The sequence below is a fragment of the Streptomyces sp. NPDC007205 genome (assembly GCF_040634095.1).
Taxonomy (GTDB): domain Bacteria; phylum Actinomycetota; class Actinomycetes; order Streptomycetales; family Streptomycetaceae; genus Streptomyces.
Window position 1 is genome coordinate 166,578 of record NZ_JBEYEW010000011.1, and the last position, 82,265, is coordinate 248,842.

78 protein-coding genes and 1 tRNA gene are annotated in these 82,265 nt (G+C 70.9%); 40 read left to right on the forward strand and 39 right to left on the reverse strand.

Annotation, left to right across the window (positions count from 1 at the left end):
* Positions 1 to 157 precede the first annotated feature (157 nt).
* Together ABZ624_RS20455 and ABZ624_RS20460 are read left to right on the forward strand one after the other, a co-directional pair.
* The gene (locus ABZ624_RS20455; RefSeq protein ID WP_360090508.1) at positions 158 to 571 is read left to right on the forward strand and encodes a transglycosylase SLT domain-containing protein; all 414 of its coding nucleotides are present in this window, start codon (positions 158 to 160) and stop codon (positions 569 to 571) included.
* 91 nt (positions 572 to 662) lie between these two features.
* On the forward strand, positions 663 to 1,361 hold the full coding sequence (locus tag ABZ624_RS20460; protein WP_360090511.1) for a YoaK family protein: 699 nt from the start codon (positions 663 to 665) through the stop codon (positions 1,359 to 1,361).
* 8 nt (positions 1,362 to 1,369) lie between these two features.
* Here the strand turns inward: ABZ624_RS20460 and ABZ624_RS20465 are convergent, their stop codons facing one another.
* Positions 1,370 to 2,605, reverse strand: a complete 1,236-nt coding sequence (locus ABZ624_RS20465; RefSeq protein WP_360090514.1) for a cytochrome P450 — start codon at positions 2,603 to 2,605, stop codon at positions 1,370 to 1,372.
* 205 nt (positions 2,606 to 2,810) lie between these two features.
* Here ABZ624_RS20465 and ABZ624_RS20470 point away from each other — a divergent pair, with 205 nt between their 5' ends.
* The 4 genes from ABZ624_RS20470 (at position 2,811) to ABZ624_RS20485 (ending at position 7,706) form a co-directional block, all read left to right on the forward strand.
* Complete coding sequence (locus ABZ624_RS20470) at positions 2,811 to 3,980, forward strand: steroid 3-ketoacyl-CoA thiolase (protein WP_360090517.1); 1,170 nt, start codon at positions 2,811 to 2,813, stop codon at positions 3,978 to 3,980.
* 379 nt (positions 3,981 to 4,359) lie between these two features.
* On the forward strand, positions 4,360 to 5,748 hold the full coding sequence (gene proP, locus ABZ624_RS20475) for a glycine betaine/L-proline transporter ProP (RefSeq protein ID WP_360090520.1): 1,389 nt from the start codon (positions 4,360 to 4,362) through the stop codon (positions 5,746 to 5,748).
* 118 nt (positions 5,749 to 5,866) lie between these two features.
* Positions 5,867 to 6,988 carry a DUF2330 domain-containing protein gene (locus ABZ624_RS20480; RefSeq protein WP_360090523.1) on the forward strand — a complete coding sequence of 374 codons (1,122 nt, stop codon included), beginning with the start codon at positions 5,867 to 5,869 and terminating at the stop codon, positions 6,986 to 6,988.
* Between the two features lie 46 nt (positions 6,989 to 7,034).
* Positions 7,035 to 7,706: an O-methyltransferase gene (locus ABZ624_RS20485; protein WP_360090526.1), complete on the forward strand. Its 672-nt coding sequence runs from the start codon at positions 7,035 to 7,037 to the stop codon at positions 7,704 to 7,706.
* 21 nt (positions 7,707 to 7,727) lie between these two features.
* Here ABZ624_RS20485 and ABZ624_RS20490 read toward each other — a convergent pair whose 3' ends face one another.
* Positions 7,728 to 8,120 (reverse strand): hypothetical protein, encoded by a 393-nt coding sequence (locus ABZ624_RS20490; RefSeq protein WP_360090529.1) that lies wholly within the window; start codon positions 8,118 to 8,120, stop codon positions 7,728 to 7,730.
* 99 nt (positions 8,121 to 8,219) lie between these two features.
* On the opposite strand from ABZ624_RS20490, the gene ABZ624_RS20495 reads away from it, so the two are divergent.
* The gene (locus ABZ624_RS20495) at positions 8,220 to 8,657 is read left to right on the forward strand and encodes a DUF1992 domain-containing protein (RefSeq protein ID WP_360090532.1); all 438 of its coding nucleotides are present in this window, start codon (positions 8,220 to 8,222) and stop codon (positions 8,655 to 8,657) included.
* Here ABZ624_RS20495 and ABZ624_RS20500 read toward each other — a convergent pair.
* The 5 genes from ABZ624_RS20500 to ABZ624_RS20520 form a co-directional block, all read right to left on the reverse strand.
* Positions 8,646 to 9,371, reverse strand: coding sequence for a hypothetical protein (locus tag ABZ624_RS20500; RefSeq protein ID WP_360090535.1), 726 nt, complete (start codon positions 9,369 to 9,371; stop codon positions 8,646 to 8,648). The genes ABZ624_RS20495 and ABZ624_RS20500 overlap by 12 nt on opposite strands.
* A 5-nt stretch (positions 9,372 to 9,376) precedes the next feature.
* Positions 9,377 to 10,027, reverse strand: a complete 651-nt coding sequence (locus ABZ624_RS20505) for a hypothetical protein (RefSeq protein ID WP_360090538.1) — start codon at positions 10,025 to 10,027, stop codon at positions 9,377 to 9,379.
* Between the two features lie 77 nt (positions 10,028 to 10,104).
* A complete protein-coding gene (locus ABZ624_RS20510; protein ID WP_360090541.1) occupies positions 10,105 to 10,518 on the reverse strand; it encodes a nuclear transport factor 2 family protein in 414 nt (137 codons plus the stop codon).
* Between the two features lie 50 nt (positions 10,519 to 10,568).
* Positions 10,569 to 11,291 carry a YafY family protein gene (locus ABZ624_RS20515; RefSeq protein WP_360090545.1) on the reverse strand — a complete coding sequence of 241 codons (723 nt, stop codon included), beginning with the start codon at positions 11,289 to 11,291 and terminating at the stop codon, positions 10,569 to 10,571.
* A gap of 196 nt (positions 11,292 to 11,487) precedes the next feature.
* Complete coding sequence (locus ABZ624_RS20520; protein WP_360090548.1) at positions 11,488 to 13,527, reverse strand: MDR family MFS transporter; 2,040 nt, start codon at positions 13,525 to 13,527, stop codon at positions 11,488 to 11,490.
* A 140-nt stretch (positions 13,528 to 13,667) separates the two neighbouring features.
* On the opposite strand from ABZ624_RS20520, the gene ABZ624_RS20525 reads away from it, so the two are divergent.
* Entirely contained in the window at positions 13,668 to 14,774 is a 1,107-nt protein-coding gene (locus ABZ624_RS20525; RefSeq protein WP_360090551.1) for a peptidoglycan-binding protein, read from the forward strand.
* A 124-nt stretch (positions 14,775 to 14,898) separates the two neighbouring features.
* Here ABZ624_RS20525 and ABZ624_RS20530 read toward each other — a convergent pair whose 3' ends face one another.
* Together ABZ624_RS20530 and ABZ624_RS20535 are read right to left on the reverse strand one after the other, a co-directional pair.
* Positions 14,899 to 15,567: an HAD-IA family hydrolase gene (locus tag ABZ624_RS20530; RefSeq protein WP_360090554.1), complete on the reverse strand. Its 669-nt coding sequence runs from the start codon at positions 15,565 to 15,567 to the stop codon at positions 14,899 to 14,901.
* A 233-nt stretch (positions 15,568 to 15,800) separates the two neighbouring features.
* Positions 15,801 to 16,382: a TMEM165/GDT1 family protein gene (locus tag ABZ624_RS20535; protein ID WP_360090557.1), complete on the reverse strand. Its 582-nt coding sequence runs from the start codon at positions 16,380 to 16,382 to the stop codon at positions 15,801 to 15,803.
* A gap of 396 nt (positions 16,383 to 16,778) precedes the next feature.
* On the opposite strand from ABZ624_RS20535, the gene ABZ624_RS20540 reads away from it, so the two are divergent.
* Entirely contained in the window at positions 16,779 to 17,423 is a 645-nt protein-coding gene (locus tag ABZ624_RS20540; protein WP_360090560.1) for an HNH endonuclease family protein, read from the forward strand.
* A 58-nt stretch (positions 17,424 to 17,481) separates the two neighbouring features.
* Here ABZ624_RS20540 and ABZ624_RS20545 read toward each other — a convergent pair whose 3' ends face one another.
* The 3 genes from ABZ624_RS20545 to ABZ624_RS20555 all read right to left on the reverse strand — a co-directional run bounded on the left by ABZ624_RS20545 (position 17,482) and on the right by ABZ624_RS20555 (position 19,305).
* Positions 17,482 to 18,096 (reverse strand): VTT domain-containing protein, encoded by a 615-nt coding sequence (locus ABZ624_RS20545; protein ID WP_360090563.1) that lies wholly within the window; start codon positions 18,094 to 18,096, stop codon positions 17,482 to 17,484.
* Between the two features lie 201 nt (positions 18,097 to 18,297).
* A complete protein-coding gene (locus ABZ624_RS20550) occupies positions 18,298 to 18,753 on the reverse strand; it encodes a DoxX family protein (RefSeq protein WP_360090566.1) in 456 nt (151 codons plus the stop codon).
* Between the two features lie 321 nt (positions 18,754 to 19,074).
* Positions 19,075 to 19,305, reverse strand: a complete 231-nt coding sequence (locus tag ABZ624_RS20555; protein WP_360090569.1) for a DUF2277 domain-containing protein — start codon at positions 19,303 to 19,305, stop codon at positions 19,075 to 19,077.
* A gap of 93 nt (positions 19,306 to 19,398) precedes the next feature.
* On the opposite strand from ABZ624_RS20555, the gene ABZ624_RS20560 reads away from it, so the two are divergent.
* Together ABZ624_RS20560 and ABZ624_RS20565 are read left to right on the forward strand one after the other, a co-directional pair.
* The gene (locus ABZ624_RS20560) at positions 19,399 to 20,307 is read left to right on the forward strand and encodes a 2-dehydropantoate 2-reductase (RefSeq protein WP_360090572.1); all 909 of its coding nucleotides are present in this window, start codon (positions 19,399 to 19,401) and stop codon (positions 20,305 to 20,307) included.
* A gap of 62 nt (positions 20,308 to 20,369) precedes the next feature.
* Positions 20,370 to 20,711 carry a hypothetical protein gene (locus tag ABZ624_RS20565; protein ID WP_360090575.1) on the forward strand — a complete coding sequence of 114 codons (342 nt, stop codon included), beginning with the start codon at positions 20,370 to 20,372 and terminating at the stop codon, positions 20,709 to 20,711.
* Positions 20,712 to 20,750: 39 nt separating this feature from the next.
* On the opposite strand, the gene ABZ624_RS20570 is transcribed toward ABZ624_RS20565, so the two are convergent.
* Positions 20,751 to 20,822: transfer RNA gene (locus ABZ624_RS20570), tRNA-Val, on the reverse strand.
* A gap of 195 nt (positions 20,823 to 21,017) precedes the next feature.
* On the opposite strand from ABZ624_RS20570, the gene ABZ624_RS20575 reads away from it, so the two are divergent.
* The 3 genes from ABZ624_RS20575 (at position 21,018) to ABZ624_RS20585 (ending at position 24,013) form a co-directional block, all read left to right on the forward strand.
* On the forward strand, positions 21,018 to 21,848 hold the full coding sequence (locus ABZ624_RS20575; protein ID WP_360090578.1) for a DUF4097 family beta strand repeat-containing protein: 831 nt from the start codon (positions 21,018 to 21,020) through the stop codon (positions 21,846 to 21,848).
* Between the two features lie 173 nt (positions 21,849 to 22,021).
* Entirely contained in the window at positions 22,022 to 23,311 is a 1,290-nt protein-coding gene (locus tag ABZ624_RS20580; RefSeq protein WP_360090581.1) for a hypothetical protein, read from the forward strand.
* Between the two features lie 108 nt (positions 23,312 to 23,419).
* On the forward strand, positions 23,420 to 24,013 hold the full coding sequence (locus ABZ624_RS20585; protein WP_360090584.1) for a DUF4383 domain-containing protein: 594 nt from the start codon (positions 23,420 to 23,422) through the stop codon (positions 24,011 to 24,013).
* 31 nt (positions 24,014 to 24,044) lie between these two features.
* On the opposite strand, the gene ABZ624_RS20590 is transcribed toward ABZ624_RS20585, so the two are convergent.
* The 3 genes from ABZ624_RS20590 to ABZ624_RS20600 all read right to left on the reverse strand — a co-directional run bounded on the left by ABZ624_RS20590 (position 24,045) and on the right by ABZ624_RS20600 (position 28,833).
* Positions 24,045 to 25,148 carry an amidase domain-containing protein gene (locus tag ABZ624_RS20590; RefSeq protein WP_360090587.1) on the reverse strand — a complete coding sequence of 368 codons (1,104 nt, stop codon included), beginning with the start codon at positions 25,146 to 25,148 and terminating at the stop codon, positions 24,045 to 24,047.
* 187 nt (positions 25,149 to 25,335) lie between these two features.
* Entirely contained in the window at positions 25,336 to 26,631 is a 1,296-nt protein-coding gene (locus ABZ624_RS20595) for a hypothetical protein (RefSeq protein WP_360090590.1), read from the reverse strand.
* Between the two features lie 51 nt (positions 26,632 to 26,682).
* On the reverse strand, positions 26,683 to 28,833 hold the full coding sequence (locus ABZ624_RS20600; RefSeq protein ID WP_360090737.1) for a transglycosylase domain-containing protein: 2,151 nt from the start codon (positions 28,831 to 28,833) through the stop codon (positions 26,683 to 26,685).
* A 254-nt stretch (positions 28,834 to 29,087) separates the two neighbouring features.
* Here ABZ624_RS20600 and ABZ624_RS20605 point away from each other — a divergent pair, with 254 nt between their 5' ends.
* Entirely contained in the window at positions 29,088 to 29,297 is a 210-nt protein-coding gene (locus ABZ624_RS20605) for a zinc ribbon domain-containing protein (RefSeq protein ID WP_360090593.1), read from the forward strand.
* Between the two features lie 13 nt (positions 29,298 to 29,310).
* Here the strand turns inward: ABZ624_RS20605 and ABZ624_RS20610 are convergent, their stop codons facing one another.
* Genes ABZ624_RS20610 through ABZ624_RS20620 form a run of 3 tightly spaced genes read right to left on the reverse strand, consistent with a single transcriptional unit; the run spans position 29,311 to position 33,776 of the window.
* Positions 29,311 to 30,123: an HAD family hydrolase gene (locus tag ABZ624_RS20610; protein WP_360090596.1), complete on the reverse strand. Its 813-nt coding sequence runs from the start codon at positions 30,121 to 30,123 to the stop codon at positions 29,311 to 29,313.
* Complete coding sequence (locus ABZ624_RS20615) at positions 30,123 to 32,573, reverse strand: phosphoribosyltransferase (RefSeq protein WP_360090599.1); 2,451 nt, start codon at positions 32,571 to 32,573, stop codon at positions 30,123 to 30,125. The genes ABZ624_RS20610 and ABZ624_RS20615 overlap by 1 nt, the downstream gene beginning before the upstream one ends.
* A gap of 36 nt (positions 32,574 to 32,609) precedes the next feature.
* On the reverse strand, positions 32,610 to 33,776 hold the full coding sequence (locus ABZ624_RS20620) for an HpcH/HpaI aldolase/citrate lyase family protein (protein ID WP_360090602.1): 1,167 nt from the start codon (positions 33,774 to 33,776) through the stop codon (positions 32,610 to 32,612).
* A 187-nt stretch (positions 33,777 to 33,963) separates the two neighbouring features.
* On the opposite strand from ABZ624_RS20620, the gene ABZ624_RS20625 reads away from it, so the two are divergent.
* The gene (locus ABZ624_RS20625) at positions 33,964 to 34,680 is read left to right on the forward strand and encodes a TerD family protein (RefSeq protein WP_360090605.1); all 717 of its coding nucleotides are present in this window, start codon (positions 33,964 to 33,966) and stop codon (positions 34,678 to 34,680) included.
* Between the two features lie 24 nt (positions 34,681 to 34,704).
* Here ABZ624_RS20625 and ABZ624_RS20630 read toward each other — a convergent pair whose 3' ends face one another.
* The 6 genes from ABZ624_RS20630 to ABZ624_RS20655 form a co-directional block, all read right to left on the reverse strand.
* Positions 34,705 to 35,442, reverse strand: coding sequence for a Tellurium resistance (locus ABZ624_RS20630; RefSeq protein ID WP_360090608.1), 738 nt, complete (start codon positions 35,440 to 35,442; stop codon positions 34,705 to 34,707).
* A 99-nt stretch (positions 35,443 to 35,541) separates the two neighbouring features.
* Entirely contained in the window at positions 35,542 to 36,681 is a 1,140-nt protein-coding gene (locus tag ABZ624_RS20635) for a DUF475 domain-containing protein (RefSeq protein WP_360090611.1), read from the reverse strand.
* A gap of 116 nt (positions 36,682 to 36,797) precedes the next feature.
* Positions 36,798 to 37,376, reverse strand: coding sequence for a TerD family protein (locus tag ABZ624_RS20640; RefSeq protein ID WP_360090614.1), 579 nt, complete (start codon positions 37,374 to 37,376; stop codon positions 36,798 to 36,800).
* Between the two features lie 92 nt (positions 37,377 to 37,468).
* Positions 37,469 to 38,044 (reverse strand): calcium homeostasis/redox stress adaptation protein, encoded by a 576-nt coding sequence (locus ABZ624_RS20645; protein ID WP_061920108.1) that lies wholly within the window; start codon positions 38,042 to 38,044, stop codon positions 37,469 to 37,471.
* Positions 38,045 to 38,182: 138 nt separating this feature from the next.
* Positions 38,183 to 38,641, reverse strand: coding sequence for a peroxiredoxin (locus ABZ624_RS20650; protein ID WP_360090617.1), 459 nt, complete (start codon positions 38,639 to 38,641; stop codon positions 38,183 to 38,185).
* Positions 38,642 to 38,774: 133 nt separating this feature from the next.
* Positions 38,775 to 39,212, reverse strand: coding sequence for a DUF3052 domain-containing protein (locus ABZ624_RS20655; RefSeq protein ID WP_351245079.1), 438 nt, complete (start codon positions 39,210 to 39,212; stop codon positions 38,775 to 38,777).
* Between the two features lie 404 nt (positions 39,213 to 39,616).
* On the opposite strand from ABZ624_RS20655, the gene aceE reads away from it, so the two are divergent.
* A complete protein-coding gene (aceE, locus tag ABZ624_RS20660) occupies positions 39,617 to 42,364 on the forward strand; it encodes a pyruvate dehydrogenase (acetyl-transferring), homodimeric type (RefSeq protein ID WP_360090620.1) in 2,748 nt (915 codons plus the stop codon).
* A gap of 71 nt (positions 42,365 to 42,435) precedes the next feature.
* Entirely contained in the window at positions 42,436 to 43,179 is a 744-nt protein-coding gene (locus ABZ624_RS20665) for a potassium channel family protein (RefSeq protein ID WP_360090623.1), read from the forward strand.
* 147 nt (positions 43,180 to 43,326) lie between these two features.
* On the opposite strand, the gene ABZ624_RS20670 is transcribed toward ABZ624_RS20665, so the two are convergent.
* Both ABZ624_RS20670 and ABZ624_RS20675 read right to left on the reverse strand, forming a co-directional pair.
* Positions 43,327 to 43,632, reverse strand: coding sequence for a small hydrophobic protein (locus tag ABZ624_RS20670; protein WP_360090740.1), 306 nt, complete (start codon positions 43,630 to 43,632; stop codon positions 43,327 to 43,329).
* Positions 43,633 to 43,853: 221 nt separating this feature from the next.
* A complete protein-coding gene (locus ABZ624_RS20675) occupies positions 43,854 to 45,473 on the reverse strand; it encodes an MFS transporter (protein ID WP_360090626.1) in 1,620 nt (539 codons plus the stop codon).
* 66 nt (positions 45,474 to 45,539) lie between these two features.
* Here ABZ624_RS20675 and ABZ624_RS20680 point away from each other — a divergent pair, with 66 nt between their 5' ends.
* The 3 genes from ABZ624_RS20680 (at position 45,540) to ABZ624_RS20690 (ending at position 48,394) form a co-directional block, all read left to right on the forward strand.
* Positions 45,540 to 46,175, forward strand: coding sequence for a TetR family transcriptional regulator (locus tag ABZ624_RS20680; protein ID WP_360090629.1), 636 nt, complete (start codon positions 45,540 to 45,542; stop codon positions 46,173 to 46,175).
* An 83-nt stretch (positions 46,176 to 46,258) separates the two neighbouring features.
* On the forward strand, positions 46,259 to 47,476 hold the full coding sequence (locus ABZ624_RS20685) for an alpha/beta hydrolase (protein ID WP_360090632.1): 1,218 nt from the start codon (positions 46,259 to 46,261) through the stop codon (positions 47,474 to 47,476).
* Positions 47,477 to 47,542: 66 nt separating this feature from the next.
* A complete protein-coding gene (locus tag ABZ624_RS20690; RefSeq protein ID WP_360090635.1) occupies positions 47,543 to 48,394 on the forward strand; it encodes a DUF4429 domain-containing protein in 852 nt (283 codons plus the stop codon).
* Position 48,395: 1 nt separating this feature from the next.
* Here the strand turns inward: ABZ624_RS20690 and ABZ624_RS20695 are convergent, their stop codons facing one another.
* Both ABZ624_RS20695 and ABZ624_RS20700 read right to left on the reverse strand, forming a co-directional pair.
* Positions 48,396 to 49,412: an aldo/keto reductase gene (locus tag ABZ624_RS20695; protein WP_360090638.1), complete on the reverse strand. Its 1,017-nt coding sequence runs from the start codon at positions 49,410 to 49,412 to the stop codon at positions 48,396 to 48,398.
* On the reverse strand, positions 49,409 to 49,873 hold the full coding sequence (locus tag ABZ624_RS20700; RefSeq protein WP_360090641.1) for a MerR family transcriptional regulator: 465 nt from the start codon (positions 49,871 to 49,873) through the stop codon (positions 49,409 to 49,411). Before ABZ624_RS20700 ends, ABZ624_RS20695 begins: the two co-directional genes overlap by 4 nt.
* A gap of 98 nt (positions 49,874 to 49,971) precedes the next feature.
* Between ABZ624_RS20700 and ABZ624_RS20705 the strand changes: the two genes are divergently transcribed.
* From ABZ624_RS20705 to ABZ624_RS20715, 3 genes are all read left to right on the forward strand, one after another.
* Complete coding sequence (locus ABZ624_RS20705) at positions 49,972 to 50,448, forward strand: GNAT family N-acetyltransferase (protein ID WP_360090644.1); 477 nt, start codon at positions 49,972 to 49,974, stop codon at positions 50,446 to 50,448.
* 19 nt (positions 50,449 to 50,467) lie between these two features.
* The gene (locus tag ABZ624_RS20710; RefSeq protein ID WP_360090647.1) at positions 50,468 to 51,295 is read left to right on the forward strand and encodes a serine hydrolase domain-containing protein; all 828 of its coding nucleotides are present in this window, start codon (positions 50,468 to 50,470) and stop codon (positions 51,293 to 51,295) included.
* Positions 51,296 to 51,357: 62 nt separating this feature from the next.
* Entirely contained in the window at positions 51,358 to 53,112 is a 1,755-nt protein-coding gene (locus tag ABZ624_RS20715) for a serine/threonine-protein kinase (protein WP_360090650.1), read from the forward strand.
* 4 nt (positions 53,113 to 53,116) lie between these two features.
* On the opposite strand, the gene ABZ624_RS20720 is transcribed toward ABZ624_RS20715, so the two are convergent.
* Positions 53,117 to 53,770: a pirin family protein gene (locus ABZ624_RS20720; RefSeq protein WP_360090743.1), complete on the reverse strand. Its 654-nt coding sequence runs from the start codon at positions 53,768 to 53,770 to the stop codon at positions 53,117 to 53,119.
* 96 nt (positions 53,771 to 53,866) lie between these two features.
* Between ABZ624_RS20720 and fasR the strand changes: the two genes are divergently transcribed.
* The 5 genes from fasR to fabF all read left to right on the forward strand — a co-directional run bounded on the left by fasR (position 53,867) and on the right by fabF (position 58,818).
* The gene (fasR, locus tag ABZ624_RS20725) at positions 53,867 to 55,072 is read left to right on the forward strand and encodes a fatty acid biosynthesis transcriptional regulator FasR (RefSeq protein WP_360090653.1); all 1,206 of its coding nucleotides are present in this window, start codon (positions 53,867 to 53,869) and stop codon (positions 55,070 to 55,072) included.
* Positions 55,073 to 55,161: 89 nt separating this feature from the next.
* Positions 55,162 to 56,088, forward strand: a complete 927-nt coding sequence (locus tag ABZ624_RS20730; protein WP_360090656.1) for an ACP S-malonyltransferase — start codon at positions 55,162 to 55,164, stop codon at positions 56,086 to 56,088.
* An 11-nt stretch (positions 56,089 to 56,099) separates the two neighbouring features.
* Positions 56,100 to 57,131, forward strand: coding sequence for a ketoacyl-ACP synthase III (locus ABZ624_RS20735; RefSeq protein WP_360090659.1), 1,032 nt, complete (start codon positions 56,100 to 56,102; stop codon positions 57,129 to 57,131).
* Between the two features lie 80 nt (positions 57,132 to 57,211).
* A complete protein-coding gene (locus ABZ624_RS20740) occupies positions 57,212 to 57,460 on the forward strand; it encodes an acyl carrier protein (protein WP_018545314.1) in 249 nt (82 codons plus the stop codon).
* A gap of 86 nt (positions 57,461 to 57,546) precedes the next feature.
* A complete protein-coding gene (fabF, locus tag ABZ624_RS20745) occupies positions 57,547 to 58,818 on the forward strand; it encodes a beta-ketoacyl-ACP synthase II (protein ID WP_360090662.1) in 1,272 nt (423 codons plus the stop codon).
* Positions 58,819 to 58,885: 67 nt separating this feature from the next.
* On the opposite strand, the gene ABZ624_RS20750 is transcribed toward fabF, so the two are convergent.
* A complete protein-coding gene (locus tag ABZ624_RS20750) occupies positions 58,886 to 59,380 on the reverse strand; it encodes a DUF3145 domain-containing protein (protein WP_360090665.1) in 495 nt (164 codons plus the stop codon).
* A gap of 265 nt (positions 59,381 to 59,645) precedes the next feature.
* Between ABZ624_RS20750 and ABZ624_RS20755 the strand changes: the two genes are divergently transcribed.
* Entirely contained in the window at positions 59,646 to 60,539 is an 894-nt protein-coding gene (locus tag ABZ624_RS20755; RefSeq protein WP_360090668.1) for an SGNH/GDSL hydrolase family protein, read from the forward strand.
* A gap of 49 nt (positions 60,540 to 60,588) precedes the next feature.
* Here ABZ624_RS20755 and ABZ624_RS20760 read toward each other — a convergent pair whose 3' ends face one another.
* The 5 genes from ABZ624_RS20760 to ABZ624_RS20780 form a co-directional block, all read right to left on the reverse strand.
* A complete protein-coding gene (locus tag ABZ624_RS20760; RefSeq protein ID WP_360090671.1) occupies positions 60,589 to 61,497 on the reverse strand; it encodes a hypothetical protein in 909 nt (302 codons plus the stop codon).
* A 142-nt stretch (positions 61,498 to 61,639) separates the two neighbouring features.
* The gene (locus tag ABZ624_RS20765) at positions 61,640 to 64,081 is read right to left on the reverse strand and encodes a glycoside hydrolase family 3 C-terminal domain-containing protein (protein ID WP_360090674.1); all 2,442 of its coding nucleotides are present in this window, start codon (positions 64,079 to 64,081) and stop codon (positions 61,640 to 61,642) included.
* A gap of 113 nt (positions 64,082 to 64,194) precedes the next feature.
* Positions 64,195 to 64,809: a LysE family transporter gene (locus ABZ624_RS20770; RefSeq protein WP_360090677.1), complete on the reverse strand. Its 615-nt coding sequence runs from the start codon at positions 64,807 to 64,809 to the stop codon at positions 64,195 to 64,197.
* A complete protein-coding gene (locus tag ABZ624_RS20775) occupies positions 64,806 to 65,609 on the reverse strand; it encodes an EI24 domain-containing protein (protein ID WP_360090680.1) in 804 nt (267 codons plus the stop codon). Before ABZ624_RS20775 ends, ABZ624_RS20770 begins: the two co-directional genes overlap by 4 nt.
* Before the next feature lie 20 nt (positions 65,610 to 65,629).
* Positions 65,630 to 66,067: a MarR family transcriptional regulator gene (locus tag ABZ624_RS20780; RefSeq protein ID WP_360090683.1), complete on the reverse strand. Its 438-nt coding sequence runs from the start codon at positions 66,065 to 66,067 to the stop codon at positions 65,630 to 65,632.
* Between the two features lie 89 nt (positions 66,068 to 66,156).
* Here ABZ624_RS20780 and ABZ624_RS20785 point away from each other — a divergent pair, with 89 nt between their 5' ends.
* Positions 66,157 to 67,155: an NADP-dependent oxidoreductase gene (locus tag ABZ624_RS20785; RefSeq protein WP_360090686.1), complete on the forward strand. Its 999-nt coding sequence runs from the start codon at positions 66,157 to 66,159 to the stop codon at positions 67,153 to 67,155.
* 95 nt (positions 67,156 to 67,250) lie between these two features.
* Positions 67,251 to 67,670 (forward strand): organic hydroperoxide resistance protein, encoded by a 420-nt coding sequence (locus tag ABZ624_RS20790; protein WP_360090689.1) that lies wholly within the window; start codon positions 67,251 to 67,253, stop codon positions 67,668 to 67,670.
* 111 nt (positions 67,671 to 67,781) lie between these two features.
* Here the strand turns inward: ABZ624_RS20790 and ABZ624_RS20795 are convergent, their stop codons facing one another.
* Entirely contained in the window at positions 67,782 to 68,936 is a 1,155-nt protein-coding gene (locus tag ABZ624_RS20795) for a serine hydrolase domain-containing protein (protein ID WP_360090692.1), read from the reverse strand.
* A 204-nt stretch (positions 68,937 to 69,140) separates the two neighbouring features.
* Complete coding sequence (locus tag ABZ624_RS20800) at positions 69,141 to 70,094, reverse strand: hypothetical protein (protein ID WP_360090695.1); 954 nt, start codon at positions 70,092 to 70,094, stop codon at positions 69,141 to 69,143.
* Between the two features lie 200 nt (positions 70,095 to 70,294).
* Between ABZ624_RS20800 and ABZ624_RS20805 the strand changes: the two genes are divergently transcribed.
* From ABZ624_RS20805 to ABZ624_RS20840, 8 genes are all read left to right on the forward strand, one after another.
* Positions 70,295 to 71,452 carry a mandelate racemase/muconate lactonizing enzyme family protein gene (locus tag ABZ624_RS20805; protein WP_360090698.1) on the forward strand — a complete coding sequence of 386 codons (1,158 nt, stop codon included), beginning with the start codon at positions 70,295 to 70,297 and terminating at the stop codon, positions 71,450 to 71,452.
* Positions 71,449 to 72,462 carry an alcohol dehydrogenase catalytic domain-containing protein gene (locus ABZ624_RS20810; RefSeq protein WP_360090701.1) on the forward strand — a complete coding sequence of 338 codons (1,014 nt, stop codon included), beginning with the start codon at positions 71,449 to 71,451 and terminating at the stop codon, positions 72,460 to 72,462. The genes ABZ624_RS20805 and ABZ624_RS20810 overlap by 4 nt, the downstream gene beginning before the upstream one ends.
* A 148-nt stretch (positions 72,463 to 72,610) precedes the next feature.
* A complete protein-coding gene (locus ABZ624_RS20815; RefSeq protein WP_360090704.1) occupies positions 72,611 to 73,579 on the forward strand; it encodes a hypothetical protein in 969 nt (322 codons plus the stop codon).
* 47 nt (positions 73,580 to 73,626) lie between these two features.
* Positions 73,627 to 74,736 carry a multiple monosaccharide ABC transporter substrate-binding protein gene (gene chvE / locus ABZ624_RS20820; RefSeq protein ID WP_360090707.1) on the forward strand — a complete coding sequence of 370 codons (1,110 nt, stop codon included), beginning with the start codon at positions 73,627 to 73,629 and terminating at the stop codon, positions 74,734 to 74,736.
* 44 nt (positions 74,737 to 74,780) lie between these two features.
* A complete protein-coding gene (gene mmsA / locus ABZ624_RS20825; protein WP_360090710.1) occupies positions 74,781 to 76,331 on the forward strand; it encodes a multiple monosaccharide ABC transporter ATP-binding protein in 1,551 nt (516 codons plus the stop codon).
* The gene (gene mmsB, locus ABZ624_RS20830; protein ID WP_360090713.1) at positions 76,328 to 77,572 is read left to right on the forward strand and encodes a multiple monosaccharide ABC transporter permease; all 1,245 of its coding nucleotides are present in this window, start codon (positions 76,328 to 76,330) and stop codon (positions 77,570 to 77,572) included. Before mmsA ends, mmsB begins: the two co-directional genes overlap by 4 nt.
* Before the next feature lie 26 nt (positions 77,573 to 77,598).
* Positions 77,599 to 78,762 (forward strand): aldose epimerase family protein, encoded by a 1,164-nt coding sequence (locus ABZ624_RS20835; RefSeq protein WP_360090716.1) that lies wholly within the window; start codon positions 77,599 to 77,601, stop codon positions 78,760 to 78,762.
* A gap of 102 nt (positions 78,763 to 78,864) precedes the next feature.
* Positions 78,865 to 80,415, forward strand: coding sequence for a histidinol-phosphate transaminase (locus ABZ624_RS20840; RefSeq protein WP_360090719.1), 1,551 nt, complete (start codon positions 78,865 to 78,867; stop codon positions 80,413 to 80,415).
* 30 nt (positions 80,416 to 80,445) lie between these two features.
* On the opposite strand, the gene ABZ624_RS20845 is transcribed toward ABZ624_RS20840, so the two are convergent.
* Positions 80,446 to 81,801: an FAD-dependent monooxygenase gene (locus ABZ624_RS20845; RefSeq protein WP_360090722.1), complete on the reverse strand. Its 1,356-nt coding sequence runs from the start codon at positions 81,799 to 81,801 to the stop codon at positions 80,446 to 80,448.
* Positions 81,802 to 82,265 lie beyond the last annotated feature (464 nt).

Below are 82,265 nucleotides of genomic sequence, written 5' to 3' on the forward strand. Positions count from 1 at the left end.
GTAAAAGGGGTCATTGCGGACCGACTTCGGGCCTGCTTGTCTGGACGACGTCGCCAGGCGCCACGAGCCCTCAGGGCCGCGGCGCCGACGCATGCGGCCACAGCGCGTGGTCCATCCCATGCGGGCGATCCACTGTCCCCGACGCAAGAGGTTCTCCGTGTCCGTCTCCTTCATCCGCCGCATCGCTTCCCCGAAGAAGGTCCTCACCGCCGCCGCCGTGGCCGCCGCCACCGCCGGTATGGCGCTGTCCGCGGCGCCCGCCCAGGCCGCGCCCGCCTCGGCCTCCTCCGCTCAGGCGATCGCGCACAAGATGATCCCGGACGCCGGGCAGTTCAACGCGTTCAGCAAGATCGTAGAGCGGGAGAGCGGTTGGAACCCGACCGCCACCAACAGCTCCTCCGGCGCGTACGGCCTGGTCCAGGCCCTGCCGGCGTCGAAGATGTCCTCGGCCGGTGCCGACTGGAAGACCAACCCGGCCACCCAGATCAAGTGGGGCCTGGACTACATGAACTCCCGCTACGGCAGCCCGGCCAAGGCCTGGAGCTTCTGGCAGGCCAACGGCTGGTACTGAGCCGACACCCAAAGCCCCTGAAGGCGGCGGCCCGATCCCGGGCCGCCGCCTTCGGCGTTCCCTCATCCGCCCGGCGTGGTCAACTGGAGCGGTGAGCGCAGCGGAGGAAGCACCGGCAGCGCAGACGTACGACCCCGAGGTGCGCGGGCTGCGGCTGGTCGTCGTACTGCTGGCCCTGACCGTGGTGAGCGGTCTGATCGACGCCGTCAGCTATCTGGGCCTGGGCCGGGTCTTCACCGCCAACATGACCGGAAACGTGGTCGTGCTGGGCTTCGCGGCAGCCGGCGCGCCCGGCTTCTCCGTCCCGCACACGGCGACCTCGCTGGCCTGTTTCCTGCTCGGCGCGGTGACGGGCGGCCGGGTGGCGGCCCGCGCCGCAGCCGGTTCCCGGCGCCGGTGGACCCGCCTGACGCTGGCCTCGGAAGCGGCCCTGGTCGGCGCCTCGGCGGCGGTGGCCTTCGCCTGGCCGGACACCACCGGCACCCGTTACGCCCTGATCGCCCTGACGGCGTTCGCGATGGGCCTGCGCAACGCGACCGTCCGCAAGCTGGGCGTCGCCGACCTGACCACCACGGTCCTGACCATGACCCTGACCGGCCTGGCGTCCGAGTCCCGGCTCGGTGACAAGACCGGGCACCGCTCACCGCGCCGCACGGCCTCGGTGATCGCCATGCTGGCCGGCGCCTGCCTGGGCGCATGGCTGGTCCTCCATCACGGCCTGGGCATTCCGCTGCTGATCGCGGCGGTGGCGTCGGGCGTGCTGGCGGTGGTGGCGTCCGGCCGGGAATGAGCCCTTGGTCAGCCGGTGGTGACCAGGAGTTCCTTGACGCCGTTGATCCAGGCCGAGCGCAGCCGGCGGGGCGCTTCGGCCAGCCGCAGACCGGGCATCGCGTCGGCTATCGCGTTGAAGATCAGATCGATTTCGAGGACGGCCAGGGACTTGCCCAGGCAGTAGTGCGGCCCGCCACCGCCGAAGCCCAGGTGGGGATTGGGATCACGGCTGATGTCGAAGGCGTCGGGGTCGGTGAAGACCTCGGGGTCGTGGTTGGCCGATGCGTAGAAGAGCCCGACGCGATCACCCTCCCTGATCCGGGCCCCGCCCAGTTCCGTGTCCTGGGTGGCCGTCCGCTGGAAGGCGTTGACCGGGGTCGCCCAGCGCACGATCTCCTCGGCCGTGGTGGCCGGACGGTCGCGCTTGAAGAGGTCCCACTGGTCGGGGTGGGTGAGGAAGCCGTGCATCCCGTGCGTGATGGCGTTCCGGGTCGTCTCGTTGCCGGCCACCGCCAGCATCAGCACGAAGAAGCCGAACTCGTCGGAGTTGAGGTTGCCCTCGTCCTCCGCCGCGACAAGGGTCGTGACGATGTCCCGGGCCGGGCACTGCTTCCGCTCGGCGGCCATGTTCATCGCGTAGGCGATGATCTCGGCGGCCGACTGCGCGCCCACCTCCTCGGTGATGGCGTACTCGGGATCGTCGTAGGCGATCATCTTGTTGGACCAGTCGAAGATCTTGGACCGGTCCTCCTGGGGTACGCCGATCAGCTCGGCGATGGCCTGCAGGGGCAGCTCACAGGCGACCTCGGTAACGAAGTCGAAAGGGCCGGAGCGGGCGCGGGCTCCCGCGACGATCGCCTCCGCCCGCGCGCGGAGCCGCTGCTCCAGGGCGCGGATGGAACGTGGCGTGAAGCCGCGCTGCACTATCTGCCGTACCCGCGTATGTTCCGGAGGATCCATGTTGAGCAGGATCAGCCGCTGGGCGTCGATCGCGTCCCGCTGGATGTGCTCGTTGAAGCGGATGATCGCGGTGTTGACGGTGGAGGAGAAGAGTTCGGGGTGCGTGGAGACGTACCTGACATCGGCGTGCCGGGTGACGGCCCAGTAGCCGGCGTCGGCGAACCCCGCGATGCCGTGCGGCTGCGGGATCCAGCGGACCGGCTCGGCGCGGCGCAGCTCGGCGAACTCGGGCAGGGGCACACGGTGGTGCAGCAGATCGGGATCGGTGAAGTCGAACCCGTCGGGCAGCGCGGGGCAGTGCATCGGCGGCTCCCGTCGATAAGTCCTGACGGTCCATCAGCGAACTGCCGTGAACGTAGTAACGGGTTCTACAAGTGGCAAGAGGCGCGACGCCCTCAATCCACTGCAAGACCCTTGCGGTGATGGACATCGCGTCAGCAGACTGCTGAACGGAACTAGAACGCGTACTAGTTCTGGAGGAGAGCCCTCTCGGAGAGGACCCGCACCCATGGCCGCCGAACCCGTGATCGTCGAAGCCGTACGCACCCCCATCGGCAAGCGCGGCGGCGCGCTAGCCAACCTGCACCCCGCCTACCTCCTGGGCGAGACCTACCGTGAGCTCCTCGGGCGCACCGGCATCCCCGCCGACGCGGTCGAGCAGATCGTCGGCGGCACGGTCACCCACGCCGGCGAACAGTCCATGAACCCCGCGCGCACGGCGTGGCTGACCATGGGGCTCCCGTACGAGACGGCGGCGACGACGGTCGACTGCCAGTGCGGCTCCTCGCAACAGGCCTCGCACATGGTGGCCAACATGGTCGCGGCCGGCGTGATCGACGTCGGGATCAGCTGCGGTGTCGAGGCGATGAGCCGGGTCCCGCTGGGCTCGGGCTCGAAGCACGGTCCGGGCAAGCCGTTTCCCGACGAGTGGAACGTCGACCTGCCGAACCAGTTCGAGGCGGCGGAGCGGATCGCGCGCCATCGGGGGCTTTCGCGGGGGGACGTCGACGCGCTGGGGTTGTCGTCCCAGGAGCGGGCGGCGCTGGCCTGGGCGGAGGAACGTTTCAAGCGGGAGACGTTCGCCGTGCAGGTGCCCACCACCGAGGAGGAGCAGTACGCCGGTCAGGGCATGTGGCGACTGGTCGACAAGGACGAGGGCCTGCGGGACACGTCGGTGGAGGCGCTGGCGAGGCTGAAGCCGGTGATGCCGACGGCGGTCCATACGGCGGGCAACTCGTCGCAGATCTCGGACGGGGCGGCGGCCATCATGTGGGCGTCGAAGCGGATGGCCCGGGCGCTGAAGCTGAAGCCGAGGGCACGGATCGTCGCCCAGGCGCTGGTCGGCGCCGACCCGCACTTCCATCTGGACGGACCGATCGACGCGACGCGCGCGGTGCTGGGCAAGGCGGGGATGTCGTTGAAGGACATCGACCTGGTCGAGATCAACGAGGCTTTCGCGTCCGTGGTGTTGAGCTGGGCCCAGGTCTTCGAACAGGACCTGGACAAGGTCAACGTGAATGGCGGTGCGATTGCCCTCGGCCACCCCGTGGGGGCGACGGGGGCCCGCCTGATCACCACCGCCCTGCACGAACTGGAGCGCACGGACAAGGAGTTCGCCCTGATCAGTATGTGTGCGGGCGGCGGGCTGGCGACCGGGACGATCATTCAGCGGTTGTAGACCCGCCGGGGTCTTGGAGTCGCGGAGGGCGATGGCGGCGCAGGGGGTTCGACTCCCCTGTCCGCCGAGCAAGACCGACCATGACTCGGAAAGACGGTGTGGTTCGAGTGCGGGACCGAGGGAGCCCGACGGGCACGCGCCGCGGCACGCCCGGTTGCCCGTTCAGGGCGCGAGAAGGATCACACCGGAAGCCCGGAATGCCTCGTCATGAGCGGGCAGACGTACCTGCGTATGCCCCATTTAGCTGCACTCTGCAGCTACTCGCGTACGTGACGTAAGGTGCCGAACGCCGCCTATGGTCACTTTTCGGCCCGTTTCCCGGCAGCGTCGCCGTACGGACCGCGCCCCTGTCCCCGTCGAAAGGTAGGCGAGCCCCGTTTTGGCGACCGTCACAGCCGTCTCCCCGTCCCCGTCCTTGAAGACCCGGCGGGCCGCCCAGGCCCGCGACGTCACCGTCACCGACCCCGCGCTCGTCAAGCGCGCCGTGAAGGCCGCCGCGCTGGGCAACGCGATGGAGTGGTTCGACTTCGGTGTCTACAGCTACATCGCCGTCACGCTGGGCAAGGTCTTCTTCCCGTCCGGCAACCCGACCGCGCAGCTGCTGTCGACGTTCGGCGCCTTCGCGGCGGCGTTCCTGGTCCGGCCGCTCGGAGGCATGGTCTTCGGCCCGCTGGGCGACCGTGTGGGCCGTCAGAAGGTCCTCGCCCTGACGATGATCATGATGGCGGTGGGTACGTTCGCGATCGGTCTGATCCCGTCGTACGCGTCGATCGGCGTGGGCGCCCCGCTGCTGCTCCTGGCCGCCCGGCTGGTGCAGGGCTTCTCCACGGGCGGTGAGTACGCGGGCGCGTCGACCTTCATCGCCGAGTACGCCCCGGACAAGAAGCGCGGTTTCTTCGGCAGCTGGCTGGAGTTCGGCACGCTGGCGGGCTACATCGGCGGTGCGGGTCTGGTCACCGTGATGACCGCTCTGCTGTCCTCCGAGGACCTGCTCTCCTGGGGCTGGCGGATCCCGTTCCTGATCGCCGGTCCGATGGGCATCATCGGCCTGTACCTGCGGATGCGGCTGGAGGAGACCCCGGCGTTCGCGGCCGAGGTCGAGAAGGCGGAGGCCGCCCGGCCGAAGGTGCCGCTGCGCGAGATGGTGGCGGGCCAGTGGAAGGCGCTGCTGCTGTGCATGGGCCTGGTGCTGGTCTTCAACGTCACCGACTACATGCTGCTGTCGTACATGCCGAGCTATCTGACCAGCGAGCTGAAGTACGACGAGACGCACGGCCTGCTGGTCGTGCTGGGCGTGATGGTGCTGATGATGATCGTCCAGCCGTTCGCGGGCGCGCTGACCGACCGGGTCGGCCGCCGGCCGGTGATCGCGGCGGGCTGTGCGGGCTTCCTGATCCTGTCGATGCCGGCCCTGCTGCTGATCCGCCAGGGCAGCCTGCTCGCCGTAGCGCTGGGCATGGGTGCGCTGGGTCTGCTGCTGGTCTGCTTCACGGCGGCCATGCCGGCCGCGCTGCCCGCTCTCTTCCCGACGCGGGTGCGGTACGGGTCCCTGTCCATCGGGTTCAACGTGTCCGTGTCCCTGTTCGGCGGGACGACTCCGCTGGTCGTGACCGCGCTGATCGGGGCGACGGGGAACATGATGATGCCCGCGTACTACATGATGGCCGCGGCCGTCGTGGGCGGTTTCGCGGTGTGGCGGATGTCCGAGTCGGCCGGCCGGCCGTTGCCCGGTTCGGCGCCGTCGGTCGAGGGCCGCCAAGCGCCGTAGGGGGGCCGGGGGTATGCCGGGTGCGGGTGCGCTGTGGCTGGTGGCGCAGTTCCCCGCGCCCCTTCGGGGCGGCACCAGCACAGGGAACCGTTCACGCACCGGCGCCGTCTGTTGCCCCGTGAAACGCGCCCGCATCCTCACCCTCGTCCTCACCCTTCTCGGCATCCAGCTGACCTGGCTCATCGCGCCGGCCTACGCCTGCGGCTGCGGCGCGATGGTGCCGGACCCGTCGGCGCGGATATCCGTCGCCGACGAGGAGTCCGTACTGCGCTGGGACGGCCGTCAGGAGCAGATCGTGATGCGGCTGACGGTGAACGGCGACGCGCGGCACGCCGCCTGGATCATGCCCGTCCCGCACCGCGCCGGCGTCCGCCTCGGCGACCCCGCCCTCTTCGACCAGCTGGCCAAGGCCATCCAGCCGGTCCACCGCACGCGGTACCACTTCTGGCCCGAGAACGGCGACTGGCCCTTCGACAGCCACGACACCTACGGCGACGACGCACCCCGGCCCGGCAGCGCCGTCGGTGTGGTCGACCGGCAGCGGCTCGGCCCCTTCGACGTGGCCCGGCTGACCGCCACCGACCCGGCCGCTCTCGGCGACTGGCTGCACGCCCACGGCTTCTCCCTGCCCGCCCGGCTGAAGAGCGCCCTGCAGCCGTACGTCGACCGGCACTGGGAGTACGTGGCCGTCCGGCTCGCCCCGGACACGGCCGGCGCCGCGCTGCACGGCGCGCTGGACCCGATCCACCTCACCTTCGCCGCGGACGCCCCGGTGTACCCGATGCGGCTGTCCCGCCTGGCGACCCGGCCGCAGTCCCTCGGCCTGTACGTCCTCGCCGCGCACCGCATGCAGACGCGCTCGACGATCGGGGGGCTCCCGCCCAGCGTGGTCTTCGCGGGCCGCCTCCGCACGCACGACGACAGCAGCCTGGGCGAACTGGCCGCCGGGACGCCGTATCTGACCGCGCTCACCCAGTGGTTCCCCGAGCCCGCCCGTATCTCCGGCGACCACGAGCTGCGCCGGGCCGCCGCCGACACCCCGGTCCAGCAGGTGATCTACGACGACCGGCTGCGCGAGATCGCCGGGATCCCGGCCTGGCTGCTCACGGTCGGCGGCGTTCTGCTCCTGGCCGGCTCCGCCGTCGCCCTGATCGTCGTACGGCGTTCGCGGCGGCCGGTGATTCCGCCGCCGCCCGTGCAGCCTCCGCCGCCGGTCTCCCCGTCGGCCCCCGTCGGCTGAGACGATGCGGGGGGAAGGGCAGACACTCGGGAAAGGCAGCAGGAGCATGAGCGACTCCCAGCTCTGGGACGATGTCGACGCGTACTTCACCGATCACCTGGCACCCGACGACGAGGCGCTCCGGGCGGCCCGGCGGGAGAACGACGCCGCGGGGCTCCCGGACATCGCCGTGACGGCGGCACAGGGCAAGTTCCTCCAGCTGCTCGCCCAGGTGCAGGGCGCGCGGCACATCCTGGAGATCGGCACCCTCGGCGGCTACAGCACCATCTGGATGGCCCGCGCGCTGCCCGAGGACGGCAGACTCATCTCGCTGGAGTACAACGCCAAGCACGCCGAGGTGGCCGCCCGGAACATCGCCCGGGCCGGCCTGGACCGGATCGCGGAGGTGCGGGTGGGCCCGGCCCTGGAGTCGCTGCCCAAGCTCGCCGACGAGAACCCGGCCCCGTTCGACCTCGTGTTCATCGACGCCGACAAGGCCAACAACCCGCACTACGTGGAGTGGGCGCTGCGGCTCACCCGCACCGGCAGCCTGATCGTCGTGGACAACGTGGTGCGCGGCGGCCGGGTCCTCGACGCGGGCAGCACCGAGCCGGACGTCGTGGGCACGCGTGCCGCGATCGAGCTGATCGCCTCGCATCCGCGGCTGAGCGGTACGGCGATCCAGACGGTCGGCAGCAAGGGCTACGACGGCTTCGCGCTGGCCCGGGTACTGGCCTGAGCGATCTTTGGCCCCCGGCTCTCACACCTCGTGGTAGAAGCCGACGTTGACGCTGCGCGGCGCGGTGCGGTCCTGGACGACGAGCTCGCCGGACCCGCCGCGCGGCAGCCGTACGGCCGAGCCGTAGCCGACGGCCTGCGCGTACTCGCCGACCACCAGCCGTACTTCGGCGGAGGGGTCGGCCTGGGAACCGCGCAGCCAGCTCACCTGCCAGCCGCCGTCCGGGCCGCACAGGAACTCCAGGTGCACCCGGGAGACGAACAGCCAGTCCTCGGGGGTGACCAGCCGGCACACGGACGCGTCCCGGCCGACCCGGAGCACGGCGCCCGGCTCGCTGGGCGCGTCGGCCATCGTCATGCCGGCCGTGACGCCCGCGTCGGCTCCGGAGACGGTGGCCATGGTGAGTTCGAGCACGCGCGTTCCCCCTGTGACGTCCTTGCGCGGCGGCCGGATCGGCGTACCGCCGCCGCATGATAGAACGCCCCGCCGGGTCGCGTCCGGCACAATGGGGTCATGACCGAGCGAAAGCCACCGGGTGTGCCGTTCGAGTCCTGGGTCGAGAAGGAGATCCGCGACGCGCAGGAGCGCGGTGAGTTCGAGCGGCTGCCGGGTGCGGGGGAGCCGCTGCCCGCCGAGTTCGACTCCGTCTACGACGAACTGTGGTGGGTCAAGCGGAAGATGGCGCGCGAGGGCCTGTCCGTGCTGCCGCCCGCACTCGCCCTGCGCAAGGAGGCCGAGGACACGCTCGCGGCGGCCTACGCGGCACCCTCGGAGCGGATCGCCCGGAAGCTGATCGAGGACGTCAACGTCAGGATCAAGGACATGATGTTCAAGCCGCCGCCCGGTCCTCCGCTGGGGAAGAAGCCGTACGACGTCGAGGAGGTCGTACGCGAGTGGCGGCGGCTCAGGGCCGCCGCCAAGGGTGAGGTGCCGGGGCCGTCACAGGTGTAGCAGACGCCCGGCCAGCTCCCGGTAGTCGCGCAGGGCCAGCCTGAGCTGCTCGGTGTCGGTATCGGTGCCGGGGCCACGGTCCTCGGAGGCCTCCCAGGAGCGGCGCAGCGTACGCCGTCGGCGGTTCACGGCCTCGCCGAAGCGCGCCACGATCTCCTCCAGCGCCCGGTCGGCCTCCTCGACCGCACCCCGTGGCTCGTCCACGAACCCGACGGCCAGCTGCCGCATCCGCTGCTCCCAGCGGTCGGTCTCCTCGTGCGGCAGAAGAGGCGCGCCGACCCCGCCGGAGCCCGCCGCGTCTGCGGGCGCGGCACCGGCGGGTTCGGGCGCACCCGGTGCCGTCGGCCAGGTGTCCGGCGCCGGCGACTCGGCCGAGCGCGCACCGCTCGCGTCCGGTTCGGACGCCAGGTCCTCCGTACCGGGCCGCAGGCCCTCGGACCCGGTCTCGGCCCCGGCCCCACCCGCGATGCCGGTGCCTGCCGGGACCGGGGGGTGTCGGGGGGTGTCCTCAGGGGTGCGGTCGTCGGCTGTCAGGCCCTCTCCGCCGGGGGCGGTCGAGGCGGGCGGCTCGCCGGGCAGTCGTTCCTCCGGCCGGGGCTCCCGCGATGTGCGACGCGGTGCCGTGTCGTCCTCCGGGGCCCAGTCCTCGTCCGGTGGGTGGGTGAAGCGGCCGGTGGGGCGCTCGTCGCCGGGGTCTCTCGTCCTGTCCGACATGACGGTCAACTCTCCTTCGGCCGGCCCCTGTCGAGGGCCCATGGGGTGTGGGAGCCGGTGCCGGTGTGGGTCGCGCGATGGCGGCCCGGTTCCCGGGCGGGGTGGGTCAGGTCGTCGAAGAGGGCGCGTGCGCCGACGAGTGCCGTGCGCATCTCCTCCGTCCCGGAGCCCGCCTCGGTCGCCCCGCTGCTCGCCCCGGACCGGGCCACCCGGTGCACCCGGCGGTAGCCGTCGACATGGTCGGCGTGGTGCACGGACAGCGCGGCGAGCTGCTCCTCGTAGTGCCCGCCGTCCGGGTAGCCGCGCGCGACGGCGAGTTCCGCGAGCAGCCGGTCGGCCTCGGCCACCGCTTGCCGCGGCGACTCGACGAAGTGTTCCTGTACGGCCGTCCAGCGGGCCGCGTACTGCTCGCGCCCGGCCGGGTCCAGTGGCCGTTCCCGCAGGTCGCCGTGGCGTTCGACGCGCTCGGCCAGTTCCCGTTCGGCGGCGCCTGCGTCGCCGTCGTGCAGGGCCACGGCCCGCTCGTACTCGGGCCCGAAGCGCCGCTTGAGGGCGGCACCGCCGCGTCGGCCCCGGCCACGCAGGATCGGGAGGGCGGCCGCGCCGACGATCACGGCCGCCACGATCACGATCAACACGATCATGCCAGTGGACATGGTTCCCTTCCGATCGGACCGGCCCCGCTGGCCGGCTCCCCCTCCGGGTCACCCGGAAGGGGAGCCACAAACGGCGGTCAGTCCCCGAAGCGGCGCAGTCCGGTCACCGACCAGACCGTCGCGATCCGCCCGTCCACCACCTCCAGCAGGTCGATCCCGCTCTTCTGCACGCCGTCCGCCAAGGTCACGTACCAGCAGCAGGCGACCCGGCCCAGACCGGTGTCCACCAGCGCGGTCCCGTCGACGGCGAACCGCAGTCCGGGCTTCTGCGCACGGAAGGTCCGGACGTATGCGAGCATCCCGGCCGGGCCCCGCACCTCGTCGGTGGCCGCGTTCGCGGGGTCGTTGCCGAAGCGGACGCGGAAGCCGGGGGCGAGGAAGGCCTCCGGGTCGCTGAAGTCGCCGTTCCACAGGGCGGTCCAGCGGTCGAAGAGGGCGATCCCGGTCGTGGGGGTCAGGATGCGGTGGCTGGTGTGAGAAGTCGTTGTCATGGGGACCAGCCTCCGTCCGGCCCGCGACACCCCCCTGTCGGTGATTGCCGTCACATCACGGTCGCCGCGTCGAGCGGTACGACGTCGGAGCCGAGCGTGTCGAGGGCGGCGAGGTCGACGGCGCGGTGCGGGACCCGCTCGTCCAGGGCCGTCGCCGCGCGCACCCGGTCCAGGCGGAAGCCGCGCGGCGCGTCCCGCAGCCGGCACCAGCCGGCCAGATACCAGTGCTCCGCTCCGCCGAGGAAGCCGAGCGGTTCCACGTCCCGAGCGGTGACCCGGCCCGCCGCGTCGGCGTAGTCCAGGCGCAGCACCCGGCCCGCGGTCAGCGCCTCCCGCAGCGCGGCGGGCACGACCGGTCCGGCGGGCGGCGCAGGTCGGGCGGCCGGGACGAGCAGCCGCACCCGCCCGGTCAGCTCGGCCGCCGCCCGCCGCTCCCGCTCCGGCAGCACGGCCAGCACTTTGTGCAGCGCGCTGCGCGCGTCCGCCGCGAACGGTGTGCCGGCGAGCGCGTGCAGCCCGACGGCGAGGGCGGTCGCCTCGGCCGGCGTGATGGTCAGCGGCGGCAGGGTGCGGTCGCGGTCCAGGACGTAACCGCCGCTGCGGCCCGGCTCGGCGTGGATGGGCACGCCGGACTGCTGCAGCGCGGCCAGGTCGCGCTCGATCGTGCGGACGCTGACCTCGAAGCGCCGGGCGAGCGCGCGGGCGCTGCGGGGGCGGGGAGCGGCGGCGCGCAGCTCCTCGACGAGGGCGTAGAGGCGGTCGGTGCGGTTCACGGCAGACAGTGTGCGGAACCCGTTCGGCCGGCGGTGCCGCAGCCCCCTGGGGGGTGCGGGGCCGTGTCCGATCTGCGGCTACCGCCGCGTGGGCGTGACCAGCCGCGGCGACCCGCACGCCCGCCTCGGCTGCACGGAGAGGGCCCGCACAACGACGACGTCTGCGCCGAGCACCGGTTCCGCAAGAGGCCGGCGGTCAACTGTCCCTGGACCGGGCCGCCTTGTGCGGGCGCTCGCGCTCGGTGCCGCACAGTTCGCCGGTGAGTTCCCGGACGAGCTGCGTCAGGTCGGTGGAGCGGCCCGGCTTCCACCAGTCGCCGAGGAGTTCGGCCAGGGACTCCTCACGTGCCTTGGCGAGCCGTTCGGCGACCTCGCGGCCGGACTCGGTCAGATACAGGTCCAGGCCCCGGCGTTCGGCGAGGTGCCGCTCCTCGACCTGGCGGGCGGCGGCGAGGACCGTGTCGAGCGGGACGGGGCTGCGCTCGGCGAGCACGCCCGGCTCGACGGAGCCGTACTTGCGGATGCGCAGCAGCATCCAGCCGGCGGCGGGCAGCAGGTCGTACCCGGCGCGTTCGGTGATCTTCTGGTAGACCTCGCGGCGGCCCTCGCGGGTGCCGAGCAGGGACAGGGCCCGGCAGCACTCGTCGTAGGAGGACCGCTCGACCGGGTTGGGCGGGATGGTCTCGGACACGTCCGGCGCGGTGACCGAGCCGCGCAGCCGGTCCTCCTTCAGGAACCAGGCCAGCAGGAAGCCGAGGACGGCGACGGGGGCGGCGTAGAGGAAGACGTCGGTGATGGAGGACGCGTACGCGTGCAGGACCGCCGGGCGCAGGGCGGGCGGCAGGGCGGCGATGCCGCGCGGGTCGGACTTGAGGGCGCTCGCGGAGGCGCCGGGCGGCAGGTTCACACCCCGGAAGGCGGCGGCGAGCTTGTCGCCGAGGCGGCCGGCGAAGACCGAGCCGAAGATGGCGACGCCGAAGGAGGCGCCGATGGAGCGGAAGAAGGTCGCGCCGGAGGTGGCGACGCCGAGGTCCTCGTACGACACCGCGTTCTGCACGATGAGGACGAGCACCTGCATGACCAGGCCGAGGCCCAGGCCGAAGACGAAGAAGTAGACGCTCATCCGGACGGTGGAGCTGTGTTCGTCGAGCCGGTGCAGCAGGAGCAGGCCGATGGTGGTCACGGCGGTGCCGGCGACCGGGAAGACCTTCCAGCGGCCGGTGCGGCTGACGATCTGCCCGGAGATCGTGGAGGACAGCAGCAGGCCGGCCACCATGGGCAGCATGTGCACGCCGGACAGGGTCGGCGAGATGCCGTGCACGACCTGCAGGAACGTCGGCAGATAGGTCATCGCGCCGAACATGGCGAAGCCGACGATGAAGCTGATGACGGCGGCGAGGGTGAAGGTGCGGATGCCGAACAGCTTCAGCGGCAGCACCGGTTCGGCGGCCCGGCGCTCGACGGCCACGAACGCCACGGCCAGCAGCACGCCCAGCACGGCCAGCCCGATGATCTGCGCCGACCCCCAGGCCCAGGTCGTACCGCCGAGGGAGGCGACGAGGACGAGGCAGGTGGCGACGGAGGCGATGAGGACCGTCCCCGGGTAGTCGATGACGTGGTGGGCGGTGCGGCGCGGGATCTGCAGGGCGGTGGCGATCACGGCGAGCGCGACCACGCCGACGGGCAGATTGACGTAGAACACCCAGCGCCAGCTCAGATGCTCGGTGAACAGCCCGCCGAGCAGCGGCCCGAGGACACTGGTCGCCCCGAACACGGCCCCGAACAGCCCCTGGTACCGGCCGCGTTCACGCGGCGGCACGATGTCGCCGACGATCGCCATGGACAGCACGATCAGTCCGCCGCCGCCCAGTCCCTGCAGCGCGCGGAAGCCGATCAGCTCGGGCATGTTCTGCGCCATGCCGCACAGCGCGGAGCCGACGAGGAAGATGACGATGGCGGTCTGGAACAGCCTCTTTCGCCCGTACTGGTCGCCGAGCTTGCCCCACAGCGGGGTCGCGGCGGTCGAGGCCAGCAGATAGGCGGTGACCACCCAGGACAGGTGCTCCAGGCCACCGAGGTCGCTGACGATGGTGGGCAGCGCGGTCGACACGATCGTCTGGTCGAGCGCGGCGAGCAGCAGCCCGAGGAGCAGGGCGCCGATCGAGACGAACACACTGCCGGAGACGTGCTCGGCGGCCTGCGTCTTCTTCTCCGCGCCGTGCGTGTCCAGGGCCATGGAGACCTCCCGGGGGCTCGGGTGCACCTTCCATCGTGGTGGGTGTCACCGTTTACGGCCTGTCGAGTCCCGCGTTTCCGGCGACGGATGTGGAGAAGGTGCGCATAGTCTCGGAAGTTCATGAGGGGAGGGACGAACACATGACTGATTCCGAAAGTCCCGAGGGCCGGATGTGCCCCTGCCCGGAGTGCGGGGCGCCGAGGCAGCCGGACCACAGCCCGACCTGCGACTGCACCGAGCGCGCCGCCGAGACCCTGCGCGAGACGCGCTCGGCCGAGGCGGCAGCGGCGGAGGACTTCGACCCGCTGCGGATACGACCGTATGTGGAGGTCGAAGGGGCGCGTACGGCACCCGGCACGCCCGGCGTACCACCCGGCCCGGAGACGCAACCGGTACCGGCCGTGGAGGCCACCCTGCCGTTACCGCCGGCCGCGGGGCCGAGCCCGGCCGACCTGCGGATGTCCGCGGACGCCGGGGCGGACGGGATGCCCGGCACCGGCGACCCGGGCACCACCGGGTGGACCGGTGCGACGGGCCGCCCCGGCAGCCCGGGGGGCTTCGGCGGGACCGGCGGCACCGGCGGCAGCGATGTACCCGGGGCGGCGGAGCCCCTGGGTGCCGGGGTGGGCCGTCGGCGGTCCCGTCGTGGCGCCCTGTTGTCCGTGGCGGGGGCGGGCGTGGCCGTCGTGGCGGTGGCCGGGTTCGCGAGTGGGCTGTTCTCGTACCACACACCGTCCCGGAACCAGGCCGCCCAGGAGGTCAGGGAGAGCGTCCCGGACGTGAGCACACCGGGTCCGGCGTCACCGACGGCACCCACCTCCCCCACCGTCCCCCGCCCGCCCGCACCGTCGCCTTCCGTCTCGGTGGGCCGTCCGAGCCCGTCGGCCACGCCGTTCCCCCCACCGACCCCGTCCGCCTCCGCCGAAACGCCCCGCCCGGCCTCACCCACCGCACCCATGACGGCCGCCGCCACCCCGCGGACCACGCCCGCCGTCCCCACGGTGCTGCAGCGCGGTGACAGCGGCCCCGAGGTGGCCGAACTCCAGCAGCGACTGCGGCAGGTGAACCTCTACGGCGACCGGATCAATGGGATCTTCACCCGCTCGGTGGAGGACGCCGTACGCACCTACCAACTGGCCCGCGGCATCCAGGGCGACACCCTCGGCGTGTACGGCGCGGCGACCCGGAAGAGCCTGGAGGCGGAGACGTCCGGCCCGTCCGGCTCGCTCGGCCCGTCCGGCACCTGAGGACAGGCCGGCCAGGAGGAGGACCGGCCGGCCAGGAGGATCCGAAAGGTCCCGGGCGGAGCCCCTTGGCGGGGGCGGACTTCCTACGGCAGCACCCGACTGCGGCGTGAGCCCGGATCGCCCGTCACCCGATGCGCAGCCGAATCGCCCCGTCCGCCACAGCCTCGACCCGCACCCGCGTAAGGTCGGGCACGGTCACGTCGGGCGCATGGAGACCGGCCCGCGGCCCGACGCCCACCACGGTCATGCCCGCGGCGCGCCCCGCGGCGATACCCGCACCGGAGTCCTCGAAGACCACGCAGCCGGCCGGATCCACGCCCAGCTCGGCCGCGCCCTTCAGAAAGCCCTCGGGGTCGGGCTTGCTCGCCCCGACCGACTCGGCGGTGACGCGGACCTGCGGCAGCGGCAGCCCGGCCGCGTCCATGCGCGCGGTGGACAGCGGGACGTCGGCGGAGGTCACCAGGGCGTGCGGAAGCCCCCGCAGGGAGGCGAGGAAAGCGCTCGCGCCGGGGATCTCGACCACGCCGTCGGTGTCGGCGGTCTCCTCGGCGAGCATGCGGGCGTTGTCGGCGAGGTTCTCCTCCATGGGCCGGTCGGGCAGCAGCACCGCCATGGAGGCGTGCCCCTGCCGGCCGTGGACGACCTTCATCACCTCGTCGCCGTCCAGCCCGTGCCGCCCGGCCCAGCGCCGCCAGACGCGTTCGACGACGGCGTCCGAGTTGACGAGGGTCCCGTCCATGTCGAGCAGCAGGGCGCGGGCGGTGAGGACGGTGGACGTGACGGTGGCCGTCATCGGCAGCTCCAGGAACGAAAGAGACCCCGAGGGGAGAGACAAGGCGGCCCCGCCCGCCGGTCAGGGAAAACGGGCGGGAGCCACTTTGTTCCCCCACGGTACAAAACCCGGGGCGAGTCCGCCACCACCCCCGCACGGGTTCACCGGCCTCCCGCACGGGTTCACTGACCTCCCGCACGGGTTCACTGACCTCCCGCACGGGTTCACCGGCCGTTCAGCTCGCCCGGCCCGGCTCAGCCCGCCACCGCCTCGTACAGGCTCCACGCGCCGAGCGCGAGCATCAGCAGCGCCGCGATCTGCGTGATCAGCCGCAGCGGCACCTTCTTCATCAGGGCCTTTCCGCCGACGATGCCGAGTCCGGCGACGGCCCACAGGCCGAGCACCGCGCCGAGTCCGACGGAGACCGGGTCGTCGTAGCGGGCGGCGAGGTTGGCGGTCATGATCTGGGTGAGATCGCCGAACTCGGCGACCAGGATGAGCATGAAGCCCGTACCCGCGACCTTCCAGAAGGACTGGTCGGCGGGCTTCTTGATCTCCTCCTCGCCCTCGTCCTTCTTCAGCAGCAGCATCGCGGCACCGCCGAGGAAGAGAACGCCCGTGAGGGCGTGCACAAGCCGCTGGGGCAGCAGGCTCAGTGCGCTGCCGGCCGCGACGGCCAGCACGACATGCAGCAGGAACGCGGCGGCGACGCCCGCGAAGACGTAGCTCGCGCGGTAGCGGGTGCCGAGGACGAGGCCGGCGAGCGCGGTCTTGTCCGGCAGTTCGGCGAGGAAGATGACGCCGAAGACGAGCGCTGTCACGGTGATGCTGATCAAGGTTCCTCAATCGGTCGGGGCTGCCCCGCCGAGAGTGCGGTACGTCACGCGATGACACCTCGGCACGGCAGCACACTAGGCGTCCGTGTCGCGGGGACGCGGACGTGCACTGCTTGCCGAAGGTCTCGCTGGCGGTCCTCGAAAGACTCGAAGTCCGCCTCCGGGCGCCGGCTCAGGCTGGCTGAGCAGTATGTCGACGGTCCGGCGAAGAGCTACTCCCCTTCTGCGCCTCCCATCGTAAGGGATGTGAAGGTTCGACCCTGAACCGCGCGCGAGCCTTGCTGTGTCATGTTCACGTCATTAACTTCTTGCCGAGCGCTCACCCCACGGCAACACGGGCTCGCGAGCATTCCCTCGTTCGCCCCCAACGCCCCTACCCCGCAAGGGAGTTCACGCATGTCCAGGTTCTACGCGCGTCGACGGCTGAGCATACTCGCCACGCTCACCGGTCTCATAGCCTCCGCCGCCCTGTTCAACTCCCCGAGCGCCTCCGCCGCCCTGCCCACGCCGGTCAGCGCCGCGACGGCCCGCGGCTACCTCTCCCAGCTCACGGTCGCCACCGAGAACCGCACCGGCTACAGCCGGGACAAGTTCCCGACCTGGATCACCATCTCCGGCACCTGCAACACCCGCGAATGGATCCTCAAGCGGGACGGCACGAACGTCGTCACCGACTCCGACTGCAAAGCCACCAGCGGCAGCTGGTACTCCCCGTACGACGGCGCGACGTGGAGCTCCGCGTCCGACGTCGACATCGACCACCTCGTCCCGCTCGCCGAGGCCTGGGACTCCGGGGCGAGCAAGTGGACCACCGCCCAGCGGCAGGCCTTCGCCAACGACGTCACCCGCCCGCAGCTCCTCGCCGTCACCGACAACGTGAACCAGGCCAAGGGCGACCAGGACCCCTCGACCTGGGTCCCGTCCCGGTCCGCCTACGTCTGCACCTACGTGCGCGCCTGGGTCCAGGTGAAGTACTACTACGGCCTCTCGGTCGACTCCGCCGAGAAGACCGCCCTGACGAAGGACCTGGCGAACTGCTGACCCCGCCGGGGGGCCAGGGGGCGGAGCCCCTGGTACGGCCGCTGCAGGCGGTGGCGCCTCAGGAAACGGGGCGGCGGCGCACGAGGAACCCCGCCGCCGCGCCCGCGGCGAAAAGGGCCGCGAACGGGACAGCCGTGGCGAGCCAGGTCGCGCCGAGCCACTGGGCGCCGTAGTAGCCGAGGGCGACGCTGTACGCGGCCCAGGAGAGGCCGGCCAGGGCGGACCAGGGAACGAAGTCGCGGGCGCGGCGGTGGGCTGCGCCGGCGCAGAAGGAGACGACCGACCGGCCGGCGGGGGCGAAGCGGGCGAGCACGACCAGCGCGCCGCCACCCCGGGCCAGGGCATCGCCGAGACGTTCCTGCGCGGTGGTCAGCCGCCGGGAGCGGGCGATCGCCCGGTCCAGCCGCTCACCGCCCCGCCAGGCCAGGCGGTAGGCCACCAGATCGCCGAGGACGGAGGCGGTCGCCGCGGAGAGCGTCAGGGCCAGCAGGTCCGGCACGTCGTGCGGGACCCGGCCGGCCGCCGCGCCCGAGCCCGCCGCCGCTGCCGTACCCGCCGTGATGACGAGGACGCCGCTCGGCAGCACCGGCACGAACACGTCGAGCAGCACGGACACGACCACCGCGGCATAGATCCATGGTCCGCTGGCCAGCGCCCCCACACTCTCGAACACGACTACTCCCGTTGGTCCCCCGTTGACAGCCATACAGCGTACGCGGGAGGTGTGACAGGAGCGGCTCGGGGGGTGAAAGGGGGGATCATGCGGGGACCGCCGGAGCCGGCCCCGGGCGGATCCGAGGCGGCACCCTTCCCCCCTCGTGACGGGGAAGGGCGCCGTGCGCCGGCCCTCGTGGCGGTCGAGGGTGCCGGGCGGTCAGGCCGCTATCGGGGCCTGACCGGTGGCGGGCCTGCCATTCCCGGCCGTGCGGCGGCCGACGAGCCGGTCGAGGCCGAAGGCGCCGGAGCCGGTGAAGACCAGCATCAGGAACGCCCAGCAGAACAGGGCCGACAGCTCGCCGCCGTTCTGGATGGGCCACAGCGCGACCCGCTGGTGGACGTCGAAGTAGGCGTACGCCATCGAGCCCGAGGCGATCAGCGCGGCGCCGCGGGTGCCGAGGCCGAGGAGCACCAGAGCGCCGGCGGCGAGCTGGATCACGGCCGCGTACCAGCCGGGCCAGGTGCCGGACGGGATGGTGCCGCCGTTGGTGCCCGCGGCGCCGCCGAGGACGCCGAAGAGCGAGGCGGCGCCGTGCACGGCGAAGAGCAGGCCTATGACGATGCGGAAGAGTCCGAGGACGTAGGGCTGAGCGGAGTTGAGACGTGCGGTCATGAGGGGTTCTCCTCTTCGGTGTCGGTCGGGCCGGCCGGGATGTGTGGGGGTGGCCGGTCATGGGGCGGCGGTACCGAATGGAGCCCCAGGTTAGGGGTACCTAATCAATGCTTGCAAGTTCAACATTTGGCCACGGCTCCGGCTCGGACCGGAGCCACGGCCGGCCGGACCCCGCGCCGGGTCACCGCCGTACTCCCTCCGCGGGCAACGTGAAGAGTGACTCCCTTGGCTGGAGGACGCCTTGACAGACGGTCAGGCGGCACGCGCGCCGGATGGACCGGTGGAGGCGCACCCCCATGGCAGACCTCACACGGCCCCGCGCTACCCGGCGTCCCTGACTGACCGCCTGCGCACCTCGAGCCCGCCGAGCAACTCGGCCGTGGCCTCGGCGACCGCGGCCACCGCGCGGTCGAAGACCTCGCGGTTGTGCGCGGCGGGAGCCCGGAAGCCCGAGACCTTCCGTACGTACTGCAGCGCGGCGGCGTGGATGTCCTCGTCCGTGGCCTCGCCGGGCAGGACGGGCGGGCGCAGTGTCTTGATGCTCCGGCACATGCCCCCAGTCTCACGCAGACCGCACACCCCTGCGATGATCACGCACAAGGCGGTCACCGACACCCGGGACCGACCCTCGAAAGGAACAGCCTCATGGCGACCAAGAACACCGTGGCCGTGCTTGGCCCCGGCGGCACCGGCGGCCTCCTCGCCGCCCTGCTCTCCCGCTCCGGCCACCGCGTCATCTGCCTGGCCCAGGACCGTACGGCCGACACCCTGCGCCGGACCGGAATCACCGTCCGCAGCTCCCAGTTCGGTGACTTCACCGCCCGCGTCGAGACGGACACCGAGCTGCGCGAACCGGTGGACGTCTGTCTGATCGCCGTCAAGCACACGGCGCTCGACGCCGCCCTCACCCGGGTGCCGCCGGCCGCCCTCGGCGACGCCCTCGTCGTACCGCTCCTGAACGGCGTCGAGCATCCCGCGCGGCTGCGTGCCCGCTACCGCCCCGACCGGGTCGCCCCGGCGGTGATCCGCGTGGAGTCCACCCGTGTCGCCCCGGGTGTGATCGAACACGGCAGCCCGTTCACGGAGATCGACCTCGGCGGGGACGGCGTGCCCCGCGCCCGTCTGCACGCCCTCGCCGCCGGCCTCACCGCGGCCGGTACGACCGCGCGCGTGGCCGAGGACGAGACGGCGGCCCTGTGGGCCAAGATGGCGTTCCTCGCCCCCTTCGCGCTGCTCACCACCCGGTACGGCCTCCCGCTCGGCGAGGCCCGCATCCGGCACCGCGAGGAACTGGAGTCCCTGGTCGCCGAGGCCACCGCGGTCAGCCGCGCCTGCGGCGCCCCCGCCGACCCGGCCCAGACCCTGGCGCGGTACGACGCCTTCCCGCCCGGCACCAAGTCGTCCATGCAGCGCGACGCCGAGGCGGGCCGCCCGCTCGAACTCGACGCCATCGGCGGGGCGTTGCTGCGCGCGGCCGGCCGGCACGGCGTACCGGCTCCGGTGACGGCCCGCCTGGTGAGCGAGCTGCGCGCGGCCGGCCACCCGTTCGGCTGAACCTGCCCTGAACCCCAGGAAGGAACTCGCCCCCCAAAATCGAACAGGCGTAGCATTGCCGTGTGGCTACGACCTATGAATTCCCCAGTGACCTCCTCGCCGGCCAGGAGGAGCTGCATCAGGTCCGGGCCGAGTTGTCGGCCCTGCTCAAGCGCCTGCCGTGGTCGGTCGAGCCGCTGGACGGCTTCAGTGACGACAACGGCTGGCGCAAGGTGGAGCGGCCCGCTTCTCCTGGCTGGACGGCGGACGAGCAGGCCGAGGTGGAGAAGCTGCGCCGCCGCGAACACGAACTCGCGGTGTTCGTCAGCACGCACCGTTTCTGGGCCGAGATCGCGGCGGCGGACCGCGTGGAGGCCCGCACCCAGCTGAAACACGCCCACGAGCAGCCGAGCGAGGAGGAATGACAAAGCCCCCGGCCAGATGGCCGGGGGCTTTGCTGACGGTGGGCGCGGACGGTTTCGAACCGCCGACATCCTGCTTGTAAGGCAGGCGCTCTACCCCTGAGCTACGCACCCGGACACCCGGGCTGTGCACCCAGGACGAGTCGACAGCCTACCTTGCCGGGACCGGTGCACGGCAAACCCGTATGCCCGGGTCAGGGCGGGGTTCTACGGGGGTTTTCCCCACCCCCCGTCGGGGAGCTGGCCGGATCACGGTCTCCACCTGGATCGTTTACGGTCGTCGCAGACCGTCTAGGGGGAGAACTCGTCATGGCCCGTTCCGTTTCCGTCCGTGCTGCCGTCCTGGCCCTGGGCACCGGTGTGCTCGTCACCGGGCTCAGTGCCTGTGGTGCCTCAGCGGGCGACGACAAGCACCCGGACCACCGGTCCTTCGCCCTGCACGGGCGCACGCTCACCGTCGACACCGACAACGCGGCGATCGAGCTGGTCGCCGCGCGGGGAAACAAGCAGGGAGACAAGCAGGCGAGCAAGCAGGCGAACGAGCAGGGGGACAAGCAGGGAGACAAGGCCGACGCGGTCCGGGTCACCCGGTGGTTCGACGGGTCGGTGGCCATCGGCAGCGGGCCGACGCTCAGCTGGTCGCTCGACGGCGACCGGCTGGTGCTGCGCGAGCACTGCTCCGGGCTGTTCGCCGACTGCTCGGCCCGCTACCGCGTCGAGGTGCCGTCCGGGATCGGCGTCAGGGTCGTCGACGGGAGCGGGGACGTGCGGGCGAGCGGATTCACGGCCGCGCTCGGCATCCGCACGAGCAACGGTGATGTGCACGTCACCGATTCGTCGGGGCCGCTGGACCTGCAGTCCGACAACGGCGCGGTCCGGGCGGAGGTCACCTCGCGCCGGGTGCGGGCCGAGGACAGCAACGGTGCGGTGGACCTCGAACTCGGTGCCGTACCCGACACGGTGGACGCCCACAGCGACAACGGAGCGGTGACGGTCACGCTGCCCCGCTCCGAGTACCACGTGACGGCCGAGTCGGACAACGGAGCGGTGTCGGTGGGGGTGTCGCAGCGCGACCGGAGCCCGCACCGCGTGACCGCCGACTCCGCGAACGGGAAGGTCACGGTGCGGAACCCGAACTGACCGGCCCGTGTCTTCGTCTGCAGCGGGTGCGAGAATGACAGCACCCACGGCGAACCACGGCACGGGAGAGGGATGTGACGGCGACACCGGGCACGCCAGCGACGCGGTCGTACCCGCCGTCGGCCGTTCGGGCCCGGTCCGGGTCCACGGCTCTGCGCGACACCCTCACCCTGATGAGCCTGCCGGTGCTGGCCGCGCTCGCCCTGCCCGCCGCCTTCGCCGGCGGCGGCACCCGGCGCTGGTTCGGCGGCCGGGCGGAGAACCAGCGGGCCGAGGCGCAGGCCGCGAAGGACGCCGCGGCTTCCGCCTTCTATGAACTGGACACCGCCCAGCGGGACCTGAGGATCTCCATCGAGACGATCACGGCCGTGGACGACTCCCCCGCCGCCCGGCGTGCCGCCACCGACTTCGCGGCGCTCGGGCAACGGATCGACGAGGTCAGCCAGCAGTACATCCAGGCCGTCGACGCCCACGATCTCGACCGGGACGACCTGGAGGCCTCGGCGGCCTCCCGGGCGCGTGCGGAGCTGGCCTCCGCCAAGGACGAGCTGGTCCGGGTCAAGCAGGAGCTGGACCGTTTCGGCGCATCGCTCGGGCCGCTGCTCGGCACGGCCGAGACCCAGCTGGCCCGGGTGGCGCCCGCCGTGGAGCGGGCCCGGCAGGCGCTGCTGGGCGCGAGCAACGCCCTGGACGCCGTACGCGAGCAGGGGCTGCGGGCCGATGACCTCGCCGGGCGGCTCGCCGCCCTCTCCCCCGAGCTGACCAGGCTGAACCAGGGCGCCGGTCAGCACGGGGTGCAGCAGACCCTGGAGCGGGCCGAGCGGGTGCAGCGGGAGGCCGGGGCGATCCGGGCCGAGGCCGAGCGGCTGCCGGAGAGGGCGGCCGAGATCGATCACCGGCTGGTCAGCCTGCGCACCCGGGCCCAGGCACTGACCACCCGGGCCGGGCAGGTGGACCCGGTGCTGAGCGAGCTGCGGCGCCGGTTCGCGGCCGCCTGCTGGCAGGACCTGCAGCAGGTGCCCGAGCAGGCCGCGCAGAACGTACGGCAGGCCGAGCTGAAGCTCCGCGAGGCGCAGGAGGCGCGGGACGCCCAGCACTGGCCGGACGCCACCTCGCTGCTGTCGACGGTACGGGCCCTGCTGAACACCACCGACGAGGCCGTGTCGGCCGCGGGTGAGCGGCTGCGGCGGCTGAACGAGGTGCAGAAGGATCCGCACGCGGAGATCGAGCGGACCCGGTTCGCGATCCGGGACGCCCAGCGGCTGGCCATGACGGGCCGTGCGACGCCGGATCCCCGGCATGCGGGGCCGCTGGACGAGGCGGTGGGGCGGCTGGAGCGGGCTGTCGGCTCGCTGCAGGGACGGCATCCCGACTACTGGCACTTCCTGACCGAGACGGAGGCCGTCCGGCAGACCGCCGCTCGGGTGGTGGCGCGGATCCGGGAAGAGCGCGGAGGGCATTGAGCGGGGGCTCGCCGTAAGGCGCGCGGACCCCGTCGGTTGCGGGGTGCTGTGGGGCGGGCGGATATTGAATGGACGGATGGCCTCCGCTAGCGCCCGAGGGAGGCGGACATGGCCACACACGCAGTGCACACGAGGCCGCGACGGCGGATCCGGTTCGACGAGCACCTGCCCGTCGACCACAAGCTGAACGCGGTCTACCGGATCGGCGCGGGTCTGATCGGCGCGTTCCTCGTCGCGTTCGGCATCCTGGGTCTGGTCAACCACATCGGCTTCTTCGACACCGGCGGCAACTCCGTCGCCGGGCTGAACACCAACGGCACGCTGAGCGTGCTGTCGATCGTCGTCGGGGCGATCCTGCTCGCGGGCATGGTGATCGGCGGGAACGTGGCGTCCACGCTGAACCTGGTGTTCGGGGTGCTGTTCCTGCTGGCGGGCTTCCTGACCCTCGGCCTGCTGGACAGCAACTACAACTTCCTGGCGTTCAGGATCCAGAACGTGTTCTTCAGCTTCATCGTGGGCCTGCTGCTGATGACCTTCGGCATGTACGGCCGGGTCGGCTCGACCCTGCCGCACGACAACCCGTACTGGCGGGCACGGCATCCCGATCCGGCCACCGAGCCCCCGGGGCGGGAGCACGAGACCGGAATCCCGCCGGTGACCATGCCGCTGCCCGGGGCGGAGGACGAGCGCGGGACGGACTGAGCCGTCCCGCGCCGGCGCCGACCGGACCGGATCAGGTGCGGTAGGCGTAGAAGTACGCGTTCGGGTACGACGCGACCAGGCTGGCCACCGACCTGTTGTAGGTGTTCGTGGAGTGGTACGTCACGTACGGCACGCCATAGCGGTCGCGGTAGGTGACGATCATCGAGTGGTCCTTGGATCCGTCCCGGTTGAAGTCCATCTGGATCACGTCACCGAGGTTCGCCTGGTAGACGTTGGCGAGCGGGGTGACACGCTTGGAGGACAGGGCGAACCAGGAGAACTCGTTGACGCCGACGAACGAGTCCGACTGGATGTCGGCGTTGCCGAACCACTTGTGGAAGTCGTTCGTGTAGCCGGGGACGTGCTTCCAGCCGCCCGCCTTCAGGGACTGGCTGACGAAGTTGGTGCAGTCACCGCCGTCGGTCTCCCCGTTGTAGTCCGGGTAGTCCGGGTTGTACTGGGACCAGTACTTCGTCGCGTACGCGACCATGGCCCTGTAGTCGTAGGCGCCGCCGGTGAGGTTCTTCGGGCTGGCCGGAGCGGGCCAGCTGGTGGCCGCGCGGGGCGCGTCGGGCGGGCCGTCGTCGGCGGCGGTGGTCTTCGCCTTGGCGACGGACGGCGCGGCGACCTGGTTCACGGCGAGATAGCCGTCGTCCGTGTCGCGGATGCCGGTCAGCTGCCAGTCCCCGTCGCGGTCGGCCTTGAAGGTCAGCTCGTGGTGGGCCTGGAACCCGGTGGTCTTCGGGCCCTTGGCCGCGGGCTTCTGGTAGGTCAGGGTCGTGGTCTCGGTGACGGCGACCTTGGCGCGCCGGCCGTGGACCTCGGTCGCGTCGAGCGTGACCTTCGTGCTGCCCGCGCCGTACTTCTCGCCCAGCTTCGCGAGGCGGGTCCTGCGGGCGCGCAGCTCGCCCAGGGCGGAGCTCTGCTCGCGGGACTGCCCGCCGGACAGGCGGACGGACCCGGAGAAGCCGGATGCGTGCCGTGTCCGGGCGCTGCCGGCCCCGTCCACCAGTGCCTGGGTGCGGTCGGTGAAGACCGCGTCGGCGAGTCGCTGGAAGGTCGCCTTGGTGGCCGCGTCCACCGTCGGGTCGTTGGTGACCGCCGCCCCCGCGCTCCAGTTCGGCACCAGGGCCACGCCCGCGACCACGGAGGCAGCCGCAGCCGTGACTATGGTCGCGCGGCGCCGCTTACGGCTCAGTCTTCTTGATTTCAATGGTGTTTCCCCTTTTCGCCGGTACGCCTACCGGGATGGAGCATCTTTGCATGCCTGGCGTGGTCGATGTGAAGGGAGTTGCACAAGTGGAATCCGCGCCGTGCGCGGGTCACTTGACGACCTGCGACCAGTCCGGTGACTGGGCGGGGTCGAGGCTGCGCAGCGCGGCCAGGGTCTGCGGCTTCTGTACGTCGAGCCAGTCGGCCAGTTCCTTGAAGGACACGCACTTGACGCCCTTTTTGGTGCAGATCTTCGGGATGATCTGGTCGATGGCTTTCATGTAGATGCCGCCGTTCCAGTCCTCGAAGTGGTTGCCGATGAACAGCGGGGCCCGGCTGCCGTAGTAGACGCGGTTGAAGCCGGCCAGGTAGGAGTCGACGGTCATCTGCTGCCACTGGGCGTACTTCGACGGATCGCCGTTCGTCTCGCCCTGGGACTGGTTGTAGAGGAAGTTGAAGTCCATCGAAAGGCCCTGGAACTTGCCGTTCTCGTACGGGAGCATCTGCAGCGGGAAGTCCCAGGTGCCGTTCTTCTTCGTGGGCCATATCTGGAAGTCGCCCGGGGAACTGGCGTCGTAGCGCCAGCCGTAGCTCTTGATGGCCTTCAGCAGGTTCGGCTGGCCCTCCAGACAGGGTGCGCGACCGCCGGTGACCTCCTTCTTGAAGTCGAAGGGCAGCGCGGGAACGTCCTTGTAGCCGGTGTTGGTCTTCCAGTTCTCCACGAATTGGTAGAACTGGTCGATCTCGCTCTTCCACTGGGCGACGGACCAGTCGCCGCCGCCCTTCTTGCCGCAGAAGTGGCCGTTGAAGTGGGTGCCGATCTCGTCGCCCTGCTGGTAGGCCAGGCGGAGCTGCTCCAGCGTGGTGCGGATGTGCTCGTCGGTGGCGTAGTCGATGGCGGCGTCGCCGGGTGAGTGCATCGGGCCGTGGTAGAGCGACTTCTTGCTCTTGGGCAGCAGGTAGATGCCGGTGAGGAAGAAGGTCATGTGGGCGTCGTACTGCTCGGCCATCTCCCGGTAGTGCGAGAAGAGACGGTCGTCGCCCTCCAGGGCGCCGTCCCAGGAGAAGACGACGAACTGGGGCGGCTTCTCACCGGGCTTGAGCGGTACCGGCTTCAACTGCCCCTGCTGCGGGCCGGTGTAGGAGGTCGAACCGTCACCGAGGATGTGGGTCCTGCCGTCCCAGGTGGGGGTCGGGCTGGGCTTCGGGGCGGCCGTCTTGGCCTTCTTGCCGGCCGAGGCGGTCGGCTCGGTGTGCTCCGGCCGGGTCAGCGCCAGGAAGCCGGCCACCAGGGAGGCCACGACGAGGAGGAGGGCGAGCGTCAGGACCTGCGGGCGGGTGGCCACGGGGGCCAGGCGGCGGCCGGGGGCGCGACGCCGGCCCGTCGGCGACTTCTTGCGAGACATGCGCGGCTCAATCTCCGAAAGGGGCGAGTGGGAGGTCTGTGGGGTCCGGAGTCAGCCGAGACCCGTGGCGGCCGACCAGAGGGCGTACGGGACGTCGTCCGCCGGTGTGCCCGCCAGCCCCTCGAGGGGCAGCGGCTGCAGGGACTTCGCCAGGTCCATGCGGTAGACGACGACCGCTGTCGACACGGAGTCGGCCGTGCCGGCGTACCAGGCGGCGGTGTCCTTGTCGTCGGTACCGGCCTTCCCGGCCGCCTCCGGTCTGGTGGCGGCCGTGGCCGGGTGTGCGGTGCGGAAGGAGTCGGCGAGCGCCTCGTCGACCTCCTGGGCCACCTGGGCGCCGACCGCACGCCGGGGACGCGGGGTGTTGAGGGCGACCGGGGCACCGTTCCGGGTGATCCGGCGCACGGAGTACGGCTCCGTGTGCGTGCCGCCGGCCGCGAACGTGGCGTATCCGCTCGCCATGCGGATGGCGCTGGGCGTGGAGTTGCCGAGCGACAGGGCGGGCACCTGGGGGCCCATGCTGTCGGACAGCAGTCCGGACGCCTCGGCGGTCTGGCGCACGTTGTCCAGGCCGGTGTCCATGCCGAGCTGCATGAAGGGCGTGTTGACCGACCGGGCGAGCGCCTGGCGCAGGGTGATCTGCCCGTAGGACTTCCCACCGTCGTTGCGCGCGGCGACCTTCTTGCCGCTGCGGTCCCAGTAGGGGCCCTCGGGGGTGGTGACGGGGATGTTGTCGTCGCCGTTGTAGACGGTCTCCGGGGTGACGGGGGTGGCGGGTCCGCCGCGTGTCCTGTGGACGCCGTGTTCGAGCCCGGCGGCGTAGACGAACGGCAGGAACGCGGTGCCGGCCGGGACGGTGGCCGCGTTGGACTCGTTGTAGCCCTGCGTACGGTGGTCGGGGCCGCCGTAGACCGCGAGGATCCGGCCGTCGGTGGCGACCGACGCGGCGCCGTAGTGCGCGGTCCTCACCGTGTCCGGGTGGCCCTTCTGCGCCTGCCTGCGGGCCTTGGTGACGGCGTCGGTGAGCGCCTGCTCCCGCTTGCGGTCGAAGGTCGTGTAGATCTGGTAGCCGCCCAGGTCGAACTGCTGGTCGGTCAGATGCCCGGCCTTCTTGGCGTACTGCGACGCCAGCTCCACCAGGTAGTCGCTCTGCGCACCGGTGTTGTACAGCGGGTTGCTCTTCAGGGGCTCGGGGAAGGTCTTGTACGTGGCGCGTTCCTGCGGCGACAGCCGGTGGATCTTGACCATGCGGTCCAGGATCCACTTCCAGCGTTCCACGGCCCGGTGGTGGTTGGCCTTGCCGAGCGTGGGGTCGTACAGGCCGGCGCCCTTGAGGAGTCCGGCGAGCATGGCCGCCTCGGAGGCGTTGAGCTTGCTGACGTCCTTGCCGTAGTAGGCCTGGGCGGCGCGCTGGATGCCGTAGCTGCCACGGCCGAACCAGCTGGTGTTGAGATAGCCCTCCAGGATCTGGTCCTTGCTCATCTTGTTGTCGAGCTTGAGGGCGATCATCGCCTCGGTGAACTTGCGGCTGAGGGTCTGGTTCTGGGAGAGGTAGACGTTCTTGACGTACTGCTGGGTGATGGTGGACCCGCCCTCGGTGTCCCCCTTGCCCACCGTGCGGTACAGCGCCCGAGAGATGCCTTTGACGGATATGCCCGGGTCCGTGTAGAAGCTCTCGTTCTCCGCCGCCAGCACCGCCCAGCGGACGTCCTGGGGTATGTCCTTCAGCGGCATCGCCTGCCGCTGCACCCAGCCCGTGCGGGCCATCGGGGTGCCGTCCGACCAGAAGTAGACGTTGTCCTGCTGCGTGGCGTAGGTGTTCAGGTCGGTCGGTATGTCTGTCATGGCGTACGCGGTGACGAGGAAGAGGCTCAGCAGGCCGAACGAGGACACCGTGGCGCCGAGCCACTGGCGCCAGGACGGTATCCAGCGGCGCCAGCCGGTGCGGCCGGGGCGGGGATAGACGGGCTTGAGACGGCGCGCGTAGGGCGCCAGCCGGCGGGCGTACGGGGCCAGCCTGCGGGCGTACGGGGTGAGCGGCCCGAGCAGACGCCGGGTCACGGCCACGGCGCGCTCCCGCGCGGAGGGACGCGCACTGCGCCGGCGTTCGGCCCGGCCGACGGCAGCGGGCGGCTCCGGCGGCGCGGGCACACGCAACTGCACGGTCTCGTCCGCTCTGAGAGCCTCCACCCTCAGATGCATGGTCACGTCCGCGTCGAGCGGCCTGTCCTCACGGGCTCCCGCCTCGGGAACGCCGTCCCCCTGCGACGCATCGGTCACCTGCGTCTCCCCTCCGCACTCGTTCTTGCTCGCGCGGTGAGCTGAGCACCCTCGCAACGGCGTTCACAAGTTATCAACGAAGTTTTCGAATCCCCCGTTCAACGGGCGGGGTTTCCTGCAACACTCATGCAACATTGAGAAACGATGCCCGGACTCCCGACGGCTACCCTGGGCCCATGCCTCGCTATGAGTACCGCTGCCGGACCTGCGGCGACACGTTCGAACTGAGCCGTCCGATGGCGGAGTCCTCCGCCCCTGCGCCGTGCCCTGCCGGGCATGACGACACGGTGAAACTGTTGTCCACCGTGGCGGTGGGCGGTACGACCACGCAGGCCCCCGCGGGGGGCGGGGGCGGCGGCTGCTGTGGTGGGGGCTGTTGCGGATAGTCCCCCCGGTCCCCTAGGCCGGCTGTCGTGCCGCTCTCAGGAACTCCCGTACGATCCGCTCCCCCGCCAGCACCCCCCGCTCCGGCAGTGCCGCGATCTGAGGTGCCGTCCAGCCCGTGTCGGCCAGTTCGCCGTGGCCGGGGCGCCAGCCCCGGTCGGCCGCCAGGAGCAGGTCGGCGTCGAGGAGGGAGTCCCCGGCGGCCAGGGTGAGGTCCGCGCCGGTGCGGCGGGCGACCTCGCGTACCGCCGCGCTCTTGGTGAGCGGCTGGGGGACGGCGTAGATCTTGCGGCCCTGGAGGGAGACGGTCCAGCCGCGGTTCTCGGCCCACACCGCCAGCTCCTTCACCCAGTCCTCGGGCAGCAGCTCGCGCTCGACGACGAGATAGGCGAAGAGGTCCTCGGCGACCCGGTGCTTGCGCACCCAGACGGGGTCGGCCGCCCTCAGCAGGTGCTCGCGCACCTCGTCCAGCGGTGCGCACTCGTCGGCGAGACGGGCCTGCACGCCCGCGTGCCAGTCGGCGTCCGTCACCCCGTCGACCAGCAGATGGCCGCCGTTGGCACAGATCGCGTACGTGGGGGACGGGCCGGGCAGGTTGATCCGCTGGTACTGCTTGCGGGTCCGGGTCGTGGTCGGCACGAAGACGGCCGTGTCGCCGAGGTCCGTCAGCAGCTGGGCCGCCGTCTCGGTCATGTACGACAGCGGCTTGCTCTCGTGGACCTCCACACACAGCAGCCGGGGCGCCCGCGCGTCCGGCATGGTCAGCGCGAGGGCCGCCGAGGAGTAGATCAGCGTACGGTCGAGGTCGCTCGCCACCAGCACCGGCATCAGGCGTTCACCGCCTTGCCGTCGGCGCCCGTGGCACCGCGCGTGTACTTGGGGTGGATCAGACCGACGCAGGTGTACGGCAGGTCGCCGACCTCCTCGACGGGCACGCCTCTCTGCTCGGCGAGGAGGCGGACATGGCCGAGGTCGGCTCCGGCCCCCGCACGGGCGAGGATCTTCCACGGCACCCGGCGCAGCAGCACCCGGGTGGTCTCGCCGACGCCGGGCTTGACGAGGTTCACGTCGTGGATGCCGTACTCCTCGCTGATCCGCTCGACGGCCCGCCAGCCGGCCCAGGTCGGGGTGCGGTCCTCGGCCATCAGCTCCTTGACCGCGGCGTCGACGGGGTCGGCGACCTCGGGGAAACGGGCGGAGACGGCGTCGAGGAAGGCGACGGAGACGTCGGCGCCGGCGAGTTCGCGGTAGAACTTCGCGCCGTGGAAGTCGTCGGGCCCCACCAGGTCGGCGCGCAGGACCGTACGCGAGATCAGGCCGGAGACGGTGGAGTTGAGGCAGGCGGAGGGGATGAGGAAGTCCTCGCGCGTGCCGTAGGTGCGCACACAGGACCCGGGGTCGGCGAGTACGGCGATCTCCGGGTCGAAGCCGGTGACGCCCTCCTTCTCCTCGAACTCCTCGACCGCCTGGGCGAGTTCGCGGGTGATGGCGCCCTTGCCGGTCCAGCCGTCGACGAACACGACGTCACGGGGGTCGTGACGGTCGGCCAGCCAGCGCAGCGCGTTGGCGTCGATGCCCCGGCCGCGCACGATCGACACGGCGTAGTGCGGGAGGTCGAGGCCGTGCCGGAAGGAGGCCCAGCGGCGCATGAGGATGCCGACCGGGGTGCCCGCGCGGGCCAGGGACACCAGCACCGGGCGGGGCGACCGCTCGGCGATGACGGCCTCGGTCACCACGCCGACCGCCTGGGCGAGCCGTGCGGCAGAGGCGTCGAGGGCCGTGTGGAACAGCTCCTGGTACTGCTCGCTGGGCTGGTACTCCACGGGCAGTGACTCGGCGTAGTGCGCGCCGCCGCTCTGGATGGCCTCCTCGCGCTCCTCGGTCGGCGCCTCCAGCGTGACGTCGGAGAGGTCCTGCAGCAGCCAGCCGACCTCCTCGGGCGCGTACGACGAGAATGCGGGGCCACGGAGGGGCTCGGGCAGCATGACCGGCCTTTCGGGAGCGTGCGGGGCATACGCGGGGACGACCGCGAGCAGGACGTGCGGGACGTGCGCCGCGAGCCGCGCGAGCAGGCCGTCGGGCGCGTGCAGGGCGGGGGTGTCGGCGACGGAGTCGACCACGGCGACGACGGCGTCGAAGCCGCCCCCGGCGACGTTGTAGGCGTAGCGCTCGCCGGGCCCGTCGGCCGGGTCGTCGTGGGCGGGGAAGACCAGCCGGGTACGGATCGCGTACCCGGGGTCGTCCAGGGCGAGGACGGGCGAGCGGGTGGTGGTGGAGAACCGCACCTCGGCCGCTGTGCCCCGCTCCAGCTCGCAGGCGAGACGCAGGGGGGCGTACATCAGCTCCTCGAAGCCGAGGACCAGGATCCGGCGGGCGTCGGGGGGCAGGGCACCGCGTATTCGGCCGGCCATGGCGGGCAGCGCGGCCTCCAGGCGGGTCCGGTGGGCGGGTGTGAACCCGTGCCGCCCGCCGTCGGGCAGGCCGGCAGGCCAGTGCAGGTCGAGGCGGTAAGGGGCGCGGGGCTGTGTCCGGCCGGCCATGACGGGCCCGCACCCGGCGGACTCATGGTGTGCCACCAGTTGCTGCCCCTTCTCCAGCACGTCCGACGGCAGCCGTACGACCCCGGACGCGGCGGCGATCAGGTCCACCCGCGCCCCGATCTCGTCGGCGAAGCGTTCCATCCGGGCCGTGTCCTCGGGCGAGCGCATATCGACCAGCGCCACCACCAGATACCGCTGCCGCGGATACCGTTCATGCAGGTCACGGATGGTGTTGAGCACAGTGTTGCCGGTGGAGAACTCATCGTCGACGAGCACCAGCGGACCGTCACCGGCCAGCAGACCGGCGTCTTCCGGCAGCAGAAGATGAGACGTGGCATGCGAGTGGGACTCCTCGAAACCGCCCGCCCGGGCGACCCCGGCCACCGGCCGACGCGTGGAGTGCAGATACGGCGCCGTACCCAGGCCGTCGGCGACGGCGTGGCCCAGCCCGGTCGCGGTCTCCGCGTAGCCCAGGACCACTGCCTTCCCCGCCTCGCCCTCGGAGAGCAGCGCAGCGACCCGTCGGCCCAGGCCGTAGCCGTACCCGTACACCACCGCCGGCGACTGCGGTACGTGCTTGCCGAGCACGTGGGAGACCAGGAGATGAGCCCGCTTGGGATTGCGGCGCAGCGCGAGCCCCAGCAGGGCCCGCAGGCCGTCGTCTCCCGTGAGTTCGACCCCGAGCCGCTCCGCGACCCAGCTGCCGGACCATATGCCGTCGTTCACTGCGTTGTTCATGCATTCCTTGGACGATATGGACAAGATCAACCCGGCTCAGCCGGGTATCCCCGCGGCGAGCAACTCCACGAAGCCGACGTCCTCGTGGGCCACGCCGAAGGCCTCGGCGCGCAGCAGGGTCCGCTCGGCCCACGCGCGGTGCGGCTTCACCTCGTTCATCTTGTTCGTGTAGGCCGAGCGAAGTACACCCCCGCCGCCGCGTTCCGGCCGCAGGATGTCCTGGGCGTCGCTGTACTCCTCGTGGCTGACCACGGACAGGGCGTGGACGGGCAGCACGTGGGAGGGGTGGATGCAGGTCTTGCCGAGCAGGCCGTTGGCGTGGTCGAGGGAGATCTCCCGCAGCAGTCCGTCCATGGCGTGCTCGATCAGCTTCTCGCGCAGCTCGACGGCCTGCACCTCCAGGAAGGGGCTCTGCCTGAGCTGCGGCTTGAACATGCGCTCGGAGACACGGAAGTACTCCCACACGGGCCCGGTCACGGTGAATCCGGTGCCGTCGGCGCGGCCCAGCATGTTCACGACGTCGGCGATCACCGAGGCGACGATCTGGACGTCGTAGGCGGTCATGTCCGGGGCGCGGCGCAGGCCGTAGGAGGAGCAGAAGTCGGTCACGCCGAGGCGCAGCGCCAGCACCCGGTCGCGGAACTTGTCGACCGCGCGGAAGATGCCCTCCAGGGTGTCCACGCGGGACTCGCGGTAGAGCAGCTCGGGGGACTCCAGGACGGGCATGGCGAACAGCCGGCGCCCGGTCTCGGCCTCGGCGGCCGCCAGGGCCTCCAGGAAGGGGATGCCGCGCTCCTCGGTGAACTTGGGCAGCACGAATCCGGACAGCAGCCGCACGGACGGGCCGAGGCGCCGGGCCAGACCGGGGATCTGCTCGGGGCTGCGCACCCGGATGAAGAGCAGCGGCGGCTCGGCCGCGGGCCGGGCGGCCAGGTCAGCGAACTGCCGGACGAGGTTCTCCTCGCCGGCCACGACGTCCGCGTCGTCGATCGAGTCCTCCAGGCACAGCACCATCGAGACCACGCCGTTCCCGGCCTGTTTGACGATGTCGTCGGCGAGCCGCGGCCGGGTGGCCGGGCTGTACAGGGTGGCGCCGAGGGCGGCGGCGAGCAGCCGGGCCGGCGAGTCGGCGCTGAACGCGCACGGCTCCCGGTGGAAGAGGCGCTGCCGCACCTCGGGGGCGATGTGCCCGAAATGACGCATAGGACTCCCCCAGGGCGCGAGCCCGAGTCTCAGTGTTCGGTAAAGGGTGGCCGGTAATAGTACGTAGGGATCCATGTCAGGAGTTCCCTGCGGGCATGAATTTCCGGTAACTCGCCCATGTCGGCAACGCTCTGTGAGATCACCCCCCGCATTGTCGTGGCCAGGACCGAGAAGGCAGGATGACCGCATGACGCACGCGATGCTGAAGGGGTCGAACGTCCCGCTGGAAGCCGGCACGGTCCGCGCCGTGCTGCGCTGGGCACCCGGGCAGGGGGTCCCGGACGTGGACGTCTCGGCGCTGCTGCTGGGCCCCGACGGCCGGGTGCGTTCCGACGAGGACTTCGTCTTCTACAACCAGCCCCGGCACCCCTCCGGGAAGGTGTGGCGGCTGGGGAAGAAGCGCATCACCGAGGGACTGACCGACACGGTCCAGGCGGATCTGCCCGGCGTCGAGCCGGACGTCGGCCGGATCCTGCTGGTCGCGTCGGCGGACGGGGTCACCTTCGACCGGGTGCCGGCGCTGTGCATCCTGCTGTACGACGCCGCGGTCGCCGACGCCGAGCCCCTGGCCCGGTTCGAGATCAAGCCGGAGACGGGTGCGGAGACGGCGTTGATCTGCGGGGAGCTGTATCGGCGCGGGGAGGGCTGGAAGTTCCGCGCGCTGGGAGAGGGCTACTCGAACGGGCTGAAGGGGCTGGCCACGGACTTCGGTATCTCGGTGGACGAGGGGGAGCCGGTGCCTCCGGCGGTTCCGCAGCAGCCGCCTGCGTACGGGTATCCGCAGCCGACGTCGGCTCCGCCTGCGTACGGGTACCCGCAGCCTCAGCCGGTTCCCGTGCCGGTGGGGCCGGTGGATCCGGACTTCCGGTTGCCTCCGCAGGGGCCGCAGTTCATCGGGCGGTGAGTGCGCCTGCCGGCTCGGGGTGCCTCAGCGGTCGACCTTGGTCTTGTAGCCCCTGCCCCACTGCAACCCCCACCCGTAGAGCCGGTCCAGTTCCCCCTGGAAGCCGTACACGAACTTCACCTCGCGGCGGACGACCAGTTCGCCCTTCACGTTCTCGATCATGACGACCGCGCAGGAGCGGGCCTGGGGATGGCGTTCGTCGAGGCCTATCTCGATGCGAGGGCCGTTGCTGGGGTACAGCGTGACGATGGCGTGGGTACGGTCGAAGGCCGGGGTCTGGTCGTAGATGTAGACGAAGACCAGCAGGCGTTTGATGGCGTCACGGTGGTCGAGGTTGACGTACATCGTCTCGCCGGACGCCGAGCCGAACCGGTCGTCTCCGCTGAGCTTGATGTACGGCGGTGCGTTGACGTCGCCGAGGTAGCCGCCCAGCGGCTGGACGACGCCCTTCGTGCCGTCGGTCAGTTCGTAGAGGCAGCCCAGGTCGAGGTCGACGTTGACCATGCTCTGGCCGTGGCCGAGGACCTCCGGGGGCCTGAGCGCCTTGAAAGGGTGCCGGAAGAGGCTGGCGCGCTGGACTCCGTCGAAGTCGGAGGTGCGCATCCGCCAGGTGAGATTGACGCGCAGATGGCCGGTGGCCGCGCCCTGCTTGGTGAGGGACACCGCCTGGTGCCGCCTGGTGAGTTCGATGGCGTTGGACGAGGCACTGCCCGAGTCGAAGTCGGCAGCGCTGGCGCCCCGCAGCCCGTCGAAGAAACCCATTCCCGCCCCCAGGTCATTCTTGTGAACGCCGTTGAACGCCGTCGGGGCGGCCGACCGTGTCGGCCGCCCCGCTCAGAGCGTTCCTCACCGGCCAGGGTGTCACACCCCGGAGGAGACCTCGGCCTTCTCGCCGGTGCCCTCCCCGGCGGCTGCCAGCGCGCGGTTGCGGCGGACGGAGGACCAGAAGGACCAGGCGATCAGGACGACGCCGACGAGGCCGGTGATGACCTCGTTGATCTCGTACTGGATGGTGACCATGAGGATCACGGCCAGGGCGCCGATGGCGTAGTGGGCGCCGTGCTCCAGGTAGACGTAGTCGTCGAGGGTGCCCTGGCGGACCAGATAGACCGTGAGGGAGCGGACGTACATCGCGCCGATGCCGAGGCCGAGGGCCATCGTGACGATGTCGTTGGTGATGGCGAAGGCGCCGATGACACCGTCGAAGGAGAAGGACGCGTCCAGGACCTCCAGGTAGAGGAACATGAAGAACGCGGCCTGGCCGGCCAGCAGCACCGCCGACTTCTGCTTGCCGGTGCGGGCGGCCTCTTCCTCCTCCTCGTGCTCGCGCTCCTCCTCTTCCTCCAGCCGGTCCTCGAAGTAGCCGGACAGGCCTCCGACGATCATGTAGGTGATCAGGCCGGCGATACCGGCGATCAGGACCGTCTGGGCCTTGTCGGCGTGGGCGCCGCCGTGCTGGTGGGCGTGGGTGGCGAAGGTGAAGGAGGTGACCAGCAGGACGATCAGGGCGATGCAGACCGCCAGCATGTCGACCTTGCCGAGCTTGGCCAGGGGCCGCTCGATCCAGCGCAGCCACTGGATGTCCCGGTCCTCGAAGATGAAGTCGAGGAAGATCATCAGCAGGAACATGCCGCCGAAGGCGGCGATCGCCGGGTGGGCGTCGGTGACCAGCTGCTGGTAGCGGTCCTTGTCGGTGAGGGCCAGGTGGACCGCGTCGTACGGGTTGAGCTTGGCGGTGATGGCGACGATGACGACCGGGAAGACCAGCCGCATGCCGAAGACCGCGATGAGCACGCCGACCGTGAGGAAGATCTTCTGCCAGAAGGCGCTCATCTTCTTCAGGATGCCGGCGTTGACCACCGCGTTGTCGAACGACAGTGAGATCTCGAGGACGGCGAGGATCGCGACGACGCCGAAGGCCTCCCACCCCCCGTAGAAGACCGCGGCGACCAGGCCGAGCGCGGTGACCGCGAACGACCAGCCGAAGGTTTTCAGAAGCACTGGCTACCCAATCGTGTCAGTACGGGGCTCCCCCGCGCCGTACTCGGCTTTGCTAAACGTTGACTCCCGAGTGTAGAGGTGCACACTACCGGCGGTACCGTGCGGGGCAAGCGGCGCTACGAAACGTTCACCCCGAAGTCAAGGGCGATGCCGCGCAGGCCCGAGGCATAGCCCTGTCCCACGGCACGGAACTTCCACTCCCCGTGGTAGCGGTACAGCTCGCCGAAGATCATGGCGGTCTCGGTGGAGGCGTCCTCGCTCAGGTCGTAGCGCGCCAGTTCCTGGCCGTCGGCCTGGTTCACGACCCGGATGAAGGCGTTGGAGACCTGGCCGAAGGTCTGGCCGCGCTCGTCCGCCATATGGATGGAGACCGGGAAGACGATCTTCTCGCAGTGCGCGGGAACCTTGGTGAGGTCCACCAGGACCGACTCGTCGTCACCCTCGCCCTCACCGGTGAGGTTGTCACCGGTGTGCTCGACCGAGCCGTCCGGGCTCTTGAGCTGGTTGTAGAACACGAACCACTCGTCGCCCAGCACGCGGTTGCCCGCACCGCACAGCAGCGCGCTGGCGTCCAGGTCGAAGGGGGCACCGGTGGTGGAACGCGCGTCCCAGCCGAGCCCGATCATGACGTTGGTGAGGTTCGGTGCGGCCTTGGAGAGGGAGACATTGCCTCCCTTGGCGAGCGTGACGCCCATGATGCTGGTCCTCCCCTAGCGGTGCTTCCCTGTTTCCTGCGCGTCCGGCGCCGCACGTAAACGGTGCGGCGCCGGTGTCAGGCCGTTGTGCGTCAGACGTTGACGCCGAAGTCCTGGGCGATGCCGCGCAGACCGGAGGCGTAGCCCTGGCCGATGGCGCGGAACTTCCACTCCGCACCGTGCCGGTACAGCTCGCCGAAGACCATGGCGGTCTCGGTGGAGGCGTCCTCGCTCAGGTCGTAGCGGGCGATCTCCTGCTCGCCCGCCTGGTTCACGACGCGGATGAAGGCGTTGCGGACCTGGCCGAAGGACTGCTGGCGGTTCTCTGCGTCGTAGATCGACACCGGGAAGACGATCTTCTCGATGTCGGCCGGGACGCCGGCCAGATTGATCTTGATCTGTTCGTCGTCGCCCTCGCCCTCACCGGTGATGTTGTCACCGGTGTGCTCGACCGAGCCGTCGGGGCTCTTGAGGTTGTTGAAGAAGACGAAGTGCTGGTCGCTCGCGACCTTGCCGGAGTTGTTCAGCAGCAGCGCGCTCGCGTCGAGGTCGAAGTCGGTGCCGGTCGTGGTGCGCACGTCCCAGCCCAGCCCGACGATGACGGCGGTCAGGCCCGGGGCCTCCTTCGTCAGCGATACGTTGCCGCCCTTGCTGAGGCTGACTCCCACGGGTCCTCCATGTGGTGTCCAGGGGCGGGGAGCCCCGTCGTGCTTCGGATATGGGATCAACGTGCCGATCCTAGTGACGGGTTCCCGCACCCCGCAGACCCTGGACCCGGAGAATCACCGGTGTCGGCCACGGTCGGCCTACAGGGTGTCGAGCGCCTTCACATAGGCGTTCAGGTCACGCGCGTCCGGCAGGCCGTTGACCACGGTCCACCGCACGACGCCCTCCTTGTCGATGATGAAGGTGCCCCGGACGGCGCATCCCTTGTCCTCGTCGAAGACGCCGTACGCGCGCGAGACGTTGCCGTGCGGCCAGAAGTCGCTGAGCAGCGGGTACTCCAGGCCCTCCTGCTCGGCGAAGACGCGCAGGGTGTGGATGGAGTCGTTGGAGACGGCGAGCACCTGCGTCTCGCGGTCCGAGAACTTCGGCAGGTTGTCGCGCAGCTCGCACAGCTCACCGGTGCACACACCGGTGAAGGCGAAGGGGTAGAAGAGCAGGACCACGTTCTTCTCGCCGCGGAAGTCCGAGAGCTTCACGGTGCGGCCGTGGTTGTCCTTGAGCTCGAAGTCGGGCGCCTTGTCGCCGACCTGGATCGCCATCGTCGTGCATCCCTTCGGTGGGCTGTTCGGGTGAGCGCACAGCAAGCGCTCGGTTCCACCCTACGCAGCGATCACCGGGGCCTTCCGGACGGGCTGGGGCGAAAACCAGCCCGTCCGGTCGACGGCCTTCAGGTCACTTCTTGGACTTGGCCGCCTTCGGCGTCGCCAGCCGGCTGCCGCTCCAGTCCTTGCCGACACTGACGCTCTTCGACGCCGTGAGGCCGGCCGTCGTGGCGGCGTCCTGGATGTCGCTCGGTTCCACGTACCCCGAACGGCCGGTCTTCGGCGTGAGGAGCAGGATCGCGCCGCCCTCTTCGATGTACGTGGTGGCATCCACCAGCGCATCCGTCAGGTCACCGTCGTCGTCACGGAACCACAGCACAACGGCGTCGGCCACGTCGTCGTATTCCTCGTCCATCAGGTCGCCTTCGACGGCTTCCTCAATGGCCTCGCGGAGCTCCTGGTCGACGTCGTCGTCGTAGCCGATCTCCTGGACCACCTGCCCGGGCTGGAACCCCAGCCTGGCGGCAGGGTTCGTCCGCTCCTCCGCGTGGTCCGCGGTCGCGCTCACGGGTTGCCTCCTGATCATGTCTTGGTGAATATCTCAGCCACGCGCGTGCGCGAAGCATTGGCCGTAGTCCACACGGGCGGGACGGATCGCGCAAGTACCCGGCCGTCCGGACCGCCGAAACGGTGACGATCCCGGCCGTGTCGCCGCAACCCCTGGCACCGTATCCCGAACTCCGGTGACCCACATCACACCGATGTGCCCGGTTTGCGCCATTCAGAATCATTCTGCATTACGACCCTCGAACAGCTTTGCCAAGGGTGTCATACCCCGGGCGTATCGTTGCGTTTTGACCGAGGAAGAGACCGACGGCCGCCGAGGAGATGACGTACGCCGTCCCGAGGTACACGATGGGGAACGGTGTAGGCAGGTGCAAAAAACTGGCCCTCTGACAGGTAAGGAACAGCGTGGCTTCCGGATCCGATCGCAATCCGATCATCATTGGCGGCCTTCCGAGTCAGGTTCCTGACTTCGATCCCGAAGAAACCCAGGAGTGGCTCGACTCGCTCGACGCCGCGGTGGACGAGCGCGGCCGGGAGAGGGCCCGCTATCTCATGCTCCGGCTGATCGAGCGGGCCCGCGAGCGGCGCGTGGCCGTGCCCGAGATGCGCAGCACGGATTACGTCAACACGATCCCCACCAAGGCGGAGCCCTTCTTCCCGGGCAACGAGGAGATCGAGCGCAGGATCCTCAACGCGACCCGCTGGAACGCGGCCGTGATGGTCTCGCGCGCCCAGCGCCCCGGCATCGGCGTCGGCGGCCACATCGCCACCTTCGCCTCCTCGGCCTCGCTGTACGACGTCGGCTTCAACCACTTCTTCCGCGGCAAGGACGAGGGCGACGGCGGGGACCAGGTCTTCTTCCAGGGCCACGCCTCCCCCGGCATCTACGCGCGCGCGTACCTGCTCGACCGGCTCACCGAGGGCCAGCTCGACGGCTTCCGCCAGGAGAAGTCGAAGTACCCGAACGGCCTGTCCAGCTACCCGCACCCGCGCTCGATGCCGGACTTCTGGGAGTTCCCGACGGTCTCCATGGGCCTCGGCCCGCTCGGCGCGATCTACCAGGCGCGGATGAACCGCTATATGGAGGCGCGCGGCATCGCCGACACCTCCAGGTCGCACGTGTGGGCGTTCCTCGGCGACGGCGAGATGGACGAGCCGGAGTCGCTCGGGCAGCTCTCCATCGCCGCCCGGGAGGGCCTGGACAACCTGACCTTCGTCGTCAACTGCAACCTGCAGCGGCTGGACGGCCCGGTGCGCGGCAACGGCAAGATCATCCAGGAGCTGGAGTCGATCTTCCGGGGCGCCGGCTGGAACGTGATCAAGCTGATCTGGGACCGCTCCTGGGACCCGCTGCTCGCGCAGGACCGGGACGGCGTCCTGGTCAACAAGATGAACACGACCCCGGACGGCCAGTTCCAGACCTACGCCACCGAGTCCGGCGCGTATATCCGCGAGCACTTCTTCGGTGACGACGTCCGGCTGCGCGCGATGGTCGAGAACATGACCGACCACCAGATCCTGATGCTGGGCCGCGGCGGTCACGACCACCGGAAGATCTACGCGGCGTACAAGGCGGCCCTGGAGCACAAGGGCCAGCCGACGGTGATCCTGGCCAAGACGGTCAAGGGCTGGACGCTGGGCCCGAACTTCGAGGGCCGCAACGCCACGCACCAGATGAAGAAGCTGACGGTCGACGACCTCAAGCGCTTCCGGGACCGGCTGCACCTGCCGATCTCCGACAAGGAGCTGGAGTCCGGCCTGCCGCCGTACTACCACCCGGGCCGGAACACCGAAGAGATCGAGTACATGCACGACATGCGCAAGGCGTGCGGCGGGTACGTCCCGACGCGCGTCGTGCGCTCGGAGCCCCTCGCGCTGCCTGACGACAAGGCGTACGCGACGGTGAAGAAGGGCACGGGCCAGCAGTCCATCGCCACGACCATGGCGTTCGTCCGGCTCCTGAAGGACCTCATGCGGGACAAGGAGATCGGCAAGCGGTTCGTGCTGATCGCGCCGGACGAGTACCGCACGTTCGGCATGGACTCGTTCTTCCCGAGTGCGAAGATCTACAACCCGCTCGGCCAGCAGTACGAGGCGGTCGACCGGGACCTGCTGCTCGCCTACAAGGAGTCGCCGACCGGGCAGATGCTGCACGACGGCATCTCCGAGGCGGGCTGTACGGCTTCCCTGATCGCGGCGGGCTCGGCGTACGCCACGCACGGCGAGCCGCTGATCCCGGTGTACGTCTTCTACTCGATGTTCGGTTTCCAGCGCACGGGTGACCAGTTCTGGCAGATGGCCGACCAGCTGGCGCGCGGATTCGTCCTGGGTGCGACCGCCGGCCGTACGACGCTGACCGGTGAGGGCCTCCAGCATGCGGACGGCCACTCACAGCTGCTCGCCTCCACCAACCCGGCGTGCGTGGCCTACGACCCGGCGTACGCCTACGAGATCGCGCACATCGTCCAGGACGGCCTGCGCCGGATGTACGGCGCCGACGCGGAGCACCCCCACGGCGAGGACGTCTTCTACTACCTGACCGTCTACAACGAGCCCATCCAGCACCCGGCCGAGCCGGCGAACGTGGACGTCGAGGGCATCCTCAAGGGCGTCCACAAGATCGGCGAGGGTACTTCGGGCTCGATCCCGGCACAGGTCATGGCGTCCGGCGTGGCGGTCCCGTGGGCGCTGGAGGCGCAGAAGATCCTCGCCGAGGACTGGAACGTACGCGCCGACGTCTGGTCGGCCACCTCCTGGAACGAGCTGCGCCGCGAGGCGGTGGAGTGCGAGGAGCACAACCTGCTGCATCCGGAGGAGGAGCAGCGGGTGCCGTACGTGACGCGGAAGCTCAGCGGCGCCGAGGGGCCGTTCGTGGCCGTGTCCGACTGGATGCGCTCGGTTCCGGACCAGATCGCGCGGTGGGTGCCGGGCACGTACCAGTCGCTCGGCGCGGACGGCTTCGGCTTCGCCGACACCCGGGGCGCGGCCCGCCGGTTCTTCCGCATCGACGCGCAGTCGATCGTCGTCGCGGTGCTGACCGAGCTGGCCCGCGAGGGCAAGATCGACCGCTCCGCGCTGAAGCAGGCCATCGACCGGTACCGGCTGCTGGATGTGTCGGCGGCGGATCCGGGAGTTGCGGGCGGCGACGCGTAACGTTCCGCGTTTCTGACAGAGGGCGGTGCCGGTGGCGCCGCCCTCGTTGCTTTTTCTTTACCATGACGGTCATGAACGATCAGTCGGCGCAGACGCGTTGGGAGCGGCTCACCCAGCGTCCGCTGCTCGGGCTGGCGGTGGCGTTCGCCGTCGCCTATGCCGTACCGATCGTCGCCAACCCCGCGAGCCGGTCCCTGACGGTGGTCTGCACCGCCACGGAGTGGGTGGTGTGGGCCGCGTTCGCGGTGGACTACCTGATACGGCTGGTGATCACCCCGCGGCGCCGGGAGTTCGTCCGCACGCACTGGATAGACCTGTGCGCCGTGGTGCTGCCGCTGCTGCAGCCACTGCGGTTGCTGCGAATGGTGTCGACGCTGCTGCTGGTGGGGCGGCGGGCACGGATGGCCTCACAGATCCGGCTCACGACGTACGTCGCCGGGGCGGTGGTCGGGCTGCTGATGTTCGGGTCGCTGGCGGTGCTGTCCGTCGAGCGGGACTCGCCGAACGGGAACATCCGGACGCTGGGTGACGCGGTGTGGTGGTCGTTCACGACGATGACGACCGTGGGGTACGGGGATCACGCGCCGACGACCGGGCTGGGGCGGATGATCGCCGTCGGACTGATGCTGTCCGGGATCGCGCTGCTGGGTGTCGTGACCGCGAACATCGCGGCGTGGTTCATCGCGCGGTTCGAGAAGGACGACGTGGAGGAGCGGCGCCAGACGGAGGCCATCGCCGGTTTGGCCGAGGAGGTACGGCTGCTGCGAGCGGAGGTGGCTCGGTTGGCTGACGAGCGCGAGCAGCAACGGAGCTGACTGGCCGCCCGGTGCTGCGGCTGGGGGGGGTAAGGGGTGGGGGGTGGGGTCGCCTGCCCGCGCTCGCGGGGCGCGGGGAACTGCGCGACCGGCCATGACGCACCCGCACACGGCAACGGCGGCGCAGCCCCCGCGAGGAACCCTCGGCTAAAGGAGCCCGTGGCTCCACGTGGCCACGCCCGCCAGGGCGATGATGGCCAGCAGTGTGTCGATCGCGCCCAGGATCAGGGCCACCAGGGCCGGGATGTCACGGTCGTCGGACCACTTGCGGCCCATCGCCTGCCAGCCACAGAACATCGCCACCGGTCCCAGGACGATGCCCAGCGCGAAGAAGCCGGCCACGGCACAGATCGTGCCGATGATCCCGAGCGTCGCACGGTCCGGCCCGGTCCGTTGCCACGTCCGGCCACGTGACCGGGGGTACCCGCGCGTTCCGTGCCCGAAGCCCGCCATCATCAACTCCCTGAGGTTCATGGACAGTTCGGCCTCGGTGTGCGGGTACCCCGGTTCCGCGCAGGCAGACCTGCGCGCGCTGCCCCCCTCCGGCAGCGCGCCCCGGCCCGGTGGTCCTCCCATGCGCTGCGGAGGACTTGACCCACTGTGACCTGCGGCGCGCGCCCGGTGCGAGGAATCTTTAGCGGAGTCACCCTGATAGGCGAAACTCCGCCCAGACCTCAGATGTGGCCCACGCCCGCGCCCGCCTCGGCGTTCGCGCCCCGCTTGGTGAGCAGCGCGACGAGGACGGCGACCGCCGCCACGCCCGCCGCGACCAGGGAGGCGAGGCTCATGCCGGAGATGAAGGTGTGGTGCGCGACCTCGGTGATCTTCGCGGCGACCGGCGCCGGAACGCCCTTCGGCACCGGGGCGACGCCGACCTGCACCGCCTCCGAGGCCTTGCCCAGCTGGTCCGGGGTCAGCGGCGGCAGCCCGGCCCCCGTCCAGTTGCCCGGCAGATCGCTGTCCACCCGGGAGGCCATCACGGCGCCCAGCACGGCCGTACCGAGGCTGCCGCCGATCTGCATGGCCGACTGCTGGAGGCCGCCCGCGACGCCGGACAGCTCCATGGGCGCGTTGCCGACGATGACCTCGGTGGCGCCGACCATGACCGGCGCGAGGCCGAGGCCGAGCAGCGCGAACCAGACGGACATCACACCGCTGCCGGTGTCGGCCTTGAGGGTCGACATGCCGTACATGGCGATGGCGGTCGCGGCCATGCCGCCGGCCAGCGGTATGCGCGGGCCGAGCTTGGTGATCGCGGCGCCGGCCAGCGGGGAGCCGACGATCATCATGCCGGTGAGCGGCAGCAGATGCAGACCGGCGTCGATCGGGCTCATCCCGTGCACGTTCTGCAGATAGAAGGTGACGAAGAAAAGCCCGCCCATGAACGCGATGGCCATGAGGACCATCAGGACGACACCGGCCGACAGCGGTATCGAGCGGAACAGGCCCAGCGGGATGAGGGGCTCCCCGACCCTCGTCTCCCAGAAGGAGAACGCGGCGAAGAGCACCACGGACGCGGCGATGAAGATCCACGTCTTGCCGTCGCCCCAGCCCCACGCCGGAGCCTTGATGAGCGCCCAGACCAGGCAGAACATCGCGCCGGAGAGCAGGGCGATGCCGAGGAGGTCGAAGGAGCGCGGTACGTTCCGGGCGCGGTGGTCGAGCAGGATCAGCAGGCCGAGGAGCAGGGCGAGCGCGCCGACCGGGACGTTGATGAAGAACACCGACTGCCAGTTGACGTGCTCGACGAGGACACCGCCGAGAATCGGGCCGCCCGCGGTGGACGCGCCGATCACCATCCCCCAGATGCCGATGGCCATGTTGAGCTGCTCGGCCGGGAAGGCGGCCCGCAGCAGGCCGAGCGCGGCCGGCATCAGCAGCGCGCCGAACAGGCCCTGGAAGACGCGGAAGGTGACGACCGCGGCGATGCTGTGCGACAGGCCGATCGCGCCGGAGGCGGCGGCGAAGCCGGTCACACCGATGAGGAAGGTCTGCCGGTGGCCGAAGCGGTCACCGAGCTTGCCCGCGGTGATCAGGGAGACCGCGAGGGCGAGGAAGTAGCCGTTGGTGATCCACTGCACCTGGGCGAAGGTGGCCCCCAGGTCCTTCTGGATCGCCGGGTTGGCGATGGCCACGATGGTCCCGTCGAGGGCCACCATCATGACGCCCACGGCGACGGTGATGAGGGTGAGCCAGGGATGGCCGCGCAGCCCCGCGGCCGGAGCCGACCCGAGCGGGGCTGGCGAGCGCGCGTCGCCCGGCCCCGTCGCGTCGATGGTGGTCTGACTAGTCATACGTTCGAGGCTAGTGACAGCCTCTGACAATTGACAAACCATTTCAGGCGTCAGTAACTGACACCCATGGAAACACTCCGCGAACGCAAGAAACAGCGCACCCGGGAGGCGCTGCTGCGAGCCGCTCTGGAACTGTTCACCACCCAGGGGTACGAGCACACGACCGTCGACGAGATCGCCGAGGCCGTCGACGTCTCCCAGCGCACCTTCTTCCGTTACTTCGCGGGCAAGGAGGACGTGGCCTTCGCGGTGCAGGCGATCACCGAGGAGCACTTCGTGGCCGCCGTACGGGCGCGGCCCGCGCACGAGGCGCCGATGGAGGCCCTGCGGCAGGCGGTCCTGGAGGGCTGGGACGCGATCCGCGAGACCGTCGAGTCGGCCGTGCCGGTCGAGCTGTATCTGCGGATGTACCGGACGATCGAGTCGACGCCCGCGCTGCTCGCCGCCCATCTGCGCCGCTCGGCGGCGACCGAGGAGACGATCGCGCGTCTGCTCGCCGAGCGCGAGGGCGTGGACGTGGACGCCGACCCGCGACCGCGGCTGGCCGTGGCCGTGTTCGGCGGGGTGATAAGGGTCACGGAACGGCAGTGGTGCACGGGCGACGACTTCAGCCTGGAGGCGATACGTCAACTCACCGCGTCCCACCTCGATCAGGTGGGTTCCGCGTTGACCGGAAACTGGCGCGCCACAAAAGATCGTTGACACGGCGTTCGACGTTCCGCGAAACGTGATCCCTGCCACTTGGTTACCCCGAGACCCTCTCGTTCTCCTAGTGTGTCCTCCCAGTGACTTCCTTCGACACCTCCCCGCCCCTGAACGTCTGGCGCGCCCTGCTGGCGCTGGCCGTGGTGTTCGTGATGCTGGCGACCACCGGCTGGACCGCCCTGCGCAGTCACCGGGAGTCGACCGCACTGCAGGCCTCGCTCGCCAAGTGGGAGCACGGCAGCATCCACGGCCTCCATCTGCCGGACCCCCAGGCCGCACCGGCCCGGCTCAGCCGTTTCTTCGCCTCCGTCTCCCCCGAGGACCAGGACCGTCTCGCCCACCGCTACCCGCTCGCGGTCGGCAACATGAACGGCGCCCCCGTCGCCCTGCGCTACCGCGCCAACCGCGTCGCGCTGGAGCAGCAGCGTGAGGTCGAGAGGAAACGCCTGCACGACAGCCGGCTCAGCGCGGCCGGACAGCAGGACGCGGCCAGTCGTATGCACCGCTACGAGTCCCTGCTGAGCCCCGGCCGGCAGATCCTGGCCTTCGACCCCGAGGGCTCGGGCCGTGTCGCCGAGGTGTTCGGGAACCTGGACGAGGCGCAGCGGGTCTCGGTCGTCGTCCCCGGTGTCGACACCGATCTGCTCACCTTCCAGAAGACCTCCAGCCCGTTCACCGCCCCGGTCGGCATGGCCAAGGCCCTGTACGCGGAGGAGCGCGCACAGCGCCCCACGACGCGTACGGCCGTGATCGCCTGGGCCGACTACACCGCCCCCGACGGACTCGGCATGGACGCGGCCACCGGGCTGCGCGCCGCCGAGGGCGCCGTACGGTTGAACGCCCTGGTGCGCGGCCTGCCCGGCCGTGCCCCGGTGGCGATGATCTGCCACAGCTACGGCTCGGTGGTCTGCGGGGTCGCCGCGCACGCCCTGCCCCGCCGGGTGACCGACATAGCGGTGGCCGCGAGCCCCGGCATGCGGGTCCCCAGCGCCTCGCAGCTGGACACCGGGGCCCGGGTGTGGGCCATGCGGGACGCCACCGACTGGATCCAGGACGTGCCGTACCTGGAGCTCGGCGGGCTCGGGCACGGCGCCGATCCGGTGTCCTCGGCGTTCGGCGCGCGTGTGCTGTCCGCGCGGGACGCGCAGGGGCACGCCGGTTATTTCCAGCCGGGCACGGACAGCCTGCGCAACCTCGCCGGCGTCGGGGTCGGCGCGTACGGCGCGGTGACGTGCGCACGCGAGAACGACGGCTGCCGGGCCGGTGTGCCCAGCACTACCACGGCCGGACGCGCGTAGAAACAGCAGGAAGTGCGGTCTGCGCGGGTGGCGACGGAGGAGCACGTGCCGCATACGATGAGCCGCATGGGTGACGTACTGGCGGGTTTTCATGCCGTCTGGGAGTTTGAGTCCGACTCCGTGCTCATCCGTTACGAACGGGGGATTCGAACACCGAAGCTGTTGCAGGCGCTCGGGGAACGGCGTGTCCCGCTGTCCGCGGTCGAGGGCGTGACCCTCACCCCGGGCAAGCGCGGCACGGTCGTCCTGCGGCTGGTGCCCCGTCCCGGCGCCGATCCACTGATGGAGGCGGCGGACGGGCAGCTGAAGGAGAGCTCCGATCCGTACCGGCTGGTGCTGTCGGCCGAGCGGGAGACGCTCGCCGAGTACTACGCGGACGAGCTGAAGCCGCTGCTGACCGAGTCCGGGTCCGGGCCGGCCGACCGGTTCCTGGTGCCGGTGCCCGAGGCGCCGCTGCAGTTCAAGGCGTACGACGGGAAGGCGTCCTTCGACGGGGCGTCCGTGCAGTTCCGCTGGTCGTGGACGGGGGCGTCGTCGGCGAAGTGGAAGGCCGGCGACCAGAGCTTCGCGGTCGCCGACCTGAGCGGGGTGGAGTGGCGGTCGCCGGAGGTGTTCGAGGGACATCTGCGGCTGGTACGGCGTGACGGCCCGGGCCCGTCCGTGCAGCCCGACCAGGATCCGGCTGCGGTGGTGTTCGGCCTCGGGTACGGGCCGGTGCACGAGTCGTTGCCGTTCGCCGCGGCGGTGCTCGCCGCCGTACGCACCCGGGGGCCGGTACCGGTGGTACCGGCCCCGTCCCGGCGTGACCCCGCGGACATCGCCGAACGGATCCGGCATCTCGGGGAGTTGCACCAGGCGGGGCTGGTCACCGACGAGGAGTTCTCCTCCAAGAAGGCCGAGCTGCTGGCCGAGCTCTGAGCTATTCCCGGCCCGCGGAAGTGAACGCCATGTCCGCGTACCGGTCGCCCGACACCTTCGCCGCGATCGGGTCCAGCTGAGCCAACTCCTCGTCGGACAACGTGATGCGCGTCGCCGCCACGTTCTCCTCCACCCTGCCCGGCTTGCGGGTGCCCGGGATCGGGACGACCGGGAGGGCGTCTAGTGCGGCGCGCTGCTGGACCCAGGCCAGGGCGATCTGGCCGGGGGTGGCGTCATGGGCCTCGGCGATCGTGCGCAGGGGCTCCAGGAGGGCGGCGTTGGCAGCCGCGTTGGCACCGGTGAAGCGGGGCTGCCGGCGGCGGAAGTCGTCGGCCGTGAGGTCCTGCTCGGCGTTGGTGAAGGAGCCGGTGAGGAAGCCGCGGCCGAGCGGCGAGTACGGCACCAGGGCGATGCCCAGGTCCCGCGCGGCCGGTATGACCTTCGCCTCGATGTCCCGGCTGAACAGGGACCACTCCGACTGCACGGCCGCGATCGGGTGCACGGCGTGCGCGGCGCGCAGTTCCTCGGCGGTGACCTCGCTCAGCCCGAGGTGCTTGACCTTGCCCTCGCGGACCAGCTCCGCCATCGTGCCGACGGTCTCCTCGACGGGGACGTTCACATCGCGGCGGTGCATGTAGTAGAGGTCGATCACGTCGACGTCGAGGCGCTTCAGGCTGGCCTCGACGGCCTCGCGGATGTACGGCGCGTCGTTGCGGATGATCCGCTTGGCCGGGTCGTCCTTCGGGATCGACAGGGCGAACTTGGTGGCGATGACCACCTCGTCCCGGTGCGCCTTGAAGAAGGGGGACAGGAACCGCTCGTTCTCGCCCGCGCCGTAGGCGTCCGCCGTGTCGTACAGCGTCACGCCCAGCTCCAGCGCCCGGTCCAGCGCGGCGCGCGCCTGGCCGGCGTCCGAGGGGCCGTAGCCGAAGCTCATGCCCATGCAGCCGAGGCCCTGTACGCCGACCTCCGGTCCGCCCTCGCCGAGCCGTACCGTCGGAATCCTGGCGTCGGTCATCTCGTGGTCCCCTCCGTAGCGTAAAAACTGATCTTGCGGTCGAGCACGGCGAGCGTGTCCCGCAGTTCGGCGATCCTGTCCAGGACGTCGCGGCGGGTCGACTCCAGCAGTTCCCGCCGTTCCCCGTAGGTGCTCTCGCCCTCCCGGACCAGCTCCGCGTACCGGACCATGTCCGCCACCGGCATGCCGGTCAGCCGCAGCTTGGTCACGAAGTCCAGCCAGTCCAGGTCGCGGTTGCGGTAGCGCCGCTGGCCGGTGTGCGAGCGGTCGACGTGCGGCATCAGGCCGATCCGCTCGTACCAGCGCAGGGTGTGGGCGGTCAGGCCGGTGAACGCGACGACCTCGCTGATCGTGTAGCGGTCCTGGCCGTCGGGGCGCGGATGGCGTCTGGCCGGTGCGGAGCAGATGTCGGCGGGGGCCGTGGGCGCGGTGTCCGCTGGCGTGGTCTGCATCACCGTCATGACCCCCACGCTATGACCTTGGAGTGCACTCCAAGCAAGCGGATCCGGTAAGAAATCCGCAGGACGCGGGCCGGGACGCCTGGCTAGCGTGCGGCGGCATGAATCTTGCACGCCGGGCCCTGCCCGAGGATGCCGCCGAAGTACTGCGGCTGCGCCAGGTCATGATCGACTCGCTGTGGAGCGGGGGAGCCTCCGGGCCCACGCAGTGGCATGCCGAGTCGCTGCCGACGCTGCGGGCGCGGCTCACCGAGGCCGACGGGGACTTCGCGGCCTTCGTCGTGGACCGTCCGGACCGGCCGGGGGCGCTGGCCGCGCTGGCGGCCGGAACGCTGGAGTACCGGATCGGGAAGGCCGGCAACCCGCACGGGCGGGTCGGGCACGTGTTCAGCGTGGCGACCGCCCCGGAGGCCCGGCGGCGCGGGTACGCCCGCGCCTGTATGGAGGAGCTGCTGGACTGGTTCCGGGAGCGGGGTGCGGGCCATGTGCTGCTGAACGCCTCGCCTCAGGCGGAGGCGCTCTACGCCTCGCTCGGGTTCACGCGCGATCCGGACCCGTCGATGCGGCTGCTGCTGTGAGCCGCATAGGCTCGGCACCATGTCGTTGAACAGCTTGGCGTCGATCGAGAACTGGCCCGTCCCCACCGCCGCGGCGGGTGTCGTACGAGCCGACGGGACCGTCCTCGGGACGCACGGCCCCGCCGGACACCGCTTTCCGCTCGCCTCGGTCACCAAGCCGCTGGCGGCCTACGCGGCGCTCGTCGCGTACGAGGAGGGCGCGATCGAGCTGGACGAGCCCGCCGGGCCGCCCGGGGCGACCGTCCGGCATCTGCTCGCGCACACGTCCGGGCTGGCCTTCGACGAGCACAAGGTGATGGCGCCTCCCGGTGAGCGCCGTCTCTACTCCAACGCCGGGTTCGAGCAGCTCGGCGACCACATCGCCAAGGCGACGGACATCCCGTTCGCGGAGTATCTGCGGCAGGCGGTGCTGGAGCCGCTGGGGATGACGTCGACCTCGCTGGAGGGCTCCCCGGCGAAGGACGGGGTGTCGACGGTCGAGGACCTGCTGCGCTTCGCGGCCGAGGTGCAGGCGCCGAGCCTGCTGGATGTGCGCACGGTCGCGGAGGCGATGAGCGTGCAGTACCCGGGGACGAAGGGGGTCCTGCCGGGGTACGGGCACCAGAACCCGAACGACTGGGGGCTGGGCTTCGAGATCCGCGACTCCAAGTCGCCGCACTGGACGGGGAGTTCCTCGTCGCCGCGCACCTTCGGGCACTTCGGGCAGGCCGGTACGTTCCTGTGGATCGACCCGGACGCGGGGCTGGCGTGTGCCGCGCTGACGGACCGGGCGTTCGGGCCCTGGGCGATTGGCGTGTGGCCGGTACTCACGGACGCGGTGCTGGGGGAGGCCCGCAGCGGCCGTTGATCACTGTCGGATAGCCTCGCCGTGCAGCGCAAGAGCACAGTCACGGACATCGGGGGAGAATGATGGGCGGGCTCCAAAGCGGCGGCCGGTTCCGGGCGTTGGAGAGCGGTGACCCGCGGACGGTGGCCGGCTACCGGCTGGCGGCGCGGCTCGGTTCCGGCGGCATGGGCACGGTGTACCTGTCGTACACGCCCGGTGGGCATCCGATCGCGCTCAAGACCATCCGGCCGGAGCTGAGCGAGGACCCCGAGTTCCGCCGCCGGTTCCGGCAGGAGGTCCAGGCCGCACAGCGCGTGCAGGGCCTGTACACCGCGCCGGTCATCGACTACGACACCGAAGGCGACCGGCCCTGGCTGGCCACCGCCTACGTGCCCGGCCCCTCGCTGGCGGCGGCCGTCGCCGAGCACGGCCCGCTCCCGGTGTCCACGCTCCTGCTGCTGATCGCGGGCGTGGCGGAGGCGCTGACGGTCGTCCACGGCGCGGGCATCGTGCACCGCGACCTCAAGCCGTCCAACGTGCTGCTGGCCGGTGACGGGCCGCGGGTCATCGACTTCGGCATCGCGCGCGCCACCGACGCCACGGCCCTCACCGGCACCGGTGTCTCCGTCGGCACCCCGGCGTTCATGTCGCCGGAGCAGGCCACCGGGAAGGAGATCACGCCCGCCTCGGACGTCTTCGCGCTCGGCCAGGTCGCCGCGTTCGCGGCCCGCGGCTCGGGAGCGTACGGCGACGGGCCTTCGCACGCCGTGCTGTACCGCATCGTCCACGAGGCGCCCGACCTCACCGGCCTGCCGGACGCCCTGGGGTTCGTCACCCGCTGCCTGGCCAAGGACCCGGCCGACCGCCCCACGCCCGCGGAGGTCATCGCGCTGTGCCAGGAGGCCTCCCCGGGCGGGCTGCGCCAGTCCGGCGAGTGGCTGCCCGCCGCGATCGGCACCCAGATCACCCAGCGTGTCTCGGCGTCCGCCGCGCTGGCGGCGGCCCCGGCGGCTCAGGCCGTGCCGCCCGCCGTGCCACCGCAGGCACCCCCGGCGACCGCGCCTGGAACCCAGGTCACCGCTTCCGTACCGGCGCCGCCGACCGCTCCCGTGACCCGGCTCGACCAGCCGGCGCCGCACGCCATGCACACCATGACCGCGCCCCACACCCCACCGCCCGCACCGCCGGTGGCTGCCTGGCCCGGAGTCCAGCCGCGGCCGGTCCGCCGGAACCGGGTCGGCGTGATCGCCTCGGTCGTCGCGGCGGCGCTGGTCGTCGGGGTGGCCGGCGCGGTGTACCTGGCCAGGACGAACGGGGACGGCACGAGCACCTCGGCGAAGGGCTCCGGCGCGCACGCCGCCCCGGGCTCGCAGTCCGGCTCCAGCGCCCCCTCGACCGTGCCCGATCCCAAGCCGGTCACCTACAAGGGCATCAACATCCCTGAGGACTACTACCTGCTGTTCGCCGACTCGCCGCCGAAGCCGCGCACCAAGGACGGGGTCTCCGCCGCCAACGTGGAGGGCACCGACTTCTACTACGGAGAGGACCAGTACTACTCCGAGGACAAGACACCCGTCGTCGGCAGCAGCAGTCAGAAGGTGGTCCTCCTCAACAACGCCGAGCACGGATCGCTGGCGACCTGCCGACGCGTGACCCGCTACGCCGAGGACATCCACCTCTCCCGGCTCAGCAGCGGCTCGCAGATCTGCGTGCACACCGTGCCCGGGCACATCGCGCTGGTCACCTACCGGGGAACCTCCGCCGCGCAGGATCCCAGCAACTACATCACGGTCGACATCACGATCTGGCGCAACGCGGAGCAGCCCGGCACCGGCTGAGCCCTCACCCGGACAACTCCCACACCAGCAGTTCGGCCGCCGTGATGCCCTCGGCCCGCAGGCCCGCCGCCCCGGCGATCCGCGCGGAGTCACCGGGGCCCAGTTCCGCATCAGCCAGCCGGGCCTCGCCCCGGACCACATGCACGTACACGTACGGCGCGTCCGGCACCGCGGTCCGTTCGCCTGCCGCCAGGTGGCGGACGTGCAGCAGCGCGCCCGCTGCCGGAACGGCGTACGGCGTCGCGTCGGCCATGCCGCGGACGATCTCGTACGAGGGCTCGCCACCCGGCTCCCGGGGGGCCAGCCACATCTGGATGAAGGTCAACGGCTCGTCGGCGTCGTTGCGTTCCGCATGGCGGACGCCCGCCGCCGCACCGAGGTGCTGGACGTCTCCGGGCCGTACCCGGCTCTCGTGGCCCGTGGAGTCGCGGTGCGTCAGTTCGCCCTCGACGACCCAGGTGACGATCTCGGTGTGGCTGTGCGGGTGTTCGCCGAAGCCGGCGCCGGGTGCGAGGCGCTCCTCGTTGCAGGCGATCAGGGCGCCGAAGCGGAGGTTGTCGGGGTCGTAGTGCGGCCCGAAGGAGAAGGCGTGCCACGACTCGATGCCGGCCTCCGCCTCGCCCCCGGGGTAGCGCTCACCGGCGCGCCGTACGTCCATCACGCGCACCACGGTAGACCCGCGTGGGACCGCGCACGCCCCTCACCCCTGACCCGGCGGAACACGTCCGCGTCCGGATAAGGCAGTCTTGTCCCCGTGCCCGAACCCGAATCCCACCGCAGCGATCCCCACGCACACGCCGTCCACCCGCACGCCGCGACCCTGAAGCGGCTGGAGAAGTCCTCCGGGTCTCTCGCCGCACAGGCCATCGCGCGGATGGACGAGACCCTGCCGTGGTACCGGGCCATGCCCCCGGAGAACCGTTCCTGGATCGGGCTGGTCGCCCAGGCGGGCATCGCGGCCTTCACCGAGTGGTTCCGGCACCCGGACGCCCCGCAGGCGATCTCCACCGATGTCTTCGGCACCGCCCCGCGCGAGCTGACCCGGGCCATCACACTGCGCCAGACCGTGGAGATGGTGCGGACCACGATCGAGGTCATGGAGAGCGCCATCGACGAGGTGGCCGCTCCGGGGGACGAGAGTGTGCTGCGCGAGGCTCTGCTCGTGTACGCGCGGGAGATCGCCTTCGCCACCGCGCAGGTGTACGCCCAGGCCGCCGAGGCACGCGGTGCCTGGGACGCGCGGCTGGAGTCGCTGGTCGTCAACGCGGTGCTGAGCGGGGAGGCGGACGAGGGCGCCGTCAGCCGGGCCGCCGCCCTCGGGTGGAACTCGCCCGAGCATGTGTGTGTGGTGCTGGGAACGGCGCCGGACGGCGACAGTGAGCTGACCGTCGAGGCCATTCGCCGGGCCTCCCGGCACGCCAAGCTCCAGGTGCTCACCGGGGTGCTCGGGGACCGGCTCGTCGTCATCGCCGGGGGAAGCAACAACCCGCTCGCCGTGGCCAAGTCGCTGATCGGGCCCTTCGCCGCCGGACCGGTGGTCGCGGGGCCGGTCGTAGCCGATCTGCTGGCCGCGACGCGGTCCGCGCAGGCCGCCGCCGCGGGCCTGAAGGCGTGTTCCGCCTGGCAGGACGCACCGCGGCCGGTGCTGGCGGACGATCTGCTGCCGGAGCGCGCGATCGCGGGCGATCCGAGCGCCCGCGAGCAGCTGGTGGAGGAGATCTACAGACCGCTGGAGGAAGCGGGCTCGGCTCTGCTGGAAACGCTGAGTGTCTATCTGGAGCAGGCGAGCAGCCTGGAAGGCGCGGCCCGGATGCTTTTCGTTCACCCGAACACCGTGCGCTACCGGCTCCGACGTGTGACAGACGTCACCGGCTGGTCGCCTTCGGATGTACGATCCGCCTTCACACTGCGGATCGCGCTGATCCTAGGGCGTCTGGCCGACGGCGAGACCCAGGCATAGGGTTTTGTCGGGGCCCCACAAAAGCCCTTCGTGTTCTTCGTCCCTGTCCCCACGGGCGGCCGTGGCCGTCCCCAAGAGAGAGTGTGAGAGTGCTCGTACTCGTCGCTCCCGGCCAGGGCGCCCAGACGCCCGGCTTCCTGACCCCCTGGCTCGAACTGCCCGGTGCCGCCAACCGTGTGGCCGCCTGGTCGGACGCCCTCGGACTGGACCTGGTCCACTACGGCACCCAGGCCGACGCCGACGCCATCCGTGACACCGCGGTGGCCCAGCCGCTGCTGGTCGCCGCCGGCATCCTGTCCGCCGCGGCACTCGGTGACATCACGGAGATCGCGCCGGGCGCGGTCGCGGGTCACAGTGTCGGTGAGATCACCGCCGCCGCCTTCGCCGGTGTCCTGGACGACACCGCCGCGCTGGGCCTCGTACGCAAGCGGGGTCTGGCCATGGCCGACGCCGCCGCGATCACCGAGACCGGCATGTCGGCGCTGCTCGGCGGCGACCCCGAGACCTCGGTCGCGCACCTGGAGAGGCTGGGCCTGACCCCGGCGAACATCAACGGCGCGGGCCAGATCGTCGCGGCGGGCACGCTGGAGCAGCTGGCCGCGCTGAACGAGGACAAGCCCGAGGGGGTCCGCAAGGTCGTCGCGCTGAAGGTCGCCGGCGCCTTCCACACCCGCCACATGGCTCCCGCCGTCGAGACGCTGGCCAAGGCCGCCGCGGAGCTGACGCCCGCCGACCCCAAGGTCCCTTACGTCTCCAACAAGGACGGACGGACCGTGGCCACCGGCGCCGAGGTGCTGGACCGGCTGGTCGGACAGGTCGCCAACCCGGTGCGCTGGGACCTGTGCATGGAGACCTTCAAGGAGCTGGGCGTCACCGCGCTCATCGAGGTGTGCCCGGGCGGCACCCTGACCGGCCTGGCCAAGCGGGCGCTGCCCGGCGTCACGACGCTGGCCCTGAAGACCCCCGACGATCTCGACGCGGCCCGCGCGCTCATCTCCGAGCACGCCGGCGCCTAAGGAGCCCGTACATGGCGAAGATCAAGCCCAGCAAGGGCGCCCCGTATGCGCGCATCCTCGGTGTCGGCGGCTACCGGCCGACCCGGGTGGTGCCCAACGAGGTGATCCTGGAGAAGATCGACTCGTCCGACGAGTGGATCCGCTCGCGCTCCGGCATCGAGACCCGGCACTGGGCCGGTCCCGAGGAGACCGTGGCCGCGATGTCGGTCGAGGCGGCCGGCAAGGCGATCGCGGACGCCGGCATCGACGCCGAGCGGATCGGTGCCGTGGTCGTCTCGACCGTCTCGCACTTCAGCCAGACGCCGGCGGTCGCCACCGAGATCGCCGACAAGCTGGGCACGAACAAGGCCGCCGCCTTCGACATCTCGGCCGGCTGCGCGGGCTTCGGCTACGGCCTGACCCTCGCCAAGGGCATGGTGGTGGAAGGTTCCGCCGACTACGTGCTCGTCATCGGCGTGGAGCGGCTCAGCGACCTGACCGACCTGGAGGACCGGGCCACGGCCTTCCTGTTCGGCGACGGCGCCGGCGCGGTCGTCGTCGGCCCCTCGCAGGAGCCGGCCATCGGCCCCACCGTGTGGGGCTCCGAGGGCGACAAGTCCGAGACCATCAAGCAGACCGTCCCCTGGGACCGGTTCGCCATCGGTGACGTCTCCGCGCTGCCCCTCGACAGCAAGGGCAACGTCAAGTTCCCCGCCATCACGCAGGAGGGCCAGGCGGTGTTCCGCTGGGCCGTGTACGAGATGGCGAAGGTCGCCCAGCAGGCGCTGGACGCGGCCGGGATCAGCCCGGAAGAGCTGGACGTCTTCATCCCGCACCAGGCCAACGTGCGGATCATCGACTCGATGGTGAAGACCCTCAAACTGCCGGAGCATGTCACGGTCGCCCGGGACATCCGCACCACCGGCAACACCTCGGCCGCCTCGATTCCGCTCGCGATGGAGCGGCTTCTGGCGACCGGGGAGGCGAAGAGCGGCGACACCGCACTCGTCATCGGCTTCGGGGCGGGTCTCGTCTACGCCGCCACGGTCGTTACCCTCCCCTAGGCACTCCGTGCCGGATCTTGCGTCCGGCACGGGGACAACTGCCACAAACCGTCTGGAACATCGAAGAAGGAGCGCCTGACATGGCCGCCACTCAGGAAGAGATCGTCGCCGGTCTCGCCGAGATCGTGAACGAGATCGCCGGGATCCCCACCGAGGACGTCCAGCTGGACAAGTCCTTCACCGACGACCTGGACGTCGACTCGCTGTCCATGGTCGAGGTCGTCGTCGCCGCCGAGGAGCGCTTCGACGTGAAGATCCCGGACGAGGACGTCAAGAACCTCAAGACCGTCGGTGACGCGACCGACTACATCCTCAAGCACCAGGCCTGAGCCACCCCTCGGTCCTGAAGGCTGCAAGGCCCCGCCACCCGGCGGTGGCGCCGTAGAATCCCGCATCTGTTGGAGAAAGAATTCCCGTGAGCCCGACCAATCGCACCGTGGTCGTCACCGGTATCGGCGCAACCACACCGCTGGGTGGCGACGCAGCCTCGACCTGGGAGGGTCTGGTCGCCGGCAAGTCCGGCATCAAGCCCCTGGAGCAGGACTGGGCGGCCGATCAGGCCGTCAAGATCGCGGCCCCGGTCGCCGTGGAGCCCACCGAGGTCATCCCGCGGCCGCAGGCCCGCAAGCTGGACCGCTCGGCGCAGTTCGCGCTGATCGCGGCTCAGGAAGCCTGGAAGGACGCCGGCTTCACCGGCAAGGCCGGCGAGGACGGGTCCATCGACCCCGACCGGCTGGGCGCGGTCATCGCCTCCGGCATCGGCGGCGTGACGACCCTGCTGGACCAGTACGACGTGCTGAAGGAGAAGGGCGTCCGCCGCGTCTCCCCGCACACCGTCCCCATGCTGATGCCGAACGGCCCCTCGGCCAACGTGGGCCTGCTGGTGGGCGCCCGTGCGGGTGTGCACACGCCGGTCTCCGCGTGCGCCTCGGGCGCCGAGGCCATCGGCTACGCCATCGAGATGATCCGCACCGGCCGCGCCGACGTCGTCGTCGCCGGCGGTACGGAGGCGGCCATCCACCCGCTGCCGATCGCCGCGTTCGGCAACATGATGGCGATGTCCAAGAACAACGAGGACCCGCAGGGTGCGTCGCGTCCCTACGACGTCGACCGTGACGGCTTCGTCCTCGGCGAGGGCGCCGGCGTGATCGTCCTGGAGTCCGCCGAGCACGCCGCGAAGCGCGGGGCGCGCGTCTACGCGGAGGCCGTCGGACAGGGCGTCTCCGCCGACAGCCACGACATCGTGCAGCCGGAGCCCGAGGGCCGCGGCATCTCGCACGCGCTGCAGAACCTGCTGGACAACACCGACCTGAACCCCGCCGAGATCGTGCACGTCAACGCGCACGCCACGTCGACGCCGGCCGGTGACATCGCCGAGCTGAAGGCGCTGCGGAAGGTGTTCGGCGACGACGCGGACCACATGGCGGTCTCCGCGACCAAGTCGATGACCGGGCATCTGCTCGGTGGCGCGGGCGGCGTGGAGTCGGTCGCGACCGTGCTCGCGCTGTACCACCGGGTGGCGCCGCCGACGATCAACGTCGAGAACATCGACCCCGAGGCGGAGGCCAACGCGGATGTCGTCCGCGGGGAGGCCCGCAAGCTTCCGGTCGAGGGCCGTATCGCCGCGCTGAACGACTCGTTCGGCTTCGGCGGCCACAACGTGGTCCTGGCGTTCAGGACCGTCTGAGAAACGTGAGTGAGGGCCCCTGCCGCTCGGCAGGGGCCCTTTCGCGTGCGGCACCGGCCGCGGGGACTCACACCACCTGGTGCAGCCAGCGGACCGGGGCGCCTTCGCCGGCGTATCTGAAGGGTTCCAGTTCGTCGTCCCAGGGCTTGCCGAGGAGCTTGGCGATCTCCGCCTCCAGGTCGGTTTCGCCGCGGTGGGACCGCGTCAGCGCCGCGCGCAGGCGGTCCTCGGGGATGAGGATGTCGCCGTGGATGCCGGTGACGGCGTGGAAGATGCCGAGGTCGGGAGTGCAGCTGTAGCGCTCACCCTCGGCGGTCGGGCAGGGCTCCGCGGTGACCTCGAAGCGCAGCAGGTGCCAGCCGCGCAGTGCGGAGGCCAGCTTGGAGGCCGTACCGGCCTCGCCCTGCCAGGAGAACTCCGAGCGCCAGGTGCCGGGGGCCGCGGGCTGCCGGATCCAGTCGAGGTTGACGCGCGTGCCGAGCACCCCGGCGATGGCCCACTCGACGTGCGGGCACAGCGCGCGCGGCGCGGAGTGCACGTACAGAACTCCACGTGTCGTCACCGGAACCTCCGGGCAGAGCGGGACATCTTGCGGACTGGCTGGCGGCAGTGGCACGACGGCCGCGCTGATGGCGAGGCTACCCTGCGGCGGTGCAAGGAGTGTGACGTACCGTCGGTCCCGCTGCCGGGAAACCTCCGCCATTCACCCAGGGGGACGCTTGTACGGGGGTACTCCGTTCCAAGGTGGCGGGTCGGGAACCCTCGCACGTTGTTATGGAAGGAAGCACCGGAAGCACTGGATTCGACGACGAGGGGATCACCAGGGGATGCGGAAGCGAAGCAGCCATGGGCGGGCCGCTGCCGCCGTCGTGGCGGCCGCCGTGCTGTGCGTCGCCGGATGCGACGCCGGGGGCGGCAGTTCGCCCGCGCCCGAGGGCACCAAGGCACGCGCCGCCAGGCCCGCACCGGTGTGGAACCGCAGCCCGGACTCGATCGCCGCGGTCGGCGACTCCATCACGCGCGGCTTCGACGCGTGCACGGTGCTGTCGGACTGCCCCGAGGTGTCGTGGGCGACCGGCAGCGACGCGAAGGTCGACAGCCTGGCGGTGCGCCTGCTCGGGGTCAGGGGCGCTGCGGAGCGCAGCTGGAACTACGCGCAGACCGGCGCCCGCATGGCGGACCTGCCGGGGCAGATGGCCCAGGCGGCGGCCCGCGGCCCGGAGCTGGTGACGGTGATGGTGGGCGCGAACGACGCCTGCCGTGCGTCGGCGTCGGCGATGACCCCGGTGGCCGACTTCCGTGCGCAGTTCGAGGAGGCGCTGCACACCCTGCGTGCGGCGCGGCCGAAGACGCAGGTGTACGTGGCGAGCGTGCCGAACCTGAAGCGGCTGTGGTCCGAGGGCCGGGCCGATCCGCTGGGCAAGCAGGTGTGGAAGCTCGGCATCTGCCCGTCGATGCTGTCCGACGCGGACGACCTGACCAGCGCGGCCACGCTGCGCCGGGACCAGGTGCAGCGGCGGGTGGTGGAGTACAACAAGGTGCTGAAGGAGGTCTGCGGCAAGGACCGCCGCTGCCGTTTCGACAACAACGCGGTGTACGACTACCGCTTCGACGCCGACCAGCTCAGTCACTGGGACTGGTTCCACCCCAGCAGGGACGGCCAGGCGCGGCTCGCGGCGATCGCGTACCGGACGATCATCGCGCCCCGTCCGGTTGCCTAGGCACCGGTCAGGTGTTCCGGTCCGGGACGGGGTACGCCTTCTCGGTCCGTCAGCCGGTCTCGCCGCGCATCCGCTTGGCCGCCTTGCCCAACAGCGACATCGCGCCACCGCAGATCAGCAACGTCGAGCCACCGGCCACGACCGGCCCGACGGAACCACCCTTGATCCCCTCCCCCGTCACGGTCGTGGCCAGCACGAAGATGATCGAGTACAGGCTCCGCCCCACCTTCGCCCCGGCCGGAATCACCTGGAGCAGCTGCGGAATGGTGGTCGCGGCGGCCAGCGCCATGCCGAACGGCAGGGCCGCGCCCAGTGACAGCGCACCGAAGCCGAGCGAGTTGCCGTACGCGCCCCAGCCGACGCCCTTGTAGAGCAGATAGCCGGTCGCGGCGAGGGAGAGCAGGACCAGCAGGCCGTTGAGATAGGCGGCCTGGGTCGCGGCCTTGCGGGCGCCGGGCAGATGCGCGGCGGGGGAACGCCAGGCGTCGGCCGTGACGAGCCGCAGCTGCCGCTTGAGGGCCTGCATCTGCAGCAGCGAGAAGACACCGAAGGCCAGCAGGCCCAGTCCGGCGAGCGCCGCCAGGAAGCCGAGGGGCTGCCGCGTGATGCCGTAGTGGACCCCGCCGAAGGTGAGCGGGATGCCGAGGACCATGCCGTAGGCCATCGGTTTGGACTTGGCCTGGATTTTCAGTGCCAGATCACGCTGGGCCGGGCTGAGGTTCGGGTCCAGCCGCATCCGTCCCTCGCCGACGTGCTGGGCGGGCGGTTGGGGGGACGGCTGGGGCGGGTAGGGCTGCTGCGGGTACCCCTGGGGCGGATACGGCTGCTGGGGGTAGCCCTGTGGCGGATACGGCTGTTGGTACTGCGGCGGGTACGGCTGCTGGTACTGCGGCTGCTGCCCGTACGGGCCCGTCGGCTGCTGCTGGCCGTACGGCCCCGGCTGCTGGCCTGGATACACGATGTCTCTCCCCCGTGCCCGGTGTCACCCGGTGTCTTGCGGTGTTCGCGGGCCGGGAGTCTATCCGTACGCGGAGGTGACGAGCCCCGGTCCAGGGGTCAGGTCCCGGACCGGGGCTGCTCGTGGGGGGACTTGTCCCGGATCAGACGTTAATCGGTGCGGCGAGCCTGCGGTCCGCGATCGAGCGTCCGACGGCGATCTCGTACGAACCCTTCACAACCGCCCACGTCTTCGCCTCCTCGTCCCAGACCTCGAAGGCGCGGCGCGGCACGGCGACCGTCACCTCGACGCTCTCGCCGGGACCGGCCTCGGCGGAGGCGAAGCCGGCCAGCTGCCGGGCCGGGCGCTCGGGGCCGGGCCCGGCCGGGGCGACGTAGACCTGGACGACCTCGCGGCCGGGGCGCTCGCCCGTGTTGCGCAGGCGGATGCGCGCGGTGGTGCCGTCGATGTCCAGGGACTCGTAGGTCCAGTCGGTGTAGCCGAGGCCGTGGCCGAACGGGTAGGCCGGGGTGCGGGCGGCCCTCTCCCAGGCGCGGTAGCCGATGAAGACGCCCTCGGCGTAGTGCAGTTCACCGTCCGTGGGGACGACCTGGGTGACCGGGGCGTCGGCGAGGGAGCCCCAGGTGGTGGGGAGCCGGCCGCCGGGCTCGTGGGTGCCGGTGAGGACGTCGGCGAGGGCGGCGCCGCCCTCCTGGCCGGGGAACCAGCTGAGCAGGACGGCGGCGACCTCGTCGCGCCAGGGCAGTTCGACCGGGGAGCCGGAGTTGACGACCACGACCGTGTGCGGGTTGGCGGCGGCGACCGCGCGCACCAGGTCGTCCTGGCGGCCGGGGAGCCTCAGGTCCGTGCGGTCGAAGCCCTCGGACTCGACACGGTCGGTGGTGGCGACCACGACGACGGCCGTGTCGGCGTTCCGCGCCGCTTCGACGGCCTCGGCGATCAGTTCGTCGGGGTCGCGCTGCGGCTCGGCGTGGGCGAGCGTGAAGGCGACGACCTTCATGGGGATGTCCTCGTTGAGCCGGACGACATGGGTGAGGGAGACGTCGACCGGCTCGCCGGCGGTGAGTTCGGCCTGGGCGCGGGGTACGGGGGCGCCGAAGAAGGCCTCGAAGGGGTCGTCCCTGCCGAGGCGCTGGACGTCGTCGTGGTACGTCGTCCCGTCGATGGTGAGGGTGAAGCGGCCCGTGCCCTTGATGCCGAAGGTGTGCGGGCCGGTCGTGCGCGGGGTGAAGGTGCCGGTGAGCTCGACCGTGTGCAGGGTGCCGTGGGTGACACCCCCGGGGAGGTCGGAGCCCATCCACTGGATGTGGCCGTTCGGCGCGGAGCGGGTGCCGATGACCTGGCCGTCGGTGTCGCGGCAGACGGCGCTGAGCCGGAATCCCCGGTCGGCGACGGCGAGTTCGGTGGCCGGGTCGGCGCCGACGGCGTAGGTGAGGGCGCCTTCGGGGAGTGCGGTGGTGAGGCCGTCGAGCGGGGAGACGGTCCGGGCCGGGAAGACGGTGGCCGAGCCGCCGCCGAGGACGCGGGCGTCGCGGGCGGCGGCGCCGATGAGGGCCACCGTGCCGTTCGGCTTCAGGGGCAGGGCGGCGTTCTCGTTGCGGACCAGGACGAAGGAGCGGCGGGCGATCTCGCGGGCGAGGGCCTCGCCGTCGACGGGCGCGGGCGGTTCGGCCACGACGGGTTCGGCACCGTCGAGGATCCCGACGCGGGCGGCCAGCCGCAGGACGCGTCGTACGGCGGCATCGACGGTGGCCTCGGCGACGTGGCCGTCCCGTACGGCCTGGGCGAGGGCCTCCCCGTAGACGGTCCGCGGCCCGGGCATGGCCACGTCCAAGCCGCCTCCGATGGCGCCGACGGTGTCCCGGGCGGCCATCCAGTCGGAGACGTTGAAGCCGTCGAAGCCCCATTCGCCGCGCAGGACTTCGCCGACCAGGTGGCGGTGCTCGGTCATCGTCGTGCCGTTGACCGTGTTGTAGGCGGTCATGACGCCCCAGGGGCGGGCGTTCTCGACGATGGCTTCGAACGGGGCCAGATACAGCTCGCGCAGGGCGCGTTCGGGGACGACGTTGTTCACGGTGAAGCGGTCGGTCTCGGCGTCGTTGGCGACGAAGTGCTTGACGGTGGTGCCGACTCCGCCGGACTGGACGCCGGTGACATAGCCGCTGCCGATCACGCCGGTGAGATACGGGTCCTCGCTGTAGCACTCGAAGTGCCGGCCGCCGAGCGGTGAGCGGTGCAGGTTGACCGTGGGCGCGAGGAGGACATGGACGCCCTTGCGACGGGCCTCCTGGGCGAGCAGCACACCCGCCCGGCGGGCGAGTGCGGGGTCCCAGGTGGCGGCGAGCGCGGTGGGCGAGGGCAGGGCGACGGAGGGGTCGTCGGCGGTCCAGCGCACGCCGCGTACGCCGATGGGGCCGTCGGACATCACCAGTGACTGCAGGCCGATCTCCGGCAGTGCGGGCAGGGTCCACACGTCCTGGCCGGCCAGCAGCCGTGCCTTGGCGTCGAGGCCGAGCTTGCCGAGAGCGGCCTCGACGACCGCCTCACGGGCCGTGTCGGCCGGGGTGGGCTGGAATCCCGCCATCGCGGTGCCTCCTGGTCGAGGTGTGTGGATGCCTCAATCCTGCCTCCGTCGCCTGCCAGGCAATCAAGACCGCAACCGTCGATCCGCCGCGCGACCGTCGGTCACAGCGCCGTTCAGTGCGACGGCGCGAGCGCGAGGCTGATGCCGAGGCCGGCCAGGACCGAGCCGATCACCTTGTTGAGGATCTTCTGGCCGCGCAGCATCACGGCCCGCATCCGGGCCTGTGAGAAGAACGCGGCGACCACGCCGAACCACAGCAGGTGGGCGAGCGACATGAACAGGCCGTAGCCCGCCTGCTGGTACAGCGGGGTGTCCGGGCTGACGACCTGGGCGAAGGTGGAGACGACGAAGAGGGTCGTCTTCGGGTTGAGCACGTTGGTGAGGAAGCCGGTGCGCAGCGCGGCGAACGGGGTCAGCTCGCGCCGGTCGTCCAGGTCGATCTTCAGCTCGCCGCGGGTGCGGTAGGTGCGGATGCCGACGTGGACGAGGTAGGCCGCGCCGATCAGCTTGATCACCGTGAACAGGGCGGTGGAGGAGGCGATCAGCAGGCCGACGCCGAGCAGGGTGTAGGTGACGTGGACCAGGACTCCGGCGGCGACGCCCGTGGCGGCGAGCAGGCCGGTGCGGCGGCCGTACAGATAGCTGTTGCGGACGATCATCGCGAAGTCGGCGCCGGGGGCGATCACGGCGAGGACCGTGATGACGGCGACGGCGAGTATCTGGGTCATGGGGTGACGTCCTCCGGTTGGGGCTCCCCGTCGGGAGCGGAGTCGTCGTCGGCGCTGTCCTCGCCCAGCAGGTCGCGCGCGAGCAGCGTGGCGCCCGCGACCGCGCCCGGCATCAGGAACACCGCGACGAACGGGACCAGGAAGGCCAGGCCGAGGGGCGTGCCGAAGCCCCAGACCAGGGTCTTGCGGGAGCGGAGCAGGGTGAGCCGGGCGGGCAGGTCGACGCCCCGGCGCTGGAGGGCCACGGCGGCCAGTTCCTCGGTGAGGAAGAAGCCGGTGACGAGGAAGCCGAGCACGGGGACGACGGTCTGGCCGACGAACGGCAGGAAGCCGAGGGCGAAGAGCAGCACGCCCCACAGCGCGGCCCGTACCAGGATGCGCAGACTGTCGCGGGCGGAGATCCACAGCTCGCGCCAGAGCGGCAGGTCCGACCGCGGGGCGGTGCCGTCGGGCGAGACACCGGCGTCGACCTGCTCCGACAGGTTCTCGTAGAAGGGCTGGCCGACCAGCAGGGTGACGGCCGTGAACGTCAGCACGGCCAGCAGCAGTCCGAGGGCGAACAGGACGACGGTCAGAAAGCCGCGGAACAGGCCCTGCCAGGGGCTGGACCAGTCGTCCGCGAACGGGGTCGCCCAGGTGACCGCGTCCTCGCCCCACACGGCGAGCGCGACCAGCGCGGCCGTGTAGAGGACCAGGGTGATCAGCCCGGGCAACAGCCCGAAGCCGTACTGGCGGCCGTGCCGGGCCATCCAGCGCTGCCCCTTCAGCAGATAACCGAATCCCGCCCCAAGATCGCGCATGGCGGGAACTCTACCGAGTCTCAGCCGGCCAGCATGCGGCGCAGCAGATCGCGCAGGGAACGGCGTTCGTCCTCGGAGAGGCCGGCGAGGGGTTCGCGGGCGAAGTGGAGGCCCTCGCGGAGGTCGCGGGCGACGCGCCGGCCGTCGTCGGTGGCGGCGGCCACCTTCACCCGGCGGTCGGCCGGGTCGGGGCGGCGTTCCACCAGGCCGCGGGACTCCAGGCGGTCCACTATGCCCGTGACGTTCGACGGCTCGCACTTCAGCTTCTGCGCCAGCTTCCGCATGGGCAGCGGCTCCACCGACAGCAGACTGAGGAGCCGGGCCTGCGGTCCGGTCAGCGCGTGCGCGCCCGCCGCTTCCTCGTAGTCCGCGTAGAAGCGGGCCACTACGTCCCCGATGAGTTCGACGACCTCCATCGTCAAGGCGTCGGGGCGGTGGGTCTTCGGTGGTGTGGCCATACCCACCAGAATAGCGGCTTACTTGACATCCTGAAATATTGAAGCGCATGGTTGTTTTAGGTTCTGAAGTATTCAGGAAAGGCGCTGTCATGATCAACCGCGAGTGGCACCTGCTCAGCCGTCCCGTCGGCTGGCCGAAGCCCGAGGACTTCGCGCTCGTCGAGACCCCCGCCCCGACCCCGGGCGAGGGTCAGGTGCTGGTACGGAACAAGTTCCTCTCCGTGGACCCGTACATGCGCGGCCGGATGTCGGCGGCCAAGTCGTACGTCGCCCCCTTCGAGCTGGGCAAGGTCATGCAGGGCGGTGCGGTCGGTGAGGTGATCACCTCCAACGCCGAGGGCATCGAGGCCGGCGACCACGTCCTGCACTTCTTCGGCTGGCGCGAGTACGCCGTCGTGGACGCGAAGAACACGGTGAAGGTCGACCCCGACGCCGCCCCCCTCTCGACGTACCTCGGCGTCCTCGGCATGACCGGTCTCACCGCCTACGCCGGCCTGCTGCGCACCGCCTCCTTCAAGGAGGGCGACGTCGTCTTCGTCTCCGGCGCGGCCGGTGCCGTCGGCAGCCAGGTCGGGCAGCTCGCCAAGCTCATGGGCGCCTCGCGGGTCATCGGCTCGGCCGGCTCCGACGAGAAGGTCAAGCTGCTGGTCGAGGAGTACGGCTTCGACGCGGCGTTCAACTACAAGAACGGCCCGGTCGCCGAGCAGCTGCGCGAGGCCGCGCCCGACGGCATCGACGTGTACTTCGACAACGTCGGCGGGGACCACCTGGAGGCCGCGATCGGTTCGCTGAACCAGGGCGGCCGGATCGCCGTCTGCGGCATGATCTCCGTCTACAACAACACCGAGCCCGCGCCGGGGCCGAAGAACCTCGCCCGCCTCATCCAGACCCGGGGCCGCATCGAGGGCTTCCTGGTCGGCGACCACTACGACCTGCAGCCGGAGTTCGTGCGGAAGGTCGGGCCGTGGGTCGCCTCCGGGCAGCTCAAGTACCGCGAGACGGTCGCCGAGGGCATCGAGAACACCCTGGAGGCGTTCCTCGGCGTCCTGCGCGGCGACAACATCGGGAAGATGATCGTCAAGCTCTAGCCTTCACTGAACTTCCGGCATGCGGTAACTTCATTCCGAAATCCGTCGTCGATCGTGGGCGCGAGTCGCGGCGGACCGAGGAGGAGGACCACCGCATGCCCATCACGCAGTCCGACGTCCTGTACACCGCCGTCGCCACCGCCGAGAACGGCCGTGACGGCCGGGTCGCCACGGATGACGGCCGACTCGACGTCGTCGTGAACCCGCCGAAGGTAATGGGCGGCAGCGGGTCCGGGACCAACCCGGAGCAGCTGTTCGCCGCGGGATACTCCGCTTGCTTCCAGGGCGCGCTGGGCGTTGTCGCCCGCGCCGAGGGGGCCGATGTCTCCGGGTCGACCGTCACCGCGAAGGTCGGGATCGGCAAGAACGACGACGGGTTCGGGATCATCGTGGAGATCTCGGCGAGCATTCCCGGCGTCTCCGCCGAGGTGGCGCGGGAGCTCGTCGAGAAGGCTCACCAGGTGTGCCCGTACTCGAAGGCGACGCGGGGGAACATCACCGTGACGCTTGCCTGACGGCGGTCGTTGCGATTACCGGCAGCCGCACCCCTGGACGTGGGGTGCGGCTGTTGTGTCGTGCGTCTGCCGGGTGCGCCGCGTCTTCGGGTGCGGGTCCGGAAGCGACCCTCAGTTCGCCGCCGGCGCCGCCCGGTGCAGCACGCGCACGAATCCGTCGTTCTCCGGTGCCACACCGCCCGGAAACGCCATCCGGCGGCGCGTGTAGCCGTACGCCAGGCCACTGCGCGGGTCGGCGAAGGCCTGGCTGCCGCCTGCGCCGCTGTGGCCGAAGGTGCCGGCGCCCAGGACGGGGTGCCAGGCGTCGGCGGTCGCCTGGAAGCCGAGGCCGTACGACCTGTGGGCGCGGGCCACCAGGTCGTAGCCGACGGAGTGGATCTGGCCCACCTCGGCGACCGTGTCGGGCTTGAGCAGCGGCGGCCGGTCGTCCAGTTCGCTGATCGCCGCCGCGTACATCTTGGCGAGACCGCGCGCGGAGGCCACACCGCCCGCCGACGCCGGACCCTTGGCCCGTACGAGACGGGAGTTGGCGTAGTCGGCCAGCGTGCCCGCCTCCGGGGCGTGCGCGTTGAAGGCGATCGAGGTCAGGGTGTGCGGGCCGGTCGGCCGGGCGTCCAGCAGGGCCTGCTGCGCGGGGGTCGGCAGCATCGGCTGGACCGAGCGGAAGCGGGGCTCCTCGGACTCGGGCAGGCCCAGGAAGAAGTCCATGCCGTACGGGGCGCGCACCCGCTCCTCGTACACCTCCTGGAGGGTGCGGCCCGTGGCCCGGCGGACCACCTCTCCGGTGAGCGCGCCGATCACCAGAGCGTGGTAGCCGAAGGCCGTCCCCGGGCGCCAGAAAGGCTTCTGGTCGGCGAGCCGTTCCGCCAGCGCCCGGTCGTCGGCCAGCTCCTCGGCGGAGAACCCGGCGTCGATGCCGACCAGGCCCGCCCGGTGCGCCAGCAGGTCCCGGAGGGTCACCGCACCCTTGCCCTCGACGCCGAACTCGGGCCAGTAGTAGGTCACTTTGCGGTCCAGCTCCAGTGTGCCGTCCTGCACCAGCAGGGCGAGCACGAGGTGCGCCGCGCCCTTGGTGGACGAGAACACGCCGTACAGCGAGTCCGCCTCCGCGCCCGCCCACAGGTCGACGACCCGCCGTCCGTGCACATACGCGCACAACTGGCCTTCGTAGTCGTCCCGTTCGGCCGCGACGAAGGCGGCGAACTCCTCACGCACCGCCTCGAAACCCTCGGCGACCGTGCCCCGGACCGTGATCTGCTGCGTCATCGCTCTCCTCGACTGAGCCGCTGCTCGCTGCTCCCTCTCAGCACAACGCCCGTTCCCGCTCGGGGCGTTCCCGAGACCGGTACGGCGCGATGTACCTGTTCGACTCAACCGTCGTGAGCGGCCGGGGGTGTCATCGATGCCCCGGATGGCGGATGGCGCGGGGTGGTGCGCGCTCGCGCACTCGGGCTCAGGTGCGTCCCGGGCTCAGGTGCACCACCACAGGAAGCGGGTGCAAGTCCTGGTGGGCGCGGGCGTCGGGGAGGGGGCGGACGACGTCGGGGCGCTGGACGGAGTGGGGGCCGGCCCGGACGCGGCGCGGGTCGCCGGGGCCTTGGGGGTCGTGCCGGAGCCCGTCGCGGCGGTCGGCCCCGCCGTGCCGGTCTTCCTGGCGTCGGGCGACGTGGAGTCCTTGTCCTTCGGGGACTTGGCGGCGGACGCGGAGGCCGAGGCGTCCGGGGAGGCGGAGCCGGCCGCGCCGGGCCGCGCGCCGGAGGTGCCGGCGACCGGGTCGGCGGTGGCGCCGGGCGACGCGGAGGAGGTGCCGCCGTCGGCCGCGGTGTCCGACGCCGGGTCCGGCCGGCCGCTGGTGAAGGGCGAGAAGGGCGCGTCCGTGCCGAGTTCGGCGAGGCTGAGGCCGCCCGCGGCCAGCACGAAGCCCGCGGTGACCAGCAGGGTGCGCCGGCGCCGGCGCCGGTGCGCCGCGGCTTTGCGGTCGCGGCGGCTGGCGTCGGCGTCGGCGGGGCTCACGGTGGCGGTGCCGCGCCCCCTGCGCCGGGCGGCCCGGCCACCGGGCTCCGGGTCAGGGTAGGGGTCGGGGTCGGGTCCGGCGTTTGGCTCGGGGCCGGGTCCGGACTCGGGGGCCGGGTCGCTGTCGGCCGCGGACTCGGTCTCCGCTTCGGGCACCCAGGCCTCTTGCGGCTCGGCCCCCTGCGGCCACACCACCTGTTCCGGCCCGGCCGGCTCGTACTGCTGGGGGATGCGGTACTCGTGGGACTCAGGCTGCGCGTACTGCTGAGGGACGCCGTAGCCCGGCATCTCACCCGTGCCCGCCTGCGCGTACGCGACCGTCGCTTCCGCGACGGGGCGTGCCGGTGCGCCGCACCCGGGACAGGCCAGGGCGCCGTTGAGGTGCCGTTGGCACGGGTGGCAGTAGTCCATGACGCCGGAAGACTAGATTCCCCATGGGTCCCGTTCCTAGGCACCGTTGTGAAGGTTTCGTAGAAAGCGAAATAGTTCTCGAAAGCCTTGCCGAAACCGTTACCTGTTCGACCCATTGACACCCCGACCGCCCCGTCCTTACTGTCACGCCAGCATTTCGAACGTGTGACGAAATCTCGAACAGCTGAGGGGCAACTGCCGTGCGCATCACCGGAATCAGCACGCATGTGGTCGGCACGCCGTGGCGCAACCTGACCTACGTCCAGGTGCACACCGACGAGGGGGTCACGGGAGTCGGGGAGACCCGGATGCTCGGCCACACCGACGCGCTGATCGGCTACTTGCGGGAGGCCGAGGCCAACCACATTCTCGGCTCGGATCCGTTCGCCGTCGAAGACCTCGTACGCCGGATGAAGTACGGCGACTACGGCCGCGCGGGTGAGATCGTCATGTCCGGTATCGCGGTCGTCGAGATGGCCTGCTGGGACATCAAGGGCAAGGCGCTGGGCGTGCCGGTGTGGCAGCTGCTCGGCGGCAGGGTGACGGACAAGGTCAAGGCGTACGCCAACGGGTGGTACACGACCGAGCGGACGCCGGAGGCGTATCACAAGGCCGCCCAGGGGGTGATGGAGCGCGGATACAAGGCGCTCAAGATCGACCCGTTCGGCACCGGGCACTTCGAGCTGGACCACGAGCAGACCCTGTACGCGGTCTCGCTCATCGAGGCCGTGCGCGACGCCATCGGCCCGGATTCCGAGCTGATGCTGGAGATGCACGGCCGCTTCTCCCCCGCGACCGCCGTCCGGCTGGCCAAGGCGATGGCCCCCTTCGCGCCGGCCTGGCTGGAGGAGCCGGTCCCGCCGGAGAACCTGAAGGCGCTGGAGAAGGTCGCGGCCAAGGTGGACATCCCGGTCGCCACCGGTGAGCGGATCCACGACCGGATCGAGTTCCGTGAGCTGTTCGACAGCCAGGCCGTGGACATCATCCAGCCGGACGTCGGCCACATCGGGGGCATCTGGGAGACCCGCAAGCTCGCGGCGACCGCCGAGACGCACTACATGCTGGTCGCGCCGCACAACGTGGGCGGGTCCGTCCTCACCGCCGCGAGTCTCCAGGTCGGCTTCACCTCGCCGAACTTCAAGATCCTTGAGCACTTCAACGACTTCGCGGACGCGGAGATCAAGAAGGTGGTCAAGGGCGCGCCGCAGGTCGTGGACGGGTACTTCCACCTGTCCGACGCACCCGGTCTCGGCGTCGAGCTGGACGTCGACGCCGCCGCCGAGTTCCCGCAGCAACAGGCCCGGTTCGACCTGTGGGCCGAGGGCTGGGAGCAGCGCAAGCCGAAGGGCACCAAGTGAGTTCCCGGGGTTGCCAGGTCGTCGTCGAGGCGCCGGGCGCCCACCGGGTCGAGGAGCACACTCCTCGCGATCCTGGTCCCGGCGAGGCGCTGGTGGCCGTGCACGCGGTGGGCATCTGCGGCAGTGACCGCGAGGTGTACCAGGGCAACCGGCCCGAGGGATATGTGCGGTATCCGCTCACCCCCGGGCACGAGTGGTCGGGGACGGTGTCGAAGGTGGGGCCGGGAGTCCCCGCGTCCCTCGTCGGCCGCAAGGTCGTCGGGGAGGGCTTCCGCAACTGCCAGGTGTGCGACCGCTGCCACGCGGGCGAGACCACGCTGTGCACGGCCGGGTACGAGGAGACCGGGTTCACCCGGCCGGGCGCCATGGCCGGCACGGTCACCCTGCCGGCCCGGCTGCTGCACGCCCTGCCGGACCACGCCGACCTCACCGCCGCCGCCCTGCTGGAGCCGGCCGCCTGTATCGCGGCCGCCGCGCTCAAGGCGGGCGCCCGGCCGGGCGAGCGGGTCGCGGTGGTCGGCACGGGCACCCTCGGGATGTTCGCCGTGCAGTTCCTGAAGGCGGTCTCACCGGCCGAGCTGCTGGTGGTGGGCACCGGCGACGACCGGGAGGCACTGTCCCGCCGGTTCGGCGCCACCGGCTTCCGGCTGAAGGACCAGGAGCTGCCCGGCGACTTCGACGTCGTCATCGAGACCGCCGGGTCCGCGTCCGCCGCACGGACCGCCGCCGCACTGCTCCGGCGCGGCGGGCGGCTGGTGCTGACCGGGATCCCGGCGCCGGGCGCGGACGGGCTCGACCCGACCGATCTCGTCGTACGGCAGCTGGAGGTGCACACGGTCTTCGGGGCGCCGCCGGACGCCTGGGCGCACGCCGTGCGGGTGTTCGGCGCCGGGCTGCTCGACCCGCTGCCGCTGGTCACGCACGAGCTGCCGCTGACCGAGTTCCCACAGGCCATCGAGTTGGTGGGGGCCGGCGATCCGAAGGTGGGCAAGGTGCTGCTCCGCCCCTAGGCCCTGGCGTCACATTCCCGTTGTCCGCCCGCAGGGCGACGTAGGCCGGTCAGGGGAGACCTGATGGCGCCCCGACCGGCGTACCACCGGCTTTTTTCTGCTCCGAGCCGCGAACCTCGTCCGAAATACCGAACACAAAGGACAGCTTGTGACCGACGCTTCCGCTCCGGCAGCCCGCAGGCCCGGCGAGCAGGTGCTCGCCGCCCTCGGACTGGCCGCGCCCGCCCTCGACCCCGCCGACGCCTCCGCCCACAGCTTCCCGGGCGGCGGCCGCTGGCGCACCGAGATCCCCTCGTGCGAGGGTCCCGAAGCGCTGGCGGTCGTCCTGAAGGAGGCCTCCCGTCTCGATGTGCCGATCCACCGGATCAGCCAGGGCAGCGGCGTGTGGATGCTCACCGACGCCGAGATCACCGAGATGGTCGACGCCACCCACGAGCGTGACATCGAACTGTGCCTGTTCACCGGCCCGCGCGGCACCTGGGACATCGGCGGCTCCGTACGGTCCGACTCGCGGGGGGCCGGACTGCGCGCCCGGGGCCACGACGCCGTCGCCGGATGCGTCGAGGACGCCGTACGGGCCACGGAGCTGGGCGTCAAGTGCCTGCTGGTCGCCGACGAGGGTGTGCTGTGGATCCTGCACCGGGCGCGTGAGAGCGGCGTCATCCCGGCCGACACCACGCTGAAGGTCTCGGCGCTGATCGGCCCCGTCAACCCGGCCTCCTACGCCGTCTACGAGCGGCTCGGCGCCGACTCCGTCAACGTGCCCAGCGATCTGACGCTGGATCACCTCACCGAGATCCGGCGGGTGTCCGGCGCCCCGATGGACATGTACATCGAGGCCCCCGACGACCTGGGCGGCTATGTGCGCATGTACGAGGTCGCCGAGCTGATCCGGCGCGGCGCCCCGCTCTACCTGAAGTTCGGTCTGTCCAAGGCACCCGGCATCTACCCGTGGGGCACCCATCTGCGGGACGTGACCCTGGACACCGCCCGGGAGCGGGTGCGGCGCGGCCGGCTCGCCCTGGACCTGCTCGCCCGGCACGGCGCGGACGGCGCCATGGCGCCGCTCGGCTCCCGGCTGCCCGGAGAGCTCAACCGCTTCCCCGGTAACGCCTGACCCCTGCACAGACTTCTCAACGCCGAGACGACCAAGGAATGATCACCATGCGCAACCGCAGAGCCGCACTCGCCGCGATAGCCGTAACCGCCTCGCTCGCCCTCACCCTGACCGCCTGCGGCCAGAGCGGCTCGGGCGGCAGCAAGGAGAAGACGGGCGACGTCAAGGGCGCCACGATCGGCATCGCGATGCCGACGAAATCCTCCGAGCGGTGGATCAACGACGGCACCGACATGGTCAAGAACCTCCAGGCCAAGGGGTACAAGACCAAGCTGGTCTACGGCGAGGACGACCCGAGCACCCAGGTCTCCCAGATCGAGAACCTGATCACGCAGGGCGTCAAGGGCCTGATCATCGCGGCCATCAACAACAAGTCCCTGAACAACGTGCTCCAGGAGGCCGCCCAGGCCCACATCCCGGTCATCGCCTACGACCGGCTCATCCTCGGCACCAAGAACGTCGACTACTACGCCTCGTTCGACAACGAGAAGGTCGGCACCCTCCAGGGCACCTACATCGTGCACAGGCTCGGACTGGACAGCGGCAAGAAGGGCCCGTTCAACATCGAGCTGTTCGCCGGGTCGAACGACGACAACAACACCCAGTACTTCTTCGACGGCGCCATGAAGGTGCTCCAGCCGTACATCGACAAGAAGCAGCTGGTGGTCAAGTCCGGGCAGACCAAGCTCAACCAGGTCACCACCCTGCGCTGGGACGGCACCACCGCACAGAAGCGCATGGAGGACATCCTCACCTCCTCCTACAAGAGCGGCCGGGTCGACGCGGTGCTCTCGCCCTACGACGGCATCTCCATCGGCATCATCTCCGCGCTGAAGTCGGACGGCTACGGCTCGGGCAGCAACCCGCTGCCCGTCATCACCGGCCAGGACGCCGAGCTGGCCTCGGTGAAGTCGATCATCGCGGGCCAGCAGTCCCAGACCGTCTTCAAGGACAGCCGCAAGGAGACCGCGGTCGCGGTGTCCATGGTCGACGACGTGCTGCACGGCAGGAAGCCGCAGGTCAACGATGTCAAGACCTACACCAACGGCGCCAAGGTCGTCCCCGCTTACCTGCTCCAGCCGGTGAGCGTGGAAAAGACCAACTACAAGGACGTCCTGGTCAAGGGCGGCTACTACACCGAGTCCCAGCTCAAGTGATCCCGCCCATCTGCCCGACCCCACACTGATTGGAAGGCACGACCATGGCGGGACCCGTCCTGGAAATGCGCTCGATCGTCAAGACCTTTCCCGGTGTCAAAGCGCTGTCGGACGTCACGCTGACCGTCCGCCAGGGCGAGGTCCACGCCGTCTGCGGGGAGAACGGCGCCGGCAAGTCGACCTTGATGAAGGTGCTCTCCGGCGTCCATCCGCACGGCACCTACGAGGGCGAGATCCTCTTCGAGTCAGAGGTCTGCCACTTCAGGGACATCCGGGCGAGCGAGCAGCGCGGCATCGTCATCATCCACCAGGAGCTGGCGCTGGTGCCGTACCTCTCCCTCGCGGAGAACATCTTCCTCGGCAACGAACACGCCACGCGCGGGCTCATCAACTGGCGCGAAACCCTGCGCCACGCCACCGAGTTGCTGCGGCGTGTCGGTCTCGACGAGCATCCGGAGACCCGCGTCGCCGACATCGGCGTGGGCAAGCAGCAGCTCGTGGAGATCGCCAAGGCGCTGTCGAAGGAGGTGAAGCTGCTCATCCTCGACGAGCCGACGGCGGCCCTGAACGACGAGGACAGCGGCAAACTCCTCGACCTGATCCTGGAACTGAAGAAGCAGGGCATCACCTCGATCATCATCTCCCACAAGCTCAACGAGATCCGCAAGGTCGCCGACTCGGTGACGATCATCCGCGACGGACGGTCCATCGAGACGCTCGACGTGAAGGCGGAGGGGACGACCGAGGACCGGATCATCAGCGGCATGGTGGGCCGTGACCTCGACCACCGCTTCCCCGAGCGCACCCCGCACGAGGCGGAGGAGGGCGCGGTGCCCGCGCTGGAGATCCGCGACTGGACCGTGCTGCACCCGATCGACCAGCAGCGCAAGGTCGTGGACGATGTGTCGCTCAGCGTCCGCCGGGGCGAGATCGTCGGCATCGCGGGCCTGATGGGCGCCGGCCGCACCGAGCTCGCGATGAGCGTCTTCGGGCGCACCTACGGGCGGTACGCGGGCGGCACGGTCCTCAAGGACGGCGTCGAGATCCGTACCAGGTCCGTCGCGGAGGCGGTGGGGCACGGCATCGCGTACGTCACCGAGGACCGCAAGCACTACGGCCTCAACCTGATCGACACCATCAACCGGAACATCTCGCTGACCGCGCTGAGGAAGGTCGCCAGGCGGGGTGTGGTGGACGAGCAGGCGGAGCGGCAGGTCTCCGAGGGCTTCCGCACGTCCATGAACATCAAGGCGCCGACGGTGTTCGAGCCGGTCGGCAAGCTGTCCGGCGGCAACCAGCAGAAGGTCGTCCTCAGCAAGTGGATCTTCGCCGGTCCGGACGTGCTGATCCTGGACGAGCCGACCCGCGGCATCGACGTGGGCGCCAAGTACGAGATCTACACGGTCATCGACCAGCTGGCCGCCCAGGGCAAGGCGGTCGTCTTCATCTCCTCCGAGCTGCCCGAACTGCTCGGCATGTGCGACCGCATCTACACGATGGCCGCCGGACGGCTGACCGGTGAGGTGCCGCGGGCCGAGGCCACGCAGGAAGTGCTGATGCGCCAGATGACGAAGGACAAAGAGGTAACGCGATGAGCACGGACGTCACCGACAAGAGCCCGGCCGCCGCGCCGCCGGGCAAGGGCGGACCGACCGCCGGCGAGGATCTGCTGCAGCTGGTGCTCGACGGCCTGCGCCGCAACATGCGCCAGTACGGCATGCTGATCGCGCTCGGTCTGATCGTCGTCCTCTTCCAGTTCTGGACCGACGGCGACCTGCTGCTGCCGCGCAACGTCTCCAACCTGGTGCTGCAGAACAGCTACATCCTGATCCTCGCGATCGGCATGATGCTGGTGATCATCGCCGGGCACATCGACCTGTCGGTCGGCTCGATCACGGCATTCGTGGGCGCGTTCGCGGCGGTGCTGACGGTGCAGCACCATGTGGCGTGGCCCGTCGCCCTGGTGCTGTGCCTGCTGGTGGGCGCGGTCGCGGGCTCCGTACAGGGCATCCTCATCGCGTATCTCGGCATACCGTCGTTCATCGTCACCCTCGCCGGGATGCTGCTCTTCCGCGGTCTGACGGAGATCCTCCTCAAGGGCCAGACCCTCGGCCCGTTCCCGGACGGCCTGCAGAAGATCGGCAACGGCTTCCTGCCCGAGGTCGGCCCGAACACCAACTACCACAACCTCACCCTGCTCCTCGGCATCGTCCTGATCACCTCCGTGGTGTGGCAGGAGGTGCGCGACCGGCGCCGCCAGCAGGAGTTCTCCCTCGACGTGGTGCCGAGGAACCTCTTCCTGCTCAAGCTCGTCGCCCTGGTCGCCGCGATCGTCGCCCTCACGATGCTGCTCGCCAGCTACGACGGCGCGCCGATCATCCTGATCGTCCTCGGCGTCCTGGTGGGCGGCTACGGCTATGTCATGCGCAACTCGGTCTTCGGCCGCCACATCTATGCCATCGGCGGCAACCTGCCGGCGGCCAAGCTGTCCGGTGTGAAGGACAAGCGCATCACCTTCCAGGTGTTCCTGAACATGGGCGTGCTCGCGGCCCTGGCCGGTCTGGTGGTCGCCGCCCGGCTGAACGCGGCCTCACCGAAGGCGGGCGACGGCTTCGAACTGGAGGCCATCGCCTCCTCGTTCATCGGCGGCGCCTCCATGAGCGGCGGTGTCGGCACCGTCCTCGGCGCCATCATCGGCGGTCTCGTCCTCGGCGTGCTGAACAACGGCATGAACCTCCTCAGTGTCGGCACCGACTGGCAGCAGGTCATCAAGGGCCTGGCCCTGCTGGCCGCGGTCGGCTTCGACGTGTGGAACAAGCGCAAGTCCGGTTCGTAAGCGCCCAGAAAAGGGAGCCGCACCACATGGAACTGAACAGACGCACGGTCATCGCTGGAGCCGCGGCGGCCGGTATGGCCGCCACCACCCTCGGCTCGGGCACCGCTCAAGCCGCGTCCGCTTCGTCGGGAGGCCGGAAGCCGGTGAAGGAGTTCTTCGGCACGCTCGCCGACGGCACCGAGGTCCACCGCTGGTCGCTGGAGAACGGCGGCACCCGCCTGAAGGTCCTCTCCTACGGCGGCATCGTCCAGTCCCTGGAGATCCCCGACCGGCACGGCCGGTACGCCAACGTCTCCCTCGGCTACGACGACCTCGACGCGTACGTCAAGGGGACGACCTACTTCGGCGCCACCATCGGCCGCTACGGCAACCGCATCGCCAAGGGCCGGTTCACCCTGGACGGCAGGACGTACCAGCTGTCCGTCAACGACGGCGTGAACAGCCTGCACGGCGGCAAGCGGGGCTTCAACACCAAGGTGTGGGACATCGAGCCCTTCACCGCCGGCTCCGACGCCGGTCTGCACCTGTACTACACGAGTGTCGACGGCGAGATGGGCTTCCCCGGCACGCTGCGGACGAAGGTCACCTTCACGCTGAACCGGCACGGCGACTGGCGGATCGACTACGAGGCGACCACCGACAGGCCGACGATCGTCAACCTCACCAACCACACGTACTACAACCTCGCCGGCGAGGGCAGCGGCAGCATCTACGACCACGAGCTCTGGCTCGCCGCAAGCCGGTACACCCCGGCCGACCCGGGCCTGATCCCCACCGGGGAGCGGGCGAAGGTCAAGGGCACCCCCTTCGACTTCACCCACCCCAAGCCGATCGGCCGGGACATCCGCACCGGTCACCCGCAGCTGGTCACCGCCAAGGGCTACGACCACAACTTCGTGCTCGACAAGGGGGTGACCGCGTACACCGAGCACGTCGTCACCCTGCGCGACCCGGGATCCGGCCGCACCCTGAAGATCTTCACGGACCAGCCCGGCGTGCAGTTCTACTCGGGCAACTTCCTCGACGGCACGCTCGTCGGCCAGTCCGGCCACACCTACCGGCAGGGCGACGGACTGGCCCTGGAGACCCAGCACTTCCCGGACTCGCCGAACGAGCCGGAGTTCCCGTCGACCGTCCTGCGCCCCGGCCAGACGTACCGGACGACGACGATCCACCGGTTCGGCGCGTGAACCACGCCACACAGCAGGTGAGTTGAACGCCACTGGCGTCCCTTCCGTATCCATGGGTGGCCCGTGCTCCCCCGCACGGGCCACCCTGAACGGAGGGCTCCTTTGGCCGGCAACGTCACCTCGTTGTTCAGCGGCGGTGCCGCCCACAGCCCCTCGATGGCGGCGCTGACGCGCGAGGGTGACGGGACCGGCCCGGTGGACTTCTGCGTCCCGTGCAACCCGTACTTCCCGACGCCGGCCATGTACGACGAACTGGCGGCCCGGCTGCGCGAGATCATCACGTACTATCCGAGCGGCGCCGACACCGTCACCGGCGAGCTGTGCTCGCTGCTCCGGCTGCCACCGCAGTGCGTGGCGATGGGCAACGGCTCCACGGAACTGATCACCTGGATCGACCACCTGCTGGTGCGCGAGTCCCTCGCCGTCCCGGTGCCCACCTTCGGCCGCTGGACCGACCAGCCGATGGAGACCGGCAAGCGGGTCGACATGTTCCCGCTCCAGGAGGCGAGCGGGTTCGCGCTGGACCTGGCGCAGTACGCCGAGTTCATCCGGGCCCGCAAGACGCGGGTGGCGGTGATCTGCAATCCCAACAACCCCGACGGCGGCTATGTGCGCAAGCAGTCGGTGGTGCAGTTCATGGACGCGATGGCGGACCTGGACCTGATCGTGATCGACGAGTCCTTCCTGGAGTTCGCCGACGCGGAGGCCGAGCCCAGCGTCGTCCAGGAGGCCATGCTCCGCCCCAACGTGATCGTGCTGCGCAGCCTCGGCAAGAACTTCGGCCTGCACGGCGTGCGCTTCGGCTACCTGGTCGCCAACCCGGCACTCGCCGGGAAGGTGCGGGGGGCGCTCCCGAAGTGGAACCTCAACTCCTTCGCCGAGCAGGTGGTGTTCATGCTGAAGGAGCATGGCGCCGAGTACGCGCAGAGCCTGCAGCAGGTCCGCCGGGACCGGCTGGAGATGGCCAGCCATCTGTCGGCGTTGCCGGGACTGACGGTGTACCCGTCCCAGGGGAACTTCCTCTTCGTGCGCCTTCCCGTCGGCGCCGAGGGCACGCAGGTCCGGGACCGGATGCTCACCGAGCACCGGATCCTGGTCCGGGAGTGCGGCAACAAGATCGGTTCGTCCAGCCGCTTCCTGAGACTCGTGGTGCGCCCCCAGGTCGACGTGCGTCGCCTGGTGTCCGGCCTGGAGCAGGTGCTCTACGGGTCCAGGAGGGGAGCCGCCGTACCCGAGCTGGGCACCGGGACCAGCTACAGCTCGGGTACGGCGGCGGTGGACCGGCTGATGAGCGAGACCAACGGACGCGGGATGCCTGCGGCGCCTCAGCCGTTGCCCGCGGCGCCTCAGCCGATGGCAGCTTCGGCCCAGCAACCTGTGGCGCCGGTGCCGCAGCCGGTACCCATGCCCATGCCTGTGCCTGCGGCGCCACAGCCGATGCCCGTGCCTGCGGCGCCTCAGCCGACGCCGGTGCCTGCACCGGTTCCGGCGCCTGCGGCCGCTGTCGCGCCGACGCCGCCCGGGGTGCCGGCTCGGGGCGGGCTCACGGCGGCTCAGGTGCGAGGGATGACGGCGCCGCCGACCGGTCTGACTCCGGCCCCGGCCACGGGGTGGCCCAATGCGCAGAGCTGGCCCAGTGCGGCGGGGGCCTGACGCCTGGCCCCACGGCCTGGTCGGCGTTCCTCACACACGCCGGCGCGTGACCGTAAGGACCTTCAGGGCCACCAAGGGATGGAACAGCAGGGCCGGTGAGGCCACCATGTTCACCACGCGGACGAACCTGGTCCAGACGGCCACGTCCTTCACCGCCACGTGGAACAGGCGCGTGTTGTACCAGTGGGCGAAGCGCGCGGCGAGGGGCCGGCCGGCCGGGTTCCACATCAGGTCCGAGTTGGTGGACAGCGTCCACGGGCCCAGCAGCAGACGGCCCAGCTTCTTCTGGAAACCGCCGGCGAGGCCGTCCAGCTGCCCGGAGGCGCGGCGGCGCTTCAGCATGTCGTGCAGCAGCTCCGCCTCCATCGCGGCCACCGTCAGACCCTGGCCGTAGACGGGGTTGAAGACGCAGACGGCGTCGCCGACGGCGATGAGGCGCTCCGGCCAGTCCTTGACGGCGTGGAAGGGCCGCCACTGGTTGTCGGTGTTGGTGTGGCGGTGGGTGGGCTCCTGGGCCGTACGCCGGCCGATCTGTTCGGCCAGGTGCGGGTTCTTCAGGGTCTCGGCGAAGGCCAGGTAGCCTTCGTCGTCGGTCGGCGGCTGGTCCTGGAAGCCGAACAGGGAACAGGTCCAACGGTCGCGCTCCACGGCCAGCAGGACTCCGGCCCGGGGCACGCTGGGAGCGAACAGCATCTGGTAGGCGCCGTAGAAGTCCGGGTGGCCGGGGTGGCTCCGGTGCGGCCGGTCGAAGTTCATCGACGTGTAGGTGACCTTCGCCTTCACGGTCCGTTTGGGCGGCACGGTGACGCCCAGGGTGCCCAGCCAGTCGGTCAGCGAGCTGGATCGTCCGGAGGCGTCGACGACCAGGTCGGCGGGCAGCTCGTAGGACTCGGCGGGTTCCGGGCTCTGCGGGCGGCACGTCACGCCGGCGATCCGGCCCGAGGAGTCCCGGGTCAGCCCGGTGCACCGGGTGGACGGCAGCAGCCTGACACGGGGCAGTGCGAGCACCTTGCGGCGCAGGCGGCGTTCCAGTTCGTCGCGGGTGAAGGTCTGGATCCGGACTCCCGTACGGTGCCGGGGCGCGCGTCCGACGGGCAGCAGGAAGTCGATGCCCTCTCCGTAGTCGAAGACCGGCGCTCCCGCTTCTCTCAGCTCCTCTCGCAGTCCCGGGAACAGCCGCTCCAGGATCTCCCCGCCCTTGGCCAGCATCGCGTGCGCGTGGTAGCCCTGCGGAGCACCCGGGTGGACGCCGGTGTCCTCGTCGACGGCGTCCCGTTCCACGAGGACGACCTCGCTGAAGAAGTCGGACAGCACGCGGGCGGTCACCAGTCCCGCGTAGCTGCCGCCGATGACAACCGCCTTGCGCCAGGGGCGTTCTGCTCTCATGTCGTTTCCCATCCACCCGAGTCAACGGCACCGCCGAGAGCCCCGGTACGGGGCTCGGGAAGCACCTGGGGAGCGCGTGCAGCCGAGGTGCCCGGTGCGGTGGGCCCGGTGGGCAGCCCCGCCGGGGACGGCACGGCACCTGCCGCCGACCGCCCTGCCGCCGGACGACACACCTCCGCCGACCGCCCTGCCGCCGTCAGGTGACCAGCCGCCACATTCCCGTCCGCTCCCGGACGAGCCACCACAAGCGAAGACACCGCCCCCGGACGAGCCGCCGCAGGCGATGGCACGGGCCCTGGCGGAGGCGCCGCCCCCGTCGGCTCACCGGCCCCCGGCAGACGCGCCCCCGCCGGTCGGTGCGCCACCGCCGGAGTCGGCAGCGGCTGCGGCAGGGGCAGTGCGCCCCCGTGGGCCGCTGCCCGGCCGGTGGGCCTCGACGTTCTACCAGTACAGTCGCCCCGCCA

Bases quoted from the DNA above. Each gene is read 5' to 3' on its own strand.
- ABZ624_RS20465 (WP_360090514.1), bottom strand. From the start codon at position 2,605: ATGCACTGCCCCGCGCTGCCCGACGGGTTCGACTTCACCGATCCCGAT.
- ABZ624_RS20470 (WP_360090517.1), top strand. From the start codon at position 2,811: ATGGCCGCCGAACCCGTGATCGTCGAAGCCGTACGCACCCCCATCGGC.
- ABZ624_RS20485 (WP_360090526.1), top strand. From the start codon at position 7,035: ATGAGCGACTCCCAGCTCTGGGACGATGTCGACGCGTACTTCACCGAT.
- ABZ624_RS20495 (WP_360090532.1), top strand. From the start codon at position 8,220: ATGACCGAGCGAAAGCCACCGGGTGTGCCGTTCGAGTCCTGGGTCGAG.
- ABZ624_RS20500 (WP_360090535.1), bottom strand. From the start codon at position 9,371: ATGTCGGACAGGACGAGAGACCCCGGCGACGAGCGCCCCACCGGCCGC.
- ABZ624_RS20505 (WP_360090538.1), bottom strand. From the start codon at position 10,027: ATGTCCACTGGCATGATCGTGTTGATCGTGATCGTGGCGGCCGTGATC.
- ABZ624_RS20510 (WP_360090541.1), bottom strand. From the start codon at position 10,518: ATGACAACGACTTCTCACACCAGCCACCGCATCCTGACCCCCACGACC.
- ABZ624_RS20520 (WP_360090548.1), bottom strand. From the start codon at position 13,527: ATGGCCCTGGACACGCACGGCGCGGAGAAGAAGACGCAGGCCGCCGAG.
- ABZ624_RS20525 (WP_360090551.1), top strand. From the start codon at position 13,668: ATGACTGATTCCGAAAGTCCCGAGGGCCGGATGTGCCCCTGCCCGGAG.
- ABZ624_RS20530 (WP_360090554.1), bottom strand. From the start codon at position 15,567: ATGACGGCCACCGTCACGTCCACCGTCCTCACCGCCCGCGCCCTGCTG.
- ABZ624_RS20540 (WP_360090560.1), top strand. From the start codon at position 16,779: ATGTCCAGGTTCTACGCGCGTCGACGGCTGAGCATACTCGCCACGCTC.
- ABZ624_RS20550 (WP_360090566.1), bottom strand. From the start codon at position 18,753: ATGACCGCACGTCTCAACTCCGCTCAGCCCTACGTCCTCGGACTCTTC.
- ABZ624_RS20555 (WP_360090569.1), bottom strand. From the start codon at position 19,305: ATGTGCCGGAGCATCAAGACACTGCGCCCGCCCGTCCTGCCCGGCGAG.
- ABZ624_RS20560 (WP_360090572.1), top strand. From the start codon at position 19,399: ATGGCGACCAAGAACACCGTGGCCGTGCTTGGCCCCGGCGGCACCGGC.
- ABZ624_RS20575 (WP_360090578.1), top strand. From the start codon at position 21,018: ATGGCCCGTTCCGTTTCCGTCCGTGCTGCCGTCCTGGCCCTGGGCACC.
- ABZ624_RS20580 (WP_360090581.1), top strand. From the start codon at position 22,022: ATGAGCCTGCCGGTGCTGGCCGCGCTCGCCCTGCCCGCCGCCTTCGCC.
- ABZ624_RS20585 (WP_360090584.1), top strand. From the start codon at position 23,420: ATGGCCACACACGCAGTGCACACGAGGCCGCGACGGCGGATCCGGTTC.
- ABZ624_RS20595 (WP_360090590.1), bottom strand. From the start codon at position 26,631: ATGTCTCGCAAGAAGTCGCCGACGGGCCGGCGTCGCGCCCCCGGCCGC.
- ABZ624_RS20600 (WP_360090737.1), bottom strand. From the start codon at position 28,833: ATGCATCTGAGGGTGGAGGCTCTCAGAGCGGACGAGACCGTGCAGTTG.
- ABZ624_RS20605 (WP_360090593.1), top strand. From the start codon at position 29,088: ATGCCTCGCTATGAGTACCGCTGCCGGACCTGCGGCGACACGTTCGAA.
- ABZ624_RS20610 (WP_360090596.1), bottom strand. From the start codon at position 30,123: ATGCCGGTGCTGGTGGCGAGCGACCTCGACCGTACGCTGATCTACTCC.
- ABZ624_RS20615 (WP_360090599.1), bottom strand. From the start codon at position 32,573: ATGAACAACGCAGTGAACGACGGCATATGGTCCGGCAGCTGGGTCGCG.
- ABZ624_RS20620 (WP_360090602.1), bottom strand. From the start codon at position 33,776: ATGCGTCATTTCGGGCACATCGCCCCCGAGGTGCGGCAGCGCCTCTTC.
- ABZ624_RS20625 (WP_360090605.1), top strand. From the start codon at position 33,964: ATGACGCACGCGATGCTGAAGGGGTCGAACGTCCCGCTGGAAGCCGGC.
- ABZ624_RS20630 (WP_360090608.1), bottom strand. From the start codon at position 35,442: ATGGGTTTCTTCGACGGGCTGCGGGGCGCCAGCGCTGCCGACTTCGAC.
- ABZ624_RS20640 (WP_360090614.1), bottom strand. From the start codon at position 37,376: ATGGGCGTCACGCTCGCCAAGGGAGGCAATGTCTCCCTCTCCAAGGCC.
- ABZ624_RS20650 (WP_360090617.1), bottom strand. From the start codon at position 38,641: ATGGCGATCCAGGTCGGCGACAAGGCGCCCGACTTCGAGCTCAAGGAC.
- ABZ624_RS20665 (WP_360090623.1), top strand. From the start codon at position 42,436: ATGAACGATCAGTCGGCGCAGACGCGTTGGGAGCGGCTCACCCAGCGT.
- ABZ624_RS20670 (WP_360090740.1), bottom strand. From the start codon at position 43,632: ATGGCGGGCTTCGGGCACGGAACGCGCGGGTACCCCCGGTCACGTGGC.
- ABZ624_RS20675 (WP_360090626.1), bottom strand. From the start codon at position 45,473: ATGACTAGTCAGACCACCATCGACGCGACGGGGCCGGGCGACGCGCGC.
- ABZ624_RS20680 (WP_360090629.1), top strand. From the start codon at position 45,540: ATGGAAACACTCCGCGAACGCAAGAAACAGCGCACCCGGGAGGCGCTG.
- ABZ624_RS20690 (WP_360090635.1), top strand. From the start codon at position 47,543: ATGGGTGACGTACTGGCGGGTTTTCATGCCGTCTGGGAGTTTGAGTCC.
- ABZ624_RS20695 (WP_360090638.1), bottom strand. From the start codon at position 49,412: ATGACCGACGCCAGGATTCCGACGGTACGGCTCGGCGAGGGCGGACCG.
- ABZ624_RS20700 (WP_360090641.1), bottom strand. From the start codon at position 49,873: ATGACGGTGATGCAGACCACGCCAGCGGACACCGCGCCCACGGCCCCC.
- ABZ624_RS20705 (WP_360090644.1), top strand. From the start codon at position 49,972: ATGAATCTTGCACGCCGGGCCCTGCCCGAGGATGCCGCCGAAGTACTG.
- ABZ624_RS20710 (WP_360090647.1), top strand. From the start codon at position 50,468: ATGTCGTTGAACAGCTTGGCGTCGATCGAGAACTGGCCCGTCCCCACC.
- ABZ624_RS20715 (WP_360090650.1), top strand. From the start codon at position 51,358: ATGGGCGGGCTCCAAAGCGGCGGCCGGTTCCGGGCGTTGGAGAGCGGT.
- ABZ624_RS20720 (WP_360090743.1), bottom strand. From the start codon at position 53,770: ATGGACGTACGGCGCGCCGGTGAGCGCTACCCCGGGGGCGAGGCGGAG.
- ABZ624_RS20735 (WP_360090659.1), top strand. From the start codon at position 56,100: ATGGCGAAGATCAAGCCCAGCAAGGGCGCCCCGTATGCGCGCATCCTC.
- ABZ624_RS20740 (WP_018545314.1), top strand. From the start codon at position 57,212: ATGGCCGCCACTCAGGAAGAGATCGTCGCCGGTCTCGCCGAGATCGTG.
- ABZ624_RS20755 (WP_360090668.1), top strand. From the start codon at position 59,646: ATGCGGAAGCGAAGCAGCCATGGGCGGGCCGCTGCCGCCGTCGTGGCG.
- ABZ624_RS20765 (WP_360090674.1), bottom strand. From the start codon at position 64,081: ATGGCGGGATTCCAGCCCACCCCGGCCGACACGGCCCGTGAGGCGGTC.
- ABZ624_RS20770 (WP_360090677.1), bottom strand. From the start codon at position 64,809: ATGACCCAGATACTCGCCGTCGCCGTCATCACGGTCCTCGCCGTGATC.
- ABZ624_RS20775 (WP_360090680.1), bottom strand. From the start codon at position 65,609: ATGCGCGATCTTGGGGCGGGATTCGGTTATCTGCTGAAGGGGCAGCGC.
- ABZ624_RS20780 (WP_360090683.1), bottom strand. From the start codon at position 66,067: ATGGCCACACCACCGAAGACCCACCGCCCCGACGCCTTGACGATGGAG.
- ABZ624_RS20785 (WP_360090686.1), top strand. From the start codon at position 66,157: ATGATCAACCGCGAGTGGCACCTGCTCAGCCGTCCCGTCGGCTGGCCG.
- ABZ624_RS20790 (WP_360090689.1), top strand. From the start codon at position 67,251: ATGCCCATCACGCAGTCCGACGTCCTGTACACCGCCGTCGCCACCGCC.
- ABZ624_RS20795 (WP_360090692.1), bottom strand. From the start codon at position 68,936: ATGACGCAGCAGATCACGGTCCGGGGCACGGTCGCCGAGGGTTTCGAG.
- ABZ624_RS20800 (WP_360090695.1), bottom strand. From the start codon at position 70,094: ATGGACTACTGCCACCCGTGCCAACGGCACCTCAACGGCGCCCTGGCC.
- chvE (WP_360090707.1), top strand. From the start codon at position 73,627: ATGCGCAACCGCAGAGCCGCACTCGCCGCGATAGCCGTAACCGCCTCG.
- mmsA (WP_360090710.1), top strand. From the start codon at position 74,781: ATGGCGGGACCCGTCCTGGAAATGCGCTCGATCGTCAAGACCTTTCCC.
- mmsB (WP_360090713.1), top strand. From the start codon at position 76,328: ATGAGCACGGACGTCACCGACAAGAGCCCGGCCGCCGCGCCGCCGGGC.
- ABZ624_RS20835 (WP_360090716.1), top strand. From the start codon at position 77,599: ATGGAACTGAACAGACGCACGGTCATCGCTGGAGCCGCGGCGGCCGGT.
- ABZ624_RS20845 (WP_360090722.1), bottom strand. From the start codon at position 81,801: ATGAGAGCAGAACGCCCCTGGCGCAAGGCGGTTGTCATCGGCGGCAGC.